Below are 115,343 nucleotides of genomic sequence, written 5' to 3' on the forward strand. Positions count from 1 at the left end.
GATCGGACAGATCCTCAACGGTGTCACACCGATCGAGTGCTCAAACTACTTCGCAAACTCTGGATATGACCGATGGTAATCCCATCCCGCTCTAGCCAAAGCATCCCAACCTCGTCATTCCTGGGCGAAGCGGCGTCGCGCAGACCCTGGAATCCATTCCGTTACCTGGACCGAAGTGTGCAACGGTGCAGAATTTCGGGACCGCCGCGGCGCTTCCAAGTCACGGCATGGATCCTCGGGTCTGCGCGCGTCGCTTCGCTCCTTGCTCCGCCCGTGGATGACGACCGCGATAGGCGTCTCGGCCAATCGCCAAGATAGGAGACCTGCAACGCTCCAACCAACCGGTCAAAACTTCTGTATTGAGGAACTAATTCTCGGCCTTGTCCGAGAGCTTGACGATTTCCCATTCCTTGCCGTTGACGGTAATGACCTCGCCGACCTTCTTGCCGAACAGCGCCACGGCCATCGGCGAAACATGGGAAATCGAGCCCTTCGACGGATCGGCCTCGTCCTCGCCGACGATGCGCCAATGCACCTTCTTGCCGTCGTCGCCTTCCAGCGTGACGCCCATGCCGAAGCGCACCACGTCGCTGCCCGGCTCGGGCACCGAAAGCTCGGCGCTCTCGCGTCGCGCGGTCCAGTAGCGCAGATCGCGGGAAACCACCGCAAGGCGCTCGCGATCGCCGCGTCTTTCGGCTTTGGCCATCAGGTCGCGCAGCTCGGCGAGGTTCTCCTCGATCATCGCGAGCCCGCGCTCCGTCACCAGATTGCGGTGCGTGCTGACCGGGCGCTCGCCGACGCCGGCGATGGCGTTTTCGCTGTCTTCTTCGCGGGTAAAAGCTCTGCTCATGCAATGAACTTAGGCTTGGCGAGGCGACTGCACAAGCGGTTTGCAGGTAAGCCAACCCTGGCACGATTCCTGCGACAGACAGGGCGAAACACCAGGACCTGTGCCGATGTTGAACAGACGAACGCTGCTTGCCCGGACCGCCGGCCTTGCCGCCGCCGGCGTCTTTGCCGGCAAGGCATCGGCGAAGTCGCTGCCGGGCATCGAGATGGCAGCGATGCGCGGCTCGATCAACGCGACCGAGATCGGCGTGCAGCCCGGCGCGGTCGACGACCAGAGCAAGGCTTTCGCCAGGATGCTGACCGAAGCCAGCGACCGCGACCAGCCGGTGTTCCTGCCGCCCGGCACCTATCTCGTCTCGAATCTCAAGCTGCCTGCACGCGTGCGCCTGTCGGGCGTGCCCGGCGCGACGCGCATCGTCTATGGCGGCAACGGTCATCTGATGATGGCCGAGCAGGCCGAGCATATCGAGCTGAGCGGACTGATGCTCGACGGCGCCAACCGCTGGCTGGCCGATTACGCGCAAGGGCTGCTCGACCTGCGCCGCGTCGCGCATCTCGTCGTCGACAATTGCCAAGTAACGGGCAGCGGCAAGAACGGGCTGGCGCTCGAGCATGCCGTCGGCCGTGTCGGCCGCTGCGATATTTCGGGTGCCGCGGATGCCGGCATCTATTCGGTCGAGGCCGGTGGGCTGGAGATTTCCGGCAACACCGTTTCCGACTGCGCCAATGGCGGCATTCTGGTGCATCGCTGGCAGGCGGCGGAGGACGGCACCGTCGTCAGCGGCAATCGTGTCCAGCGTATCGGCGCGCGCAGCGGCGGCACCGGCCAGAACGGCAACGGCATCAACGCTTTCCGCGCCGGCAACGTCATCATTTCGGGCAATGTCGTCTCCGACTGCGCCTTCACCGCGATCCGCGCCAACAGTTCCAGCAATCTGCAGATCACCGGCAACACCTGCTCGCGCTCGGGCGAGACCGGCATCTACTCGGAATTCTCCTTCGAAGGCGCTATCCTCAGCAACAATCTGGTCGATGGCGCAGCCAACGGCATCTCGATCGTCAATTTCAACGAAGGCGGCCGCATGGCGGTCTGCTCGAACAACATCGTGCGCAACCTTTCGACCGCCGGTCCCTATACCGCCGATCCGCCCGGCTTCGGCGTCGGCATCAGCGCCGAGGCTGACACCACCGTCTCTGGCAACGTCGTCGAGGACGCGCCGCTCTACGGCATGCAGCTCGGCTGGGGCCCCTATCTGCGCAATGTCGTGGCGACGGGCAATATCATCCGTAAGGCCGGCACCGGCATCGTCGTTTCGGTCGTTGAAGGGTCCGGCACCGCGGTCATCTCAGACAATATCATCGATGGCGCTAAGAACGGCGCCATTATCGGTCAGCGCTGGGCCGATCCGGTGACCGGCGACCTATCCCAGTCGACAGATACCGGCTACGCGCATCTCACAGTAGAGCGAAACAAGGTAAGCTAAGCCGCGGCCACGATAATGTGGGCCTGGATCTTGGCGGCCACCTCGCCACGACCATGCCTGTCCGCAATCACGGATTCAGCATAGTCGGTCGCGGATGCCAAGCTCCCGGCCTCCCTCGCCTCGATCTCATTGCGAAGAACAGTTCCCTGGCAATAGGCGACGGCGGGAACGCGCGGCGAGGACGCCCGGCTCTGCTCGGCTATGGTGTCGATCGCCACGTCGGAAAATCCCGCGATAGCCAGATCGCTGCGGATCAGCGCCTTGTCGTGATAGCCGTGCGGCGTTCGCGCCAGGAAGCGCGGCGGATCGTGCGGAAAGATGCTGGCGAGAGCATTCGTCACGTCGTCGGCGAAGATGTTCTCCTCGATGCGATCCCAGACGCTGAACAGGAAATGCCCGCCGGGCTTCAGGACCCGCTTTGCCTCGCGATAAGCGGCAGCGCGGTCGGGAAAGAACATCGCGCCGAACTGACAGCAGACGAGGTCGAAGGCCGCATCCCTGAAGGGCAGCTTCAAGGCGTCGGCCTGGCGCYAGGTGATGCGGCTGTCGGGCCCTTGGCGCGATGCCGCGTAGTCGAGCATCGGCTGATTGAGGTCGGTTGCGATGTAGCTAGCGCCGGGAACGAGTTCCGGTGCCAAGGCGCGGGTGACGGCCCCGGTGCCCGCGGCGGTCTCCAAAACGGCCAAAGGCGAGAAGGACGCCGCCCGCCGTGCGGTCTCCGCAGCATAGGCCTCGAAGATCAACGGCACCATATGGCGATCGTAATTTTCCGGGATCGACCCGGCAAACACCTTGTCCGCTTCCAGCATGGCCAGCACCCGGCGCCCGTTTGATAGCCACGGAAACTAGCACATAATTTCTGTGTTGGGCTAACCCGCAAGGCTGATGCGGGTGAGCAAGTCCGCGCGCTAGCTGAGCGCCGCCGTCGGCCGCAGCACGCCAACCTTGGCGCCTATGCGGCTTTCGACTGCGGGATGGGCGAGTTGGGTGAGCCTTGCCGCTACCGCTTCATCGGCGCGCAACAGCTTTGCCAGAACCGCGGCGATCATCACCTCCGCCGCCCTGCCGGCGCCGTCATCGCATTTCAAGGCGATGCCGAGACCGAGCTCGGGCAATGCCGCGCAATAGACGCCTTCGGCGCCGGTCTTGACGAAGATGCGGCCGGGTGCTGCCTGCATCAGCGCGACATCGGCCTTGCCGGTGCCGGCGACGAGGAACGGCTCGGCCATGCAGGCCGAGAGCAGACGCTTCGCCGCCTTGGCGCGCTCGGGCGCAAAGCCCCTTCCCGTCGCCATGCGGGCAAAGCCCTGCGCGAAGCTCTTCAACGGCACGGCATAGGTCGGGATCGAGCAGCCGTCGATGCCGCTGTTGTCGACGCCGTGCGCCGCGCCGGTCACGGACTGCATGGCGCCGCGCACCATCTCTTGCAGTGCATGACCCGCCTTGACGTAGCCGCCATGCGCGATGCCCAAATGGACGCAGGTGCAAAGGAAGCCGGAATGCTTGCCTGAGCAATTGTTGTGAAGCGCGTTCGGCACGCCGCCGGCGCGGGCGAGCGCGATCTCGGCGGCATGGTTCGACGGCCGATGCGCGCCGCATTCCAGCGCGGTTTTGTCGAGACCGGCCTTGGCAAGCATCGCCGTTGCCAATTCGACATGGGCCGACTCGCCCGAATGCGAGGCGCAGGCCAACGCCAGTTCGCGGTTCCCGAAGCCATAGGCGTCGGCCGCGCCACTTTCGACCAGCGGCAAGGCCTGGATCGCTTTCACCGCGGAGCGCGGGAACACCGGGCGGTCGGTGTCGCCGATCTCCCAGACGGTCTTGCCGTCGGCGTCGAGGACGGAGATCGCGCCGCGGTGCCTGCTTTCGACCACCGCGCCGCGTGTGACTTCGACAACAACCGGATTTGTCATATTGCCTCCCGCACGCACCCAGAGGGCGCGCCTTAATGCGGGCCGCTTCTATCTGATCCGGTCGAGGATGGAAACGTAGTTGGCGACCGCCGCGCCGCCCATGTTGAAGATGCCGCCGAGCTTGGCGCCCGGCACCTGGATGCCGCCGGCCTCGCCGGTCAGTTGCATCGCGGTCAGCACATGCATCGACACACCGGTGGCGCCGATCGGGTGGCCCTTGGCCTTCAGACCGCCGGAGGGATTGACCGGCAGGCGACCGTCCTTGGCCGTCGTGCCGTCCAGCGCCAGCCTGGCGCCCTCGCCGGGCTTGGCCAGGCCCATCGCCTCATATTCGATCAATTCGGCGATGGTGAAGCAGTCATGCGTCTCGACGAAAGAGAGATCGTCCAGCGTGACGCCGGCCTTCTTCAGCGCCTGCTCCCAGGCGCGCTCGCAGCCCTCGAAGGCGAGGATGTCGCGCTTCGACATCGGCAGGAAGTCCTGCACGTGCTCGTTGGCGCGGAAGGTGACAGCGCGGCGCATCTTCAACGCCGTCGCGGTGTCGGTGAGCACAAGTGCCGCCGCGCCGTCCGAGACCAGCGAGCAATCCGTGCGCTTCAGCGGACCGGCCACGAACGGGTTCTTCTCGCTCTCCTGGCGGCAGAATTCATAGCCGAAATCCTTGCGCATCTGCGCATAGGGATTGTCGACGCCGTTTTTGTGGTTCTTGGCGGCGATCATGGCCAGCGCATCCGACTGGTCGCCATAGCGCTGGAAATAGGCCTGCGCGATCTTGCCGAAGACGCCGGCAAAGCCAGCCGGCGTGTCGCCATCTTCCGGCAAATAGGACGCCTTGAGCAGGTTCTTGCCGATCTCGGGACCTGGCGTGGTCGTCATCTGCTCGGCGCCGACCACCAGCACGATGCGGGCGGCGTTGGCATCGATGGCGCGGATACCCTGTCGTACGGCGGCCGAGCCCGTCGCGCAGGCGTTCTCGACGCGCGTCGCCGGCTTGAAGCGCAGCCGGTCGTCAGCCTGGAGTACCAGGCTCGCGGTGAAATCCTGCGGCGAGAAGCCGGCGTTGAAATGGCCAAGCACGATCTCGTCGACGTCATCCGGACCGATACCGGCATGGTCGAGCGCCTCGACGGCAACCTTGGTGATCAGGCCCTCCAGCGTCTCGCCTTCGAGCTTGCCGAAGCGCGAATGCGCCCAGCCGACGATGCATGCGGTCATGGCAACCTCCATTTGCGCCGCAGCCTAGCACGATCCTTCGCGGCACGTGATTCAATATTGTTCAATAGTGAACCGTTTTCCAGTCCATGCCATGGGCCAGAACGACAGGATCGGTTGATCCCGGTGTCGATTTTTTATTGATTGATGCGTCAATAAAAAATAATCTTGGCTCGAACCGGACCCCCCAAATGCCGAAAATCGGAATGGAGCCAGTGCGCCGCAAGGCGCTGATCGATGCGACGATCTCGGCGATCGGCGAGCGCGGATCGCTGGACGTGACGATGTCGGAGATCGCCGGCCGCGCCGGCGTATCGTCGGCGCTGGCGCATCACTATTTCGGGGCCAAGGATGAACTGCTGTTCGCGACGATGCGGCACATCCTGGCCGAGCTCAACACCGACACGAGGCGCGCGTTCAGCCTTGCCGCGACGCCGCGCCAGCGTGTCTCGGCCGTGGTCGCCGTCAGCTTTTCCGACGACCAGTTCCAGCCTCAGATCATCGCCGCCTGGCTCGCCTTCTATGTCGAGGCGCAGAAGTCGACCGAGCTGCGGCGGCTGCTGCGCATTTACGCGCGGCGGCTGCATTCGAACCTGATGAGCGGGTTGACCGGCATCCTGCCGCGGAGCGAGGCCGACCGTGTGGCGGAAGCGACCGCGGCGCTGATCGACGGGCTCTATATCCGCCGCGCGCTGAAGGACGGCACCCCCAACGCGCAGAGCGCCATCGCGCTCGTCGAAGACTATCTCGAAACCAAGCTCAACGGACGGAGCCTGCCTTGACCACCCGGCGACCCAATTTCCTGATCGTCATGGTCGATCAGCTCAACGGCACGCTCTTCCCCGACGGTCCCGCAGAGTTCCTGCATGCGCCGCATCTGAAGGCGCTAGCGGCGCGCTCGGCGCGCTTCGCCAACAACTACACAGCATCGCCGCTCTGCGCCCCTGGCCGCGCCTCGTTCATGAGCGGCCAACTGCCTTCGCGCACCCAAGTCTATGACAACGCCGCCGAATTCGCCTCCTCGATACCGACCTACGCGCACCATCTGCGCAGCGCCGGTTATCACACGGTGCTTTCCGGCAAGATGCATTTCGTCGGCCCCGACCAGTTGCACGGCTTCGAGGAGCGACTGACGACCGACATCTATCCTGCCGATTTCGGCTGGACGCCCGACTACCGCAAGCCGGGCGAGCGCATCGACTGGTGGTACCACAATCTGGGTTCGGTGACCGGCGCCGGCATCGCCGAAATCACCAACCAGATGGAATATGACGACGAGGTCGCCTTCCACGCGGCGCAGAAGCTCTATGAGTTCGCGCGCGTGTCGGATGACGCGGAGCGGCGCCCCTGGTGCCTCACCGTCTCCTTCACCCATCCGCACGACCCCTATGTCGCTCGGCGCAAATACTGGGATCTTTATGAAGACTGCCCGGCGTTGGAGCCGGAGGTGGGCTTCATCCCCTATGACAGCCAGGATCCGCATTCGAAGCGGCTCTACAAGGCGTCCGATTACGACAGTTTCGACATCACGCCGGAGCAGATCCGCCGCTCGCGGCGCGGCTATTTCGCCAACATCTCCTATCTCGACGACAAGCTCGGCGAGTTGCTGTCGGTGCTGGAGCGCACCCGCATGGCCGACGACACGATCGTGCTGTTCTGCTCCGACCATGGCGACATGCTGGGCGAGCGCGGCCTGTGGTTCAAGATGTGCTTCTACGAGGGCTCGGCGCGGGTGCCCCTGATGATGGCCGGCAAGGGCATCGAGGCGGGGCTGATCGGGGCGCCCGTCTCCAATCTCGATGTGGCGCCGACGCTCTGCGACCTCGCCGGCATCGACATGAGCGCGATCGCGCCATGGACTGACGGCCAGTCGCTGCTGCCGCTTGCCCACGGCAAGGAGCGCTCGGCGCCGGTGCTGATGGAATATGCGGCCGAAGGCTCCTACGCGCCGATGGTGGCGATCCGCGAGGGCAAATACAAATTTGTCCATTGCGAGCTCGATCCGCCGCAGCTCTTCGACCTCGACGCCGATCCGCGCGAGCTCGACAATCTCGCCACCAATCCGGCTCACGCCGACCTGGTCTCGGCCTTCATGGAAAAGGTCCGCGCGCGCTGGAACATGGCGAGCTTCGACGCCGCCGTACGTGAAAGCCAGGCGCGCCGCTGGGTCGTCTACCCGGCGCTGCGCAACGGCGCTTACTATCCGTGGGAGTTCCAGCCGCTGCAGAAGGCGTCGGAACGCTACATGCGCAATCACATGAACCTCGACAATCTCGAAGAGAGCAAACGGTATCCGAGAGGCGAATGATGACAGACATTCTCGTCCCTACCCTCGACCACCTGAAGCAAGCCTATGCCGTCACCTCGGCGGCCACGCAGGTGACGCCGCTCCTGGAGTCGGCGGCTTTGACCAAGGAGACCGGCGCCGCGCGCGTCTTCGTCAAGCCGGAGTCGCTGCAATGGGCCGGCTCTTTCAAGGTGCGCGGTGCCTATTGGCGGCTGAAGCGGCTTACGCCGGACCAAGCGAAAAAGGGCGTGGTGGCCTATTCCTCCGGCAATTTCGCGCAAGGGTTGGCGGCCGCAGGCCAGGCGCTCGGCATTCCCGTCACCATCGTCATGCCGATCGACGCGCCCGCCGCCAAGCGTGACGCGACGGCCGGTTATGGCGCGCGCGTGGTGCTGACGGATCATGGCGACCGCGCGCGCGAGGAAGTTGCGGCTGCAAAGGCGCGGGAGATCGCCGAAACCGAGCATCTTACGCTGCTCCACCCCTTCGACGATCCGGAGATCGTTGCCGGCCAGGCCGGCGCGGGGCTTGAGGCGCTCGAACAGCTCGCGGCGAAGAAAGCACATGCCGACCTGGTGTTCTGCTCGGTCGGCGGCGGCGGGCTGATCGGCGGCGTTTCGCTCGCCTTCCACTATCTGTCGCCGAAGACTGAAATCATTGCCGTCGAGCCGGAGGGTTTCAACGGCATGGGCTCTTCGCTGGCGCATGGCGCTATCGAGACCATGCCGATCGGACCGAAATCGATCTGCGACGGGCTGATGGCGCGCAAGCCTGGCGATGCGCCCTTCGCGGCAGTGAGTGCCGCAGGCGTGCGCGGCGTCACCGTCGACGACGCCTCGGTGCGGCGGGCGATGAAGATCGCCTTCGAGCGGATGAAGCTGGTGCTGGAGCCTTCGGGTGCCGCATCGCTTGCGGCGCTGCTCGGCGGCAAGGTGGATGTGGCGGGCAAAACCGTCCTTGTGATTGCAACCGGCGGCAATGTCTCGCTCGCCGATTTTATGGCGCATATGAACAATGCTTGAAGCGGATTTCGTCATCATCGGCTCCGGCTCCGCCGGCTCGGCCATGGCCTATCGCCTGTCGGAAGACGGCAAGCACTCGGTGATCGTCATCGAGTTCGGCGGCACCGATATGGGGCCGTTGATCCAGATGCCGTCGGCGCTGTCGATCCCGCTCAACATGAGTCTCTACGACTGGGGTTTCGCCAGCGAGCCCGAGCCGCATCTCGGCGGGCGCGTGCTCGCCACGCCGCGCGGCAAGGTGATCGGCGGCTCCTCCTCGATCAACGGCATGGTCTATGTGCGCGGGCATGCGCATGACTTCGACCACTGGGCCGAACAGGGCGCCGCCGGCTGGGCCTTCGCCGACGTGCTCCCCTATTTCAAGCGCATGGAGGATTCCGACGGCGGCGAGGACGGCTGGCGGGGCAAAGGCGGCCCGCTGCATGTGCAGCGCGGCACGCGGAAAAATCCGCTCTACGGCGCCTTCGTCGAGGCCGGTCGCCAGGCCGGTTTCGAGCTCACCGACGACTATAACGGCGCGAAGCAGGAAGGCTTCGGGCCTATGGAGCAGACCATTCTTGGCGGCCGCCGCTGGTCGGCGGCGAACGCTTATCTGAAGCCGGCCCTCAAACGCAAAAATGTGAATCTGGTCAAGGGCTTTGCCCGCCGCGTGGTGATCGAGAATCAACGCGCCGTCGGCGTCGAGATCGAAGCTAACAAAAAGATTCAGGTCGTTAAGGCGCGGCGTGAAGTGATCGTCGCGGCATCGTCGATCAACTCGCCGAAGATCCTGATGCTGTCCGGCATCGGCCCAGGCGCGCATCTGCAGGAGAACGGCATAAAGGTTATCGCCGACCGGCCAGGCGTCGGCGCCAATCTGCAGGACCATCTGGAACTTTATATCCAGCAGGAATCCACCAGGCCGATCACGCTGAACTCGGTGCTCAATCCTTTCTCCAAGGCGCTGATCGGCGCGCAGTGGCTGTTCTTCAAGAGCGGCCTCGGCGCGACCAATCATTTCGAGGCGGCGGCCTTCGTGCGCTCTCAAGCCGGCGTCGACTACCCCGATATCCAGTACCACTTTATCCCGGCGGCGGTGCGCTATGACGGCAAGTCGGCGGCGAAGTCGCATGGCTTCCAGGCGCATGTCGGGCCGATGCGCTCGAAGTCGCGCGGCTCGGTGACGCTGCGCTCTCCCGACCCAAAGACGAAGCCGGTGATCCGTTTCAACTACATGTCGCATCCGGACGACTGGAGCGAGTTCCGCCACTGCATCCGCCTGACGCGCGAGATCTTTGGCCAGAAGGCCTTCGACGGCTTCCGCGGCAAGGAGATCTCGCCGGGCAGCCATGTGCAGACCGACGACGAGCTCGACGCCTTCATCCGCGACCATGCCGAGAGCGCCTATCATCCCTGCGGGACCTGCAGGATGGGCCGCGCCGACGATCCAACCGCCGTCGTCGATCCGGAATGCCGGGTGATCGGCGTCGAGGGCCTGCGCGTCGCCGATTCCTCGATCTTCCCTCGGGTGACCAACGGCAATCTCAACGCGCCTTCGATCATGACCGGCGAGAAGGCTTCCGACCACATTCTCGGCCGCACGCCGCTGGCGCCGTCCAACCAGGAACCCTGGATCAATCCGCGCTGGCAGGTGTCGGACAGATAGCGCATGATCCGGTGGGCGCCCTCCCCGCCCGGCGATTTACGAACGGAGAAGATCATGCGCGCCCAGCCCACGGCATCGCACTACGTCAACGGCCGCTACATCGAGGATGAAGGCGGCGCGCCGCTGCCGGTGATCTATCCGGCGACGGGCGAGACTATCGCCACGCTGCATTCGGCGACGTCGAATGTGCTGGAACTCGCTATCGAGGCGGCACGAGCCGCGCAGCCGGCCTGGGCGCGGCTGAAGCCGGTCGAGCGCGGCCGCATCCTGCGTCGCGCCGCCGACATTCTGCGCGCCCGCAACGCCGACCTCGCCCGCATCGAGACGCTCGATACCGGTAAGGCGATTCAGGAGACGCTGGTGGCGGATGCGCCTTCGGCCGCCGACTGCCTGGAATATTTCGCCGGAGCGGTCGCCGCCTTCAATGGCGAGATGATCGATCTCGGCGGGCCCTTCGCCTACACAAGGCGCGAGCCGCTCGGCGTCTGTGTCGGCATTGGTGCCTGGAACTATCCGATCCAGATCGCCGGCTGGAAGTCTGCGCCGGCCTTGGCCATGGGCAATGCCATGGTGTTCAAGCCGTCGGAGAACACGCCGCTGTCGGCGCTGGCGCTGGCCGAGATCTACTCGGAGGCCGGCCTGCCCGACGGGCTGTTCAACGTGGTGCAGGGCTATGGCGATGTCGGCGCCGGCCTTGTCGGCCATGATGTCGTCGCCAAGGTCTCGGTCACTGGCTCGGTGCCGACCGGCCGCAAGGTGCTGTCGCTTGCCGGCTCGAAGATGAAGCACGCGACGATGGAGCTCGGCGGCAAGTCGCCGCTGATCGTCTTCGACGACGCCGATCTCGAGAACGCCATCGGCGGCGCCATGCTCGGCAATTTCTACTCGACCGGTCAGGTCTGTTCCAACGGCACGCGCGTCTTCGTGCAAAAGGGCCTGCATGACCGGTTCGTCGAGCGGCTGGTCGAGCGCACCAAGAAGATCCGTATCGGGGATCCGCTCGATCCGGACACGCAGATGGGGCCACTGGTCAACAGGCTTCAGCAGGAGAAGGTCGTCTCCTACATCGCCGCCGGCAAGCAGGATGGAGCCACGCTCGCCTGCGGCGGCAACGTGCCGTCGCTGCAGGGTTTCGAGGGCGGCTTCTTCATCGAGCCGACGGTGTTCACCGGCGTGACGGACGGCATGCGGATCGCGCGCGAAGAGATTTTCGGGCCGGTGATGAGCGTCTTGAAATTCGACAGCGAGGACGAGGTGATCGAGCGCGCCAACGACACCGAGTTCGGGCTGGCCGCCGGCGTGTTCACGCGCGACCTGCCGCGCGCGCATCGGGTGATCGCCGAATTGCAGGCCGGCACCTGCTGGATCAACGCCTACAATCTCACGCCGGTGGAAATGCCCTTCGGCGGCGTCAAGCAATCCGGCATCGGCCGCGAGAACTCGCTCGCGGCGCTGGCGCATTACTCCCAGCTCAAGGCGGTCTATGTCGAGACGGGCGACGTGGCGGCACCTTATTGAACCGATTCCGGTCTCGCATTCTTAGGAAGGGCCGCCATCACCTTCTCGATGACTTCCTCATCCGCGTCCAGGTCCGAAATCAAGACGCTCACATTCGACCTGAGCCCGCTCGTGACCGCCCCGCCAAGCCGGAACAATCCGCTCCTGACATACACAGGTTGGGTAAGTTTCAGATGAGCGATAACTGAAACCCTAGCCGATTGAAATCTTACGCGGTCGACGTTGCTCCAAGGCATCGGTTCATCCAGCTGACGCCTATCCCACAACGTTTCCTTGGTGAGAATGAGCAGAGGGCGTGAACTTGCCGCGTCCAATGCCGCCCTTACTAACGTTCCGACGAATAGAACGCAGAGAAAAAGGCACCCGAATAGCCCTGCGACCCAACCTATTCGGTCGAGTGAATTTCCTGCGTCCCAGTTTTGGGTAGCGGCGGAGTAGAACTTCACTGAAGAAAACAGTGCCCACATCGCCGCTAAGCCGAAGATGGGAAAATACCAGGGAAACCGGCAGCTGGCCTCTATGGGGAGCCTGATTCTTTTTGGCGGAATGCCCTGCGTCTTCCAAAGCGATGTATCGCCTGGAATCTCTATAAAATCGCTGGAGTCAGCCTCTTCCAATCCCTCATCACCTCTCCGCCGTCCCGTCCAGATACTGCGTCAGCGCATAGACCAGATGATAGAAGATGCTGGCCGGCACCTCGGTTGCCAGTGAGCGGCCGCGTTCGTCGATGCGGTCGATCCACAGGCCGAGCGGCGCCGGGTCTATGTGCCAGCGGAACAGGCGGCCGACGCGCGCCTCGATCTCGGGCTTGAGGTCCGGCCCGCCCGTGCCATCCAGCGCGATCGCCGCCTTGATCGCCTCGGCCTGCGGCCAGCTGCGCGAGACCGTGTCGAGCGGCAGGCCCTGGCGAGAGACGGCGCCATAGGCGAGGCCGGTGGCGCGGTTGAGGCCGTTGGCAACGGCCGAGGCATAGAGCTTGCGGGCGAAGGCGGTAAGTTCGCCCTGGCCGCTGCGGGCGGCGAAATCGACGAGCAGCGAGGCCCATTCGAAATGATGGCCCGGCTCGGTCCAGCTCCGCTTCTCGCCCGCTACCGGCTTCCAGCCCTCGTCGAAATATTCGCCCAGCGTCCAGCTTTCGGCATCGAAGAAATGGCTGCGGAAGAGGTCGATGATGCGCGCCGCGCGGCGCAGATAGGCGCGCTCGCCCGTCGCCTTGTGCCAGGCGAGGAAAGCCTCGAGCAGATGCATATGCGGGTTGGAACGCCGTTCTTCCGCCCCGTCGGAGGTTTCCAGGAAGCCGGTCATGCGGGCGTCTTCCAGATGCGCATCGAGGAAGGCGAACGTCTCCTCGCCGAGCCGCAAGGCGTCGGGATGGCCCGACATATGCGCATGCGCCAGCGCCAGAAGCACGCAGGAATGATCGTAGGCGTCCTCGACGGGATCGGCGACCGAGCCATCGATGTTGAGCGTGCGCACCCAGCCGCCGCGCTTCGTGCGGCCCTGCCCTGCCATGAAGTCGATGCCATGCGCGATCAGCCGGTCCGCCGGGCCGTCCCAGCCGCGCTCCTTGGCCACCGCGAAGGCATAGACCTGACGCGCCTGCGTGCGCATGCGCTTGAGCTTCATCAGCGGCGAAGCATCGAAGCCCAGCGCCTCGTGAAAGCCGCCATGGCGTTCGTCGACGCCGACCGTCGACCACAGCGGCAGCGTCTCCTCGAACAGCCAGTGGCGCACGCGACGCCGCCAGGCGCCGCTCTCGATGACGCGGTCATGCGCGGGCGTGAACCGCGTCTCCAGCCGGCCGGATTTCTCCAACTGCTCGACGACCTTCTTGACGTGCTGGCTGTGGCTGACCGGGGCGACGAAGGTGGCGTCGGCGGTGGAGACGATGGCCACGTCCTTCATGCCGATGGCCGACAGCAGACGGCCGTCGCCGCGTATGTAGGAGTTCTCGCAATCGATGGCGACGACGTCGCCGATGATGACATTGCCTTGTTCATCGGACGGGCCGACATCGAGCAGCGACTGCCAGGAGCCGAGGTCATTCCAACGGAAGCCGGCCGGCACCATGGCGATGTCCTTGGCCCGCTCCATGATGGCGTAATCGATCGAGGTCGATGGGATCGCGGAATAAAGCTCGAGCGGCATATAGAGGCCGGACAGATCGATGGTCGCAGCCTTGTAGGCGGCCTCCGTCGCCTGCCAGATTTTCGGTTCATGGGCCGCGAAGGCGTCGCGCATGGCGCCGGCGCGAAACAGGAAGATGCCCGTGTTCCAGTAGAAGCTGCCGGCGTCGAGATAGGCCTGCGCAGTGGCGAGATCCGGCTTCTCGACGAAGCGAGAGACGTCGAAGACGCCGCCCTTGTCGGTCCCGACCTCGATATAGCCATAGCCCGTCTCGGGCTGGGTCGGCTTGAGGCCGAACACCACCAGACGGCCGGCATTTGCCGCCGCCGCGCCGGCCTCGATGCTTTGCCAGAACTGGTCAGGCGTCGAAATCTCATGATCGGACGGCACCACCAGCACAAGCTCGTCGCCATATTCGGAGAGCGTGCGCAGGCTGGCCAGCGCCACCGCGGCCGCCGTGTTGCGCCCCGTCGGCTCGAACAGCGGCCCGCCGCCGGCAAGATCGACGCCGGCAAGGTCGGCATGGACGCGCTCGGCGTGACGCTCCGCGGCGATCAGGAAAATCGGCGTCTCGCCTTGCGGCCGCGCCGCCAGCCGCCGCAGGGTTTTTGCCAGCATCGAGCCGTCGCCGGAAAAATCGTGGAACTGCTTGGGGTTGTCCTCGCGCGACAGCGGCCACAGCCGCGAGCCGACGCCGCCGCTCATGACAAAACTGACGATGCGCTGGCTCATGAACGACCTTGTCAAAAAGTCCGGCTCCGATGCCCTGGACTTACGACAAAAGCCTTTAAGCCCACCTTTACCCGGCAGCCAAATCCTATGCCATTCGKCCAAGCTTCGCGAAAGAAAGGAAATGCGACAGAAGTGCTGTCATTGACGCTTGCAGGATCGGAAAGTGGCAGCTATAAGCCCGCGGTCTGGTCACGGAGTGTAGCGCAGTCTGGTAGCGCACCTCGTTCGGGACGAGGGGGTCGCAGGTTCAAATCCTGCCACTCCGACCAGAAAAACAATTGATTAGCGGTATTGCAGTCCGCTAACTTCTGTCTCCGCAGAAGAATAGAACAGGACCTGAACCTCTCGGTCCAGCTTGCTCGCGCGCATATCCCGCAATGGAGCCAGCCTCATCGCAAACGACCCTTTCGCCCCGCTTCGCCAACGCTTCCTCGCCAGGTGCGTCGATCAGCTCGCCGAGCTGAAGGCCATCGCGCATCAGGCTGCTCCCCTTCCCGGCAACGACTCGCTCATCCGGCTCGCCCACTCGCTCGCCGGCGCGGCCGGCACGTTCGGCTTCACGGATATCAGCGCGYGGGCTTCGGCGCTGGAGACGCTGCTTATCGAGCAGGCGGATGGCGCGAGCGTGCGCGCGGCGCTCGATGGCTTGATCGCGGAGATTGAGCGCACGCTGGCGTGACTCTTTGTTCTTTTGCAATTCCGGACGGAAGGTTATGGCGAAGGCGCCGAACCCAACCGTTGCACATTTTTCCTGGAATTGCCCCGGCCTGATGCCGCCGGCCGCGCCTATTTCTTGGCGGCGCCGAGGCCGGTCCGGGTCATCTCGCCCCAGCCTTGGTTGCCGCGCAGGAATTGCCACCAACCTTTCACGCGCCAGAAATTGTTGAGCTGGCGGTAGCCGAAATTCTCGATCACGGCGGCGACCGTCAGCACGGCGAGGTCGCTGGCGCGGGGGAAGCGCTGCAGCTCGGCCTCTTCCAGGATCAGCGAGCAGACGCTGACGCAGACGCCATAGGTGAAGATGAGAGCGGTGAAAGCCAAGAGATATTCGGCCGAGAGGATTCCGAGCAGCCAGAAGGCCGGGATCAGGACGTAGCCCAGCACCTCCGCCACCGGCCCCAGCACGTCGACGATCAGGATGTGGCCAAAGCCGAGGAAGCCGACGCGGCCATAGCGCGGGTTGAACAGCATCGAACGGTAGCGGAAGAAGCATTCGAGCGCGCCGCGCTGCCAGCGCGAGCGCTGGCGGGCGAGCACGCTCAGCGTTTCCGGCGCCTCGGTCCAGCACACCGGCTCAGGGATGAACTGGATGCGGTATTTGCGCTTTTTATCGCGCATATGGCGGTGCAGCTTGATGACGAGGTCGAGGTCCTCGCCCATCGAACCCTTGGTGAAGCCGCCAACCGCCACCACTTCCGCGCGGCGGAACATGCCGAAGGCGCCGGACACCAGCATCAGCGTGTTGATGCTGCTCCAGGCCAGCCGCGCCATGAGGAAGGCGCGCAGATATTCGACCACCTGGAACAAAGGCAGCAGGCGGCGCGGCAGATGGATTTCGCGCACCCTGCCCGCCTCGATGCTCGAGCCATTGGCGATGCGGATCGTGCCGCCCACGGCAATGGTGCGCTCGGGGTCGTCGATGAAAGGCTGGGCGGCGCGCATCAGCGCATCGGGCTCAAGGATGGAGTCGCCATCGATGACGCAAAAGAGCGGCGCGCGGCAGACATTGATGCCGGCATTCTGGGCATCGGCCTTGCCGCCATTTTCCTTGTCGACCACGAACAGCCGCTCGGTCATGGGCGAGGAATAGAGGCCACGGATCGGCTGGTGCGCGAGCGCCTCCTCGTAGGGCCGGTGGAACTTCACGAGCTTGAAAGCCTTGATGAGCCGCTGCAAGGTGTCGTCCTTCGAGCCGTCATTGATGACGACCACCTCGAAATTCGGATATTCGAGCGCGAGCATCGAATGCACGCTCTCGACCACGTTCAGCGCCTCGTTATAGGCCGGCACCAGCAGGGCGATCGGTGGCGCGACGTCGCCATAGCGCTGCCACAGCAGCGCCGAGCGCGCCACCGGCGGGCGCTTCGACAGCGCATAGCCGGCGAAGACGAGCTGCAGGAGGTAGACGGTCGTCTGCGCCAGCCCAGCCCCGATGATGAACCAGGACAGGATGGTGGCGGCAAGAACGACCTCGTGGCTCCAGTCGGCGATCATGCGGCAGGCCCCTCGGCAAGGATGAGCGAAGCGGTGCGCTGGCTGCGCGAAACCTCACTGGCGGCGATCTCGCGCAGCAGCAATTCTCCTGGATGGCCGAAGGACCGCAGCGCGTTGGCGGCGGCGTAGCGCACGGTCCAGACCTCGTCGTCCAAGAGCCTGGAGAGCGGCGCGGCGAGTTCGGGCAATCCGAGGCGCCCCGCGGATTCGGCGGCGGCGGCGCGCACGTCCCAGTCGTCGTTGGCCATGGCGCGCTTCAGGATGGCCGGCGCCTGGCCGTGACCAGTCAGGCCCAGCGCCCGCAACGCGGCGGCGACAACCTCGGGCGCGGCATCGCCGGTCAGGCCGGCGAAGAAATCGGCAAAGCCGAAGCCGCCGGCATGGGCAAGCGCGTCGATCGCGGCCGCCCTGACAAAGGGCGAGGCGTCCGCACGCGACGCGTGGACCGCAAGCTCGTTGAAGCGCGAACGCGGAAAGCGCCGGAACAGCTCGATCAGCCGGCGCGAGCGCTGCCCCGCCACGCCGATGAAGTCCAGCGCTGTGCCGAGCAGGGGCAGGCTGCCCAGATCGCAGAGCGCGATGGCCGCCGCGATCCTGACTTCGCGCGCGCGGTCCTGGGCGAGTGCTGCTAGCAGGTTTGCCGAGGCATCGTCCGAACCCAGCGATGCCAGCATCTCGGCGGCGTGGATGCGCTCAGCGATGTTGCCTTTGCGCAGCTGCCTGGCGACACGCGCCGGCAGGCCGCATTCGTTGAAGGCGACCAGCACGTCGTCCCTCTCCTCGCCGCGCAGCAGCGCAATGAACTCGAAGCCGGCATCGATCGCCACGCCTGCCGGCACGCCAAGCACCGTCGCCTTCAAGGCCTCGCGATCGCGGCTTTCGGTAAAGGCGATCAGCGCCGTCAGCACTTGGCGCCGCTGGTCAGCCGCCGCCCTGCCCCGGCGTTCCTGCAGCACACGGCGCGCGATCAGGAGCAGCATGATCGCCAGCGACAGTGCGCTCAGCAATATCGAGAGGTCCCAGATATACCACATGGTCAGAACCGCGCCGTCAGGCCGAGGCCGAATATGTTGCGGTCGAAGGCCGGGCGTTCTTCGTGCGCGATGCTGGCGCGCAGCGTCAGCGGGTCGCTGACGTCGAAGGAAATGCCGCCGAACACGGTGCGCGTCGGCACCAGCGCGCCGTCATCGATCTCGGGCGCGTCGGCATAACCGGCGAAGACGTTGAAGCGTGGCGTCACCGCGAGGTCGGCGCGGAGCACATAGCCGTCGGCGCGCGTGCCGATGTCGTCCTGCGCATGCACCCAGCGGGCGGAGAGGCCCAGGCGGCCGTCGAGGACGTAGCCCTGGATCCAAGGCTGGATGCTGGTGACGCTGGTGTCGGCGAAGTCGTCGTAGCGGGCATCGATGTTGAGCGAGAGCGGGCCGAACGCCTTTGCCGGCGCCACGACCTGCCAGGACGCGCCCGCGCCGATCGAATAGCGGGCCAGGAAGTCGGCATCCGGCGTCACTGCCGCGAGCGCATAGGCGGAGAAGACCGGCGTGAACGCCCGGTCGATGCGGCCCTCCATCTGGAAGTCGGTGCGGCCGAAACGGGTCGCCAGCCTGGTGTGGCCGGAGATCGTCGTGCGCGGCGAGAGCCGATAGGCAAGACCCGCCGAGCTGTCGGTCCAATCGCCCAGACCATTGGTGAGATCGCTCACCTCGCTGCCGAGGTCGAGCCGCCATTTGCGCGGCGGCGGCACGGAGAGCCTCTGCTCGATGTCGGCTGAGCCCGGCTCGATGGCAAGCGCCTGATGATAGGCCTGCCGCGCGGCCTCGTCGTCGCCCTCGGCCCGGCGCACGTCGCCGATCCCCACCAGCGCCTCGGCATTCCGCGGCTCGAGCGCCAGCACGCGCTGGAACGAACCCTCGGCCCGCGCATGGTCACCCTCCAGCAGCGCGACCTTGCCGTCGAGGTCGAGCGCCTCGACATTGTCCGGCGCGCTGGCCAGCGCGCCGTCGATCAGGGCGCGGGCACGAGCGGTGTTCCCCTGCCAGATCGCCAAGCGCACCTTGCCCAGACGCGCATCGAGAAGGCCGGGCTTGATCGCCAGTGCCCGGTCGAAGAACTGCCCGGCTTGGTCGAAGCGCTGGCTGGAGCCCACGACAAGGCCAAGCGCGACCAGGATGTCGGTGTCCTTCGGCGCCAGCCCGAGGGCGCGGCGATAGACCTTTTCCGCCTCGGGCAGCCTGCCTGCCTGGCGCAGGCGCCTGCCCTCTTTCATCAAGCCAGAAACGGGATCGGGCCGCCGATGCGGCGGTTTCTTCGCCGCCGCCGGAGCCGCGGCAGCCGGTTTCGGCTTGCTGCCGGCCGCCTGTTTCGCCGCGCGGATGTTTTCGACCAGCTTTGCTACGTCGGCATTGCCGGGGTCGGCGTTGGCGACGGTTTCGGCGAGCGGCAGTGCTGCGTCCAGGTTGCCGGACCGGAACTCGACCTCGGCCATGCCGAAGGAGGCGTCCCGATAGGTCGGCGCGATGGACAGCGCCCTGGAAAAGGCGTCGCGCGCCGCTTGAAGGTCGTTGCGGCCGAGCTCGGCGAAGCCTAGCTGAACCAGCGCGTCGGCATTATCGGGCTTGAGCGCCAGCGCGCGCTTGAGCAGGTCGGCGGCCTCGTCGAAATGCTGCGCTTGCCTCGCCTTGACGGCCGAAGCGTAGAGATCGTCCACCGTCTGCGCCAACGACGCGGACGGAGCGGCGGCAACGGCCAGGATCAGGCATGCGGCAAAGYTCAAGCGCCGGCCGCGCCGCATCAGCGCTTCCCGCTCTTGCGCGCGATGAGACGCGCCAGCCGGGCCAGAAGCTCCTCGGGAATGAACGGCTTCACCAGATAGTCGTCGGCGCCCTTGTCCAGGGCCGAGACAATGTCCCTTTGGCCCTTGCGGGCCGTCAGCATCACCACCGGCGTCTCAGACAAGGCCGGGTCGCCCTTGATGCGCGCCAGCACTTCAAGGCCGTCGGCTTTAGGCATCATCGCGTCGAGCACGACCACATCGGGGGCGTCCTGCCGCGCCTTCTCCAGCGCCTCCGCCCCGTCGACCGCTTTGACGACATCGTATCCCTTCGCCCTCAACCTGAATTCCATCAGCTCGAGCAGCAACGGGTCATCATCGCAGATCAGAATTCTTGCCTTTGCTCCATCCACCAGTCCTGCTCCGGTTCCGTCGCCCCCCGGAGTAACCAACCATGAACCGCGCCCCTGAAACCAGGTGCGCACAGTCACCCGAGCCGACCAATTGCTGCTCAATCATAGACAGGCTGATTCGCGGCGGCCGCATTTCGATGCAATCAGTAGATGAATATCGGCGCATGGTATAGGAGGCGTAAACACCAGACGGAGCTTGCCGGCAAGCTTCTCGGCGCTGTCTCCGACTAGTTCGCCGGGCCACCGCCGCGCGAGGCAAGCAGCTTCCTCACTTCACCGGCAAGCGCCAGCGGATCGAAGGGTTTGGCAATGACGCCCACCGCGCCCATGTTCAGATAGCGTTCGACCTCATGGGTCTGGGTGCGCGCCGTGATGAACACCACGGGTATCGATGCCGTCGGCGGCGACGCGGCCAGGCGCTTCAGCGTTTCCGGTCCGTCCATGTCCGGCATCATCACGTCGAGCAGGATGAGATCGGGTCGCCATGTCGCCGCATCGACCAGCGCCGCGGCGCCTGAAGCGCAGGACCGCACCTCGAATTCCGGCTCAAGCTCCAGCGACATCTGGGCAATTTCGCGGATATCGTCCTCGTCGTCCACATAAAGGATTCTTGCCGGCATAAGGGTTACTCCTTGGCTTGCGCGGTGGCCTCGGCGCCCTCGCGGGCCGAAGCCAACATGTTCCTGACCAGCTTCGCGACGTCGATCTCCGACGCCTTGGTCTTGGTCATGATCGCCTGGACCCGATCGCCCAGCTTGTCGTCCAGCTCCGCCGCTGAAAACACGATAACCCCTGTTTCGAGCGGCAGATCGGCAAGCAGGTCCAACCCCGATCCGTCGGGGAGCGCGATATCCAGGATGACCAGATCGAAGCGATGGTTCGCGATTGCCTGCTGCGCGTCCTTCAGCGTTTTCGCCGAGATAATCGAGACACCCGAACCCAAACCCTCCGACATCACCGCAAGCACGCCCTCGTCGTCCTCGACATGTAGGATCTTCGGCTTCAGCTCGACCCTGCGGCCGACGATCTTTGCCAAAGCGGCGTGAAGACGCTTCGGATCCACAGGCTTCTCCAGCCAGTCGACGATGCCGACGGCGGTGCCGTTCAGCGAGCGTCTGGCTTCGTCGGCGACGGCGGAGATGACGATGACCGCAATGTCGGAATTGACCTTCGACGCCCTGATATCATGGAAGAGCTTGATGCCGGATTCCCCCGCCAGCTTGATGTCGAGCGTCAGCGCCACGTAATCGCGGGAGTTGAGCAGCGCCTTGGCGGTGTCGATGTCGGGGGCGACGTCGCTTGAGAAGCCTTCCGCTTCGAGAAGCGCTGCGATCACCGCGGCGACATCGGGCTCGTCCTCGCAAATCAGGACACGCAGGCGGCGATCGCGCTTCTTCGACCGGCGCTCGACAAGGACCGGTTTCGCCTCTTGCCTCTGCGCTTCGGCAAGGTCGACGTGAAACGACGTTCCCTTGCCTTCCTCCGTTTCGAAGGAAACAGCGCCGCCCAGCTTTTCGACGATGGTCTTGACGATGCTCAAGCCTAGACCGGTTCCTCCCTTCCTGCGGGTGCTTGACGCGTCGGCCTGCTCGAACTTGCCGAATATGCGGCTGCGGAACGCTTCGGGAATGCCGGCGCCCTGATCGATCACGGAGACGCGCAGCATGTCGCGATCGCGGCGCTGCAGCTTCACCATCACGGTGCCGCCGTGATCGGAGAACTTGATCGCATTGGACAGGAGGTTCGCCATCACCTGGTGCAGGCGGTCAGGGTCGATATTGGCCTCCGCGCGCGGCGCATCGTCGACGAGGACGATGCGTATCCTGCTCTCGGCCATGTAATTGGAGCTGGCGGCGATGGCCTGCTCCAGGACCGGACGCAGGGGCATCTGCTTGATCTTGAAGCTGATGACGCCCGATTCGATCTTCTCCATGTCGAGGATGTCGTTGATGAGAAGGACCAGCCTCTCGCTGTTGTTGTGGGCGATGTTGACGAGATTGGCGGCCTTGGGCGGCAATTCGCCCGCGACGCCCGCCGCGATCAGCCCGAGCGAGCCGCGAATGGATGTCAACGGCGTGCGCAGTTCGTGGCTGACGGTCGAGATGAAGTCGTTCTTGAGCTGCGCGTTTTTCTTTTGCTCGGTGATGTCGCGGTTGTAGGTGATGACGCCGACGACCTTGCCGGTCTCGTCGCGAAAGGGCGCCTTCAAGGTGTAGAGCCAGCCCTGGCTGCCGTCCGGGAAAAGCGCGGGCTGGTCGATGCGCAGTGTCTGCCCCGTTTCCAGTGGACCTAATTCATCCTGCCTGAAGCGCTCGGCGACATCCTTCGGATAGAAATCAAAATCCGTCTTGCCGATAAGGTCCTCCGGTGAGGCTGCGCGCATCATTTCGGCGGTGGCCGGGTTTGCAACGACGAAGCGGCCGGCGGCATCCTTCACGTTGAGGCAATCCGGCAGCTCGCGAACCATGGCACGGTAGATCATGTTGGACATGGTGAGATCGCGACGCCGCTGCTGCCGATCGAGCAACACGCCGATGATGAAGGTGCCGATGAACCGGAACACCACGGACGGGAGCGTGCTCTGCTGAAGGAAGCCTGCGAGGACCTGCTGGGGAATGACCACAAGCGTGATCAGCCCGGCAAGCGCGACCGTCACGCCGAGGCCGAGTATGTCGAGCATGGTACGCGAGCGGACCGCGACGACATGGTGCCAAGCCAGCCCAGCGACGGCCGTGATCAGGATGCTCATGATGCCCACACTCGTGCCCTGCCCGCCAAGATAGGCGCGATAGGCAATGGAGCCGGCGGTCGCGACGAACATTGCCGGCCATCCGCCGAAGAAGGCGGCCGCGCCAATGAAGGCGGCCCGCAGATCGACGACGAAGCCCGAGACGGACAAGGCCGTCGCCATGGAGATGACCGAGCCAGCGCACATGACCATGCCGAGTAACAGCGACTGTATCAGCCGTGGAAGACGTCCGGTAAAATCAGCCAAAAGGTCCCAAGCGACGACCAGGATGGAGACCAGGGCAAGATTAGCGAGGAGTGATCGCCAGATTTCGGTCATGACTTTCCTGCTCCTTTTCTCCGATGAATATAGGCAAAACCTATCCGAGGTCTAAAGAGCCAGATCGCAGCTGTCCGCGTCGCGCCCTAAGGAATGCTCCCGCAGCTATCGCTTCCGCCACGAATTTCTGAACATCGGCACCGGCGGCGACGAACCCGTTGCGGATGGCCCGAAGGGTCGGTAAGGGCTGTGCGCGCGGCATGGAGGCGAGAGAAATCGTGCGAAGTGATCCAACCGATATAGGACTGGGCTTTGCCATCCTGGCTCACCGCCAACTCGGTCACACCGAGCGGCTGATCCGGGCGATCTCGCGGCCACAGGACAGGATCGTCGTCCATCTCGATACGAGGGTTGGCGCTCCGGCAATTGCCAGCTTTCAGACCCGACTTTCCGACCTGCCGAACGTAGACGTGTTCAGCATGGTGGCCTGCCGGTGGGGAGGCTACTCTATCGTCGAGGCGACCCTCCAGGCCCTGCGACGCCTGCTCGATCACCCATTCCTGTATGGTTCGCTGCTAAGCGGCGCCGACTACCCCGTGCGAAGCATCGACGACTTCGCGACATATCTTCACCAGAACCATCCTCAAGAATACGTCCTGGTCACGCATGAAGGACTGCCAGGCGAAACACCGGACAATCTCAGCAACAGGTTCTCCTGCTATTGGCCATATGAACGGCTGGTATCGTCCCGCCGCAAACGCCTGTCGAGCATCCGCCTGCAAGGCGCGCTGGGCATTGACCGAAAGCTCCCGGCCGGTCTGCTGCCCACATTCGGTTCGCAGTGGTTCACGCTCACCCGCAAAGCGATCGAGACAGTTGTGCAAGGAATGCTCGACCCCGAGATCAAGCGGTTCTTTGCGTGGACGGCAATCCCCGACGAGATGGAGCCCCATATGCTTTTGCGCAACAGCAAATACTGGGGCAACCGCGCGACCGACAATCTGCGCTACACCGCGACGGACGAGAATGGCCGCTTTCCCAAGCTCCTGACCCGCACCGATCTTCCGGATATCCTCAAGTCCGGAGCGTTCTTCTGCCGCAAGATCGAGCACGGGGAAGATGCCGGACTCTGTGATCAACTGGACGACCTTCGGGCGCGCAGCAGAGGATTCGAGGCTGCCAATTGAGACAAGATGGCCCTAGGCGGCTATGCTGGGCCTCGCGCCGTCACCGCGTCGACCGAGGAGCAAGAATGAAATTCATGCCGATGACAGCCTTGCCGCTCATGTTGACCGCCATTCTGCCGCTCGCCGCAGGCTGCTCGTCGACCACCGCGTCGATCAGCCCGGCGAAATACGACAAGATGGACTGCCCCGAGCTCAACAATGCGGTCGGCGACACCGCCACCGATATTTCACGCACCGCAATCGCCCGCGGCAAGGTCGCCAATACCTCCGTGCCAACGTGGTTGCTTGGCGGCGAGCGCGTGAAGACGGCGGTCGCCAACCGCGAAACCGCCCGGATCGACAGGCTGCAGCAACAGCAGCAGGTGATCGTCGCGACGCGAAAGCAAAGGTGCCCCTCCGCGCAGTGAGGCGAGCCGGACCGGACCGGCTTCAAGCGCTGATGCGGAACCGTGTCGAATCGATCGCGGCGTTCATCAGCGTCTGGGTGTAGGCTTCGCGCGGATTGTCGAAGATCTCCTGCGTCGGGCCTTCCTCGACGATCTTTCCCTGCTTCATGACGATGATGTAGTCGGCCATGGCGCGCACCACCGCGAGGTCATGGCTGATGAAGAGGTAGGAAAGTTCGTGATCGGCCTGCAGCTTGCGCAGCAGCTCGACGATCTGCTTCTGCACCGAGCGGTCGAGCGCCGAGGTCGGCTCGTCCAGCACCACCACTTTCGGCTTCAGGATCATGGCGCGGGCAATCGCGATGCGCTGGCGCTGGCCGCCGGAGAATTCGTGCGGGTAACGGTTGCGCGCGTTGGGATCGAGGCCAACCTCGCGCAGCGCCTCGACGGCGCGCTGGTCGCGCTGCTTGCCGGTGAGCGAGGGCTCATGCACCAAAAGGCCCTCGGTGATGACCTGGCCGACGGTCATGCGCGGCGACAGCGAGCCGAACGGATCCTGGAAGACGAGCTGCAATTCGCGCCTCAGCGGCCGCATCGCCTGGCGGTCCGCCTCGGAAATGTCACGGTCGCTGAAGCGGATGACGCCGTCGCTGGGGAGCAGCCTCAGCAGCGCGCGGCCGAGCGTCGACTTGCCCGAGCCGGACTCGCCGACGATGCCGATGGTCTGATTGCGCTTCAGCCGGACCGAGATCTTGTCCACCGCGCGCAGCATCAGCGGTTCGCCGCCGAGGAAGCCGCCGCCGATCTTGAAGACGACCTCGACATTGCGGCCCTCGAGCAGCACCGGCGAATTGGCAGGCGGCGGCGCCTTGCTGCCGGTCGGCTCGGCCGCGAGCAGCATCCTGGTGTAGGCATGCTGCGGATTGGCAAAAAGCGCTTCCGCCTGGCCCTCCTCCACCACTTCGCCCTGACGCATGACATAGACGCGATCGGCGAAGCGGCGCACGATGCCGAGATCGTGGGTGATGAAGACGATCGCCATACCGAGCTTGCGCTGCAACTCTGCCAGCAGCATCAGGATCTGYGCCTGGATGGTAACGTCGAGCGCCGTCGTCGGCTCGTCGGCGATCAGGATGTCGGGGTCGTTGGCCAGAGCCATGGCGATCATGACGCGCTGCCGTTGGCCGCCCGACATTTCGTGCGGATAGGATTTCATCCGCCGCTCGGGATYGGGTATGTGCACCAGCCTCAAGAGCTTCAGCGCTTCTTCCCGTGCAGCCGGCGCGGAAAGCCCGCGGTGCCGGCGAATCGGCTCCATCAGCTGGTTGCCGATGGTGTAGAGCGGGTCGAGCGAGGTCATCGGCTCCTGGAAGATCATGCTGATCTTGCGGCCGCGCACCTTGTTGAGCTCGCTCTTGGTCATCTCCAGAAGATTGCGGCCGCGATAGTCGACCTGGCCGGTGGCCTCGCCGTTGGAGGACAACAGGCTCATCGCCGCCATCATCGTCTGGCTCTTGCCGGAGCCGGATTCGCCGACGACGGCGACCGTCTCGCCGGCATTGACCTTGATGTTGATGCCCTTGACCGCCTCGACGGTGCCGTCGAGGGTCTGGAAGCGGACGCGCAGGTCCTTGACGCTGAGGATCGTTTCGGGAGCGGTCATGTCAGCGGTCCCCATCGTCATCGATCCTTGGGATCGAGCGCGTCGCGCAGACCGTCGCCGACGAAATTCAGCGCGAACAGTGTCGAGACGAGGAAGAAGGCCGGGAACAGGAGCAGCCAGTTGGCGTAGCCGATGTTCTTGGCGCCGACCGAGATCAGCACGCCCCAACTGGTCATCGGCTCCTGCACGCCGAGGCCGAGGAAAGAGAGGAAGCTTTCCAGGATGATGACCTGCGGCACCAGCAACGTCATGTAGATGACCACCGGTCCGAGCAGGTTCGGAATGACGTGACGCAAGAGGATGCCGCGCTGGCCGACGCCCATGGCTTCCGCCGCCTGGACATATTCCTGCCGGCGGATCGACAGCGCCTGGCCGCGCACGATGCGGGCCATGTCGAGCCACAGCACAGCGCCCACCGCCAGAAACATCAGCACGAAGTTGCGGCCGAAGAACACCACGAGCATGATGACGAAAAAGATGAAGGGCAGCGAATAGAGCACGTCGACGATGCGCATCATCACCTCGTCGACCCTGCCGCCGGCGAAGCCCGCGGTCGCACCGTAGATGACTCCGATGACACCAGCGACGACACCGGCAAGCAGGCCGATCGCCAGGGATATGCGTCCGGCCATCAGCGTGCGCGAGAGCAGGTCACGGCCGGTGTTGTCGGTGCCGAAGAAGAAATATTGCTGCTTCACGGCCGAGCTCATCGTCATTTCGCGGCCGTCGGGCGACTTGTTCTCGATCCTGGTGTCGTCGAAGGCGTCGGAGCGGTCGAGATAGCGGATGTTGCGGTCGTCGATGGGCTTGGTCGCGGTGATGGTGACGATGACGCGATTGCCGTCCTGGTGCCATTCCTTGATGTCGGCGCGCATGCGCTTGATAGCGTCACCCAGCGCCCCCTGGATCATGTCCGGCTTCGGATAGGCCGAGAGGCTTGGCGGCGTGCGCACATAATCGCCATAGATGGTGGTGTATTCATGCGGCACGACCATAGGGCCGAACACGCTGATGACGGCGATGAAAGCCAGATAATAGAGGCTGAGCATGGCGGCGCGGTTGCGCTTGAGCCGCGCCCAGGCATTGCCCCAGAGTGAGCGGCCGACGATCGGCTCGGGCACGGCGACGGCAAGTTCAGTCATAGCGCACCCTCGGATCGACGACCGCGTAGAGCAGGTCGACGATCAGGTTGAAAACGATGGTGAAGAGCGCGATCACCACCACGGTTCCCATGACCAGCGTGTAGTCGCGGTTAAGCGCTGCATCGACGAAGTAGCGGCCGACGCCGGGAATGGAAAAGATTGTCTCGACGATGATCGAGCCGGTCAGGAGCGCGGCGGCCGCCGGACCCGTGAAGGAGACGATCGGCAACACCGCGCCGCGTAGCGCGTGCTTGACCACCACCGACCAGTCGGAGAGGCCGAGCGCGCGGGCGGTGCGGATATGGTGCGAGCGCAGGCTCTCGATCATCGAGCCGCGCATCAGCCGCGCGACGATGGCGATCTGCGGCAAGGCGAGCGTCAGCACCGGGCCGACCTTGTTGATCAAGGCGCCGTCACCCCAACCGCCGATCGGCAACAGCTTCCAGGAAAGCCCGAAGACGAGCTGGATCACCGGGGCGGTGACGAAGGTCGGGATGGTGCTGCCGGCGGTTGCCAAGGCAATCACCGAATAGTCGGCTATTTTATTCTGGTTGAGCGCCGCGATCGTGCCGAGAATCGAGCCCAGCAGCAGCGCCAGCACCAGCGCCGAGGTGCCAATCTGCACCGAGATCGGTAGGCCTTTGGCGAAGAGCTCGGTGACGGTGAAATCCGGCAGGTTGTAGCTCGGGCCGAAACTGCCGCGCAAAAGATTGCCGAGATAATGGACATATTGCAGCCAGAGCGGATCGTTGAGGCCGAACTGGGCTTCGAGATTGGCCCTGATCTCGGGACTCAGGCCCCGTTCCTGGTTGAACGGGCCGCCTGGCGCGACGCGGATCAGGAAGAACGCCACAGTCACGATGACGAATAGCGTCGGGATGGCGGTCAACAGCCGCCGGAAGACATAACGCAGCATCGGCGCCCCGCTTCAGCCAGGGCGACAGCTCTCCAGACGAGACCGTGGCGCGCTGGCATCTCTGATCTTCGCACCGGGCAGCCTGAAAATCCAACCCGACTTTCGGCCCGGCACGACGACAGACCGCGGCCGCCGCTCCCAAAAAGGAGCGGCGGCACGGCCAAGGTTACTTGTCAGTCCTTGGAGATGAAGCGGGACGGGTGGATGTCCATGACGTTGTCGTCGAAGCCATGCAGCTTCGAGGACACGATGTCGTGGTAGCTGTAGTAGAGCAACGGGATCTCACCGACATCGTCGACGAGGATACGCTCGGCCGCGGCGAGGTCCTTCATGCGCTCCTCAGGCTTGCCGCCGGCGGCGGCTGCCTTGTCCATGGCGGCCTCATAGGCCGGGCTGTTGTAGTTCGAGTAGTTGTTGCCGCTCGCCTTGCGCGAGATGCCGAGGAACGTCTCCGGATCCTTGTAGTCGGCGATCCAGGCGGCGCGGGCGACGTCGTAATTGCCCTTCTGCTCGAGGAAGCCGTAGTGGGTCTTGGTATCGGTGTTGAGCAACGTCACCTCGACGCCGAGCGGCTTCAGCTGTTCCTGGATGGCGACCGCGGTGTTCTTGTGGTTTTCCGAAGTATTGTAGCGGATCTCMATCTTCAACGGATGCTCGGGCGTGTAGCCGAGCTTCTCCAGGATCTTCTTGGCCTCATCCTCGCGGTCGATCTGCGGCATGTCCGCGTATTTGGCCAGCGCCGGGGTGTAACCCTCGATGCCCGGAGGCACCATCGAATATCCAGGCAGCATCGAGTTCTGCCAAACCTTCTCGGCGAGGAAGTCGCGATCGATCGCCATCGAGATGGCGTTGCGCAGTTCGACATTGTCCCAAGGCGCCTTGTCGGTCTTGATCGCGTAATAATAGGTGCCGAGATATGGCCCCACGCGGACCTGGTCACCAAACTTGGTTTTGAGATCGGCGAGCTGTTCGGTCGGCAGGTCGCCATAGCTGTCGAGTTCGCCGGCCTCGAAACGCTTCATCGCCGATGAGCGATCCTCGGTCGGAATGTAGTTGACCACGTCGAGCTTGACGCTCGCGGCGTCCCAGAACTTCGGGTTCTTGACCAGTTTCATATGGTCGTTGGGAACCCACTCCGCCAGCGTATAGGCGCCGTTGGAGACCAGCTTGCCAGGCTTGATCCAGTCGGCGCCGAGCTTGTCGATGGAAGCCTTGTTGACCGGATAGGTCGCCTGGTGGGTCAGCATCTCCAGGAAGTAGGGCGTCGGCGCCTTGAGCGTGACTTCAAGCGTGTTGGCGTCGATCGCCTTCACGCCCATATCCTCGGCCTTGCCTTTCTTGGTGTTGAAGTCCTCGGCGCCCTTCACCGGATAGAGCATCGAAGCGTATTCCGCGGCGGTGGCCGGATCTTCCAGCCGGTGGAACGAATAGACGAAGTCGTCCGCCGTCACCGGTGTGCCGTCCGACCAGAGGCCGTCCTTGCGCAGCTTGAAAGTGTAGACAGTGCCGTCGTCGGAGACCGTCCAGCTTTCGGCGGCGCCCGGAATGAGGTTCGTCTTCTGGTCATGCATGACGAGACCCTGGAACAGGTCGCGTATGATATCGGCTTCGTAGACCGTCGACGTCTTGTGCGGATCGACCGTTTCCGCCTCGGCAGCGGCCCCGCGGTTGTAGACGGTTTCGGCAAAAGCATGCGTGTAAAAGGAGCCTGTGGCCAGAGCCATGGTGGTGGCGAACGCCGTCGCCTTCAGCATGTTTTTCAGCATGAAGTTTCTCCCTGTCGGCGCAGCCCCTCAGCCGCGCCTTCTTAAGTTTTGACACCCCGGAACCGTTGAAACGGCCCCGTTTCAGGCGTGCCGCCGGTCCCATCCGGCAGCTGGTGGCAGGAGACTAGACAGAGGGAAATCTTATTTCAACCATTGCCTGCTTGACGCAGAGTGAGCGTCATCACGCTAAAACAGCGAAAACTAAAGCTTAGAGCTTGTCTTCAACTTGGCACACCTGCCGGTTGTTCGACGCGTTTTCTGTTTTTGCAGGCAGGTTTTGGCATTCTCCGCATCATGCTGAAAAACCGAAAATTCCCTGCTTCGTGGTGTCGTTTCCGGGCTGACGCCACGGGCACATCGGCAATCGAATTCGCCATGCTTGCGCCGATCTTCATCCTGCTTCTGCTCGGCATGGTTGCATACGGAATCTATTTTGGCGCCAGCCACTCCGTGCAGCAGATCGCCGCCGACGCGGCGCGCACGGCGATTGCCGGCCTGAACCAGACCGAGCGACAGGCGCTGGTCACCGATTTCATCGCACACGACGTCTCGGGCTATCCCTTCGTCGATCCCAACAAGCTGACCGTCAAAGCGCAGGACAGTGTCGCCGACGGCAGCCAGTTCGTGGTTTCGGTCACCTACGATGCACGCAACCTGCCGATCTGGAACCTGTTCAAGACGCTGCCGCTGCCGGGCACGACGATCCAGCGCCAGTCGACGATCCGTGTCGGAGGCATATGATGCCGGTCAAGGGGGGATTGATGGCGGCGACGCGTAGGCTCGTCGCCGACCGTAGCGCGAATTTCGCCGTCATGACGGCGCTATGCGCGCCGGTGGCGCTGGCGCTGACCGCCTTCGCGATCGACGAAGGCTCGCTCTACAACGAGCGCCGGGCCGCGCAGTCGATCGTCGACCTTGCCGCCATCGCCGCGGCCTCGAACATCACCAATGCCCAGCAGGCGGTGCTGACGACGCTCGCCGACAATGGCATCACCTCGGTCGCCGTACAGCAACAAGGCACCACTGTGGCGCCGACCGCCACCAAGGCTGTCGTCCAGATCGTGCCGGGGCGCTACACGGGCGTCAGCACCATTGCCGCCGGCAGCCGGTTCGAGGCGGGCAAGCTGCCCTACAATGCCGTGCAGGTTTCGCTGAAGAAGCGAGGCACGCTCTACTTCGCCGGCTCGATCATGGCGCCGCCCACCCTCGGCACGACCGCAATCGCCAGTGCGCAGCCGCAAGCGGCGTTTTCGGTCGGCTCGCGGCTTGCCAGCCTCAATGGCGGCATTCTCAACGCGCTTCTCGGCGGCCTTCTCGGCGGCAACATCTCGCTCAGCGTGATGGACTACAATTCACTGGTGTCGGCCGATGTCGACGTTCTTTCGTTCACCGACGCGCTGGCGACGCAATTGCACCTGACCGGTGTGAGCTATTCCGACGTGCTCGCCTCCAAGGCAACGATCGGCCAGATCGCCACCGCCATGGCCAACGTGCCCGGGTTGGACCGCACGGCCAAGATCGCCCTGCAGACCATGGCTTCCAGCGCCACCAACACCGTCAAGATTCCGCTCAGCACCCTCATCGATCTCGGCTCCGTCGGCGATCTCGGCATCGGGCAAAAGCCGGCCGGGCTGTCGGTCAATGCCAGCGCGCTCACCATGCTCACCGCCGCCGCCGCTCTGGCCAACGGCACGAACCAGGTCGCGGTCAATCTCGGCGCCACCATACCGGGGCTGGCATCGACGACGCTTGCGATCGCCATCGGCGAGCCGATGCAGAACTCGGCCTGGCTGGCGGTGGGAGAAGCCGGCACCGTGGTGCGCACGGCGCAGACCCGCATCAAGCTCAACGCCAGCGTTACGCTCGGCAATTCCAATCTCGGCGGCGGCATCAACCTGCTTGCCGTCAACCTGCCGCTCAATGTCGAAGTCGCCTATGCGGAGGCCAAGCTGACCGATATCACCTGCCCGACCGGTCCCTCCAGCATCAAGGTCTCGATCGCCGCGCAGCCGGGCGTGGTCGTAGCCCATCTCGCCAACAGCAGCGCCAGCGGTTTCGCCGACTTCACCAAGCCGCAAACCTTTTCCGACGCGGAGATTGCGGATGTCAGCCTCAAGCTGTTGCTGATCAACCTCAATCTGCTGCAGATCACCGGATCGTCGGCCTTCTCGGCCACCAACATGACGCCGACCACACTGACCTACAACGCTACCGACATCGCCAACAAGGCGATCAAGACGGTGTCGACGAAGAACCTGACGCAGTCGCTGACGACATCGCTGGTCAACAAGCTGTCGCTTTCGGTCAACGCGCTGGGGCTCGGCCTCGACGTGACCGCCCTGCTCGGCACGGTGAAACCGGCGGTGACGACGCTGCTCAACGGCGTGACCGCGCCGGTGGACAGCCTGCTCTACAATGTGCTCGGCGCGCTTGGCGTCCGGGTCGGCGAGGCCGATGTGCGCGTGACCGGCGCGACCTGCGGTCGCTCGGTGCTCGTCCAGTAGGTCAAGCGTCAGCCAACTCTGCCGACGAAACTGCCCAGAGGCGGCAGCGCCACCGCGCTCTCCTCGACGACACCGGTAAGAACGCCGGCGGCGTCGATGTCAAAGGCCGTTATCTCGGCCTCGCCGATCTCCGCGGGCAGCGCCCAACCTGTGGCCTCGGCCGAGAAATTGAAAACGCAAAGCAGCCTTTCGCCGTCGCGCTCGCGCAGGAAAGCGAGCACATCGCCGTCGGCATCGAGAAAGCGGATCGAGCCTTCGATCAGCGCCGGATGGGCTTTGCGCAGGGCAAGGATCGACCGATAGGCGGCAAGCACCGAACGCTCCTCGCCATTCTCGACGTCGACCGCCCGGGCGCGATGCGCCTGCGGCACCGGCAGCCAGGGCTTGGCCGTCGAAAAACCGGCATTCTCGGCCTCCGCTTCCCAGACCATCGGCGTGCGGCAGCCGTCCCTGCCCTTCACGCCCGGCCAGAAGCGAATGCCGACGGGATCGCGCAGATCCTCATAGGCGAGCTCCGCCTCCTCCAGCCCCAGTTCCTCGCCCTGATAGAGGCAGATCGAGCCGCGCAGGCATGACAGCAGCGCGATCGAGAATTTCGCCACCGCGTCGGAGCTCTCGCCGGGCCGCGTCCAGCGGCTGACATGGCGCACGACATCATGGTTGGAGAAGGCCCAGCAAACCCAGCCGTCCGGGGCGGTCGTCTCGAACGCCTCGACGCAGCCGCGCACATGGGCGGCGGAAAATTGCGGACTGAGCAGGTCGAACGTGTAGCACATCTGCAATTTGTCGCCGCCGGAGACATAGGCGGCGAGCGTCTGCAGCGAACGCTCCTCGTCACCCACCTCGCCGACCGCGGCGCGGCCCGGATATTCGTCAAGCAGCGCGCGGAAGCGTTTCAGGAAATCGAGGTTCTCGGGGCGCGTCTTGTCGAAGAGATGCTCCTGGAAGGCATAGGTGCTGGTCGCCCCGTTGGTGCCGGCGACGCTTGAGGCCAAAGGCGGGTTGTCGCGCAGCCAGCGGTCGTGGACATAGTAGTTGACCGTATCGAGCCGAAAGCCGTCGACGCCGCGCTCCAGCCAGAAGCGCACGGTGTCGAGCAGCGCGTCCTGGACCGCCGGGTTGTGGAAATTCAAGTCCGGCTGGGCGGCCAGGAAGTTGTGCATGTAATATTGCCGGCGGGTGGCGTCCCACTCCCAGGCGGGGCCGCCGAACAGCGATTGCCAATTGTTGGGCGCGCTGCCGTCCGGCTTCGCATCGGCCCAGACATACCAGTCCGCCTTGGCGCTGTCGCGGCTGGCGCGGCTTTCGACGAACCATTCGTGCTTGTCGGAAGAGTGCGAGATCACCTGGTCGATGATGAGCTTCAGGCCGAGCCGGTGCGCCTCGGCGACCAGCGCATCGAAATCCTCCAGCGTCCCGAACATCGGATCGACATCGCGGTAGTCCGACACATCATAGCCCATGTCGGCCATCGGCGACTTGAAGAAGGGCGACAGCCAGACCGCGTCGACACCGAGCGAGGCGATATGGGCGAGCCGCGCGGTGATGCCCTTGAGGTCGCCGCTGCCGTTGCCGGTCGTATCCTGGAATGAGCGCGGATAGACCTGGTAGATGACGCAGCCGCGCCACCATTCGCTCCCTTGCCCGGAATTGTCGCCAGCCATCACGAGCCCTTCCTGTTGCCTGATCCAGCGGCACGCCGCTCGATCATGAAACCGACACTGCGGCCGGGTAACGGCCGCGCAAGATCGACCGGCTGCGTCTCGACCGCCGGGAGCCACTCGAAGCCATCCCGCGCGGGCAAGGTGAAGACGCATTGCCGGCGGTCGCCATTGATCATCACGGCAAGGCGGCCGCCCTCGTTGTCGCCGAGCAACATGACGAGGCGATGGCGGCCGGGATCGTTCCAGTCGGCCTCGCCGGGCGGCGCGCCGGTCTCGGTCAGCCAGGCGACGTCGGGGATTTCCGATCCGTCGGCGGGCTCGCCGGTCAGGAAGTGCGTATCCGTCAGCGCAGGAAAGGCCCGGCGCAGCGTAGCGAGCGACGATGCATATTGCTCGAGCGCGTGATCGCGGCCGGCCCAGTCGAGCCAGGTGATGGCGTTGTCCTGCGCATAGGCGTTGTTGTTGCCTTTCTGCGTGCGGCCGAACTCGTCGCCGGCCGTCAGCATGATGGTGCCGCGCGAGGCGAAAAGCGTGGCGAGCAACGCGCGCCGGTCGCCGGAACGGGACACGCTGATCGCCTCATCGCCCGTTTCGCCCTCGACGCCGTTGTTCCAGGACAGATTGTCGTTGTGGCCGTCGCGATTCTGCTCGCCATTGGCTTCGTTATGCTTGCGCTCGTAAGCGACGATGTCGGCCAGCGTCATGCCGTCATGCGCGGCGATGAAGTTGACCGTGCGGCTGACCGGACCGTCCTCCCTGCCGAAGACATCCGAAGAACCGGCAAGCCGGGTGGCCAAGGCGCCGATCGCGCCGGCATCGCCGCGCCAGAAGCGCCTGACATCGTCGCGGTAGCGGTCGTTCCATTCCAGATAGGGCGGGCGGAAATTGCCGAGCTGGTAGCCGTTCGGGCCGATATCCCACGGTTCGGCGATCAGCACGCGGTCGGCGAGCACAGGATCACCGGCAATGTCCCGGAGCAGCGGCGCTTCCGGATCGAAAGCGCCGTCGACGCGGCCGAGCACCGGCGCCAGATCGAAGCGGAAGCCGTCTACGCCGGCGAAGCGGACGAAGTGGCGCAGCGTATCGAGCACCATCTCGCGCACCACCGGATGGTCGCAGGCGACGGTGTTGCCGGTGCCGGTGTCGTTGACCAGCCTGCCATCCGGCTGATGCCGGTAGTAAGCCAGCGCGTCGAGCCCGCGCAGCGACAGCGTCGGCCCGAGCCGGTCGCTCTCGCCGGTGTGGTTGAAGACGAGGTCGAGGATGGTGCCGATGCCCGCCTTGCGCAGCGCGGCGACGGTGTCGCGCAACTCCTTAAGGCCGCCAGGCGCCAGGCGTGGATCGAGCGCCATGAAGGTGACGGGATTGTAGCCCCAGGCGTTGCCGAGGCCGAGCGGCGGCAGATGCCGCTCGTCGATCCATGCGGTGACCGGCATCAGTTCCACGGCCGAGACGCCGAGACGCTTCAGGTGCTCGATGATGGCCGGATGGGCAAGCGCCGCGACGGTGCCGCGCTGCGCTTCCGGGACGTCCGGGTGCAGCCTGGTGAAAGAGCGGACATTGAGCTCGTAGATCAGGCCGCCGGGTTGGAACAGCGGCGGCTTGGCCGGCACCGGCTTGGGCAGGGACCGCGCTACGGCCTTCGGCATCAGCGAGGCTGTATCGGCGCCTTCGTTGCGTTTGGCGGCAAGCCGCCAATGGTATTGGTATGGACGATCGACCTCAACGGCATAGGGGTCGGTGAGAAGCTTATCCGGGTCGAACCACAGACCCCGTTCGGGCGCGTAGTCGCCGTCGGCGCGAAAGCCGTAACGCGTGCCGTCGCCGAGGCCAGAGACAAGCAGCGCATACACGCCCTCGCCTTCCGGCTTCAGCTCCAGCCGATCGAGTTCGCGAGCCCCGCTGTCGTCGAAAAGCGAGACCCAGAGGCGTCGCGCCGATGAGGACCAGACGGCAAAGCGGATGCCGTCGGGTGTGATGGTGGCGCCGAGCTGGGTCATGCGCGCGCCTCCCCTTCTCCCCTTGTGGGAGAAGGTGGATCGGCGCGCAGCGCCGAGACGGATGAGGGGTGTTGGAAGGAATGAGGCGCCGGTGCTTCAGGCGTCGGTGTGCGCCAAGCTGGAGCACCCCTCATCCGTCCGAGCTTCGCTCGGCCACCTTCTCCCACAAGGGGAGAAGGGGGAGCCTTCTCTTGCACCCTCAAGTAATCACGCTCGGCTTGTCGCGGCCGGTGTGGCTCTTGATGCCGGCGATGTCGTCGGCGGCGGCGATCAGATCGGCGAGCGCTTCCTGGGTGTCGAGGTCGTGGCGCGTCTTCTCCGGCTCGTAGCGCTCGATATAAACGCGCAGCGTCGCACCCGAGGTGCCGGTGCCGGAGAGGCGAAGCACGACGCGCGAGCCGCCTTCGAACAGGATCCGGATGCCCTGATGCTCGCTCACCGAGCCGTCGACCGGATCGTGATAGGCGAAATCGTCGGCCTTGGCGATTTTCAGGCCGCGCATGGTCGAGCCCGGCAGCGAGCCGAGCTTAGCCCGCAGTTCGTCCACCAGCGCGTTGGCGCGATCGCTTTCGACCTCCTCATAATCGTGGCGCGAATAGTAGTTGCGGCCGTAAGTCGCCCAATGCTTGGTGACGATGTCCTTGCAGCTCTCGCCGCGCGCGGCGAGGATATTGAGCCACAAAAGCACGGCCCACAGCCCGTCCTTCTCGCGCACATGGTTGGAGCCGGTGCCGGCGCTTTCCTCGCCGCAGATGGTCGCCATGCCGGCGTCGAGCAGGTTGCCGAAGAACTTCCAGCCGGTCGGCGTCTCGTAGATGCCGATGCCGAGCTTTTCGGCGACGCGGTCGGCGGCGCCGCTGGTGGGCATTGAGCGGGCAATGCCCTTCAAGCCGTCCTTGTAGCCCGGCGCCAGTTTGGCATTGGCGGCAAGCATCGCCACCGAATCCGACGGCGTGACGAAGATGCCCCTGCCGATGATCAGGTTGCGGTCACCGTCGCCGTCGGAAGCGGCGCCGAAATCCGGCGCGTCGGGCCCCATCATCTCGTCATAGAGGTGCTTTGCGTGGACCAGGTTCGGATCGGGATGGTGGCCGCCGAAATCCGGCAGCGGCTTGAAGTTGCGGCAGGTGCCGTCCGGCGCGCCGAGGCGGCGTTCGAGGATCTCCTTGGCATAGGGACCAGTCACGGCGTGCATGGCGTCGAAGCGCATGCGGAAGCCCGACTTGAAGAGCTTACGCAGCGCCTCGAAATCGAACAGGCTTTCCATCAGCTCGGCGTAATCCTTGACCGGGTCGAAGATCTCGACCGTCATGTCGCCGGCTTTTACCGTGCCGATCTTATCGAGGTCGATCTCGCCGATATCGGCGATCTTGAAGCTCTTGATCTCCTTCGACTTGGCGAAAATCGCGTCGGTGATCTTTTCCGGCGCCGGGCCGCCATTGCCGGCATTGTACTTGATGCCGAAATCCTCATGCGGGCCGCCCGGATTGTGGCTGGCCGACAGGATGATGCCGCCGAAGGTCTTGTATTTGCGGATGATGTTGGAGGCGGCGGGTGTGGAGAGAATCCCGCCCTGCCCGACCATCACCTTGCCGAAGCCGTTGCCGGCGGCAATCGCGATGGCCTTCTGGATGACCTCGCGATTGTAGAAGCGGCCGTCGCCGCCGATCACCAGCGTCTTTCCCTCAAAACCGTCCAACGCATCGAAGATCGACTGGATGAAGTTCTCGGCATAGTGCTCCTGCTGGAAAACGGGCACCTTCTTGCGCAGGCCGGACGTGCCTGGCTTCTGGTCGGTATAGGGTTTGGTGGGGACGGTTTTGATCATGCCTCAGGCAGCCCTTTTCGAAAGCAGCAAGCGATAGAGTTCAACGTATTTTTCGGCGCTCCTGTCCCAGGAGACATCGGCCTTCATGCCCTGGCGCTGGATCGAAGCCCAGACCGCCGGCCGGGCGTGCTGCTCGACCAGCCGCTGGATGGCATGGAGCATCGCGCCGCCATTGTTGGGCGCGAACTGGAAGCCGGTGGCGACACCGGCCGACAAGGCGGCCTCGTTGGCGTCGATGATGGTGTCGGCCAAACCGCCGGTCCTGGCGACGACCGGCACACAGCCATAGCGCAGGCCGTAAAGCTGGGTCAGCCCGCAGGGCTCGAAGCGGGACGGGATGACGATGGCGTCGCAGCCGCCCTGCATGACATGCGAGAGGCCTTCGTCATAACCGACGACGACGCCGACGCGGCCGCGGTGCCGCGCCGCGGCGGCAAGCAGCGTGCCTTCAAGGCCAGCGTCGCCCGAGCCGAGGATGACAAGGCGCGCGCCAGCGGCGACGATCCCGTCGACGACCGCGGCCAGGATGTCCATGCCCTTCTGCCAGGTCAGCCGGCTGACGACGCAGACGATCGGGCTGCCGTCCGCCTCCAGACCGAACCGCTCTTCGACCGCCTTGCGGTTCTTGGCGCGCGCTGCAAGCGTATCGGCCGAATAATTGGCGACCAGATGCTTGTCTGTCTGAGGGTTCCAGATGTCGACGTCGATGCCGTTGACGATGCCGTAGAGGTCGCTGGCGCGCATGTTGATCAGGCCGTCGAGGCCCATGCCGAATTCCGGCGAACGGATTTCCTGCGCATAGGTCGGGCTCACCGTGGTGATCGCCCAGGCGGCCTGGAGACCGGCCTTCAGGAAGCCGACGCCGCCATAGTATTCGACGCCGTCGAGCTGCATCGCCACGCCCGGCAGGCCGAGCTCGCCGAAGATGCCGGCGCCGAACTGCCCCTGGAAGGCCAGATTGTGTACGGTGATCAGCGACGGCACGCCGACCGCCTTGCCGTAGCGCATATAGGCCAACGTCATCGCCGACTGCCAGTCATGCGCATGCACGATGTCGGGCTGGTAGCCGGAGATCGCGCCGCCCGCGATGTCGCCGCCGGCCTGGCTGAGCGCCGCGAAGCGGCGCCAGTTGTCGGGCCAGTCGGCGCCGGAAGCGGTGCCGTAAGGGCCGCCCTGGCGATCGAACAGATGCGGCGCGTCCAAAATGAAGAGGTCGAGATCGCCGATCTTGACGGCATGGATCGCAGCCTTGCCGCCTTGCAGCAGCGGATACTGGTAGACGGGTTTCTTCTTGGCGAAAGCCGCCATCACGACGGGATAGCCGGGAACCAGCGTGCGCATCGCCACGCCCTTCCCGGCCAGCGCGATCGGCAGAGCGCCGGTGACGTCGGCAAGCCCGCCGGTCTTGATCAGCGGAAAGATTTCGGGCGTGACCGACAGAACCTGCATGCGCTCCACATTCCGATCTCAACGTGACAGGTCAAAGTGACAATCTGTTGATCAAGCCGTCAACCCGATAGGGTTGATCGGCAAGACCGACCCTACGGGGTCGACAGCTTGTTGATCATGTCCTGCGTGATCAGGCAGATGCCCTTTTCCGATACGCGAAAACGCTTGGCGTCGAGCGCCGGATCCTCGCCGACCACCAGCCCCTCGGGAATCTGCACGCCGTGGTCGATGACGACGCGCGTGAGGCGGGCGTTGCGGCCGACGGTAACGTCGGGCAGCATCACCACTTCCTCGAGCTTGGAGTAGGAATTGATGCGGGCGCCGGTGAAGATCAGGCTGCGGCGGAGCGAGGCGCCGGAGACGATGCAGTCGCCGGAGACCAGCGAGGAGATCGCCTCGCCGCGGCGGCCGTCCTCGTCATGCACGAACTTTGCCGGCGGCTTCAATTCAGCATAGGTCCAGATCGGCCAGTCGCGGTCGTAAAGGTCGAGCTCGGGCGTGACGTCGGTCAGGTCGATATTGGCTTCCCAATAGGCGTCCACCGTTCCGACGTCGCGCCAGTAGGGCTCGGCCTCATGCGAGGAGCGCACGCAGGACTTGGCGAAGCGGTGGGCGATCGCCTTACCGTGCTGCACGATATAGGGGATGATGTCCTTGCCGAAGTCGCGGCTGGAGCCGGGCTCGGCGGCGTCGCGGCGCAGCTGCTCCATCAGGAACTTGGTCTTGAAGACATAGATGCCCATCGAGGCGAGCGCGAACTCCGGCTTGTCCGGGATGCCCGGCGGATCGGCCGGCTTTTCGACGAAGGCGATGATGTTGTCCTTGGCATCGACATGCATGACGCCGAAGCCGGTCGCCTCCATGCGCGGCACCTCCAGGCAACCGACGGTAACATCGGCGCCGGCGTCGACATGCTGGCGCAGCATCAGCTCGTAGTCCATCTTATAGATGTGGTCGCCGGCGAGAATCACCATGTATTCGGGGCCGTAGGCCTCGATGATGTCGATGTTCTGGTAGACGGCGTCGGCCGTGCCTTCATACCACTGGGTCTCCGAGACGCGCTGCGATGCCGGCAGGATGTCGAAGCTTTCGTTTCGCTCGGGCCGCAGGAAGTTCCAGCCGCGCTGCAGGTGGCGGATCAGCGAATGCGCCTTGTACTGGGTGGCGACGCCTAGGCGGCGGATGCCGGAGTTCAGCGCATTGGAGAGCGCAAAGTCGATGATGCGCGTCTTGCCGCCGAAATAGACGGCGGGCTTGGCGCGCCGGTCGGTCAGCTCCTTGAGGCGGCTGCCGCGGCCGCCGGCCAGCACATAGGCCATGGCATCACGCGCCAGCGGCTGGGTTCTTTTGATCTCTGCCATTTTGTTACCCTCCCAAACAAGCTGCCCGGACCGTTGCAAGGRCAGGATGAGACATCATCTGCTTCAGTCCGTGACGAATTCCAGCATGATCGTCGACAGCGGCGGCAGAAGCATCGTCGCCGATACGCCGCCCCCTTCGCCGCTCGCCTCGACCATGCCGCCATTGCCCATGCCGGAGCCGCCATAGTCGGCGGCATCCGTATTGATGATTTCGCGCCATTTTCCCGCCTGCGGCAGCGGCACGCGATAGTTCTCGCGCGGCACCGGCGTGAAATTGGCGATGACGGCGATCGGGTTGCCGTCCGGCGCGCTGCGCAGCCAGGCGAAGACCGAATTGTCACGGTCGTCGACGATCAGCCAGGAGAAGCCCTCCGGCTCGCAGTCGCGCGCATGCAGCGCCGGGCGCGAGCGGTAGAGGTAGTTCAAGTCGCGCACGGTCTGCCAGACGCCGCGATGCGGCGCGAATTCGAGCAGGTTCCAGTCGAGCGCGCGTTCCTCGCTCCATTCGCGGCGCTGGGCGAATTCCTGGCCCATGAACAACAGCTTCTTGCCGGGATAGCCCCACATGAAGGCGTAATAGGCGCGCAGCGTGGCGAACTTCTGCCAGTCGTCGCCGGCCATCTTGTGGAGCAGCGTGCCTTTGCCGTGCACGACCTCGTCATGCGACAGCGGCAGCACGAAATTCTCAGAAAAGGCGTAGACCAGGCCGAAGGTGATGTCGTTGTGGTGGTGCTTGCGGAAGATCGGCTCCTTGGAGAGATACTCCAAAGTGTCATGCATGAAGCCCATGTTCCACTTGAAGCCGAAGCCGAGCCCGCCCTCATGCACGGGACGCGACACTTTCGGCCATGAGGTCGATTCCTCGGCGATCGTCATCACGCCGGGGTGGTGGCCGTAGAGCTCCTTGTTCATCTTCTGCAGGAAGGAGACGGCCTGCAGGTTCTCGCGCCCGCCCTTCTCGTTGGGGATCCACTCGCCCGCCTTGCGCGAATAATCGAGGTAGAGCATCGAGGCGACCGCGTCGACGCGCAGGCCGTCGACATGGTATTTCTCGGCCCAGAACAGCGCGTTGTTGACCAGGAACGACACCACCTCGCGGCGGCCGAAATTGTATATGGCGGTGTTCCAGTCCGGGTGGAAACCCTGGCGCGGGTCGGCGTGCTCGTAAAGCGCGGTGCCGTCGAATTTCACCAGCCCATGCTCGTCGACCGGGAAATGCGCCGGCACCCAGTCGAGGATGACGCCGATGCCGGCGCGGTGCGCGCCGTCGACGAAGCGGGCGAAGCCGTCGGGATCGCCGAAACGGGCCGTCGGCGCATAAAGGCCGGTGGTCTGGTAGCCCCAGGACGGATCGTAAGGGTGCTCCGAGATCGGCAGGAACTCGATATGAGTGAAGCCGGTGTCGACCACGTAGGGGATCAGCCGCGCGGCGAGCTCGTCCCAGGACAGGAACGTGCCGTCGTCGCGGCGCTGCCAGGAACCGGCATGAACCTCGTAGATCGAGATCGCCTCGCGCCGCGGATCGGCCTTGCGCCAGTAGCCGCGATGCGCCTCGTCGCCCCATTGATGCGCCATCGGCGGCGCCGTCACCGAAGCGGTCGCCGGGCGCAGTTCCGACTCGAAGGCGAACGGGTCGGCCTTGAGCGGCAGGCGCACGCCGTCAGGCCCGATGATCTCGAACTTGTAGGGCTGGCCGGCGACGAGATCGGGGATGAACAGCTCCCAGATGCCGGTGTCCTTGCGGTCGCGCATGGTGTGGCGGCGGCCGTCCCAGTCGTTGAAGGCGCCGACCACCGAGACGCGCCTGGCATTGGGCGCCCAGACGGCGAAATGCACGCCGGTCGCGCCCTCATGATCGATGATGTGGGCGCCGAGCTTGTCGAAGAGCCGTAAGTGCGAGCCTTCGGCCATATAGTAATCGTCCATCGGGCCGAGCACCGGACCGAAGGAATAGGGATCGGTCAGCCACCAGTCGCCGCCGGCATTCCTGGCGTGATAGCGCAGCGGCTGGCGCTTGCGGATCGAGATCTTGCCCTCGAAGAAGCCGGCGTCGTCGCGGCGGGAGAGCTCGCCGATCTCCTTGCCGGTCAACGTGTAGGCGGTGACGAATTCGGCATTGGGCACGAAGCAGCGGGCGACGAAACCCTTGCCGGCCTCCTGCACGCCCAGAACCGCGAATGGGTCGCCATGCGTTCCGGCGACAATCGCCGCGACATCGCCGGCTGGCGCCAGTCCGTCCGGCCCGCTTGTCGCAGCGGTCGCGCGCGGCTTCCTCATCAGGCGGTGTTCCCTCCCCGGGCACTATCTTGTTTTCTGCGAGACCACATTGGTCGTGGCCTCATGCAATCACATCAAACGGGTACGTTCCAGATTTCTTTCGCATATTGGCGGATCGTGCGATCGGACGAGAACCAGCCGACGCGGGCGACGTTGCGGATGGCGCGGGCGTACCAGTCGGGGCTGTTGCGCCAGACGGCGTCGACCTCGCGCTGGCAGGCGGCGTAGGAATCGAAGTCGGCGGCCACCATGAACCAGTCGCTCTGGTAGAGGCCGTTCATCAGGTCGCGATAGCGGCCGGGATCATCGGGCGAGAAGACGCCGGAGGAAATGGCGGACACCGCCTGCGACAGCTCGGGCGAAGCCTCGATCACGCCACGCGGATTGTAGCCGTTGTTGCGCCGCTCGGCGACTTCGGCCGTGGTGAGGCCGAAGATGAAGATGTTGTCGTCGCCGACATGCTCCTTGATCTCGACATTGGCGCCGTCGAGTGTGCCGATGGTGAGCGCGCCGTTCAGCGCGAACTTCATGTTGCCGGTGCCCGACGCCTCCATGCCGGCGGTCGAGATCTGCTCGGAGAGGTCGGCGGCCGGCATCATCACCTCGGCCAGGCTGACATTGTAGTTCGGCACGAACACGACCTTCAGCAGGCCGCGCACCGACGGATCGCCGTTGATGACTTTCGCAACGTCGTTGGCCAGTTTGATGATCAGCTTGGCGTTGTGGTAGCTCGGCGCCGCCTTACCGCCGAAGAACTTCACGCGCGGCATCCAGTCCCGCTCGGGATGCGAGCGGATCTGATCGTAGAGCGCGATCGCCTCCAGGATGTTGAGCAGCTGGCGCTTGTATTCGTGGATGCGCTTGACCTGGATGTCGAACAGCGCCGACGGGTCCAGCCTGATGCCCAGACGGTCTGCGACGAGGTTGGCGAGCCGCGCCTTGTTCTGCCGCTTCACGGCGGCGAACTTTTCGCGGAAAGCCGCATCGTCGGCCAGAGGATCGAGTCCCTTGATCGCCTCGATGTCGTCCATGAAGCGGTCGCCGATCGCCTCGCGGGCGAGCGTGGTCAGGCCCGGATTGCACTGGATCAGCCAGCGCCTGGGCGTGATGCCGTTGGTCTTGTTGTTGATGCGGTCGGGATAGAGCTTGTGGAGATCGGCGAACACCGTTTCCTTCATCAGCTCGGTGTGCAGCGCCGAGACGCCGTTGATCGAATGCGAGCCGACGAAGGCCAGATTGCCCATGCGCACGCGCCGATCGCCATTTTCCTGGATCAGCGAGATGCGGGCGATCTGATCGCCCGAGAACTGGTTGGTGGCGCGGGCCTCGAGCAGCACCTGCGCGTTGATGGCGTAGACGATCTGCATGTGGCGCGGCAAAAGCCGCTCGAACAGCGGCACCGGCCAGCTTTCCAGCGCCTCGGGTAACAGCGTGTGGTTGGTGTAGCCGAAGGTGCGCTTGGTGATGTCCCAGGCAAGGTCGAAGTCCATGCCGTGGACGTCCATCAGGAGCCGCATCAGCTCCGGCACGGCGACCGCGGGATGGGTGTCGTTGAGGTGGATCGCCGCCTTGTCGGGCAGCGATTTCAGGTCGCCATACTGGCTCAAATGCCGCTGGACGATGTCCTGCAGCGAGGCGGTGGAGAAGAAATATTCCTGCCGCAGCCTCAGCTCCTGGCCGGCCATGTGAGAATCGGCCGGATAGAGCACGCGCGACAGCGCGTCGGCCTTGTTGCTTTCGGCCAGCGCGCCGATGTGGTCGCCGGCGTTGAACTTGTCGAGCAGGATCGGGTCGATCGGCATGCCGGACCAGAGTCTCAGCGTGTTGACGCGCTTGGCGCGCCAGCCGGCCACAGGCGTGTCGTAGGCGACGGCCAGCACATGTTCGGTCGGCTTCCAGACATGACGTTCGAGCCGGCCATCCTTGGAGGTAATGGACTCCACCGAACCGCCGAAGCCGACCTCGAAGGAGCGCTCGCGCCGCTCGAACTCCCAGGGATTGCCGTGGTCGAGCCAGGTCTCGGGCAGCTCGACCTGCCAGCCGCCCTGGATTTCCTGGCGAAACATGCCGTTGGCATAGCGGATGCCGTAGCCATGGGCGGGGATGTCGACGGTCGCCATGCTTTCCATGAAGCAGGCGGCGAGACGRCCGAGACCGCCATTGCCGAGTGCTGCGTCCGGCTCCAGCGCCGCGATCAGGWCGAGGTCGACGCCGAGCGAGGACAGCGCCTCGCGCATGTTCTCCATCAGGCCGAGATTGGAGAAGGCATCGCGCATCAGACGCCCGATCAGGAATTCCAGCGAAAGGTAATAGACGCGCTTTTCCTGCTGGTCGTAGGCTTCCTTGGTCGCCTGGATCCAGTGGTCGACGATGCGGTCGCGCACCACCTTGATCGAGGCCGTCAGCCAGTCATAGGGCGTCGCGACAGTGGTGTCCTTGCCGACCCGGTATTTGAGCGACAGCAGGACCTCTTCAGCGAGCGTCTTGGGATCGGGATTGTCGAGGACAGGGACTTCGATCGTCATGGCGGATGTCATTTCGCCTCTCGTTCATTTAGCCTGATCATAGCGGCTTTCGCCGCTCCTCCCAGCCCATCCTATCGCATTGCAGCATGCGTTCAATCGATTTAGCGATCGAGCGTCGGTCCGCCTGCCGCAATCGAGCCATCCTGGAGATCAAGCCGCCAGCGCATCCTCCGGCGGTTTCTTGGCGCCGGTCATGAGCGCGACGGCATCCGACATCGAAACCTGCTTGGGGTCGACGACGCAGAGGCGGCGCCCGAGCCGATGGATATGGATGCGGTCGGCTACCTCGAAGACGTGCGGCATGTTGTGCGAGATGAGCACGATCGGCAGGCCGCGCTTCTTGACGTCTAGGATCAGCTCCAGCACGCGGCGGCTTTCCTTGACGCCGAGCGCCGCGGTCGGCTCGTCCATGATCACGACTTTCGAACCGAAGGCGGCGGCGCGCGCCACCGCCACACCCTGGCGCTGGCCGCCGGACAGCGTCTCCACCGCCTGGCTGATGTTCTGGATGGTCATCAGGCCGAGCTCGGTGAGCTTGTCGCGGGCGCGCTTTTCCATCGCCGGACGGTCGAGCATCCGGAACCAGCTGCCGAGCGGACCAGGCTTCCGGATCTCGCGGCCAAGAAACATGTTGTCGGCGATCGACAGCGCCGGCGACAGAGCGAGATTCTGGTAGACCGTCTCGATGCCGGCCTCGCGCGCCTCGATGGGCGAGYGGAACAGCACCTGCTTGCCGTCGAGCTCGATCGTCCCCTCGTCGGGGATCACCGCGCCGGAGATCGCCTTGATCAGGGTCGACTTGCCGGCACCGTTGTCGCCGATCACCGCCAGGATTTCGCCCGGATAGAGATCGAAGTCACAGTTGTTGAGCGCCGTCACGCGGCCGTAGCGCTTGGTGAGACCGCGCGCGGTGAGAACGGGCTGCTGGGTCATGGTTACACCGAAACCTTTCTGATCCACTGGTCGATCGCCACGGCGCCGATGATCAGCACGCCGGTGAGCAGCACTTTCCATTGCGGATCGRCGCCCAGCATGTTGAGGCCCATCGAGACGACGCCGACGATCATGGCGCCGAACAGCGTGCCAAGGATCGAGCCGCGGCCGCCGAAGAGCGAGATGCCGCCGATCACCGTCGCGGTGATGGCCTGCAGATTGTAGTCGGTTACGGCGGCGGAGGGCGAGATCGAGCCGTTGCGGCCGATCGAGACCCAGGCCGCGAAGGCGGCGATCAGACCCGCAAGCGTGTAGACCGCCATCAGCACCGACTTGGTCTGGATGCCGGAAAGCTTGGCCGCCTCGGGATCGTCGCCTACGGCATAGACATGGCGCCCCCAGGCGGTGTGGTTGAGCACATACCAGAGCAGCATGACCAGCAGCACCATGGCGATGACGCCGGCCGTCAGCACGGCCGAACCGACCCTGAAGCTCAGCGCGAAGAAGTGCAGGAGCGGCGCCTGGGCGTCGACGTCGGCATCGCGGATCGTCTCGTTGGCGGAATAGATGAAGTTCGTCGCCATGACGATGTTCCACGTRCCGAGCGTGACGATGAAAGGCGGCAGTTTCATATAGGCGACGAGCAGGCCGTTGAGCAGGCCGCAGGCCGCGCCGGCGGCGAGGCCGAGCAGCACGGCCAGGATGGTCGGYATGCCGTAGGTGATGGCGCAATTGCCCATGATCACGGCCGAGATCACCATGATCACGCCGATCGAAAGGTCGATGCCGGCGGTTAGGATGACCAGCGTCTGGGCGGCGCCCAGGATACCGACGATGGCGATCTGCTGCAGGATCAGCGTCAGCGTGTAGGAGGAAAAGAAGCGCCCACCGATGGCGATGCCGAAGATGATGATCGACAGCACCAGCACGATCAGCGGCACCGCCGCCGGCGTGGAATGCAGGAAATGCTGGGCGCGTTTGACAAACGATTTGCCATGCTCCTCGAAGGCGGCGACGCTGGTATCGCTGCCCGAGAGAACCTTCTCGAATTCCTGGATTTGAGACATATCTCCTCCCGTCTCACGGAACTTGTCATGGCTCCGTGCCGCGTTTGCGCACTCCGGTCTGTCGCCGAGCTTATCAGCGCTTACGAAAATGCATCGTCCACCCGATGCGGCCGGGGATCAAGCCCCCGGCCGCAAGGTTTGTGCACTCAGGCGGGCATCAGCCCCAGCACTTGGCGAGGCCTTCCTTGGTGTCGATGGACTTCACGCCGTTGGCCGGCTTGTCGGTCACCAGGTTGACGCCGGTGTCGAAGAAGTTCTTGCCTTCGGTCGGCTTCGGCTTGGTGCCGTCCTTGGCGTATTTGGYGATGGCCTCGATGCCGAGCGCCGCCATCTGCAGCGGATATTGCTGCGAAGTGGCGCCGATCACGCCTTCAGCGACCGACTTCACGCCCGGGCAGCCGCCGTCGACCGAGACGATCAGCACCTGCTTTTCGAGACCGACGGCCTTGAGGGCCTGATAGGCGCCGACGGCGGCGGGCTCGTTGATGGTGTGGATGACGTTGATGGTGTTGTCCTTCTGCAGGAGGTTCTCCATCGCCTTGCGGCCACCTTCCTCGTTGCCGTTGGTGACGTCGTGGCCAACGATGCGAGGATCGACCTCGTCGCCGATCTTGTTGGGGTCCTTCACGTCGATGCCGTAGCCCATCATGAAGCCCTGGTCGCGCAGCACGTCGACGGTCGGCTGCGAGGGGGTGAGATCGAGGAAGCCGATCTTGGCGTCCTTGGCCTTGTCGCCGAGCGTGGCGGCGGCCCAGGCGCCGATCAGCTTGCCGGCTTCGAGGTTGTCGGTGGCGAAGGTGGCGTCGGCGGCATCGATGGGATCGAGCGGCGTGTCGAGCGCGATCACCAGCAGGCCGGCGTCACGCGCCTTCTTCACCGTCGGCACGATGCCCTTGGTGTCGGACGCGGTGATCAGGATACCCTTGGCGCCGTCGGCGATGCAGCTTTCGATCGCCGCGACCTGGCTTTCGCTGTCGCCGTCGATCTTGCCGGCATAGGTCTTGAGGTCGACGCCAAGCTCCTTGGCCTTGGCTGTYGCGCCCTCCTTCATCTTGACGAAGAAGGGATTGGTGTCGGTCTTGGTGATCAGGCAGGCGCCGACGCCGGCGGCCGATGCCGACGACGCGAACGCCATCAGCCCCAGGCCCGCGGCCGCAAACACGGTAGACTTCAGCAGTGATTTCTTGGTCACGATTTTCCTCCCAATGGAACTGTTGCGGACGCCGGCCACCCGGCGTCTCATGCGCATCCACCTTTTTCTCCCAGCGTGGACACACCTCAAAAAACACCAGTCCAGAACGGCTGTCAATAATTAAATCACTCTTATTTATTATTGACACTCTTGCGCTGTTCACTCATTCTGAACGAAAAGCATCGCGGGGAAACAGACGGGAGGAACGGGGTGGAGACCGGCATTGCGAGGCACGGTTCGCCCGAGGCTTTGGAGAGCCGGCTGCATCGCGGCACCAACCAGAGYGGCATGCGCGACCACAATGAGCGGCTCGTGCTGTCACTGGTGCGCCAGCATGGCAGCCTGGCCAAATCCGACATCGCGCGCATGACCGGCCTGTCGGCCCAGACGGTGTCGGTGATCATGCGCGAGCTCGAGGAAGACAAGCTGCTCGTGCGCCAGGCGCCGCTGCGCGGCAAGATCGGCCAGCCCTCGATCCCGATGGCGCTCAACCCGGAAGGAGCCTTCTTCATCGGCCTCAAGATCGGCCGGCGCTCGGCCGAGCTCGTGCTGATCGACTTCCTCGGCAATGTGCGCGCCATGCTGCAGCATTCCTATCGCTATCCCGCGCCGCGCGAGACCGTCGAGTTCGTCACCGCCGGCATCAAGGCGATGCGAAGCGAGCTTACGCCGGCCCAGGACAAGCGCATTGCCGGGCTCGGCATCGCCATGCCGTTCGAGCTATGGAACTGGGCCGATACGGCCGGCGCGCCGCGCGAGATCATGGACGAATGGCGCCATCGCGACATCCGCGCCGATATCCAGGCGCAGTGCGAGTTCCCCGTCTATCTGCAGAACGACGCGACGTCGGCCTGCGGCGCGGAACTCGTCTTCGGGCGGGCGGGCGGAGCGCGCGATTTCGTCTATTTCTACATCGGCGCCTTTGCTGGCGGCGGCATCGTGCTCAATGGCCGCCTCTACAGCGGGCCGAAAGGCAACGCCGGCGCGCTGGGCTCGATGCCGGTGCCGGGCCCGGACGGCAAGCCGACGCAGCTCATCGACGTCGCCTCGATCGCGATGCTGGAACGGGCGCTCTCCGCCAAAGGCATCGACGGCTCCCGCCTGTGGACCTCGCCGCAGGAATGGGGTGAGATCGGCGCCGATCTCGACGCGTGGATCGCCAGCGCCTCGCGGGCGCTCGCCTATGCCATTGTCGCGGCCTCGTCGGTCATCGATTTCGAGGCAGCGGTGATCGACGGCTGGATGCCGCTCGATGTGCGGCGCCGGCTGGTCGATGCCGTCACGGAAGCGGTCGCCACCATCGACGCCGAAGGGCTGAATCTGCCCGTCGTTCGCGAGGGGACGGTCGGCATCCACGCGCGCGCCATGGGCGGCGCCAGCCTACCGCTTTCGGAGCGTTTCCTGATCGGACCGAACACGTCCGGGGGTGCCTGACATGCTGATCGGCATCCCGTCGCTGCTCGGCCCCCAGTTCCTGGCGACGCTCAGGGCGATGGGCCATGGCGACGAGATCGCGATCGTCGACGGCAATTATCCCGCCGAGGAACAGGCGCGGCGATTGATCCGCGCGGACGGCCACCAGGTCATCCCGGTCCTCGACGCCGTGCTCAGCGTGCTGCCGGTGGACGAGGCGGTGCCGGAGGCGCTGTTCCGCGCTTCGGTGAAAGGCGACCCGGCGCTGGCCGACCCGGTGCATCGCGAGATGGAGGCGGTTTGCGCCAGGCGCGCGCCGGGCCACAAGGTGGTTGCGCTCGCCGGGCCCGACTTCTATGCACGCGTCAAGGCCGCGCACGCGATCGTGGCGACCAGCGAACCCAGGCTCTTTGCCAACATTATCATCCGCAAAGGCGTGATCCATCCGCCGGAGACCAAGACGACATGATCCTTTGCTGTGGCGAAGCCCTGATCGACATGCTGCCGCGCACGACCACGGAAGGCGAAGCGGCCTTCGCGCCCTATGTCGGCGGCGCGGTGTTCAACTCCGCGGTCGCGCTCGGCCGGCTCGGCGCTCCGGCCGGCTTCTTCTCCGGCCTCTCCTCCGACCTGTTCGGGGGCCAGCTCCGCGAGGCGCTCGGAGCCAGCAAGGTGAGCTCCACCTATGCGCACACGTCGCCAAAACCCACGACGCTCGCCTTCGTGCGGCTCACCAACGGCCAGGCGACCTACACCTTCTACGACGAGAACACCGCCGGACGCATGCTGACCATCGAGGACCTGCCGAAGCTCGGCGCCGAGATCGAGGCGATGCTGTTCGGCGCGATCAGCCTGATCTCCGAGCCGGCTGGATCCGCTTATGAGGAATTCATGCGGCGCGAGCACGAAGCCCGTGTGATGATGCTCGATCCCAACATCCGGCCGAATTTCATCCCGGACAAGGCGAAGCATCTCAGACGCATCCGCGAGATGATGGCGATGGCCGACATCGTCAAACTCTCGGACGAGGACCTCAAATGGTTCGACGAGGCCGGCTCGCACGAGGACGTGGTGCGCAACTGGCTGGATCGCGGGCCGAAATTTATCGTCGTCACCCATGGCGGCGAAGGCGCCGTCGGCTACAGCAAGACGCACAAGGTCACGGTGATGCCGCGGAAGGTGAAAGTGGTCGACACGGKCGGCGCCGGCGACACCTTCAACGCCGGCATCCTGGCCTCGCTGCATGAGCAGGGCCTGCTGACCAAGGCAGCGATCGGCAGCCTTTCGGAAGAAGCAATCCGCAAGGCGCTGGAACTTGGCGCCAAGGCAGCAGCGGTGACGGTGTCGCGGGYCGGCGCCAACCCGCCCTGGCGGCATGAAATCGCCTGAGCGGTTGACCGGATCGGCCGAATGGCCTCTCCAGGCGATCACTTTATGTTTCCAAAATAGGGAACGACGCGATAAAAGGCGTTGAAAATGCTCGTTTTAGCCCGGTTTTCCGGCGTCTTCGGGCAATGCGCCGGCAAAAGGCGGTAACAGGCTGCGACACTTGCACGATTGGCCTTGCCCCCGGCCGGCTTTCTCACCCCGACCAAGTCTGATACCAGCGGGCCGGTTTATTGGCATTTTGAGGCCGACATGCAGTTCATCGATCTTGGCGCGCAGCGCGAACGAATCCGCGACCGGCTGAAGGCCGCGATCGACAAGGTGGTCGAAGACGGCCGCTACATCCTCGGCCCTCAGGTCACCGAATTCGAGAACAAGCTCGCGGCCTATGTCGGTGTCAAGCATGTGGTCGCCTGCGCCAACGGCACCGACGCGCTGCTCCTGCCGCTGTTTGCCGCCGGCATCGGCCCGGGGGATGCGGTGTTCGTACCGAGCTTCACCTTCGCAGCCACCGCCGAGGTGGTGGCGCTGGCCAAGGCCGAACCGGTCTTCGTCGACGTCGACCGCGATACCTACAACATCGACATCGCCAGCCTCGAGGCGGCGATCGGCATGATCAAGAAGGAAGGAAGGCTGAAGCCGAAGGCGATCATCCCGGTCGACCTGTTCGGACTTGCCGCCGACTATGAGGCGATCATGGCGGTCGCAAAGCGCGAGAACCTCCTTGTGATCGAAGACGCCGCGCAGTCGATGGGCGGTTCAGCCGACGCCAAGATGTGCGGCGCATTCGGCCATGTCGGCTCGACCAGCTTTTATCCGGCCAAGCCCCTCGGTTGCTACGGCGACGGCGGCGCGATGTTCACCAATGACGGCGCGCTGGCCGACAAGCTCCGGTCCTTCGCCTTCCACGGCAAGGGCGAGACGCAATATGACAATGTCCGCGTCGGCATCAATTCGCGCCTTGACACGCTGCAGGCGGCGATCCTGATCGAGAAGCTCGCCATCCTCGAAGAGGAGATGGTGGCCAGGCAGGTGGTGGCGGACCGCTATGCCAAGGGCCTCGGCGACATCGTCAAGGCGTCGCGCAATCTTGGCCATGGCCGCTCAGCCTGGGCCCAGTACGCGATCGAGACGCCGAAGCGCGACGGGCTGAAGGCCCATCTCGGCGAAAAGGGCATCCCGTCGGTCATCTATTACGTGAAGCCGCTGCACGAGCAGGTCGCCTATCGCGACTATCCGCGCACGCCAACAGGTCTTGCCGTCTCGGAAGAACTGCCGAAGCAGATCCTCTGCCTGCCTATGCACGCCTATCTCAGCGAAGCCGACCAGGACCGCGTCATCGAGACGATCCGCAATTACATCGGGTCGAACTCGGCGCATGTCGCGGCGGCCTGAAAGGTCCGCGCGAAGCTCCCCTCTCTGCCCTGCCGGGCATCTCCCCCTCAAGGGGGGAGATCAAATGTCACGCGGGCTTTCGCCAACCTTCAACGTTGAAAGAATTCGCTGAGCGCTGAAGCTGCCAATCTCCCCCCTTTGAGGGGGAGATGTCCGGCAGGACAGAGAGGGGGGCCTCGCGCCAGCGTCTACATTTGGCGACGCTGCGATTACGCGCCCTTCCCCGTCGCAATGAAATGCGGGTTGGCGAAATCCGTGTCGCCCGCCTGGTTGCGCTTGCCGTAGACGAGCGGCTGGCCGTCCAGCGTGCGCGTCATGCCGCCGGCGGCGCGCAGCACCGCGTCGCCCGCGGCCGTGTCCCATTCCATGGTGCGGCCGAAGCGCGGATAGACGTCGGCTTCCGCGGCGGCGAGCAGGCAGAATTTCAGCGATGAGCCGACCGAGACGATCTCAGCCGCGCCGAGATCGCGGATGAATTCCTCGGTTTCAGGCGTGTTGTGCGAGCGGCTGGCGACGACAGCGAGCGGCGTGCCGCCTTCGCGCACATTGATCGGCCGGCGTTCGGTGATGCGATAATCGGCATCGACCTCCAGCGCCTCGGCCTTGCCCGGCCGTCCGCTGAAGAAGCGCCCGGTGCACGGTGCGAACACGACGCCGACTTCCGGCACGCCGTGACGGACCAGCGCGATGTTGACGGTGAAGTCCGTGCGGCGGTTGACGAATTCCTTGGTGCCGTCGAGCGGATCGATCAGGAAGAAGGCGCCGTCGAGGTCGGGCGTCGCGACGCCTGCCGCAACCTCCTCCTCGGCCACACATGGGATATCCGGATAGGCGGCGCGCAGGCCGGCCAGGATGATCTTCTCGCTTTCGCGATCGGCTTCCGTGACCGGTGAAGAGTCCGCCTTGCTGTCGACGGCGCCGCCTTCGTGGAAGACGCGCATCACCTCGCACCCCGCTTCCAGCGCCAGGCGCTCGAAGACGCCCAGCATCGCCTCGTCGTCAGATGCCGCCGCCATTGTCATACTGCTCCTCGGCAATGTCGCGCTCGGTCAGCCAGTGTTCCAAGGCTTCCGCCATTTCCTGCGGGCTCCTGCCGAGGGTCTTGAGATGGATTTCCGGATTCTGTGGCGCCTCATAGGGAGAATCGACGCCGGTGAAATTCTTGATCTCGCCGCTCAGCGCGCGCGCGTAAAGGCCTTTCGGATCGCGGCGGGCGCATTCCTCGAACGGCGTGTCGACGAAGACCTCGACGAATTCGCCCTCGGCCATCAGCTCGCGCGCCATGCGCCGTTCGGCGCTGAAGGGCGAGATAAAGGAGACGATGACGATCAGTCCGGCATCGGCCATCAGCTTGGCCACTTCGGCGACGCGGCGGATGTTCTCCACGCGGTCGGCGTCGGTGAAGCCGAGATCGCGGTTGAGGCCGTGGCGGACATTGTCGCCGTCGAGGATATAAGTGTGGCGCCCGGAGGCGAACAGCTTCTTCTCGAACAGGTTGGCGATGGTCGACTTGCCGGAGCCGGAGAGCCCCGTGAACCAGAACACCGCAGGGCGCTGGTTCTTCAGATCGGAGCGGCCGCGCTTGCCGACATCGAGCGACTGCCAGTGGATGTTTTCGGCACGGCGCAGCGAATGCAGGATCATGCCGGCGCCGACGGTGGCGTTGGTGATGCGATCGATCAGGATGAAAGCGCCGGTCGTGCGGTTCTCGGCGAAGGGATCGAAAGCAATCGGAGCTCGCGTCGAAAGGTTGCAGACGCCGACCTCGTTGATGTCGAGCGACTTCGCCGCCTCATGCGCGAAATCGTTGACGTTGACGCGGTATTTGAGCTCGGTGACGGTGGCGCTCACCTGATCGGTTTCGGTGCGCAGGATGTAGGAGCGGCCGGGCAGCAGCGCCTGCTCGTCGAACCAGACGATGTTGGCGGCGAACTGGTCGGCGACCTGCGGTCGCGCCGCCGGTGACACCAGCAGATTGCCGCGCGACACCTCGACCTCGTCCTCGAGGACGAGCGTGATCGCCTGGCCGGCCACCGCCTGCTCGAGATCGCCCCCCTGCGCGACGATGCGCTTCACGCGGGAGGCCTTGCCCGACTTGGCGACGACGATCTCGTCGCCTTGAGAGACACTGCCCGAAGCGACGGTGCCGGCAAAGCCGCGGAAATCGAGGTTCGGCCGGTTCACATATTGGACCGGGAAGCGGAACGGCAGCTCGACGGCGGCCTCGTCGACCGACACGGTTTCCAGATGCTCGATCAAGGATGGGCCGGAATACCAGGGCGTGCGGTCCGAGCGGCTGGTGACATTGTCGCCGAAACGCGCGGACATCGGGATCGGCGCAACGCTGACGAAGCCCAGTTCCTGCGCGAACTCGTCATAGTCCGCGACGATCCGGTCGAACACGGTCCTGTCGAAGCCGACGAGGTCGATCTTGTTGACCGCAAGCACGATGTGGCGGATGCCGAGCAGCGAGGCGATGATCGAATGACGCCTGGTCTGGCGCAGCACGCCCTGGCGCGCGTCGATGAGCACGATGGCGAGATCGGCGGTCGAGGCTCCGGTCGCCATGTTGCGCGTGTACTGCTCATGGCCGGGCGTGTCGGCGACGATGAATTTGCGCTTGGGCGTGGCGAAGAAGCGATAGGCGACGTCGATGGTGATGCCTTGCTCGCGCTCCGCCTCCAGCCCGTCAACCAGGAGCGCGAAGTCGATGTCGTCGCCGGTGGTGCCGTGCTTGCGCGAATCCTTCTCGAGCGCTGCAAGCTGGTCCTCGAAGATCTGCTTGGTGTCGGAGAGCAGCCGGCCGATGAGCGTCGACTTGCCGTCGTCGACCGAGCCGCAGGTGAGGAAGCGCAACAGCGACTTCTTTTCCTGCGCGGCCATGTAGTCGCGGATCGAATCGGTCGGGGCGAGGCTTTTGGCCATGATGTGGCGCATTATCAGAAATAACCCTCGCGCTTCTTCTTTTCCATCGAGCCTGCCTCGTCGCGGTCAATGAGGCGGCCCTGGCGCTCGGAGGTGCGGGCAGTCAGCATCTCGCCGACGATCGCCTCCAGCGTGTCGGCTTCCGATTCGATCGCGCCGGTCAGCGGATAGCAGCCCAGCGTGCGGAAGCGCACGAGGCGGTTCTCGACCGCCTCGCCCGGACGCAGTTGCATGCGCTCGTCGTCCTTGAGGATAAGCATGCCGTCGCGCTCTACCACCGGCCGCTCCTTGGCGAAATAGAGCGGCACGATCGGAATGTTTTCCTGCAGTATGTACTGCCAGATGTCGAGCTCCGTCCAGTTGGACAGCGGAAAGACCCGGATCGACTCGCCCGGCGCGATGCGAGTGTTGAAGATCTTCCACATTTCCGGCCGCTGGTTCTTCGGGTCCCAGGCATGCTGGGCGTTGCGGAAGGAAAAGATGCGCTCCTTGGCGCGTGACTTCTCCTCGTCGCGGCGGGCGCCGCCGAAAGCCGCGTCGAAGCCGTATTTGTCGAGCGCCTGGCGCAGCGCCACGGTCTTCATCACATGGGTGTGGGTGTTGGAGCCGTGGTCGAAGGGATTGATGCCCTCGCGCACGCCATCCTCATTGACATGGACCAAAAGGTCGAAGCCGAGCTTCTGCGCCATCTGATCGCGAAAAGCGATCATCTCGCGGAACTTCCAGGTGGTGTCGACATGCAGGAAGGGAAAAGGCGGCTTGGCAGGATAAAAAGCCTTCATCGCCAGATGCATCAGCACGGAAGAATCCTTGCCGACCGAATAGAGCATCACCGGCTTGGAGAAAGACGCCGCGACCTCGCGGAAGATATGGATGGATTCGGCCTCGAGCCGCTGCAGATGCGTGAGCGCGATATTCATGGAGCGTCGAGCGTTCTCTCGTGCCGTCGAGCGGAAATCTTGCATTGCAGGCGCAATCCTGTGCCGCCCGGGCGCAAAATTCACTTCGGACAAACTGTTTCGTGCGGGCGTTCTAACAGATCGGCGCCGCCGATAACAATGCAAGACCCGCGCGGCGCGAGGCCATTATGGAACGAATTTTCCAAGCATGGTCGGCAAAGCGAAAAATCCTGCCAGAGCCATCGAAACGCGGAAGCGGGGAAAGGCCGTGGCCTTCGGAGAATTCCGGGCTCCCGATCTTCGCCGGATCGAGGGTTTTCTGTCGGAACCTTGTCGACCGCACTATCGCGGGGCGGCGCCAGCCGCTATACGGGCTCGGGGAACGGGCAAGGCGCGGCAAACGGAGATCGGCGAGGCGGCCTTTGGCTGGCTCGATGGAGATCCGGGCGCAACCTGGAAATTGCGAAGCGAAGCATTTGAATCCGTTTACAAAGCTCCGGCGCCACCTCACGCCCGCCCAGATCAATTTCTATTTCTCGATCGTCTGCTTTTTTTCGCCGCCGGTGCTTGGATCGCTAGTCAGCATCACCTTCAATGCTGGCGGCGTGTGGTCCGTGCTGCTGCTCGCTATAAAGCGGCGGCGCTTCAACATCGACGGGCCGATGCTCGCCTTGACCGCGGCGATCTACGCCTATTGCGCGGCCATGGTTCTCGCTTCGATCGTCAACGGCACGCTGGCCGCCGATTTGCGGTTTTTCCTGCCGCTGATCACCTTCGTGCTTTTCCCCGTCTCCTATTCGACCTGGAGCATTACGGAGAAGGCCGCGCTGGCACGCATCGCCATCCTGGCAAGCGCCGCGGCTTGCTTTGGCGCGCTGGCGATAGCCGTGTTCCAGTATCACTGGCTCGGCGTGAGGGCCGAGGGCGGCGCCGGAAACCCGATCGTCTTCGCAACCGTTACCTGCCTTGCCATCATGACATGCCTCGCCGGCGCGCTGTCGGGCATCGAGAGACGCTGGAAGCTGCTGGTCCTGGCGGCGATCGCCGGAGCCCTGGCGATCGTCTATTCAGGATCGCGCATGATCTGGGTGGCCGTGCCGATTGCCGGCATCGTCGTGCTTCTCGTCAACCGCCGCCGGTTCACCGGCGCCAGCATGGCGCGCTTCGCGGCGATCGGCGTCGTGGTCGCCCTGGTGATCGCCGCCATCGGCTCTCGCGTCGTGCTGGATCGAACCGACTTCCTGGTCAGCGACTGGGATGCGTTGAACGCCAATGGCGATCATTCGACGGCGCTCGGCCTGCGCGTGGCGATGTGGGAAATCGGCTTTGACGCGGTTCGCGAGATGCCGATTTTCGGCCATGGCATCACGGCCAGCCGCGCGCTGATGAAGCAGGGCTTTCATGACCGGTTCGGTCTAAGCGCGGGCTTCAGCCATTTTCACAACGGCTTCCTGACCGCAGCGGTCGAGGCCGGCCTGCTGGGGGCGCTGGCTCTGGCGTCGATCTTCGTCGTTGCCGCATGGAACGCGGCCAAGGCACTGCGCCTCCGCGTCGATCCGGTGGAGCGGTTCGGCGCGACGATGATCCTTGTCGCGGTCATCACCTATCTCACCGGCGGAATGGCCGGCATTCTTGTCGGCCATGATATCCTCGACGCGACGCTGATGGTGTTCCTGATTGTGGGAACTTACCTTGCGTCCGGGCGCACGATTGCCCCGACCGGGGAGAGCGCGCCCGCCATGGCGCCGGGCGCCAGCCCGCAACCATGAAGGTCCTGGTCACCGGCGCGACAGGCCTCGTCGGACGCCGGGTCGTCAGCCGGTTGCGCGAAGTCGGATTCGACATACGGATCGCTTCGCGCCTGCCGCAACGGCTGGCAGGCGCGGACGATGCGGTCGCGCTGCCCGGCGCCGATGCGCCGCGGGAAGCCTTCCTGGCGCTGATGCGCGACGTGACGCATGTCGTCCATTGCGCGGCTCTCAACAATGACCGCGGCGCCGGTGCGGCCGACTTCCGGACGGTCAATGCGACGCTGACCGGACGGCTCGCCCAGGCAGCCGCAACGCGCACCGACGGGCGCTTCATCCATCTCTCCTCGATTCGCGCCGTGGTGGGCGCAGGTTTCAGCGGCACCATCGACGAGGCCACGCCCCCTGCCCCGCAATGCGCCTATGGGCGCTCCAAGCGCGAAGGCGAGATCGCAATGCTGGAGGCTTTTGCAACGGCCGGGCGCGACGGCGCGACGGCGCTGCGGCTGCCGCCGGTCTATGGCGAAGGCATGAAGGGAAACCTGCGCGGGCTGATGCGGTTCGCGGCCACCGGCCTGCCGTTGCCGACAGCCGCTCTGACGGCGGTTCGTTCGCTCATCTCGCATGACGCCGTCGCCGGGGCCGTGACGCATCTTCTGACCCGTCCCGCACCGCCTCGCCCGACCTATGTGCTCGGCGACGCTTCGCCGGTTGCGATGTCCGAAATCATCACCGCGTTCCGGCGCGGATACGGCCGGCCCGCCCGGCTTCTGCCCATGCCGGCCTGGCCGTTCCGGATGCTGGCCACGCTCGCCGGCAGACAGGCCGCCTGGCAGGCTCTGATGGCGACGCAGGTCTGCGATTCGTCGTTGCTCGCCTCGGAAGGCTGGGAACGGGAGGCCGACACGCTCGGCCGGCTTGAGGAACTGGCACGACAGGGAAGCGGCCCGTCGCATCCGTGAACGGTCAAACGCGCTAAGCAGATATTCGTGGGATATCCCACGAACATCTGCCTAGATTCCCTGGTTTCTCGCAGGTTTTGATCGCAAAGCCGCGGGACACTTTTGCGGAACCTGCTTAGGCGCGGAAGAATGTGCCCAGCAATATCTTGAGGTCCAGGCCGATCGAAGCGGCCTTGATGTAGACCGCATCGGTCTCCGCGCACAGTCGTGGATCGGACATGTCGATCCCCTTGATCTGCGCCAGCCCCGTGATGCCCGGAAGGGCTGCAAGCACGCCCAACTCCTTGCGCCGTTCGATCAGTTCCGTCTGCGTCGGCAGGCATGGACGAGGGCCCACAAGGCTCATCTCGCCCTTGATCACGTTCCAGAGCTGCGGCAATTCGTCGATCTTGGTTGCACGCAAAACCTTGCCGACCGCGGTGACCGAACCGGCCGGCGCCTCGTGCGTGGGCAAGGACGGCGTTGCGCGATACATGGTGCGTAATTTGCGGCAGGCAAAGAGGGCTCCTCCCCGGCCGACGCGGATCTGCGAGAAGATGGCCGGACCGGCCGACGTTGCCCGGATTGCCAGCATCGCGACAAGCAGGACGGGCGACGTCAGCGCCAGCATCGGAACAGCGACCGCAAGGTCGAGTGCGCGCTTCGCCGTCATGGCTCAGATCCGGCGCCAGAGGAAGGCGACGTAGAGCCCGAGCGTGCCCATGAATGTCTGCCGGTAGACGCCGCTCTTGCCGAGCAGGCTGAAGCGCCTGAAGACATTGCCCTTGCGCGCCCTGATGAACAGGCGAAGGCAAAGCGCTGCATCGCGCGCGATGAGGTCGCGGTTGACGGCGAGGCCGCGCAGATTGCTGTCCGTCCAGGTGGCGAACTGACCCTTGAACAGACGTCCCAGCCTTGAAAACCTCGCCCGCCACGAGACATTGGCGCCGACGAGGTTTGCCGGGTGCTGGCGGTATCTGACCAGCGGCCGTGGCTCGTAGCGGACCTTGCCGCCGGCGGCGGTGACGATGAGATAGGCCCACCAGTCATGGCTGACGAATTCGGTCCTGGCCGACGCTTTCGCCAGAAGGTCGCGCGCCGCGCGGTTGAAGAGCATGGTGTTGCCGCCGGCGATGCTTTGCACCAGCGCATTGCGGAAGGACGGCGGGCGACGGAACAGCGGCGAGTGGCCGACTGGGGCGCCGGCCTGAGAGATGGTCGCCGTGCGCGAGCAGAACAGGAGCGGCGTTTCCACGTCCTCGCCCTCCATCCAGCGGATGGCGCTCTCCAGCCGGTCCGCTTCCCAGACATCGTCCTGATCGCAGAAGGCGTAGCAGTCGGCATCGATGCGCGGGTCGATGATCATTGAGCGGAAATTGGCGGCGAAGCCCCTTCCCGGACCCTGCAAAAGCGWAAGGGATCCCTTGTTCCAGCGGGRCCGCCACGTCTCGACGATTGCGGTCGTGGCGTCCGACGAGCCGTCGTCGGAGACCCAGAGATCGACGCGCGGCCAGGACTGCGAAGCCAAGGATTCCAATTGTTCGCCGATATAGGCCGCGCCATCCTTCGTGCCCATGAGAACGGCCACGCGCTGATCTTTTCTGGTCACGGCTGTGTAACCACTTGCCCGCAGGGTGTTTGAACAGGTTTCAATAGCCAATTGCGGTCATGCGGCACAGCTGTAAAGCGCATAGTGCGCTTTAAGTCCTTGATTTTATGTTTGTCTTTATCCCGAAACCGGTTTCCACTTTCGGGAGACATGCTTAGCCGACCTGCCCGGCCGCTTTCGGCGCCGCCTCTTCACGCCGGCCGCCAATGCCTTCTTCCGCCTTGTAGAGCCCGGCCAGGATAGCGAGCGCCGCGGCCTTGTCCCGGTCGTGCATGGCGGCCACCAGCGCCGGCAGAGCCACCTCGATCCTGGGCCATTCGACGACGCCTGTCCTGAGGCCGAAGATCTTGGCGATGTCGAGCTTGACCACCTCCTCGTTCTCGGCGTGCAGCGTCTCGTGCAGCTTCTCGCCGGGCCTGATGCCGGTGAAGCGGATCGGGATGTCGGTGTAGGGGCTTTTGCCGGCCATGCGGATCATGGTTTCGGCGACTTCGAGGATCGGCACGGGCTTGCCCATGTCGAGCATGTAGATGGCGTAGTCATCCGCGCCCTGGCGCTGCTCGGCATCGGCGGCCGACATGATGACGAGGTCGACGGCTTCGGCCACGGTCATGAAATAGCGGGTCATGCGCCGGTCGGTGATGGTGACCGGACCGCCGGCCTCGATCTGCGCCTGGAAGATGGTCGCCACCGAGCCGTTGGAGCCGAAGACATTGCCGAAGCGCACGGCGATGAATTTCGTGCCCGAACGACGCAAATCGGACGTGCCGGCATGGCCGTTCGCCGCGCCGGCGCGCGGCGGCGAGACCGCCTGGGCCTCATGCAGCGAGGAGACGATCTGTTCGGCCGCCCGCTTGGTGACGCCCAGCACCGAGGTCGGGTCGACGGCCTTGTCGCTGGAAATCAGCAGGAACTGCGGCACCCCGCATTCGGCGGCGATCTCGGCGCAGGCAAGCGTGCCGAAGACATTCGTCTCGATCGCCGCTTCCCAGTTCTCCTCGAGCAGCGGCACGTGCTTCAGCGCCGCGGCATGAAAGATGATCGCGGGTTTGAACTCGGTGACGAGGCGCGTCATGTGAGGCCGGTCGGTGACGTCGACGATGCGGCTGGTCAGCCGCTCGCGGTCGCCGTCATTGGTCTGCTGATCGAGCTGGAAGATGCCGAACTCGGAATTGTCGGCCACCAGCACCGCCTCGGCGCCCAGTTCCAGCGCGCGCTTGACCAGCACGCGGCCGATCGAGCCGGCGCCGCCCGTGACCATCACGCGCTTGCCGCCGACAAAGGCGCCGATGCGCGCGGTGTCGGTGGCGACCGCCGAGCGGCGCATGATGGTTTCCATCTCGACGGCGTCGAGAACCAGCTTGCCGCCCTGCCCCAGTTCCGACAGGCCGGAAAACTGGACGACGCCGATGCCGCTGTGGCGGGCGACGCGCACCAGCTCGGCATAGTCCTCGATCTCGCGCTCGACCCCCTGGCCGAAGATCAGGAGGTCGAGGCTTTGCGTGCCCTTGACATAGTCTTCCAGCACCTCGACCAGGCGCGGCCTGAGCGCCACGACCGGAACGCCCTGGATCTGCGTGCCGAGCGGTGCGTCGCTCTCGGTGGCCATGATGCCGGCGATGGCGTATTCGGCGGGCTGGGCCGTGCGGGTGAAGCGCACGATCACGTCCGCCTCGCTCAACCGGCCGATGAACAGCGCCTGCTTGGTCGAGGCATCGCCGACGGCGCGGCGCAGGATGCGCCAGCTCGCGCCGTCGCGCAGGAAGCGATAATAGAGCCTGGGCGCCGAGATGATGGTGAAGGAGACCAGGAAGAAGACGATGAACTGGCGCTCGTTGAGGCCCATGACAGGCTGAAAGAAGAAGCGGAAGCCAAGCGCGGCCAGATAGAGGACCACCGTCAGGCTGCCGCAGCCCTTCAAGATGTTGAAGAAATCGGGCGTGGAGGCAAAGCGCCAAACGGTGTTGTAGAGGCCGCTGAAGCGAAACAGCAAATGGGCGATGAGCACGATGAGCGCCCAGCACGCCAGCCCGCCGGAGGAGAACGCGTCGAACGACAGCCGCGACTGGGAAAGAGTGAGGCTAAGAGCCACCGCGACCAGGACCATGACGAGATCCTGGACCATGATGATGGCGCGCCGCATCCTCGGTCGAAGTTCCGATACGGCTTCTACATAGGCGGTCATTGGGTAGTACTGAACTCCAGGCGTGGGATATGCATACCAGAACCGCGCCGGACGGACCATCGTCCGCCACCACTCTAGATTGCAAATCCACTACCCCGTCGCCCGGTTATCGCCTTAGCGCGGAGCGGGCGGGAGAGCCAGAGGTTTTTTGGGGGCGGTGGCTTCAGGAGGACGTTATGTCGCTGTGCTGCCTGTCAGCAACGAGAAATGAAAGGCCTGCCACGCGAATCAGTTTACTATTGTGCTTCAGGCGACCTTTCTATCCTTTTTAGGGAGCGAACAAACTGCCGACCGAGATGGGAGTGTCTATTGGCGCCAATTGTCGCCATGCCTCAGTTTGTTCACGGATGACATTTAATAACAGTTCACGCTTTAGTGTGCAGAACCGCTCGGCCGGCAGCCTTTCCGATCCGTTTGAAGGGCCCAGGATCGCTAAAAACTCACAGCCTCTGGATCTCGTAAGAAGTTTTGTGCGGAGGTTTATTAGCTCATGGAAAAATAACTCTTCCATGATTAAGAAAAAACTAGATGGTGTGAAGAAATACTCGTGAGCATCGACATATTCGGGATTTGATACCGCCGCCAGCGAGGTTCTGAGGCGCCCACGAGGATCTGCACGCATCAACTTTAACCCTGCAACACGACCCTGCCACCACGCAAGAACGTTCTTGCCTTCATAATCCACCGACGCTTGCGATTCCTCCCTGTATAAGCTCTCGAAGCTGTGTGATTTTGACGTCCGCACATAGTCGCCCAGCACCTTTGCAGTGTCGGTAATTGGCTGGAAAATGTCAAAGCAGTAACGCTTATCGGGAATTACGAGGACCACGTTGCCATCATCACTCAGGATATTTTCGCAATCACTAATAAATCGCACCAGATCTGTCATATGCTCAACAACATGCGACGCGTAGACGTAATCGAATTTGCGCCGTTTCAGAAGGGTGGAAATAGCACCCCCACGCCAAACGTAGTCAACAGGCTCTATTAAAGACGGATCAACGTTGAGCACCTGATATTTCCGGACGAGATCCGCTTGATCAGCGTGATCAACAATTGAAACGTTGAACCCGTCACGCTTGGGAAAAAGTGGCATATAACTGGGGCCGATTTCCAGCACAGAGGACTCTTTTCCAACGAGATCGCGTACGTAACCGCGAATGTCGCCGACCAATTGATCCTGCCGAGGATCGTCATCGGGAGAAAGAAAAAACACAGCGGCCCTCTTCTTGCTTGCAGCATAATAACGCGTATATGCGACTGGTCTCGGATGCATCAATGACCGCTTCAGGTTCAAGCACCGGAGTGCAGGCTAAAGACGATCACCAGGCTCGCTCAGCCCATCAAACTCGACGGTCGGTCGGCAGACGGTCGGCCAAACCTAAGCGCACCTCCTCGAAACGGGTATCGCCGATCAGATTATTCCACTCATAGGGGTCGGCACTCAGGTCATAGAGTTCCTCGGACAGATCCGAATAGCGTGTGTAGCGCCAGCGCCCCAGTCGCACCGAATGGTTACCGCGCAACCATGTCATGATGGCGGCGTGATCTTCCATCTGCCCCCCCCGCGCCAGTGGCACAAGGGAGCGCCCGTCGATATCCGGCGGCAATTCGAGCCCGCAAAGATCGAAAAGTGTGGGGAATATGTCGACCAGACTAACCGGTTGCTCCACACGCGGCGAGGTCACGATGTTCCGCGGTGGCAGCAGAATGAACGGCACGCGCGTGGCTTCCTCCCATAGGACGAATTTCCGCCAATGCAACTTCTCGCCGAGGTGGAATCCATTGTCTCCCCAGAGAACAACGATCGTATTCTCGGCAGCGGGCGAAGCATCGAGGGCGGCAAGCACGCGTCCAATCTGGCTGTCGCAGTAGGAAATTGCCGCAAGGTAACCCTGTACGGCATTGCGCCATTGCCCGTGTTTCAGGACAGTTTCGTGGTCCGGCGGCGAAAGGGCCCAAGTTTTGGCGATGGCTGGAACGTCGTCAAGATCGTCACTCTTGACGAACGGAAGGGTAATTTTGTCGATGGGATAAAGATCGAGGAAACGCTGCGGAACATACCAAGGCAGATGGGGTTTGTAGAAACCCGTGGCACAAAAGAACGGCTGCTTATGCTGCTTTTTCAGGAACGAGCACACTGCCTCGGCGGTCTTGAAGTCAGGCATCTCTAGTTCGCGAGTGGGCTCGACAGCACCCCAATCGAAATGATGATTCATCGGTGCTACGTTTTGAAAATCATCAAAGTCAAACATGCCGTTAAGCGGTCGCTCTGATGGCAAAGGCTCTGCCGCGGTCACGTGAAACTCGTCCCAAAGCGCGGAACGGTTCTCAGTATCCGTCCATTGCGCAGACCGTGTCCTGTTGCGACCAGCATCTGCGTAGTCGAAAACGCCGTGGAATACCTTACCAGCACCGAAGCAAAAATATCCTGCCTCATGCAGTTTTTCGGGCAGTGTGATGCGACGGTGTGGCGCCCTCCAGAATGGCTCGTTGTGATACACGCCCGTTGTCGTGGGCAGGCACCCCGAAAAGACTGACATCCGGCTGGCATTGCAATAGGGCGCCGTACAGTAAGCGTGCAGAAACGTAGTCCCACGTGACGCCAGCAGATCGATTGCAGGAGTCTTGACGTCAGGATGGCGGCCGAGCGGAGCGATCCATGAATTGAGATCATCGGCCACGATGAAAAGAATATTCGGCCTAGACATCAGCCTGCTATTGCCACGTTGGGGTCAACGGTCGGCCAATCGGCGACCGACAATCCGGATAACCTGGAAAACTCGACAGTGTCATCGTAGAAAACCTCGCGCAAATAGGTGACGTCTTCCGGTCGTAGCTCATTCTCCCGCGTTTTTCCGGTATGATCCTTTCGCGGAGCGAGCGGGGGGAAGGATTGGATAGAGAGGAACCTAGCAATGGATTCCAGTGTCCCCCGATGATCGTTTTGAAGATCGAGCGAGCGCAAGAGAAGGACGTTCTCCCTGGGAAACAAAGCAAACAACCGCCTAAGCTGCCGTGCGTAGAAACCCCGCTCGACATAGCTGTACACGCGCCACGCTGGGTCGGTTTGAACGACACTCCTAAGCCGCCAGCGCCCCTGCCGAATCGCCACATGAAAGGGCAAGCTCTCCGCCTGTCTATCTGTTTCCATACGCCACTGCGACCATGCTCGCTCGATCGGATCGCGAAAAACGAAGATAAGTTTTATTCTCGGATTGTAGCGTCTTATCCTCTCCAGGGCCGGCGGCCAGAATAGATAGATCGGCGTTACATCAAATCCGATGCCCGTGCCGATACCTTCGGGGAATAGCCGCCGCAATTTGGAATAATCCGGCTCGGCCCAGTTCTGAGTTTCGTCGTCAAAAAAATGCGCTTCCTTGGTGGACGGTATCACCATCTGAGGGTGCAAACTGAGGTAGCCGAACAGGCTTGTGGTGCCAGCCTTTTGTACACCTCCGACGATGAAACCCAACACATGTTGGTCCGACGCATTCGCCCGCATGCCGAAGCTACTTCCTTGTCACCACAGCCTCTTTTGCCTCTCGGGGGGGCACGACATCGATCAAGCCGAAGCGCCCGCGGTCATGCGGGGTTGGCAAAATCTTGAAGGCTATAGCATCGACAAGACGATGCAATTGCTGAAACTCCTCGCCGCCGCTGATGTAGACGCCGGCGTTTACGAAATAGGTACCCGGCATAAATATCGCTCTGAAGGGGAAACAGATGTCAAAGAGATCATCGGCACAGGCCACATGCCCTTCGCCCAGCTGGTGACTAGTCTGCCCCGCCAATTCCAGCCCCTRCACCGTCTTTATCAGCATCGCAAAGCCGGCCTTTCCGACGGTCCGCGAAAACTTGACCCGGTAGCGGAACTGGTAAGTCTCGCCCATCACTAGCACATTGGCCAGACGCCCATCCGCCGTGGTTATCCTTAAATCGGATATGGTCGCGCCATTCTCGTCATAGGTGATGGTGCCCTGCGCACTGAGCTGCGGATCGAAAAAGTCCTCCGCCGGCAGCTCCGCATCCGGTCCGGTCCGAGAGATACCGCCGCTCGACTTGTCCTCGATGCCCCCCAATATCTCCGATCGGATCGCCTTCGAGCGATCGRCCGGCGCATGGAGCAGTCGCTGGTACTGACCGACAACGAGTTTCGGTCTACCCTCAAGTATCTTCTCTCCGGCATCGATCAGTATCGCTCGCGTGCAGAGTTGAACAATCGTCTGGGCGCCATGGCTGACAAACAGGACAGTGCCACCTTTGTCCTTTATATCCTCTATGCGGGCAAAGCACTTGCGCTGGAACGCTTCGTCGCCAACCGACAGCGCCTCATCCACTACCAGAATGTCCGGGTCGACGTTGATAGCCGTGGCGAACGCAAGCCGCACATACATGCCCGACGAATAGGTCTTCACGGGCTGATCGATGAATGGGCCAATGTCGGCAAAACGGGCGATGTCGTCGAATCGCCACTCCATCTCCTTGCGCGGAACACCGAGGATCGACGCATTAAGGAAGACGTTCTCGCGACCGGTGAATTCGGGATTGAAACCAGCGCCGAGTTCGAGCAGCGCGGCTATACGGCCGTTGACCTCCACCGAACCGGTCGTCGGCTGCAGAGTTCCGCAAACAATCTGCAACAAGGTTGATTTGCCGGAACCATTGCGGCCAATAATACCGACAGTTTCGCCTCGTCCGACTTCGAAAGATACATCTGAAAGAGCGGCAAATTCTCGGAAGTAACGTCGCGATGGGCGACCGATCAGCCGTTCCAAACGCGGCACAACCATCTGCTTGAAGCGATCCTCCGGTCTCTCAAACATGACATAGCGCTTGGAGACGTTGCGTACTCGAATAGCGATCTCCGCGTTTTGGCTGGCGGTCTCGAACCCTTCAGAGAACATCGGCAAAACCTCTGCGGGTCTTTTGGAAGAATTGATAGCCGACAAATGCAATCACAATCGCCGCAACCGAGTAACAGCCGAGGGCTGCCCAGTCAGGCAGCAGGCCGAAGATGACAACATTGCGGAAGCTCTCGACAGGAATAGCCAGCGGATTGAGCGAAAGCCATGGCTGCAGCCAATCGGGTAACGACGCCCGCTGGAAAAATACTGGCGACAGAAAGAGAGTTGCAGTGACGAGCGGCGCCACTATCTGGCTCATGTCACGAAAATACACACCAACAGAGGCGAGTATCCAGGCGATGCCGATCACTAGGACGATTAGCGGCAAGAATGCTATAGGCGCCAGAACTACCGTAGTTGGGATATGACCGAAGACGCTAAAAGCGAAGCCAAGCAGCACCACCAAGCTGACTGCAGCATGAAATAACGCAGCCCCAGCCGTAACCACCGGCAGGATTTGAATCGGAAAGACGATTTTCTTTACGAAATTGGCGTTCGCGACTATGAGCCCCGGCGCGGACGAGACCACCTCGGCGAAAAACTGGAAGGCGATCAACCCACAAAACAAGATAACCGCAAACTCCCCAGTCGAATGCTGCGCTTCTTGTTGGCCGGGTACAGTCCAGCGCGACTTCATCACGACCCCAAAAACAAAGGTATAGACGGCCAGCATGAACAGCGGATTGAGCAGCGACCAGAAAAGCCCGAGCGCCGACCCACGATAGCGGCCAACTATCTCACGACGAACGAGGGATACTGTTAGCTGCATGTCGTCTCATCCAATACTCTCAATCTCCTATTTCCCGGTCAAAAGGAACTGTATGATGGCGAATTTTGTCATCAAAACTTCTGTGGAACGCGAATTTCAAAGAAAGAGCCTCTTGATTTCGCCTCCAGCCGTCAATCTTCTCCGAGCTAAATGTCTCAACCTTGCTGTAATGCTTCAATAAAACGGCGCTTGAAACACCTACTTTGTGTCCGTTTAAGTGACATCTATACGTAAAATCGATATCGTAGCACGTAAATCCCTCTATTTCCTCCGAAAAACGAACATTACGTGCAATTTCAGACCGAGACGCTATAAATATTCCATCCAACGCTTGCGCACTACAGTTCCCGGTCAAAGGGGAAAAAACTTCAAGGAGATCCGGCTCACTAGCACTTCTTCCAGGTATTACGACTCTTCCAAGCAAATCGTTCGAGTCAGAATAATACCAATTCGATGATTGGCATCGTTTTGTGCCGCATACGCCAAAAACATCAAACGCTTCAAATGCAGAACTTAAACCTTTTGAATCGGACTGAACGATTCTGATGTCATCATGACAGAATATCAACCACTCTCCTCTCGCTGCCTTCATGCCCTCGTTATACCCAGCGGACATAGACCTAGCGCTGCGTATCGGTATAAACTCAATCTCTTCTGACAGTCCCGCAAAACGCAGAAAACTATCTTTCATCTCGCCATACCCATCGGGGTCATTCGTGCATGTCACCACCGATATCGAAACCATTGCTATGCTCTCAAAGAGTTCTTCGCTGTTCCAACGAAACGATCAACACTCAGTTCCTCGAACTGGAGCCTTGCGGATTCTTGCGGCACACCCGTGTGAAACAATCTTATGGCACGTTGGACCGCACCATAGTCCAAAGATCCGGTGTACTCGATCACAGCGTCTTTCATGATAGCTGGGCTTTGGCCCGTAGGTTCCGACAAGACCGCGCAGCCACAGGCCGCACCAAGATATATCCTAGGCTCAAAAGACTGCATCTCGTCGGCGTGAATGTTGAGGATAACCTTCGATCTTCGAAACAGAGCAGCCAAAGAGCGCCCCGACAATCCGTGCGCGATCCAAACAAACCGTAAGTCGGTAGATCGAAGAAAATCCAATTCCGCAACTCTATGTGGCGTTGGCTTTCCCACGAAAGCTACATCCACTGGCCGGCTCGCTACGGTTGGGCGAAAAACAGACGTATCTATAGGCAACGGATGATACGCATCGATCGGCCACCCTTTCTCCTCAACAGCAGCTCGCTTAGTTTCATCGTAGTAGTAGCAATAATCGTAACTTTCCCAACTCATTCTCGAATATACGTGAGAACGAAGCTTGCTCTCTAAAGTTTCCACCTCCCCAACTGACTGGATTGGCTCCGTCAAAAAGGCAACCTTTCGACCGCTTATAGATCTCAGGTACTTTTTTGGATAAAGCTCAGGCCTGTAAAATATGGTAATATCAGGTCGAAAATTAATCATCCTAGTCAGAAATGAGTAATCCCACTCATCGACATCCAAACATAAGATATTCTCCCTACTTCTCCATCTTTCTGGGAAGTGATTCTCAAAATAGGTATGCGGACCAACGAACCCTATGCGCATCGTTCGCCTACTTGCCAACCCATCTCTTGACGTATCTTAATGGAGCGGTAACTCTCCAGCTTGTCGAATGTTCATACTGTTGCCTAATGCTCTGCAGCTGATTCTTGTAATGTTGAAGCGCCCATTGAGCATCAGTCAGCTGCTTCCTTATCTCTCCGACATCCCCTTCCGCGGGCGGGTATACAGAATCAGCGGCGGATAGGTCCGGTTCAGAAGCCAGATAAGCAGAGCGGAGCGGGAGCAACTCGGCAACTTGCGAGACGGTGGCCCGATAAGCATCGAACAGCGACTCGTCCTCGACAAGGCGCCTGAGATAAGCGTCGTTCAGGCTTTGTTGACCGACAAACAGCACACCTAATCCATGCGAATGCATAAACTCCAGCGAAGGAAATTTCGTTCTCAACTCACCCCAAAGACGCCAGACGCCAAAATCACGTTCGCGCACATTGGTGTCATGAAACATGATGACGCCGCGATCGCTCATTGCCGGCAGCCAATTCTCGTAGTCGTGCTTAACAGCTTCATACGTGTGCAACCCGTCAATGTGCAGCAAATCGATCGGCCGGCCGTCAAAATCCGCTCTCGCGTTGTCGAATGTCGATCGGATTAAATGAACTCCGGAAAAGCTTCGATCTAGGAAAGACAGAAGATCATCGTAGATCTTGTCGCCCTCATAACGACCGGCGTGACTGTCGCCCTCCCATGTATCGACGCCCCACAGTTCGGTCTTCACATCAAAAGCTTGCGCCGCAGTAGCTGCAGCTATCAAGCTGGCACCGAAATGAACGCCAAGGTCGACATAGGCGCGGGGCCTCAAATTTCGAAACAGCACGAACAGAAAGGGGATGTGCCCGTGCCAGGCCGTGACCGGCAATTTTCTAGGTAGCGAAAAGAGCGGCGCGATGTATTTATCTTGGATATCTACAGGATCAAAAGCCCTTGCATTTACTCCTTTCACTCCACCTGCGCCGACCTCAGAAATCAGAGAATTGCGATGCATCGAATTTCTTCCCAAATTTTCCACGGAAGCTACGGATAGCGTTCCACATTTTGATTCGAAGACTCTGGAATCGTTTTCATCTAGTATTACAAAGTCTTGCGACCTTTCCATCCCGGCCTTTCGCCGGGGTACTCTTGCCATTTTTCCGGGCTTAAATCTGCTTTTTACATATGGAAACGTGAATTCAAGCTTTTCTAACTTTATTTTCTTTCTTAGGTCTATTTCAGGATACAACAACCCGATATTTATAAGGTCCTTGTCACTAAGGGTCTTTCGCCTGTTGAGGTCATCATGCTCGACCCAGTGAACTCCGAGGCGATTGTTCGTAAGAAATTCATTCCCCCGTATAGAAGATGAAGATGATGCCATCTTCCATAAGTATTTTTCCCGAAACGGCACAGGTATATGGAGCAGCCCGATCGGAGAGATATTGGCAGCGGTTGAAGATGAAGGAATTCCAATAACAGTATGGTACCCTTGGGTTATCACCATATCTGGGTGCGCATGGTAAAATTTCTTCGATATAGCTACCTTTGTGAATTTAGACAGCGAGCGCGAGGTGAGAAATCCATCCGAAAAATCTCCGTCACCACTAAGATTTACTGGAATTATGTTTCTCCAGTTAAGCGAAAAATACTCCCCAGGATTTTCTTCGATTTTAGCCTCGAACTCAGCACGATCGGCAAATGGAAGATATTCATCGCAATCTAAAAAGAATATGTAATCGACGCCGAATACCTCGAAGGCCATTTTCATATATATATTTGCTAGGTCGGCCTGCGGGTATCCATCAGATACCAGCTTAAAAATCTCAGATTTTCTCACTCTATCTCTGACAACCTTAATCGATTCATCGGAAGATAGGTGGTCAACAACGATCGAAAGATCAAAAAACTCGTTCAATTGATCACAAAACGGTTCTAGGATTGATTCTTCATCCCTTAGCATTGTGAAGCTGGCTATTTTCATATCTTTAGTCTATCTCTTTTCTCAAAAAAGACGTCATCCTCCAACTCAAACTTCTACGCATTTCCTCCACGATATTCTGCGCTTTATTTTTTTCATCCGTTATTTTTAATATTTTTTCGAAAATATCCTCGAATCCCGCATGAATATTATTCAATTCTCTCACCAAAAACTGATATTTATTTTCTATTTCTTTGGAAAGCAGCTCATCTCGATCGGAGCGTGCTGACAATTCACTTTCGCGAGCCGCAACTTCCCTCTTCCACGCGTCCTGGTTCGTAGCCCAGACCTCTGTTAAGCGCTGAAGGCCTTGTACCTGCATTGTCAGCTGAGCATCTCTCGCGACTGCCACTTTCTCAAGCGTCGCAAGTTCGGCTGTTAGTCGATCAATTTCCGCCGCTTGTTCGTCCGCCTGCCGCTGAGCCTGGACTAGCTTGGCAGTTGCGGCCTGTTCGCGCGCCTGTATCTCAGGGAACACTGCTCCGCCGAAGATTGCACTTGCACCGTTAAATTCGATACGAATTGCATCCAGGTGCGCGAGAGCGGAACTATCGAAAGAGTCTTCCTCAAGCGCTGTAAGTGCGCGATAGGTCTCTTTGATCCAGCTTATCGCGCGCCCATCGGCCGCAAGCAATTCCGGGCTTCCGAGATGGTGCTGGTGCCGCGCAGAGAAATGCGACGAGAGCGTCTCTTCTACATCCTCGATAGTCTTTGGCCATTCGATTTGAATTGCGCTTGTAAGCTTTTCGATTCCAACACGCCAATCCTTAAGCATGCCCTCATAGGAAAGAAAGATACGTGGAAAATCTCGTGTTGCATGCTCGGCCTCCAATTCGTGGCGCAACCACAAAAGCGCACTGAAGCCATACGTAAAGCCATTGCGTTTTTCGAGCGAGGCGATCACGGCAAGTGGATTGCGCTCGGTAATAACGTAGTACACGTCGATGTGCAGCCGCTTCAATATGTCCGCATAGAGCGGCACAAAACGCGAAATGCGCGGATCCTTGAGAACGAAAAGCGGCGCGTCGCCGAATTCTTCATCGATCAACCGAGCGATCTCAGCTTTGTAAAACGGCTGCCGTACACCGAGGTCTGCCGGATTGAATGCGCGCCAGTCATCCCAACGGCTTCCTGAATCAGCCAGCATACGGTCATGAAGCTCCATCAACCGCAGCGGCTCCCAGTGGCCGGCAGGGTTAGTTGGATTAGCGCCGAGCATGTTCTTCGGCAGCTCCGCGCCAAGCAGGCTGATCGCTCTCGTCAGCGCGCTTGTCCCCGAGCGATGCATGCCGAGCACCATGATGCAGGTGCGCTTCGCGGGCTTGGTCTTCGCCGACTTGGCCCTGACGCCTTTCTTCGGCGCCGCTTGATCGGCCGGCTGCGCGCTCGCATCGCGCAGTTGCTCCGGTGATGGATTTTCGTTCATGCACTCAATGCCTGTTTCGTCTCGCTGCCCCCCAGCCCCCTGACCACCCTCCCCACCGCCTCCCGCCAATGCGGCGCCTGCCACCCGAACACGCCCGCGAACTTCGCGCTCGACAGCCGCGAATTCTGCGGGCGGCTGGCCTTGGTCGGATAGTCGCTCGTCGCGATATCGCGCACTTCGGCGTGCGGGCCACCAAACGCCTTGCTTGTGTCGAGGATGTGACGGGCAAAGCCGCTCCAGTTGGTGTCGCCCTCGCCTGCCAGATGGTAAATGCCGAAGGCGGCGAAATTCCTGTCGTCTCCCAGCCTCGCCGCCGCATGCAGGATGGCGTCGGCGATGTCGAGCGCGGATGTCGGATTGCCCCATTGGTCGGCGACGACCGCGATCTCGTCGCGGTCACCCGCCAGCCTCAGCATCGTCTTGACGAAGTTCTTGCCGAAGGGGCTGTAGACCCAGGCCGTGCGCAGGATGAGGTGGCGCGGGTTTGCCGCCGCCACGGCCGCTTCGCCGGCGAGCTTGGAGGCGCCGTAGACGCCGAGCGGCGCGGTCGGGTCGGTCTCGACATAGGCGCCGTCCCTGGTGCCGTCGAAGACATAGTCGGTCGACAGGTGGATGACGGGAACGCCGAGCCTCGCCGCGGCTTCGGCCACCTTGCCGGCGCCGGTCGCGTTCACCGCGAAGGCCAGATCCTTCTCATCCTCGGCCTGGTCGACGGCGGTGTAGGCGGCGGCGGAAACGACGATGTCGGGCCTTGCCGCCTCGAGTGCCGCGAACACCGTGTCGGGCCGCGCAAGGTCCAGCGCCGGGCGGCCGACGGCGACGACTTCGACATCGTCGCGACCCCGCGCCGCCTCGACCAGGCTTGCTGCGACCTGGCCCTCGCGTCCGGTGACGGCAAGCCTCACGTGGCCACCTTCCTGCTCTCGGCCGCGTTCCCGGCCGGGCTGCTTTCGATCTTTGCGCTTTCGACCGGGGCGTTCTCGACCGGGCGCTTCTCCGCCGCGGTCCGGCCCAGCCGCTCGCCGGCGTAGCGCTGCTCGCGGATCGGCCCCCACCACCATTTGTTGTCGAGATACCAGTCGACGGTCCTGGCCAGGCCGCTGTCGAAATTCTCCTTGGGCGCCCAGCCAAGGTCGCGCGCGATCTTGGAGGCGTCGATCGCATAGCGACGGTCGTGGCCGGGGCGATCGGTGACGAAGGCGATCAGCTCGCGATAGCGCTTGCCGCCGGCGCGCGGGCGCCTGAGGTCGAGAAGATCGCAGATCGCCTCGACGACGCCGAGATTGGTGCGTTCGGAATTGCCGCCGACATTGTAGCTCTCGCCCGGCCGCCCCTTGGTGGCCACCAGCTCGAGGGCTCGCGCGTGATCCTCGACGAACAGCCAGTCGCGCACATTGGCGCCAGCGCCGTAGACCGGCAGCGGCTTCTCGTCGAGCGCGTTGAGGATGACCAGCGGGATCAGCTTTTCGGGGAAATGGTACGGCCCGTAATTGTTCGAGCAATTGGACAGCACCACCGGCAGGCCATAGGTCTCGTGCCAGGCGCGCACCAGATGGTCGGAGGCCGCCTTCGAAGCCGAATAGGGCGAGGACGGCGCATAGGGCGTCTCCTCCACGAACATGCCGCCGTCGAAAGGCAGGTCGCCGAACACCTCGTCGGTCGAGACATGATGGAAGCGGAAGCCCGTCTTGCGCTCCTCGGACAGGCCGCGCCAGTATTCCAGCGCCGCATTCAGGATGCGGTAGGTGCCGACGATGTTGGTCTCGATGAAGGCGCCGGGCCCGTCGATCGAGCGGTCGACATGGCTCTCGGCGGCGAGGTTCATGACGATGTCGATGTCGTCGCGGCGCAAGATTTCCAGCACCGCGCGCTCATCGCAGATGTCGGCCTGCTCGAAGCGGTAGTTATGCGCGTTCTCGATCGGCCGCAGCGATGCGAGGTTGCCGGCATAGGTGAGCTTGTCAAGATTGGTGACGCGGTAGGCCGGATTGGCGCACAGATGCCGGCACACGGCCGAGCCGATGAAGCCGGCGCCGCCGGTGACCAGGAAATTCATGCCGCCGTCCCTCCTCACGCGAACACCTCCGCCTCGGCAAGCAATGGCGCGTTGCGGTCCTTGTCGGAAAGCTGGAAGCCGCCGGGAAGCGCTGGCCATCTTATGCCGATCGCCAGATCGTCGAAGCGGATCGACCGGTCGTGCCCGGGCGAGTAGGTGTCGGTGACCTTGTAGAGCACCTCGGTGTCCGGCACGAGCGTGACGAAGCCATGCGCGAAGCCTTTCGGCACCAGGATCTGGTTGCCCTTCTCGGCCGACACCTCCAGCGCCACCCATTTGCCGAAAGTCGGCGAGGAACGGCGGATGTCGACCGCGACATCGAAGACGCTGCCCCTGATGACGCGCAGCAGCTTGTCTTGAGCGCGGGGCGGCAGCTGGTAATGCAGGCCGCGCAGCACGCCGGCCGCGGCGGAATAGGAATGGTTGTCCTGCACGAAGGCGAGATCGATGCCGGCTTCGGCGAAGCGTTCGGCATTCCAGGTCTCGCTGAAGAAACCGCGCGCGTCGCCATGCCGCTTCGGCACGACCTCCAGCACGCCGTCGAGGCCAAGCGGCCGGACCTCAAGCACGCTGCTCCTCCATCAGATCGGCCACCCGCCGGCGCAGATAGGCGGCATATTCGTTCTTGCCGAGCCGCGCGACGCGTTCCAGAACCTTGTCGGCGCCGAGCCAGCCCTGCTCGAACGCGATCTCCTCCGGGCAAGCAACCTTTATGCCCTGGCGATGCTCGATCGTGCGCACGAAGGACGACGCCTCATGCAGGCTGTCATGGGTGCCGGTGTCGAGCCAGGCATAGCCGCGGCCGAGCTGATGCACATGCAGTTCCCCGCGATCGAGATAGACGTTGTTGACCGCCGTGATCTCGAGCTCGCCGCGCGCGGAAGGGCGGATCGTCGAGGCGATGTCGACGACATTGTTGTCGTAGAAATAGAGACCGGTGACGGCCCAGTTGGATTTCGGCTTCTGAGGCTTTTCCTCGATCGTCAGAGCCCTGCCGGTCGCCTTGTCGAACGAAACCACGCCGTAACGCTCCGGATCGTCGACGTGATAGGCGAACACCGAGGCGCCGCTGTCACGGCCGGCCGCAGCACGGCAGAGATGCGACAGACCCTCGCCGAAATAGATGTTGTCGCCGAGAATCATCGACACGTTGTCCTTGCCGATGAAGTCGCGGCCGATGATGAAAGCCTYGGCGAGGCCGTTGGGCTGCGGCTGCTCGGCATAGGACAATTCCAGCCCGAATTCGGAACCGTCGCCCAGCAACGCCTGGAAAACCGGCAAGTCGCGCGGAGTTGAAATGACCAGGATCTGGCGAATCCCCGCGAGCATCAGCACGCTCAGCGGGTAATAGATCATCGGCTTGTCGTAGATCGGCAGTATCTGCTTAGAAACCGCTAATGTAAGTGGATAAAGGCGTGTTCCGCTCCCACCCGCAAGGATAATTCCTTTCAACAAGCTCTCCTTGAACTACCGCGGCCCCCGCCTCGACGCCAAGTTGCCCGTGCTTAGGTTTCGGGCGCTGGCTTGTCAATGTCGGCTTCGACTGCTTCCCGACGCTACTTCACCTCTTTCTACCATCCGGCACCCGGTGGTTTCGAGCGAAATCCGACCGCGCCATGAAAAAGGGGCCGGCGGGCGCTGTCGCCCGCCGGCCCCTTTTTCCGTCGGTCTGGCTCAGCCGCGCTTGAGCAATGCCCACACCGCCGGCACGAGGCTGGCGGCCAAGGCCACCTTGATCAGGTCGCCGACGATGAAGGGCAGGACGCCGAACTGCCAGGACTTTTCCGGCCCGATGAGGATCGCCAGCCAGGCAAAGCCCATGGCCATCATGACGATTTCCGCCGTCAGCATGGCGCCGAACAGCTTGAAGGGATTGCGGTCCCAGCCGCGGTCCGCGGCCCAGCCAGCGATTGCCGCCATCGCCACGAAGCCGGCAAGATAGCCGCCGGTTGAGCCCAGCATATAGGCGACGCCGATGCCCTTTTCCGGCGTGCCCTGGAAGACCGGCAGGCCAAAAGCGCCCTCGGCGAGGTAGAGAAGGAGCGTCGCGACGGCCAGGCGCAGACCGAATGCCGAGGCGATCAACAGCACGGCGAGCGTCTGCAGCGAGATGTCGACCGGGCCGAGCACCACTTTGGTCTTGGCCGAAAGCGTCAGCAGCAGGGTTCCGGCAAGCGCCAGGAAGAGTTGGGTCGCGAGCCGGGCAGCGCCCCGATCCGGCAGGGTGAGAGAAACAAGCGGGCGCATCGTGGTTGCAGTTGCCATGGTCTTCCCCATTCTGGCTGATTTGCTGGCTTTCAAAGCGCATCGCAGAACCGGATTCAGGCGACGCGCTTCAAAAATTCGTCTTGATGCATGTCGTTTGCCCAAAACCGCTGCGCACTTTTGGGCGACATGCATTGATTTTCCTATATTGGCTTCCGTATCAGGCGGCAATCTTTTTGCCGCATTGCAACGGAGCACGCCGGCATGGCCCTTGAATTCGACACCAGCTTCGATCCGGCCTATGGCCGGGCGGTTGCGGTTGCGCCGGATGTGCTGCGCGTCACCGCCAGAAATCCGAGCCCCTTCACCTTCCACGGCACCAACAGCTATCTCGTCGGCCGCGACACGCTGGCGGTGATCGATCCCGGGCCGGAAGACGACGCCCATCTCGAAACGCTGCTTGCGGCGATCGCCGGCCGACCGGTCAGCCACATCTTCGTCAGCCACACGCATCGCGACCATTCGCCGCTCGCGGCTCGGTTGAAAGAACTGACCGGCGCGCCGACGCTTGCCGAAGGCCCGCATCGGCCGGCGCGGCCTTTGCGCATCGGCGAGGTCAATCCGCTGGACGCCAGCGCCGACCTCGCCTTCGTTCCCGATGTCGTGTTGGCCGACGATGCGCTGACCCAAGGTGACGGCTGGGCCATCCGCACCGTGCTGACGCCCGGCCATACCGCCAACCACGCCGTGTTTGCCCTCGAGGGAGCCGGCACCCTGTTTTCAGCCGACCATGTCATGGCGTGGTCGACCTCGATCGTGGCGCCGCCGGACGGCGCCATGGCCGACTATATGAGCTCCCTCGACAAGCTCCTCGCGCGCGGGGATCGCATGCTGCTGCCGGGCCATGGCGGGCCGGTGACCGCACCGGGCCGGTTCATGCGCGGCCTGAAGACGCATCGCAAGATGCGCGAAAGGGCGATCCTGGAACGCATCCGCGCCGGAGACCGGACGATCACGGAAATGGTCGCGGCGATCTATCGCGACACCGACCCGCGGCTGCACGGCGCCGCCGGCCTGTCGGTGCTTGCCCATCTCGAGGATTTGGTCGCGCGCGGCCTCGTGACCACAGAAGGCGATCCGGCGATCGACGGCCTTTTCAGCCCCGGCGCCTGATCACTCGGCCGGCGCCGCGCCGACCTGTCCGGCGACCTCCTGGTCGAGTTCGGCAAGGAAATCCGTGATGCGGGCGGCGTTGTCGCCGAGGTCGTAGCGGCCGTAGCGCGAGGCCGAACGCATGTCGACGATCACCTGGTCGCCGTCGTCGGTGACGCGGATGGCGACGTCGGCCGGCAGTCCGAGCACGAAGCCCTTGGCCAGCGCGTTGATCGTCGCCTCGCTCTGCCCGTTGATGTCGGGATAAGGCGCCGTCAGTTGCCAGTCGCGGCGGTCGAGCACGGTTTCGACGGCGTCGACGACGGTTTCGAAAGGCAGATTGTAGCTGCGCCCGCTGACCAGCGGATAGGCATCGGCCTGCAGGCTCTGTTCGCCCGGCGTCGGGGCCGACAGCTCGTTCATGTCGGCGGTGCGGTCGCTGGTGTCGAGCGCCGGCGGATCGTCGAGATCGGTCGAGATGTCGCGCAGCGGCGGATAGATCGTCGCCCAGTAAACGGCCACGCCATACGGTGCCAGCACCAGCAGCGCCAGCAGCGCGCCGATGCTGAGATCGCGGCCGCCGCGATCGCCGAAGCTCCAGATCCGCGACAGGGCGAGGCCGGCCAGCAACAGGGCGAGCGCCGCCAGCAACGCCACGATCGCCAGCACCCACAGGAAAGGCGGCGTCTCGACGAGGCCCAGCCTGTAAGCGCCAACGACGGTGAGCAGAAGGACGAGAGAAAATGCCCCGATCCGCCGCGACCAGCCGGCCGCCCTCGACGTCTGCCGTTCAGGAATTGTAGTCATCGTCTGCCGCATTACCCCAGTCCGAACCGAGACTTAGAGGTTTTTGGCGCGGGCTTGAAGCCGAAAGATCGAACATTTTTCGTCAATCCGTCGGCAGGCGGTAGTCCTTGAACTGGGCGCGCAAACTGGTCTTCTGGATCTTGCCGGTGGCGGTGTGCGGAATTTCGCCGACGAAGGCGACGTCGTCGGGCATCCACCACTTCGCCACCTTGCCGCTCATGAAGGTGAGGATGTCGTCCTTGCTCGGCTCCCTGCCAGGCTTGCTGACGACGACGAGCAAGGGCCGCTCGCCCCATTTGGAATGCGGGATGCCGATGGCCGCCGCTTCCGCCACGTCCGGATGGCCAACAGCAAGATTCTCCAGATCGATGGTCGATATCCATTCGCCGCCGGACTTGATGACGTCCTTGGCGCGGTCGGTGATCTGCATGTAGCCGCTGGCGTCGATATGGGCGACATCGCCCGTGTCGAACCAGCCGTCGGCATCGAACTGCTCGGCGCCGGCGCCGCCATAATAGGCGCGGGCCACCGCGGGACCGCGCACCTTGAGATGCCCGAAGGTCTTGCCGTCCCAGGGCAGCGCGTTGTTGTCGTCATCGGTCACCTTCATCTCGACGCCGAAGGGCGAAAAACCCTGCTTCGCCTGGATATCGAGCCGCGCCTCGCCGGTCAGCGCCTCATATTGCGGCTTCAAGGTGCAAAGCGTGCCGAGCGGCGACATCTCGGTCATGCCCCAGGCATGCACCACCTGCACATCGTAATCGTCCTGGAATTTCGCGGTGATGGCGCGCGGACAGGACGCTCCGCCGATCACGACCTTCTTCAGATAAGGCAGCTTCTTGCCGGTCTCCTCCAGATATTGCAGCAGCATCATCCAGACGGTGGGCACGGCGGCGCTGAAGGTCACCTTTTCGGTGTCGAGCAACTCATAGATCGAGGCGCCGTCCATCTTGCAACCCGGCATCACCAGCTTGGCGCCGATCATCGGCCCGCTCTGGCCTAGCCCCCACGCGTTGGCGTGAAACATCGGCACGACAGGCAGGGCGACATCGCGCGTCGACAGGCCCATGGCATCGGGCATGGCAGCCATCATGGCGTGAAGAACGTTCGAACGATGGCTGTAGAGAACGCCCTTCGGGTCGCCCGTCGTTCCGGACGTGTAGCACATGCCGGCGGCGGTGTTCTCGTCGAAGACCTTCCAGGCGAAAGCCCCGTCGGCCTCGGCCAGCCATTCCTCGTAAGCGACGGCATTGGCCAGCGACGTTTGCGGCATATGCGCCCGGTCGGTCAGCACGATCACCCGTCGCAGCGATCGGACMGCGCCGGCGATCTTTTCCAAGAGCGGCACGAAGGTCAGATCGACGAAGATCGCCTTGTCCTCGGCATTGTTCATGATCCAGGCGATCTGCTCGGGAAAAAGCCTCGGGTTGAGCGTGTGGTAGATCGCGCCGATGCCCATGATGCCGTACCAGGCCTCAATATGGCGGGCCGTATTCCAGGCAAGCGTCGCGATGCGGTCGCCAAGCCCGAAGCCGTCGCGCTCCAGCCGCTGCGCCACCTTGAGCGACCGGTGATGGATTTCGGCAAAGGTCGTGCGCACGATCGGTCCTTCGATCGAACGCGACACGACCTCCCGGCTGCCGTGCTGGCGTTCCGCATGGTCGATCAGCTTGTGGCAAAGCAGCGGCCATTCCTGCATCAATCCGAGCATCTGTTCCTCCCTCTTGCGCATTCGCGTCGTTGTTTCACGCATTGTGGAAGGAACAAGCGGATTGTCCAGCCGCCATAAGTCGAAGCCCGTGGATGGATCGAAGAACCGGGAAAACCGCCATAATCCGGCCATCCTCGCCRTTAAGCTTCGTTAACGGGCTGGGTGAGATTGGCGAATGGAGTGGTTCGCATGGATGCGCAGCTCGACGAAAAAACCCTCGAAAGCACGCTTGCCGAAAGTCTGGACGATCTGACGCCGGACATCAAAACCGTTTCCGAAGATGAATTTGCCGAAGTCGTCGGCGGCGCGCTTGAGGCTGTCGGCGGAACGCTGCTGTTCAAGATGCGCGTTGAAAATGGCGCCGAGGGCGAACATGTCGCCGCCGCCTGCATCGGCGACCCCGGCAACCGCCAGTTCCTGCTGCTCACGCTGCCGACCAGCGGCGGTGCGCTGAAGGTCGAGACCGCGGCGCGCAGCACCAATCCGGTCGCCGGCATTGCCGCCGCCTATGCCGGCCTCATGGATGCCTTCAAGACGGCCGCCTGACCGGGCGGATGACAGACGTTCAATGAATGGTGATGGCGCTGCGCGCCGCGCCAGCTTGCGCGGCGCAGCTAGCCGACACATGTAAGTCTCCCCGAGAACGTTTCGCGGTTTCACGGAAACGACGAAACGCTCTCTTTTTGTTTGACGCAATTCCGGACGGAAAACCGCTCGCACTTTTGTTGGAATTGCTCCAGGAGATCATTCATGGACAAGCCCGCCAACCCTGCCCCCGGCTTCCAGCGCAATCCCGACAAGGTGATCACCGTCGAACCCTATCGCGGCAGCGTCACCGTGCGCGCCGGCGACACCGTCATCGCCCGCTCGACCCGGGCCAAGGTGCTGTCGGAACCGCCCTACCCGGCCGCTTTCTACATCCCCTTCGACGACATCGACTTCAGCAAGCTCTCCGGCACCGAGCACTCCACGCATTGCCCGTACAAGGGCGATGCCAGCTACTGGAGCGTCCAGCCGGCCGGCGAAGCCGGCACGAACGCGATGTGGGCCTACGAACAGCCGTTCGACGAAATGACCGAGATCCGCAATCACGGCGCGTTCTATACGAACAAGGTGACGGTCGAAGCGACGCCGGACTGACCATTCTTGGCGGATGGCCCGCCGAAGGTGCCTTGAGATTCAGGTCAGGCCGAGTCGAGAATGGTGGGTTCCGAGAACCGGAGCGGAGCGTACTTTTAGTGCGTGAGCACGGGAAGCGCAGGAAGCCGCCATTCTCGACTCGGCCTGACCTGAATCTCAGGGCACCTCAGTCCGTCGTGCCGTCGTTGCCTATACCCTCGGCATCGTCGAGGCGCACGAAGGTCATGCCCTTCTGCTTCAAGGCGAGCAGCCCCTGAACCACGCCCTCGCCGGCCGCATGGGTCGGCTGGTTGATGTGGGCGATGATGACGTCGCCATCCTTGGCGGCGCCGATGCGGCGCGCCGTTTCCTTCGCGCCGAGCAGCGAGCCGCCGTCGCCGTTGACCGAGAAGCCGGCGATCTTGAAGCCCAGCTTGCGGATCATGGCGATCGCCGAAGGACTGTATTCGGCGGTGGCGCCGCGGAACCATTTTGGCGCCTGCCCGCCTGCCCCGGCAAGGGCGGCGGCGCCGGATTCGACCTCGGCCTGTACGGCGCCCGGACTGCCGGCGCTGCGGATGCCGTAGATCTTCTGCGGCGTATCGACCGCCGGAATGTGGCGGCCGCCATGGTTTTCCAGTTCGAACAGGTCGGGATGCGCCCGCATGATCTCGACAGCTTCGGCATTGCGCTTCAGCCAGATGCCGGTAACGAAGATCGTCGCCGGTATCCTGTTGTCGACAAGCGCCGAAAGTATCCTTGTGTCGGTCTTGCCGCCGCAGGCATCGAGCGTCAGGGCGACGCGACCGCCGCCTTCAGCGCCCTGCGGCTTCAGATGCAGCGTCGGCTCGAGCAGCGTCGCGGCGTTGCCCGCGGACGCGGCGAACAGCGACAGCGCCATCGCGCAAATGGAATTTCGAAGCAGGCCCATCATCCGTTCCAAACCGGCACGTTCGGGCATTCTCCGCGCCGCGCCAAAACGTGTCTCCACAAGACTGGCATCTAGGCGAAAATCGGGACGGCAGACAGTGCAAAAACAGCAATCGCGAAAATTTGCTTTCGCCTTACACCGCAGCTTCCAGGGGCATTTCCGTCCGTGCCAGGAGTTCCAGCGTCGCCCCGACGACGGGATCAACCTCCAGGCGCCAGACACAGCATGCCTTGCTCGGATCGGTCCGGCGGCACAGGTCGCCGCCGACGCAGTCGCAAGGCATGGAAGGCCTCAGCGAAATGCTTGGCACGCCGACCGGCGCCCAACGGACCGGGTTGGTCAGGCCGAACAGGCCCACCACCGGCGTGCCTGCCGCGGCCGCTATATGCAGGGGGCCGCTTTCATTGCCGAGAAACAGCCGCGCCTCCTTGAGCAGCGCCAGCAGCGTTTCCAGCCGCAGCATGCCCGCCAGGTTGACGACACGCGTCTTCGCCGCCGCGATGATCCTGTCGGTCGCCTCGCTCTCGTCCGGACCGCCGACCAGAACCACCTGCAGGCCGGTTTCCCGCACGATCCTGTCGATTGCTTCGGCGAAGCGCTCCGGCTGCCAGCGCCGCCCCACGAAGCTTGCTCCGGCATGAACGGCAATAAAGGCGTTTGGCTGAATTTTGTGCCTGGCGAGCAAAGCCAGGGCGCGCGTCGTTTCGAAGGGCAAGGGTCGAATGGCAGGAACCCTGACGCGCAGCGCGATGCCAAGCGCCTCCAACGGAGACAAATAGCGATAGAGATAGTGTCTTTTGCCGAATCCGTAGGGTTTCATCCGGACGTTGGCGGGCTGGCGCTCATGCCAGCGCAAGGGCCTCTCCGTCGGGAAATGGCCGACCCTGACCGGCGCGTGGACCAGTTCGGAAATGATCCGCGAGGTCTTGGAGTCGGTGATGTCGATGGTCATGTCGAAGCGGTGCTGCCGCAAAGCCCGGACCATGCGGAAGAGCTCGCGCCCGCGCTCGAGCGGCGAACCGCGCATCTTGGCACGGCTGAAGGGGACGACTTCGGTGGCGATGCCGTGCCCCGTCAGGAAGCCGGCGAAATGCGCCTCGCAGAGAAACACGATCCTGACGCCCGGATATTGAAGCTGCAGGTTCTTCGCCAGCGCCGAGGCAAGGACAATGTCGCCGATGAACTTGGTCTGCACGATCAGAATCGACCGGAAGGCGGTTGGGGCAATCTGCAACATGGGTTTCGGACACCAATGAATTCGGTGTCGGAAACTCCCTTGGAACGATGTCGAGATTCAGGACTGTCACGCGCACGTTCGCGTGACATTGCATACAAAACCGTAAGGTATGGGGACGCCCGTCAGGAGCGTTTTGCCGCGCTCTTGGCCGCAGCCACCGCAGCCTGCGCGGCGGCCAGCCTGGCGATCGGCACACGGTAGGGCGAGCACGACACATAGTCGAGGCCGACCTCCTCGCAGAAACGGATCGAGGCCGGGTCGCCGCCATGCTCGCCGCAGATGCCGAGCTTGATGGCGGGCCGCGTCGCCCTGCCCTTTTCGGCCGCCATCCGCACCAGCTCGCCGACACCGTCGACGTCGAGCGACACGAACGGATCCTGTTCGATGATGCCCTTCTGCCGGTAGGTTTCGAGGAAGGACGCGGCATCATCGCGAGAGATACCAAAAGTCGTCTGCGTAAGATCGTTGGTGCCGAACGAGAAGAATTCGGCCGCTTCGGCAATGACATGGGCGCGGATCGCCGCGCGGGGGAGCTCGATCATGGTACCCGTCAGGTATTCGATCTTGGTGCCGGTCTCCTGCATGACGCTTTGCGCCACCGCATCGATACGCGCCTTGACGTATTCCAGCTCCTTCACGAGCCCGACGAGCGGCACCATGATTTCCGGCACCACCAGCGCCCCGGCCTTGTGTCCGGCCTGTACCGCCGCCTCGAAGATGGCGCGCGCCTGCATCTCGGCGATCTCCGGATAGGAGACGGCGAGCCGGCAGCCGCGATGGCCGAGCATCGGGTTGAACTCGTGCAGGGCCTCGGTGCGCTGCCTGAGCTTGTCGGCCGACACGTTCATGGCAGAGGCGACCTCGGCGAGCTCGGCCTCGGTCTTGGGCAGGAATTCGTGCAGCGGCGGGTCGAGCAGGCGGATCGTCACCGGCAAGCCGGCCATGATCTCGAACAGCTCGAGGAAATCCGAGSGCTGCATGGGCAAAAGCTTGTCCAACGCCGCGCGCCTGTCCTTCTCGCTGTCGGCCAGGATCATCTCGCGCATGGCGACGATGCGGGCGCCGTCGAAGAACATGTGCTCGGTGCGGCAAAGGCCGATGCCCTCGGCGCCGAAGGAGCGCGCCATGCGCGCGTCGAGCGGCGTTTCGGCGTTGGTGCGCACCTTCATGCGGCGCGCGGCGTCCGCCCATTCCATGATGGCGGCGAAATCGCCGGACAGCTCCGGCTGCAGCATGGCGACCGCCCCTTTGAGCACCTGACCGTTGCCGCCGTCGATGGTGATGATGTCGCCCTTGCGGAAGGTCTGGCCCATCGAGATGAGCGTGCCGGCCTTGTAGTCGACACGCAGCGAGCCGGCACCGGAAACGCAGGGCTTGCCCATGCCGCGCGCCACCACCGCGGCATGGCTGGTCATGCCGCCGCGCGTGGTGAGGATGCCTTCGGCGGCGTGCATGCCGTGGATGTCCTCCGGACTGGTCTCGATGCGCACCAGGATGACTTTACGCCCTTGCGCCTTGGCGTCCTCGGCATCGGCGGACGAAAAGACGATCTCACCGGTGGCAGCGCCCGGCGAGGCCGGCAGGCCCATGCCGATGACATCGCGCGCCGCCTTCGGATCGATGGTCGGATGGAGCAGTTGGTCGAGCGAGGCCGGATCGATGCGGGCGACCGCCTCCTCCTTGGTGATCAGCCCGTCCTTCGCCATCTCCACGGCGATCTTCAGCGCAGCCTTGGCGGTGCGCTTGCCGGAGCGGGTCTGCAGCATCCACAATTTGCCGCGCTCGATGGTGAATTCGAGGTCCTGCATGTCGCGGTAGTGCTTTTCCAGCCGATCGGAGATGTCGACGAAAGCCTGGAAGGCGTCGGGCATAAGCTTCTGCAGCGACGGCTTGTCGGAGCCGGCGGCGATACGCGCCGCCTCGGTGATGTTCTGCGGCGTCCGGATACCGGCCACCACGTCCTCGCCCTGGGCGTTGACCAGGAACTCGCCATAGAGCTGCCTGTCGCCGGTCGAGGGATTGCGGGTGAAGGCGACGCCGGTTGCGGAGGTGTCGCCCATGTTGCCGAACACCATGGCCTGGACGTTGACGGCCGTGCCCCAGCTTTCGGGAATGTCGTGCAGGCGCCGGTAGGTGATGGCGCGGTTGTTCATCCAGCTCGAGAACACGGCGCCGATCGCGCCCCACAGCTGCTCCTGCGGATCCTGGGGGAAAGGCTTGCCGAGCTCTTCCTCGACCTTGGCCTTGTAGAGCGAGATCACGCCTTGCCATTCCTGGGCCGTCAGCTCGGTGTCGAGCTCGTGACCGAGGCTCGCCTTCTGGTCCTCGAGGATCTCCTCGAACACTTCATGGTCGAGGCCCATCACGACGTCGGAGTACATCTGGATGAAGCGGCGGTAGCTGTCATAGGCAAAACGGGCGTCGCCGGAATCGGCGGCCAAAGCCTCGACCGTCTCGTCGTTGAGGCCGAGATTGAGCACCGTATCCATCATGCCGGGCATGGAGGCGCGGGCGCCGGAGCGAACGGACACCAGAAGCAGCTTCGACGGATCGCCGAAGCGGCGGCCGGTGATGCGGCCGATATGGTCGAGAGCGGAGACGACGTCCGCCTCCAGCGCTTCGGGATAGGTGCGGCCGTTGGCGTAATAGGCGTTGCAGACTTCGGTGGTGATGGTGAAACCGGGCGGCACCGGCAGCCCGAGGCTGCACATCTCGGCCAGATTGGCACCCTTGCCGCCGAGAAGGTTGCGGTCGCCGGCACGGCCTTCGGCGGCACCGTCGCCGAAGGTGTAAACCCACTTGGTCATGCTTGCCCTCCAGTTCGTGGAAGATAGAAACAGCCGGACCATGGGCCCGGTTCCCCGCCTTCGCGATCCGAGCGATAGGATGCTGCAGTGCGAAAGGCAAGCACCGGCCGGGCGCCCGCCGCAACTACAATCGATTAAGCAAAAGCTGCGTCAAAAAGACTTGCCGGAGGGTATGGCACGATATAGAACATAAAGGGAACATAGTGGAGTAGCGTGATGAAACTCAACGGAAAACTCGACTATCTTGAAATGCCGGCGACGGGCGGCACGCTGGACAGCGTCAAATCCTTCTACAGCGCCGCGTTTTCATGGTCGTTCACCGATTATGGCCCGACCTATTCCGCCTTTGCCGAAGGCCTCGACGGCGGCTTCCAGGCAGATGCCGGCGAAGCGCCGGCCAAGCCGCTCCCGGTCATCTACTCCAAAAACCTCGAGGAAACGCAGGATGCGGTCGAGAGTGCCGGCGGCACGATCGTCAAGCCGATCTTTTCCTTCCCGGGCGGCAGGCGGTTCCACTTCACCGATCCGGCCGGCAACGAACTGGCCGTTTGGGGACATTAGGGAAGTCGCGATTTCGGGTTGTTTGCTGTTGACAGCCGGGGGGCAGCCGGGCTCATTCCAGTGAACGGCGGCAACCTCCAACAGCAAAAAGCAGACTGATGAAATTCGGCTCAAGCGGTGTTCGGGGTCTGGCTTCCGAATTGGCCGGACGGCCAAGCGGGCTCTACACCGAGGGTTTTGCCCGGCGCTTGCGGTCGACCGGTTTTCGGCAAGGCGAGGTCTTCGTCGGGCGCGACCTGCGCGACAGCAGTCAAACGATAGCGGAAGACTGCATGGCGGCGCTGGCCGCAAGCGGCTTCCTGCCGGTCGATTGCGGCCCCATCCCGACACCCGCGCTAGCCTTCTATGCCCGCCTGCGCGGCGCCGCGGCGCTCATGGTGACGGGCTCGCATATTCCCGCCGACCGCAACGGCATCAAGTTCTACGGGCCGAAGGGTGAGATCGACAAGGCGGATGAGGCTGCGATCACGCAGGCAGTCGCCGAGCTGTCGGACCACTATCCCTGGCCGCCGGCCCATGCGGACCGGCAGAGCGGCCACGAACTGGCGCTCGCTGCGTTTCGAGACCGTGTCGGTGGTATCCTGCCCCCTGGCGCCCTTTCCGGAATGAAGCTCGGTGTCTATCAGCACAGCACCGTGGCGGGCGAGTTGCTGGTCGAAGTGCTGCGATCCTTTGGCGCGGATGTGACCCCTGTCGGCAAAACGCAGGTTTTCGTGCCCGTCGACACCGAGGCCGTCGGCCGGAAAACGATGGCGAAGGTGAAAGACTGGGTGCGCGAATTCAAATTCGACGCCGTGCTCTCGGCCGACGCCGACGCCGACCGTCCTCTCGTCATCGACGAACATGGTGAATTGTTCCGCGGCGACCTGATCGGGTTGGCCACGGCGCTGTTCCTCAAGGCCGACATCGTGGTGACGCCGGTCACCTCCAATTCGGGCATCTCCGAAGCTTTCGGATTCAGCGTCAGGAGAACGAAGGTCGGATCCCCCTTCGTCATAGAGGGAATGGACGCCGCGCGGCAGGCCGGCGGCATCGTCGTCGGCTTCGAGGCCAATGGCGGGGTTCTTCTGGGGTCGGACTGCCTGGTGAACGGCAAGACCTTGTCCGCGCTGCCGACGCGGGATTCGTTTTTGCCCATCCTGGCGGTGCTGGGCACGTCGGCATCGACGGGCAAATCGCTGTCCGGCCTGCGCGAAACCTGGAACCTTCCGGTCTGCGCCAGCGAGCGGCTCGAGAATTTCCCTGTCGAAGCTTCGCGCGGCTTGATGCGCAAGCTCGCCGACCGCGACGCGCTACGGCAATTCCTCGCCCCGTTCGGCGCCGTCGCGGATGTCGATGAGACCGACGGCTTCAGGGCACGGATGACCAGCGGCGAGATCATCCATCTGCGGCCTTCCGGCAACGCTCCCGAATTTCGTTGTTATGCCGAGGCTGAAAGTGCCGGTAGGGCGGAGGAGATCGTGGCATTGGCCCTCAAACGGGCGTGGGACGCCGGCCGAGAATAGCGGCCCGCATCGCTAGCGATTTAGTTGATCTCCCGGCATTGAGCTTTGCTCCGCCCCGTCCTATAAGGCCGCGCGCAGCGGGCATGCCCCGCCTGCTGGGGCGTCGCCAAGTGGTAAGGCATCGGTTTTTGGTACCGACATTCCCAGGTTCGAATCCTGGCGCCCCAGCCAACTGCCGTCATGCAGATCTGGCCAATCAGACGCTGTTTCACCGTGTCGCGGAAGCGGCGAGCCGCCCTACCTCTTTGCGAACGGACAGCCGCCCTTTCCCGCCTTTGCTCGTCAGCCGGCGGAGGCCGGCTCGGGAAGCCATCGCTTTTCGATAAGGCAAACCATCGTGTAGGCGGGGTCAAAAACGTTGCCGACGTGATATCGGACAACCTGTCCCATCAGATGCGATGCTGCAGCGGCGGACAAGCCATAGTCGCTGGTCAACCAGTTGAGCATATCCGTGGTCGCGTGCTGGAGCGCCTGATCCAGCGGGCGAGCGTTGCCAACAGAGAAAATATGGGTCTCGTTCTCACCGCGAGGCCATACCAGCCGCCTGTTTTTTTCCACGGTCAATCGAAACTCGATTTCAAAGCAGGTTTCGATACCGGTTCCGACAATCTCCCCATCGCCCTGCGCCGCATGGCAATCGCCGGCGAAGAAGAGCGCTCCCTCTACGGCAACAGGAAACCAAACCGTCGCGCCGGGCCGAAACCCGCGGTAATCCATGTTGCCGCCATTTTCCGCACTGGTTGCGGTGGAGAAAGCCTGGCCCATCGAGGGCGCCACGCCAAAGCAGCCGATCATCGGCTCGACCGGCAAAATGAAGCTTTCAAGGCCAGGCGGCGGCTCTTCCAGCATCACCGTTCGCGATTCGAGGTCGATCCGCCAGGTGACCGTATCCCGTGCAGGCAGTCCGCGAGCAGCCTCGGGATCGACGACGTTCGCAGCCAATGACGAGATCGTCCAACCGGTGGGACGGATCGGGTCCATGCGCAGGATGTCCACACGCAACGCGTCGCCAGGCTCGGCTCCCGTCACGAAGACCGGACCGTTCATCGGGTTTGGACCATGAGCCGGTCGGGCACCGTTCTTGTCGAAGCCACGAGCGTCCAGCGTCTGTGTGATCACGACATCGCCGGACGCGATTGCGAGCGCCGGCGGGACCGTGCCGAGGACGTTGTGCCAGGTGGTGTTGACGAGCTTGTGCGTTGCCATGAGTTGGAAGTAGCGAAGGCATTGCCGCGCGGCAAGTGTGGATTAGGCTCTCCGGCGGCCGATCGGCTTTGCTCCGCCTCGTCCCATAGGGCAGCGCGCCGCAGCCATGCCTTAGGCTCATCTTGTCGAACACCTTGTTCAGCGGCTCAAAGCGGCCCGACATTTTTCCGAAAATCGGGAAAGTCGATGCCCAAATCCACGACTTATCGCCTGAAGTATTCCCGCTACGATCAAGCCGGATCAACCCGTTGGGGATAGCCGGGATGCTGAACGAGAAGACGGTGCGCGATGCCGTGGAACAATATCGCGAGGAAGGTTATGCCATCGTCCGACAGTTCGTCGACGGCGACGAGATGGTTCGGCTGAGGGAGGAAACAGATGCCGTCTATGCCGAGGGGTTGAAGCATCACGCCACGTTCCGGCATGGCAATCTGAGTTTTCAGATCCTGCCCGAATCGGATTTCGGCAAGCGCTACGTGTTGCAAGCCTACTGGTTCTCCTGGATCAACAGCTATTTCGAGGAATTCCGGCGCAACCCGCGCTACCTGCAACTGCTGGAGGGTCTGATCGGCCGCGACATCCRGCAGATCGCCCAGCAATTGCACTGGAAGYCGCCGGGCGCCAACGTAACCGGCTATCGTTTCCACCAGGACCTGCGTTTCCGCAATCAGGCGGCCTTCGACAATGTCGCCGACGCGACGGTGACCACGGGCCTGGCGGTCGATCGGGCAACGCTCGAGAATGGCTGCCTTCAGGTCGTGCCGGGCAGCCATAAGCTGGGCTATCTCGGGCTTTCCGACGAAGGGACGGGCGAGCTGATGAAAGGTCTGACGGCCGAGGAGGAATTGCGCAAGGTGGGAATCGATCCGGCGACGATCATTCCGCTCGAACTTGAACCCGGCGACCTGGCGATGTGGGGATTGCTCACCGTGCACGGCTCCTCGCCCAACAAGTCGCGCCATGATCGCGCCTTCGCCCTGTCCAGCTACGTGCGGGCCGATTCGACACAGCGCGGCGAATGGGCGTTCAGGAACGGTGTTTCCGTTCCGCTCGGTGAGACGCCCGCCCTGTGCAAATATGAAAAGCTCTTCGAGGAGCCTGGGCCGATATACGACACCACCGCCTGGTGGAAATGACCTTGCCGCTTCGGGCGAAGGGGGCAAACGGGGTCCGGCGTTCGCGCCGGACCCTTCTCGGCGTCCGGACGGCCCCAGAGCATTTCACCGTTTTGCGAAAGCGGCGAGGCGCGCTATCTCCTTGTTTTTATGCAATTTCGGGCGGAGAACCGCGTCACACTTTTCCTGAAATTGCTTTAGGCCACGAAGTCGTCCGCCAGCTCTCGGATCAGGAAATCGACGAAGGCACGCACCTTCGCGGCGATATAGGTGCGATGTGGATAAAGCGCGTAGATCGGGCTGGAGTCTGGCCGGAAGCTGTCGAGCTGAACCTCAAGCCTGCCGTCGCTGATCGCCGCGTCGACCAGGAGGCTGGGCAGATTGCCGATGCCGAAGCCGGCGATGGTCATCTGGTAAGCGGCTTCCACGCTGTTGGTCGAGACACGGCCGCCGACAACCGCGTCGAAAGGGCCATCCGGTCCGACGAAAGGCCATGTGCCGAGACGCTTTGCATAGTTGGAAAGCACGCAGGAGTGTTTCGCCAGCTCGCCCGGATGGGCGGGACGGCCGTGACTGTCCCAGTATCCGGGCGTGGCGCAGACATAGTTGCGCACTTCGCCCAGCCTTCGCGCGATGAGCGCGGAATCGGCCTGCTGGCCGAAGCGGATCGCCACGTCATAGCCTTCCTCGACGATACCTACGACGTAGCGGGCCGTAAGGTCGAACTCGATCGTGGTGAGCGGATTCTCTTCGAGGAATTTCGGCACAAGCTTTGTGATGCGGGTGTGACCAAGCACATTCGAGCACGACACCCGGATCAGGCCGCGCGTTTCCTTATGCAGCCCGCGCGTGGAATCCTGCAGTTCAGTGACGTCATCCAGCAGCGCCCGAGCGCGCGGAGCATAATCGCGGCCCGCTTCGGTCAGACTGAGGCGCCGCGTCGTGCGGTTGATCAGGCGAACGCCGAGATCGTCCTCCAGTTCCTTGATCGTCCGGCTGACGGCGGTCGTCGACATGTTCAGGTCACGCGCCGCCGCCGACAGGCTTCCAAGCAGGCAGACACGATCGAAAACCCGCATCGCCGTCAGAAGATTCATTCCGCCTCCTTTCAACCGGCGCGCCAGATGCCGGCACGCCGAGAAAACAGCGGCGGGCGAGCAGGTGACAAGAGCATTCCAACGGCTTTGGACGCAAAATCAACAATGGGAGAAATGACATGACATCCAGGCCTCTTCATCCCGCGATCGGCACTTTCGTGCRCAATGCCAGGAACGGCAAGCTGGATCGCCGCGAGTTCCTCGCGCTTGCCAGTGCCTTCGGCGCGAGCGCGACGACCGCCTACGGGCTTCTCGGACAACCGGTTCCGGCCCACGCCGAGGATGCGCAACCGCCAAGACGAGGCGGCACGCTGYGCGTCGCCATGCAGGTCATGGAGATTGAGGATCCGCGTAGCTTCAAGGTCTCGCAAATGGGCAACATCGCAAGGCAGTTCCTCGAGCCGCTTGTGCGCTGGAAGCCTGACTTCACTTTCCAGCCGATGCTGCTCGAGAGCTGGGAGATCAACGCCGACGCCACGGAATACGTCCTGAAGGTGCGCAACGGCATAAAATGGTCGAACGGCGACGACTTCACCGCCACCGACGTGGCCTTCAACATAGCGCGCTGGTGCGAAAGAGACGCTCCGGGCAATTCGATGGCCGGGCGCATGACGGCCCTGATCGATCCGCAGGCCAAGATGGCGCGCGCCGGCGCCATAGAGATCCGTGACGATCGAACCGTTGTATTGAAGCTGTCGCAGCCTGACATCACCATCATCCCGGCGATGACCGACTATCCGGCCCTCATCGTTCACCACAGCTTCGATGCGAAGAAGGCGCCCCTGTCGGCCAATCCCATCTTCACCKGCCCGTTCGAGCTCACCAAGCTCGATGTCGGCGTCGCCGCGTCGGTCCGAAAACGCCCCGGAGGATCGTGGTGGGGTGGAGAGGTCTTCCTCGAGGGCATCGACTGGATCGACTACGGCACGGACTCGGCCGCCACGGTCTCTGCCTTCGAAGCCGGAGAGATCGACCTCAACGGACAGACGCAATCCTATGATGTCGATCTGCTGGACAAGCTGGGATTGAAGAAATCCGAGATCGTCACCGCCGCGACCGTGGTTGCACGCTGCAATGTCGGCGCCAAGCCATATGACGACAAGCGGGTGCGCAATGCCATTCAGTTGGCCGTGGACAATGAGACAGTGCTGCAGCTCGGAGCGAACGGCATGGGCATCGTTGCCCAAAACGATCATGTTGGCCCGATGCATCCCGAACATGCCGACCTGCCGCCGGTCAGACGCGATGCGGCCAAGGCCAGGGCCCTGCTTGCCGAAGCCGGACAGCTCGATTTCGAATTCGACCTGATCTCCGTGGAAGCCGACTACCGCAAGGAAAGCGCCGATGTGGTGGCCCAGCAGATGCGCGATGCCGGCTTCAAGGTGAAGCGCACCGTCATCCCCGAAGCGGCATTCTGGAACGACTGGACGAAATACCCGTTCGCAACCACGAACTGGAACGCGCGACCGCTTGGCATCCAGACCTACGCGCTTGCCTACCGGAGCGGCTCGGCCTGGAACGAGACCGGCTTTGCCGACCCGGAATTCGACGCCAGGCTGGGGAAGGCCAACGCTATCGCCGATGCCGATCAGCGCCGCGTGCTGATGAAGGAACTGCAGACGATCCTGAGGGACTCCGGCATCATCGTCCAGCCCTACTGGCGCAAGCTGTTCTGCCACATGAAGCCCGCCCTCATGGGTTACCAGATGCACCAGGCCTACGAGCAGGATTTCACCCAAGCCTGGCTGGCGGCCTGATCGTGGAAATCCGGCGACGATCGTGGCGGCACGCGAATGCAGGCCGCCCCGGCCGCATCCAGTCATCGAAAACGCTGCCCATCCGAGGCAGCAGTCTCGCTCGCGCAAGTCAGGCCGCGCAAGGGGCATGACGCGCAAACGCGGCCGCAGTTCCCCCGTTTCTGGTCCCCTTCGAGGTCTTCGAACGGCAATATCCGGTCAAAGGCATGCGTGGTTGGATGCGTCGATGACCGGGGTTCGTTGTTCGCCACAATCCTGGGCTCCAGCTTCGTTGCCTGCAGCTTACTTTTGCGGAAATGAAGCGGAACCTACTGTGATCGGCAATGACTTTCCCCCGTCGCGGGACAATGTCGAGACTTGAGCGTCATGCCTGATACGGAAAGTCGGCAACGGCTGCCTCGATTGCATCTGCAGGGTGCTAGGCAGGCATGCTGAGCCTGTCGAAACGGCTATCGCTGCGAGCTCCCTGCCGCACTGCCGGCTCGGCATGCCGCAAGAGCCTCAGCCTAAACCTTTTCCGGCGGAAGGCGTTGTTCATTGCAGACGGACCAGGACACAACAGCCAGCGGAGAGGTTCAACCGATGTATTTCATGGCATTGGCCACCGACTATGACGGCACGCTGGCGCAGGATGGGCTGGTCACGGCCAGCACGGTCTCGGCGCTGGAAAAGCTGAAGAAGTCCGGGCGCAAGCTCATCCTGGTCACTGGGCGGGAACTGCCCGATCTCAAGGAGGTGTTTTCCGAACTTTCCCTGTTCGACAAGGTGGTCGCCGAAAACGGCGCGCTGATCTACACGCCGGCCAGCGAGGAAGAGCGCGCGATCTCGCCCTCGCCTTCCGCGGATCTCGTCGACAGGCTCAAGAAGCGTGGCGTGAAGCCGCTGTCGGTCGGCCGCTCGATCGTCGCCACCTGGGAGCCGCATCAGGCCACCGTGCTCGACGTCATCAAAAAGCTTGGGCTGGAGTTGGAGATCATCTTCAACAAGGGCGCGGTGATGATCCTGCCCTCGGGCATCAACAAGGCGACCGGGCTGGCGGCGGCGCTCGAAGACCTGAAGCTGTCGCCGCATAATGTCGTGGCCGTCGGCGACGCCGAAAACGACCACGCCTTCCTCAGGGCTTCGGGCTGCAGCGTCGCGGTGGCCAACGCATTGCCCGCCGTCAAGGACACCGCGGATCTTGTCACCAAGGAGGCGCGCGGAAAGGGCGTCGAGGAGCTCATCCGCAAACTGATCAAGCACGATCACCTCATTGCTAAAAAGCGCTTGGGCGGCGTGCTGCTCGGAACTTCGCGCGGCAAGGACATCTATCTGTCGCCGATGGAAACAGTGCTGATCGCCGGGAGCTCGGGCATCGGCAAATCGACTCTCGCCACGGCGCTCACCGAGCGGCTGGTCGAAAAGGGGCTGCAGTTCTGCATCTTCGACCCCGAGGGCGACTATGACGGGCTGAAAGGCGCGGTACCGCTGGGCAACGGCTCGACCGCGCCGAACAAAGAGCAGTTGCTGGAGTTGATCGAGAAGCCGCAGACCAACGTCGTGGTCAACGGCCTGGCGCTGAAGGTCGACGAGCGGCCCGACTTCTTCGCCGAATTGCTGCCTAGCCTCGGCAATGTCCGTTATCGCACGGCAAGGCCGCATTGGCTGATCATCGACGAGGCGCATCATTTGATGCCCAAGCGACGCGGAGACACGCGATCCGTGCTTTCGATCGAGCTGCCCGGCACGGTGCTGATCACCGTCCACCCCGAAGCGATCTCCACCGATGCATTGCGGCTGGTGACGGCAGTGATCGCGCTCGGACCCAAGGCGAAGGACGTGATCAGGACCTTCTGCAAGGAAACCGGGCTCAAGGCGCCGAAGGACATCCCGCTGCCCAAGGGCGACCGGGTTCTGTTCTGGCGGCCGCACGATGGCAAGAAGCCGGTCACCGTCAAAGCGATCGAGCCCGAACAATCGTTGAAACGGCATAGCCGCAAATATGCCGAGGGCGAGCTCGACGAGGCCGGCAGCTTCTATTTCACCGGGCCGAAGAAGGCGATGAAGCTCAGGGCCCACAACCTCATCATCTTCGCGCAGATGGCCGAAGGTATCGACGACAAGACATGGGAACACCATTTGCGCGCCGGCGACTATTCCAAGTGGTTCCGCCAGCAGATCAGGGACAAGGACCTCGCCCGGGAAACGGCAGAGGCGGAGAAGGACAAGACATTGTCGGCAGACGAAAGCCGCAAGCTGGTGATCGACGCCGTGCGGAGGCGCTACACGGCGCCGGCGACTGCTCCGGAGAGGAACTGACCCTTTGCGTTGGCCGGATCTCCGCCGGCTCCGCCCCGGGGCGTCGCCCGGCGCAGGGTTGGCTCCGTTTTCAACTGCGCTGTGTGGCGGTCTGCCTGGAGCGTTTCACCGTTTCGCGGAAGCGGCGAACCACCCCATCCCTTTGTTTTTACGCAATTACGGACGGAAAACCGCTCACACTTTTCCTTGAATTGCTCTAGGAACGAGGAACCTTGCGGCGAGAGCGCAGAGCAAGACGGTGAACATCAGGATCAGCGCCACCAGCGCGTTGATATCCGGCGAGAAACCGAGACGCATCATTGCCCACAGGCGCACCGGCAGCGTCGTCTGGGTGCCGGTGACCAGGATGGTGATCATGGTCTCGTCGAACGAAAGGGCGAAGGCGAGGATGGCGCCGCCGACCATCGCGCTCGACAGGTTGGGCAGGATGACGCGCCAGAAAGTCTGCCATTTGGTTGCGCCGAGATCGTAGGAGGCTTCCACCAGCGTGCGGCTCATCGACTGCAGGCGCGTCAGCACCGTGCGGTAGACGATCGCCAGCACGAAGACGGTGTGGCCGATCACGACCGTCAGCAGCGAGCGCTCGATGCCGACCTCGCGGAAGAAGATCAGCAGCGCGAGGCCGCTGATGATAGGCGGCATCAGGAACGGCAGGAAGATGATGAACTGCAGCAGCGAACGGCCTGCTCGGCGCCCGTGATAGTAGAGGGCAAGCAGCGTGCCGCCGGCCACCGACAGCACGACCGTGCAGGCGCCGACGACCAGCGTGGTGCGCAGCGCCAGGAGTATCTCGTGGTTTGCGGCCAGCGCGACATAGGTCGAGACGGTCGGCGACGACCAGTCGACCTCGCCGCGCGCCACCGGAAAGAAGGACGAGACGATCGGCACGAAAAGCGGGCTGTAGAGCAGCGCCGCAACCAGGATGGTGATCGCCGCGAGGAGGAGCGTGGACAGGCGCGGCGCGACGGTCAATGCGAAGTCCCCCGATTGCGCCCGAACCGCTCGCCGGCGAGGATCGCGAGGATCACCACGACGGCCAGCGCAACCGAAAGAGCGGCCCCGAAGGGCCAGTTGAAGGCGGTGCCGAACTGGCTGTAGAGAATGCGGCCGAAGGTGAAGCCACTGATGCCGCCCACCATCTGCGGCGTCAGGAAATCGCCGATCGCCAGCACGAAGACGAAGCTCGCCGCCGAGGCGACGCCGGGCAGGGACAGCGGCAAGGTGATGCGCAGGAACGTCTGCAGGCCGGTCGCGCCGAGATCGTCGGATGCGCGCAGCAGCACCTGCGGGATGCGCTCCAGCGCCAGGAAGATCGGCAGGATCGCGAAGGGGATCAGAAGCAGCGTCAGCGTGAGCAGGATGGCGTTCATGTTGAAGACGAAGAGCGTCGACGGCTCCGTGATGATGCCGAGCGCCACCAGCGCCTTGTTGAGAAATCCGTTGAGGCCGAGGATGCTGCGGATCGCGTAGATCTTGATGACGTAGCTCATCAACAACGGCACCATGAGCAGCATCAGCAGCGCGTAGCGCCACCGGCCTTCAAGCGTGGTCAGGAAATAGGCCGTCGGATAGGCGAGCAGGATCGAGATCGCCGCCACCGAAAGACAGAGCACTATCGTGCGCCAGAATACGGGAAGAAAGACCGGATCGGTGAAGAAGCGGGCATAGTTGGCAAGCGTCGGCGCGTAGACGATCTGGCCCTGGTCGACGCTGAAGAAGCTGTAGACGAGGAAGATCGCCAGCGGCGCGAGGACGAAGATCGCCGGCAGCGCGAAGGCGAGCACCGTCACCAGAGGCGACCACCGCCCGTCGAGGGGTTGTGGCGAGCCGGTCCCGCTCATGCCAGCACCAGGTGGCCTTCGTGCGGCGCGAAGGAAAGCGCGACGGTCTCGCCGACCCTCAAGGCGCTGCCGTCCACTCTGCTCGGAAACCGCAGCCTCAGGCGATGTGCGACGTCGCCGCCGGCGGTGATGGTGGCGACCGTCGAGGAACCGGCAAAAGCAAGGTCGGCGATGGTGCCGGAAAGACGATTGTCGGCATCGCCGTCGCCGGCAAGATGCAGCGCTTCGGGGCGGAAGGCGGCGAAGCCGCTGGCGCCAGCGGCCGCCGCCTTGAGATGCGGCTGGCCATTGACCGAGCAGACGAGCCGGCCGAGAGCCGTCTCGATCGCGCGGAACTCGCCCCGAATCTCGCCGAGCGTGCCGGCCACCAGATTGTTCTCGCCGAAAAAGCGCGCCACGAACTCGCAATTCGGTTTGTAGTAGAGCTCGTGCGGGGTGCCGAGCTGGCGGATATGGCCGGCCTGCATGACGCAGATCCGGTYGGCCATGCCGATGGCTTCCTCCTGATCGTGGGTGACGAACAGGAAGGTGGTCTTGACCTCGCGCTGGATGGATTTCAGGAACTCCTGCATCTGCCGGCGCAATTCAAGATCGAGCGCCGCGAGCGGCTCGTCGAGCAGGACGAGGCGGGGCTGGCAGATCAGCGCCCGCGCCAGCGCCACGCGCTGGCGCTGGCCGCCCGAAAGCTGGGCCGGAAAACGGTCGGCGAAGCGCCCGAGTTGCACCAGTTCCAGCGCTTCCGCGACGCGGCGCGTGATCTCCTTGCGCGGCACGTGGCGGACCGACAGGCCATAGCCGACATTGCCGGCGACGGTCAGATGCGGAAACAGCGCATAGTCCTGGAAAACGGTGTTGAAGGGCCGCCGGTTGATCGGCATGCCGCTGATGTCCTGGCCGTCGAGCCGGATCTCGCCCGACGTCAACGGCTCGAGGCCGCCGATGAGCCTGAGCACCGTGGTCTTGCCCGAACCGGACGGCCCCAGCACGGTCAGGAACTCGCCGTCGCGGATCGCAAGGTCGATGCCGTAGAGCACGGGAACCGTGCCATAGGATTTCGAGACGGAGCGCAGCGTGAGCAGGTCGCTGTTCTGGTTCATGGCCGACTTTCAAGAAATATGGTGTCGGCGGTCCGGAACGGTCCGGACCGCCAGGTCCTTCGAAGCTTGCCAAAGGAGTTCAGGGCGTCGCCTTGATCTCGTTCCAAAGGTCGGAGCGCTTGGTCGGGTCCTCGACATTGTTGAGCCAGACCAGCTTGTCGTTGCTGCCGGCGCTGCTCGACTCGACCACGGTGTTGCCGAAGCCGGTCCGCTCGGACAGCGCGCCGCTCACCTTCTTGCTCAGCATGAAGTCGATCCACTTCTCAGCCGCGTCCTTGTCGCGAACGCCCTTGGAGATGACCCAGTTGTCGAGCCAGGCGAGAGCGCCTTCGCTCGGATTGATGTAGGCGACGTGGGCGCCGATCTTCTGCAAGGCCTTGACCTGCTGCTGGCCGTAATTGGCCCAGATCAGGGCGACGTCGTTGTTCTGATAGATCTGCTGGGCCTCGTCGGCGGTGGTGTAGAAGCTCAAGACATTGCGCTTCAGCTCGACCAGCTTGGCCTTGACCGCCGCCATCTGCTCGGCGCTGAGGTTGAAGGGGTCCTTGTAGCCCAGCGTCAGCGCGGTGAAGGAGAAATTGTGCTCGCCATTGTCATAGGCCAGCACCTTGCCCTTGTAGGCCGGATCCCACAGCACCGACATCGAGGTCGGAGCCGGCTTGACCTTGTCGGTGTCGTAGATCAGGCCGATCGAATCGAAGCAGAACGGGATGCCGTAGACCTTGCCGTCCTTGGTATCGCCGCTGACCTTGGTGATGTCGCGGAAGCGCGGCAGCGTATCCTTTTGGTTGGGCAGCTTCGACAGGTCGATCGGCGTAACGAGATCGGCCTTGATGTAGCGCTGGAGCTGCGCGGTGTTGACGGCGAAGACGTCGAAGTCCTGCCCCTCGCTGCCCTTGATCTTGGCCCAGATCTCGTCGTCGCTGCCGATGAAGACGACATCGACGCCAATGCCGGTCTCGGCGGTGAAATCCTTGACCCAATCGGCGTCGGCATAGCCGTCCCAGGCCAGCACGCGCAGGTTGGCGGCGAGCGCCGACGAGGCCATCAGGCCGATGCCCAGGCCGACACTCGCGATCCCTAGAAGCAGTTTCTTCAGTAGCATGATCATTCTCCCATTTGTTGTTCTGATGATCTCAGTCCGCGGCCTTGCCGTCACAGCGGGGTGACAGCTACCAGCCCCTCGTCCGGCACCGCCTGCATCCGGTTGCGCAACGGCTTGCCGAATTCCGGTGCCTGGATTTCGTATTCATCGCCGGGCTGTGTCTTGATGCCGGAGGCGTAGCTCATCACCGCCGCGCCGAAGAAATAGGCGTGCAGATCGCCTGGCCGGCGGTGCATCGGGTAGCGGAAATGGTAGTGCTCGAGGTTGGCGATCGAGTGCGACATGTGCGCCTCGCCCGAGAGAAATTCCTGCTCCCAGATGACGGCGCCGTCGCGCCGGATGCGGGAATGGCCGCGCACCTCCCGCGGCAGCTCGCCGATCAAAAGCTCGGGCCCGATCGAGCAGGAGCGCAGCTTGGAGTGCGCCAGATAGAGATAATTCTCGGCCTCGGTCACGTGGTCGGAATATTCGTTGCCCAGCGCATAGCCGATGCGATAGGGGCGGCCGTCCGGCCCGTTGAGGTAGAGTCCGACGATCTCGGCCTCCTCGGCACCCGCTTTAGCGAAGGCCGGCAGCGGCAGCGGCGCGCCCGGCGGCACAACGCAGGTGCCGACGCCCTTGAAGAACCATTCGGGCTGGACGCCGAGCTTGCCCGGCGCGGGTTTGCCCCCCTCCAGCCCCATGCGGAAGATCTTCAGCGAGTCGGATTCGGCGGCGTCCTTGCCGTGGGTCAGCACATGCATCTTGTCGCGCGCGGCAGCGCTTCCCGTATGCGTCAGGCCGGTGCCGGTGACGAGGAAACGCGCCGGCTCCGGATGGTCGACCGGGACAAGCACGCGGCCTTCGCGCAGCAGCTGGTTGTAGTCCACTTTCTCGCCGCCGGTCCGCTCCTCGACAAGCGAGGCGATGGACCTGCCTTCGGCGATAGCCGCCGTGGCGAGATCGAGGACGGTTTCGGTGCCGGCAAGGAGGTGGAGCTGATCGCCATCGGCGCTGACGCGACCCACGTGGCGGCTGCCGTCGGGCAAGTTGAACTGAACGAGACGCATGAACCTACCTTTTCCTTCTCGCCGGGTCACACCCAGCCGCCATCGACGATGAATTGCTGGCTTGAGCACATGCGGCTGTCATCGGCGGCAAGAAACAGCGCCATGCGCGCAATGTCGGAAGGCTGCAGCCGATCGGGCAGGCACTGCCTTTCCTCGATCTGGCGCTCGCCGGCCGGCGTCAGCCACAGGCGCATCTGGCGCTCCGTCATCACCCAGCCCGGCACCATGCAGTTGACGCGGATGCGCTCGGGGCCAAGTTCGCGGGCAAGCGCCCGTGTCATGCCGTAGACGGCCGCCTTCGCCGTCACATAGGCAGGGCAGTCCGGATCGCCGACCATCCAGGTGATCGAGCCGAAATTGATGATCGAGCCGCCGCCCAGCGCCTTCATTTGCGGGCGCACGGCCTGTGCCGCGAAGAACTGGTGGCGCAGGTTGACCGCCATGCGGTCGTCCCAATAGGCGACGCTGACATCCGCGGTCTGGTGGCGGTCATCATTGCCGGCGTTGTTGCACAGCGCCTGGATGGGGCCATTTCGCTCTCTCGCCTGTTCGACGGCCGCCTGCAGGGCCTCGACATCGCGCAGATCGCAAGGAATGAAGAGCGGCTCCGGATGGCCTTGCGCCGTGATCGCCGCGACCAACTGCCTCGACGGTTCCACCGCCATGTCGACGAAGGCGACGCGGCTGCCTTGCGCGCAGAAGTGGCGCACGAGGCTCTCGCCAATGCCGCTGCCGCCGCCGGTTATGAAGACGCTGCGGCCCTTGAGGCTGGGGTAGACGGCATAGGTACCGATTTGGTCGTTCATTGCGGCACCTAATGCGAATGGCGGGGGATGCCGGCATCGCGGCGCCCGACAAGGAAATCGAAATCGCAGCCCTGATCGGCCTGCAGGACGCGCTCAACATAGAGGCTCTGGTAGCCGCCCTCGGGCGGCGCCGGCGGCCTCCAGTCGCGGCGGCGGGCGGCAAGCTCCTCCTCGGAAACCAGCAATTCGAGGCGCCGGCCGGCGACGTCGAGATCGATGAGATCGCCGTCGCGAACCAGGGCAAGCGCGCCACCCGCCGCAGCCTCGGGAGCAACATGCAATATCACCGTCCCGTATGCGGTGCCGCTCATGCGCGCATCGGAGATGCGGACCATGTCCGAAACGCCCTGTTTCAGGAGCTTCGCCGGCAGCGGCATGTTGCCGACCTCGGCCATGCCCGGATAGCCACGCGGACCGCAATTCTTGAGCACCATCACCGAAGAGGCGTCGATATCGAGCTCCGGATCGTCGACGCGGGCGTAGTAGTGCTCGATATTCTCGAAGACCACCGCCCTGCCCCGGTGCTGCATCAGCGCCGGCGTCGCCGCCGACGGCTTTATGACAGCGCCGTCGGGCGCGAGGTTGCCGCGCAGCACCGATATGCCGCCTTCCCGAGTCAACGGCCGGTCGAGCGGCCTTATGACCTCGGGATTGTAGTTCGGTGCGCCGTCGACCAGCTCGCCGATCGTCTTTCCGCTGACGGTCATGGCGTCGCGATGGAGAAACCCCGCCCCATCCAGCGACGCCATGACCGCAGCCAGCCCCCCGGCGTAGTAGAAATCTTCCATCAGGAACCGGCCCGACGGCATCAGATCGACAATGGTCGGCACATCGCGGCCGAGGCGGTCCCAATCGTCGAGGCTGAGATCGACGCCGACGCGACGCGCGATCGCGATGAGGTGCAGCACCGCGTTGGTCGACCCACCGATGGCGCCATTGACCCGGATGGCGTTCTCGAAGGCCTGCCGGGTGAGAATTTGCGACATCGTCACATCCCGGAGCACAAGGTCGACAATCTGCCGCCCGGCAAGCTGCGCAAGCACGCCACGGCGCGAATCGACCGCCGGTATCGCCGCATTGTCCGGCATGCYGATGCCCAGCGCCTCGACCATGCTGGCCATGGTGGAAGCGGTTCCCATGGTCATGCAGCTGCCGGCCGACCGGCTCTGGCCCTGCTCGGCGGCGAGGAAGTCCTCGACCTTCATGCGGCCTGCCTTCACGTCCTCGGCGAATTTCCAGACATGGGTGCCGGAGCCGATGTCCTGGCCACGGAACTTGCCGTTCAGCATCGGGCCGCCCGACACGGCGATGGTCGGCAGATTGCAGGACGCCGCCCCCATCAACAGCGACGGCGTGGTCTTGTCGCAGCCGACCATGAGCACCACGCCGTCGATGGGGTTGCCGCGAATGGACTCTTCGACGTCCATGCTCGCCAGATTGCGGAACAGCATCGCGGTTGGGCGCATGTTGCTTTCGCCGAGCGATGTCACGGGAAATTCGACCGGCAGGCCGCCGGCCTCATAGACGCCGCGCTTGACGTGATCGGCGAGCGCCCGCAAATGCGCATTGCAAGGGGTCAGCTCCGACCAGGTGTTGCAGATGCCGATCACCGGGCGGCCGTCGAACGCGTCGTCCGGAATGCCCTGGTTCTTCATCCAGCTGCGGTGCATGAAGGCGTTCTTGCCTTCACCRCCGAACCAAGCTGTCGATCGCAGCTTTCGTCTTTCGCTCACGATCTCTGCTCCTTGCGGCGCCTGTTGCGGTTCTCGACGCTGCGGCGAACGTCTTCCTCGGCGTTGTCGATGAGGACGAGAAGCGCCTGCTGCGCGCCACTCCCATCGCCGGCGGCGATCTTCTCGGCCACCTCGCGGTGCAGCGGCAGCGAGTGGCGCTGCCCCTCCGGATTGTCATTGGAGAGGCGGAAGCTCATCATCAGCGCCGTCTCCACCAGCGCCGCCAGCGAGCCGATCAACTCATTGCCCGTCATGCGCAGGATTGTCTGATGGAAGACGAGGTCAGGCTTGGCAAAGCGGTCGCCGTCGTCGCCCACGGCCTCCATTTCAGCAAGCGCGGCATTAAGCTCGGCAAGCTGTGCCGGCGTCGCCCGCTTGGCAGCAAGCGCGGCCGACATCGGCTCGATCGCCCGGCGCAACTCGAAAAGCGCGGTGACGTCCTCGGCGCTGACGCCTGCCGCGTAGCGCCATGAAAGGACGTCGGGATCAAGGAAGTTCCAGTCGGAGCGGGGACGCACCCGCGTGCCGGTCTTCGGCCGTGACTCGACCAGCCCCTTGCCCGCCAGCACCTTGATCGCCTCGCGCAGCACGGTGCGGCTGACGCCCAGCATCTCGCTGGAATCGTCGGCATTGGGAAGCGCCTCGCCGGGCAGGAAGTCACCCTGCACGATGCGCAACCCGATCTGCTCGACGACCGTCGCATGCAGCGCCGTCGAGCCGCTGGCAACCGCGGCGACGACCCGCGACGTGCGAGCGATGCTGAAGGATTTCGTATTCTTCATACTATTCATATGATATGTCTTTATCCAGGCGGTGACGAGAGTCAAGGCATCGGGGAGAAGATGGACGGGAATTTTGAAATAAGCGGCGCCGGCGGGCGCGAAGGGCTGGTCACGATCGCCGATGGCCTGGCGACGGTAGAGATCGCCCCTGCCGTCGGCGGCGCGCTGGCGTCGTATCGCGGGGAGAATAACGGGCATGCCATCGACTGGCTGCGTCCCGCCGGCCCCGCCGCGCTCGCCGGCCGCGACGCCGGCGCCATGGCCTGCTTCCCGCTCGTCCCCTATTCCAATCGCATAAGAGGCGGCCGTTTCAGCTTTGCAGGCCGGACCATCGAGTTGCCGACGCGGCCCGACGATCCGCATTATGAGCACGGCCATGGCTGGCGCCGGCCGTGGACGCTGGCAGGGCACCAGCAAGCCAGCGCGGTCCTGCGCTATCGTCATGATGCCGATTCCTGGCCATGGAGCTACGAGGCCGAGCAGAGGATCGGACTCGTACGGGGCTGCCTGAGCATCCGGATCTCGTTGCGCAACCTCTCGGATACGCCCATGCCGGCCGGGCTCGGACTTCATCCATACTTTCCCGCCACCCCATGGACGCATATCCAGGCCGGTGTCACGGGAATGTGGGAAACCGACGCCGAGGTTCTGCCCACACGCCACGTTCCGCCGCCCGCGGGCGCTGATCCGACCACAGGCTTCGACGTCGCCGAGGCCGCGTTCGACACCGTCTTCACCGGATGGACACGCCGAGCGCGCATCACCTGGCCGGACGAAGAACGGCTGCTGGACATCGAGGCCGAAGCGCCGCTCGATTTCCTGGTGCTCTACACACCGCCGGGCGAGCCCTTCTTCTGCGCCGAGCCGGTCAGCAACATCACCGACGCCTTCAATCGGTTGGAGGAAGACACAGGTTGCATGGTGCTCGCACCCGGTGAGAGCCGGTCGGCAAGCGTCCGCTTCATACCGTCGGAAACGATCTCGACGCGATAGCCTCGGGCGGGCCGGTTAGGTCAGCTCGCCTCGCGCATCGCCTCGGCCGCCTGCAGGTCGACCGAGACCAGTTGGCTGACGCCCTGCTCGGCCATGGTGACGCCGAACAGCCGGTCCATGCGCGCCATGGTGATCGGGTTGTGGGTGATGATGACGAAGCGCGTCTCGGTCGTCTTGGCCATCTCTTCCATCAGATTGCAGAAGCGCTCGACATTGTGGTCGTCGAGCGGCGCGTCGACCTCGTCGAGCACGCAGATCGGCGCCGGATTGGTGAGGAAGACGGCGAAGATCAGCGACATCGCCGTCAGCGCCTGCTCGCCGCCGGAGAGCAGCGTCATGGTCTGCGGCTTCTTGCCGGGCGGCCGGGCCAGGATTTCGAGACCGGCTTCGAGCGGGTCTTCAGACTCGATCAGCTGCAGCTCGGCCGTGCCGCCGCCGAAGAGGTGCGAGAACAGCCGCTGGAAATGGCCGTTGACGACCTCGAAGGCCGACAGCAGCCGCTCGCGGCCCTCGCGGTTGAGGCTCTGGATCGCCTGGCGCAGCTTCCTGATCGCCTCGATGATGTCCTCGCGCTCGGAGACGATGGTCTCCAGCCTGTCGGACAGCTCCTTCTGCTCTTCCTCGGCGCGCAGATTGACGGCGCCGAGGCGCTCGCGCTCGATCTTCAGCCGGTCGAGCTGGCGCTCGATCTCGGCCATATCTGGCATCGGATCGTCGGCTTTGAGGCCGGTATGCTGGATGACGAGATGCGGCGGCGTGTTCAGCGCTTCCTGGATACGCGCCTCGACCTCGGCGCGGCGCTCGTCGGCGGCGGTGAGCCGCTCCTCGGCGCGGACGCGGGTTTCGCGCGCCTCGGCAAGCGACTGGATGGCGGCGGTGGCCGCCTTGTCGAATTCGGCCTGCTGGTTTTCCGCTTCCTGCAGGCGGTCGCTTGCCGCCTGGCGCAGCGCCTCGGCCTCGGAAAGTTGCGTCAAGAGAGCGCGACGCTTGGCGTCGATCTCGTCCGGCGCATCGGCCAGCCGCTCGCGCTCGGTTTCGGCCTCGGCCTTGCGCTCGCCGAGGGCGGCAATCTGCGTCGAGGCGTTTTCGGCGCGCTCCAGCCAGTTCTTGCGCTCGGCGCCGATGGCGTCCAGCCGGCGCATCCGCGCCTCGGCCTCGCGCCGCAGTCCATCATGCACGGCGCGCGCGTCGGCAAGCGTGGCGCGGTCTCGCGAGACGTTGGCGGAGGCCTGTTCGAGCTGCAGCTGCAGGTCGCCGAGATCGGGCGCGTCCTTCAGCATCTCCTCGGCTTCGAGGAAAGCGGCCTGTGTCTCCTCGTGGCTGTCGACGATGCGGGCACGGGCTTCGTCCAGAGCAGCGCGGCGGCTCACCAGCTCGCCGCCGGCCTTCTCGGCCTCGGCCAGCGCGTTGCGGGCGGCATCCAGCGCATGCTGGGCGTCGCGGCCGGCCTGACGCGCATTGCGCTCGGCCTCACTTGCCTCGCGCATCGCCTGTTCGGCGCGCGCCAATGCTTCCTCAGCCTCGCGCACGACGCGCGTCGCCTGCACGGCTTCGGCATCGAGCTCGGCCAGGCGGTTCTTCTGCGCCAGCCGCAGCGCCGCGGCAGTCGGCGCGTCGGCGCTCGCGGTCAGGCCGTCCCAGCGCCACAGCGCGCCGTCGCGGCTGACCAGCCGCTGACCGGGCGCCAGCAACGCTTGAAGACGGCGTCCGTCGGCGGCCTCGACGATGCCGATCTGCGCCAGGCGGCGCGCAAGCTGCGCCGGCGCGCGCACGACGCTTGCCAGGCTCTTCACGCCTTCGGGCAGCGCCGCATCGCCGGGCTGCACCGCGCTCTCGCCCCAATGCACCGGAGCGCTGCGGTCGAGCGGGACGTCGAGGTCCTCGCCAAGGGCCGCGCCAAGCGCGGTTTCGTAGCCGCGCTCGACGCTGATTTGCTCCAGCACCGACGGGAAAAGATCGCCGCCGCTGGTGGCGTTGAGGATTTTCGCCAACGTGCGCGCTTCGGTCTCGATGCGCGCCAGCTCCGCCCTGGCGTCCTGCAGGGGCGGCCGTGCGGCGCTTTCGGCCGCGCGCGCCTCGGCGACGGCCTGCTCGGCGGCAATGGCGCCTGCCTCGCTCTCTTCCAGCCGGGCAAGCGCATCCTCGACTAGCAGCCGTTTCTCGGCCGGATCCGGCAGGCCGGAAATGCGCGCGACGATGTCGGAAAGCTCGCGGTCGACCTCGGCGAGCTGGCGGGCGAAGCGGTCGCGGCGCTCGGCGGTCTCGCGCAGGCTGCGTTCGATCTGATGGCGCGAGGCGGCCGCCTCGGCGCGTTCGGCGGTCAGCGCGGCAAGTTTCGCTTCGCTTTGCGACAGCGTAGCACCCGCCTGCTCGAAGGCCGCGCGCGTGGTCGCCTCGCGCTCGGCCGCGCCTGCATTGTCCGAGTTGAGCTCGGCTTCCTCGGCGCGCAGGCGTTCGAGGATGTCGGCATTGTCGCGCACCATCCGCTCCTCGCGGGCGATGTCGGCATCGAGCTGCTGCAGGCGGCGTTCGAGCTCGGTCTGGCGCGCACGGATGCGGCCGGCCTCTTCCTCGATCTGGGTCTTGGCGATCGACAGGCGCTGGAAGGCGGCGGCCGCGGCGGCTTCGGCGTCGCGCAGGTCCGGCAGCCGGTGCGCCGCGATGCCCTGCTCTCGTGCCGCCGCCATCTGGGCGGCGGCGCGGTCACCGACCAGCGTGGTGGCGACGGCAAGCGCTGAACGCGCCTCGCCTTCCTGGGTCTTGGCCAGCGTCCAGCGCAGATGCAAGAGCGTCGCTTCCGCCTTGCGGATGTCGGCCGACAGGTTCTTGAAGCGCGAGGCCTGGCGCGCCTGGCGCTTCAGGCTGTCGATCTGGCCTTCCAGTTCGCCGACGACATCGTCCAACCGTTCCAGGTTCTGCTCGGCGGCCTTGAGCCGGAGTTCCGCCTCGTGCCGGCGCGTGTGCAGGCCGGAAATGCCGGCGGCTTCCTCGAGCAGCGCTCGGCGGGCCTGCGGCTTTGCCTGGATCAGCTCGCCGATGCGGCCCTGGCCGACCATGGACGGCGAGCGCGCGCCGGTCGACTGGTCGGCGAACAGAAGCTGCACGTCCTTGGCGCGCGCTTCCTTGCCGTTGATGCGATAGAGCGAGCCCGCCTCACGCTCGATGCGGCGCGATACCTGCAACTCATCGGCGTCGTTGAAGGCGGCGGGCGCCGTGCGGTCGGTGTTGTCGAGGAAAAGCGTGACTTCGGCGGTGTTGCGCGCCGGGCGCGCGCCTGAGCCGGAGAAGATCACGTCGTCCATGCCGGACGCGCGCATATTCTTGTAGGAGCTTTCGCCCATCACCCAGCGCAAAGCTTCGACGAGGTTCGACTTGCCGCAGCCGTTCGGCCCGACAATACCGGTCAGCCCGCGTTCGATGACGAACTCGCCGGGCTCGACGAAGGATTTGAAACCGAGGAGGCGAAGGCGCGAAAATTTCATTCGCGCCGCCCCACACTACAGGCCATGGCGCCGAAGCCCGACCGCTTCGGCGCGGCCTGGATGTCAAAGCAGAGGGTCGATGATGGCCGACATTTCCTCAATCGACATCGCCCCTTTGTAGGTCTTTCCGTTGATGAAGAAGGTCGGCGTCGAGTCGACCTTGAACTCGTCCGCTCCGCGTTTCTGGACTGCTCTCACATCGTCCAGAAGTTTCTGGTCCGTCAAGCAGGACTCAAAGGACTCCTGTGTAAAACCGGCCAGCTTCGAGATCTGCAGCAGCGCTTCCTTGGTGTTGTTGACGCCGACCCAGCTCGGCTGCTGCTTGAACAGCACGTCGACCATGGCGAAGTAATTGTCCTTGGAGCAGCGCGCCAGCATGAAGCCCGCCTCGGCGCTCGGGTCGAAGGGAAATTCGCGCAGGATGTAACGAACCTTGCCGGTGTCGATATACTTCTTCTTCAACTCAGGAAAGGTCGTGTCGTTGAAATGCGCGCAATGCGGGCAGGTCATCGACGCATACTCGACGATGGTGACCTTGGCATCGTCCTTGCCGAGCTGCTTGTCGGGCAGCGCGCCGGGCTTCAGCAGTTCCGCCATATCGACGGTGCCTTGCGCCTCCGGCACCTGGACCGCGGCCGGGGTCGTGGCCGGCTTGGCAGGCGTCGACGGGTCGGCAGGCTTCACATCGGCGGCCTTCGCCTCCTCGCCGGAGTCGCTGCACGCAGCAAGCAGCGCCACCGCGGGAACAGCGGCCAGCGTGGTCAGAACGTTTCTGCGGGACAGACTTTTGCCAAACGGGGCGCGGTTCATGCGAATCACCTGATATCGGTTGGATTTTGCAATGCAAGAGCTAGAAAAGGCGAGAGTTGGCGCGAATTAAGGCATCGCGATCCCCAATCCAATCGCGAAACTTGATCATAAGCATCACGAATGCGCGAGATTGGTGACGCATTCATGACGCTTCTTACGACCCTTTGCGCTTCCTTTCACCCATAATCGTGGCGCCGAGCCGCTCCAGCGAAGCGCGCAGGCCGTCGTCCTCGATCTTGCCGACCAGATGCGAAAGCTTCGATTTCTCTGCCTCGCTCAAGGGCAGCGGCGCCGGCTTCGGCCGCGCCTTTTGCGAAAGCACCGGCTTTTGCAGGATCTTGATGCGGCCGATCGCGTTGAAGCCCAGGAAGGCATTGACGCGGTTGATGACCTCGCCGGCCTCATGCTGCAGATGCAGCGCCGCCATGCCTTCGCAGGCGATGATCAGTGTCGCCGGCTCGAACGGATCGTCCTCGTGCAGGCGGCGCGGCCACTGGATCTTCTCCGGGCGCGAATGGGTGGCAAGGCGCGGCCCGGCGATCTCTTCCCAGGACTGCACCAGCCCGATCGAGATGCCGGCGCGCTTCCTCAGCACCGGATCGAGGATCTCGGTCGCGAGATCGCTCACCGGAACGGGATTGCCGAAGGCCCTTTTCCCTGCCATGTGCGTTCTCCAGTCCCCCAGTTCATCCGATCAATGGCACCGCTAGACCAGACCCGCAAGGCATCACAGCAGGCCGCATCCGGCGATACGGGCATCGCATCCCGCCTGCTTACCTGGTACGACGCGCATCATCGCGACCTGCCCTGGCGCGTGACGCCGGGCGCGTTTGCGCGCGGCGTGCGTGCCGATCCCTATCGCGTGTGGATGTCCGAGGTGATGCTGCAGCAGACCACGGTCGAGGCGGTGAAAGCCTATTTCCGCAATTTCGTCGAGAAATGGCCGACGGTCGAGGCGCTGGCGGCGGCGCCGGCCGAGGACGTGATGAAGGCCTGGGCCGGGCTTGGCTATTATTCCAGGGCGCGCAACCTGAAGGCCTGCGCCGACCTCGTGGCGCATAAGGGCGGCCGCTTTCCCGACACCGAGGCCGGGTTGCGCGAACTACCGGGAGTCGGCGCCTATACCGCAGCGGCGATCGCGGCCATCGCTTTCGACCGGCCGGCCGCGGTCGTCGACGGCAATGTCGAGCGGGTCGTGACCCGGCTTTATTCGATCGAAACGCCGCTCAGCGAGGCCAAGCCGCAAATCCGCGCGCTGGTCGAAAAGCTGGTGCCGGAGACGCGACCCGGCGATTTCGCCCAGGCGATGATGGATCTCGGCGCGATGATCTGCACGCCGAAACGCCCGCGCTGCATGCTCTGCCCGGTGCGCGAGGATTGCAGCGCCATTCTTTCGGGCGATCCCGAGCGTTTCCCGGTCCGCCTGCCGAAAGACGACAAGCCGCTTCGCAAGGGCGCTGCCTTCGTCGCCGAGCGCGACGACGGCGCCATCCTTCTGCGCAAGCGGCCTGAGAAGGGCCTGCTCGGCGGCATGACCGAGGTGCCGACCACGGCTTGGACCGCCCGCGTAGACGGCGCCACGACGGCCGACGCCGCGCCCTTTCCAGCCGATTGGCGTCGCGCCGGGCGGATCGGGCATGTCTTCACCCATTTCGCGCTCGAACTCGACATCTTCCATGCCCGGATCAAAGGCGATGCGCCGGCAGGACATTTCTGGTCGCTGGCCCATCAAATTCCCGGGGAAGCGTTGCCCACCGTCATGAAAAAGGTAATCGAGGCGGCCATACCGGGGGCGACCAAAAAGCAACCTACCCGCTGAAAGGCCCGCAATGACCGAAATTCGCCACATCGTCTTCGACATCGGCAAGGTGCTGGTCCATTACGATCCGGACATCCCGTTCAGCCGCCTGATCCCGGACGCCACGGAGCGGAAGTGGTTCTTCGACAATGTCTGCACCAGCGCCTGGAACCTCGAGCAGGATCGCGGCCGAACCTGGGAAGAAGCCGAATCATTGCTGATCGCCGAGCATCCCGATCACGCCGAGAACATCCGCAATTTCCGCCGGCACTGGCACGAGATGGCGCCRCACGCCTATGAAGACAGCGTCGCCCTGCTCGAAGGCCTGATCGACGGCGGCCACGACGTGACGCTGCTCACCAACTGGGCCTCGGACACGTTCCGCGAGGCGCGCGCCCGTTTTCCGTTCCTGGAGAAACCGCGCGGTGTCACCGTCTCCGGCGATATCGGCCTGATCAAGCCGGACCGCGCGATCTACGACCATCACGTGGCGTCGTTTGGGCTCGATCCGGCGGCATCGCTGTTCATCGACGACAGCCAGAAGAATGTCGATGGCGCCAGGGTCGCCGGCTGGCAGTCAGTGCTGTTCACCGACGCCAGGACGCTTAAAGCGGACCTTGAACGGTTCGGGATTGCGGCTTGAACTCAATCGCTTGCGGCGATCCGTTGAAGTCTTGATTCAAGAGCGGGCGGCCGCTCAGGCTCCTGCCCGCTCCATGCCGAGACGGGCGATGCGGCGCAACTCGTCGATCGGGGTGAGGCCGCCGCTGCGCTCATAGTGCCAGAAGGTCCAGCCGTTGCAGGCATCCAGACCTTGCACCTCGGCGCCGATCTTGTGGATCGAGCCGGCGCTGTCGCCGATCGCCAGCGTGCCGTCGGCGCGCACCTTCGCCGCCCAGCGCTTCTTGGCGTCGTAGAGCGTGACGCCCGGCGCCACCAGGCCGTTGTCGATCAGGCTGATGAAGGCGACGCGCGGTTCGGCGCGCTTGCCCGAAAGCACGGTGAGATCGGCGCTTTCCAGCGGGCGCACCGCGGCGATGCGCTCATTGGCGGCGTCGATATAGGCCTGCTCGCGCTCGATGCCGACGAAGTGGCGGCCGAGGCGCTTGGCGACGGCGCCCGTGGTGCCGGAGCCGAAGAACGGATCGAGCACGACGTCGCCCGGCTTGGTCGAGGCCATCATGATGCGGGCCAGCAGCGCCTCCGGCTTCTGCGTCGGGTGCAGCTTGTTGCCGTTCTCGTCCTTCAGCCGTTCGCCGCCGGTGCAGATCGGGAACAGCCAGTCTGAACGCATCTGCAGGTCGTCGTTCGAAGCCTTCAGCGCCTCGTAGTTGAAGGTGTAGCCCTTGGCCTTCTGGTCGCGCGAGGCCCAGATCATCGTCTCATGCGCGTTCTGGAAGCGGCGGCCGCGGAAATTCGGCATCGGGTTGGTCTTGCGCCAGACGATGTCGTTGAGGATCCAGAAGCCGAGATCCTGCATGCGGGCGCCGACGCGGAAGATATTGTGATAGGAGCCGATGACCCAGATGGTGCCGCTGGGCTTCAGCACGCGGCGCGCCGCGAGCAGYCAGGCGCGGGTGAAGGCGTCATAGGCCTCGAAGCTCTCGAACTGGTCCCAGTCGTCGTCGACGGCATCGACCTTGGACTGGTCGGGCCGGTGCAGGTCGCCGTCGAGCTGCAGATTGTAGGGCGGGTCGGCGAAGATGATGTCGACCGACTTTTCCGGCAGCCTGTCGAGCGCAGCGACGCAATCGCCTTTCAGGATCGTGTCCAGCCACTCGGACTTAAGGGGAGCGTGGGAAAGCTCGTCGAGAAGACGCACGGCAGACATCGAAACACCCAAAAAACGCGTTACGGTTTACTGGCTGTTATGGTTACCGATCAGCGTAAACATTCGGTGAAGGCCGCCGCCTGACCCTCGACGGTTTGCGAAGGCCCGCCCGTTGGTGTATGCCGCGCCCGCCTAAAGCCAGATTCAGATTTCAGGTCGACAGGACCCGAAATCTGAATCCRTCTCTAGATCAAAGAAATGGAGCATGATGTCGTCCGAAAA

General features: G+C 63.5%; 91 protein-coding genes and 2 tRNA genes. 30 read left to right on the plus strand and 63 right to left on the minus strand.

Going from position 1 to position 115,343, the window contains the following annotated elements:
• Positions 1-367 precede the first annotated feature (367 nt).
• The gene (greA, locus tag LCM4577_RS24940) at positions 368-850 is read right to left on the minus strand and encodes a transcription elongation factor GreA (RefSeq protein WP_040991303.1); all 483 of its coding nucleotides are present in this window, start codon (positions 848-850) and stop codon (positions 368-370) included.
• A 106-nt stretch (positions 851-956) separates the two neighbouring features.
• Between greA and LCM4577_RS24945 the strand changes: the two genes are divergently transcribed.
• Positions 957-2,333, plus strand: coding sequence for a TIGR03808 family TAT-translocated repetitive protein (locus tag LCM4577_RS24945; protein WP_071073951.1), 1,377 nt, complete (start codon positions 957-959; stop codon positions 2,331-2,333).
• Here LCM4577_RS24945 and LCM4577_RS24950 read toward each other — a convergent pair.
• From LCM4577_RS24950 to LCM4577_RS24960, 3 genes are all read right to left on the minus strand, one after another.
• Positions 2,330-3,142, minus strand: a complete 813-nt coding sequence (locus LCM4577_RS24950; protein ID WP_071074157.1) for a class I SAM-dependent methyltransferase — start codon at positions 3,140-3,142, stop codon at positions 2,330-2,332. The genes LCM4577_RS24945 and LCM4577_RS24950 overlap by 4 nt on opposite strands.
• A gap of 99 nt (positions 3,143-3,241) precedes the next feature.
• Positions 3,242-4,246, minus strand: a complete 1,005-nt coding sequence (locus LCM4577_RS24955) for an asparaginase (RefSeq protein WP_071073952.1) — start codon at positions 4,244-4,246, stop codon at positions 3,242-3,244.
• 48 nt (positions 4,247-4,294) lie between these two features.
• Positions 4,295-5,461, minus strand: coding sequence for an acetyl-CoA acetyltransferase (locus LCM4577_RS24960; RefSeq protein ID WP_040991424.1), 1,167 nt, complete (start codon positions 5,459-5,461; stop codon positions 4,295-4,297).
• Between the two features lie 188 nt (positions 5,462-5,649).
• On the opposite strand from LCM4577_RS24960, the gene betI reads away from it, so the two are divergent.
• The 5 genes from betI to betB are packed head-to-tail and all read left to right on the plus strand — an operon-like array spanning position 5,650 to position 11,930.
• Positions 5,650-6,240, plus strand: coding sequence for a choline-responsive transcriptional repressor BetI (betI, locus tag LCM4577_RS24965; RefSeq protein ID WP_071073953.1), 591 nt, complete (start codon positions 5,650-5,652; stop codon positions 6,238-6,240).
• A complete protein-coding gene (betC, locus tag LCM4577_RS24970; RefSeq protein WP_071073954.1) occupies positions 6,237-7,766 on the plus strand; it encodes a choline-sulfatase in 1,530 nt (509 codons plus the stop codon). Before betI ends, betC begins: the two co-directional genes overlap by 4 nt.
• A complete protein-coding gene (locus tag LCM4577_RS24975; protein ID WP_116390180.1) occupies positions 7,766-8,767 on the plus strand; it encodes a threonine/serine dehydratase in 1,002 nt (333 codons plus the stop codon). The genes betC and LCM4577_RS24975 overlap by 1 nt, the downstream gene beginning before the upstream one ends.
• Positions 8,760-10,412 (plus strand): choline dehydrogenase, encoded by a 1,653-nt coding sequence (betA, locus tag LCM4577_RS24980; RefSeq protein WP_071035592.1) that lies wholly within the window; start codon positions 8,760-8,762, stop codon positions 10,410-10,412. Before LCM4577_RS24975 ends, betA begins: the two co-directional genes overlap by 8 nt.
• Positions 10,413-10,466: 54 nt before the next feature.
• A complete protein-coding gene (betB, locus tag LCM4577_RS24985; protein ID WP_071073956.1) occupies positions 10,467-11,930 on the plus strand; it encodes a betaine-aldehyde dehydrogenase in 1,464 nt (487 codons plus the stop codon).
• A gap of 624 nt (positions 11,931-12,554) precedes the next feature.
• On the opposite strand, the gene LCM4577_RS24990 is transcribed toward betB, so the two are convergent.
• Positions 12,555-14,789, minus strand: a complete 2,235-nt coding sequence (locus LCM4577_RS24990) for an AGE family epimerase/isomerase (protein ID WP_071073958.1) — start codon at positions 14,787-14,789, stop codon at positions 12,555-12,557.
• 192 nt (positions 14,790-14,981) lie between these two features.
• Here LCM4577_RS24990 and LCM4577_RS24995 point away from each other — a divergent pair.
• Positions 14,982-15,058 (plus strand) — tRNA-Pro (locus LCM4577_RS24995).
• Positions 15,059-15,144: 86 nt separating this feature from the next.
• Positions 15,145-15,468 carry an Hpt domain-containing protein gene (locus LCM4577_RS25000; protein ID WP_071073959.1) on the plus strand — a complete coding sequence of 108 codons (324 nt, stop codon included), beginning with the start codon at positions 15,145-15,147 and terminating at the stop codon, positions 15,466-15,468.
• Positions 15,469-15,575: 107 nt separating this feature from the next.
• Here the strand turns inward: LCM4577_RS25000 and LCM4577_RS25005 are convergent, their stop codons facing one another.
• From LCM4577_RS25005 to LCM4577_RS25030, 6 genes are all read right to left on the minus strand, one after another.
• Complete coding sequence (locus LCM4577_RS25005) at positions 15,576-17,003, minus strand: glycosyltransferase family 2 protein (RefSeq protein WP_071073960.1); 1,428 nt, start codon at positions 17,001-17,003, stop codon at positions 15,576-15,578.
• Positions 17,000-18,037, minus strand: a complete 1,038-nt coding sequence (locus LCM4577_RS25010; RefSeq protein WP_071073961.1) for a HEAT repeat domain-containing protein — start codon at positions 18,035-18,037, stop codon at positions 17,000-17,002. Before LCM4577_RS25010 ends, LCM4577_RS25005 begins: the two co-directional genes overlap by 4 nt.
• A gap of 2 nt (positions 18,038-18,039) precedes the next feature.
• Positions 18,040-19,794 carry a YaiO family outer membrane beta-barrel protein gene (locus LCM4577_RS25015; RefSeq protein WP_071073962.1) on the minus strand — a complete coding sequence of 585 codons (1,755 nt, stop codon included), beginning with the start codon at positions 19,792-19,794 and terminating at the stop codon, positions 18,040-18,042.
• Complete coding sequence (locus LCM4577_RS25020) at positions 19,794-20,186, minus strand: response regulator transcription factor (protein WP_071035584.1); 393 nt, start codon at positions 20,184-20,186, stop codon at positions 19,794-19,796. The genes LCM4577_RS25015 and LCM4577_RS25020 overlap by 1 nt, the downstream gene beginning before the upstream one ends.
• 227 nt (positions 20,187-20,413) lie before the next feature.
• Positions 20,414-20,806 carry a response regulator gene (locus LCM4577_RS25025; RefSeq protein ID WP_040991274.1) on the minus strand — a complete coding sequence of 131 codons (393 nt, stop codon included), beginning with the start codon at positions 20,804-20,806 and terminating at the stop codon, positions 20,414-20,416.
• A 5-nt stretch (positions 20,807-20,811) separates the two neighbouring features.
• Complete coding sequence (locus tag LCM4577_RS25030) at positions 20,812-23,253, minus strand: ATP-binding protein (RefSeq protein ID WP_071073963.1); 2,442 nt, start codon at positions 23,251-23,253, stop codon at positions 20,812-20,814.
• A 164-nt stretch (positions 23,254-23,417) separates the two neighbouring features.
• Between LCM4577_RS25030 and LCM4577_RS25035 the strand changes: the two genes are divergently transcribed.
• Positions 23,418-24,380: a beta-1,6-N-acetylglucosaminyltransferase gene (locus LCM4577_RS25035; RefSeq protein WP_071073964.1), complete on the plus strand. Its 963-nt coding sequence runs from the start codon at positions 23,418-23,420 to the stop codon at positions 24,378-24,380.
• A gap of 65 nt (positions 24,381-24,445) precedes the next feature.
• The gene (locus LCM4577_RS25040; protein ID WP_082369821.1) at positions 24,446-24,787 is read left to right on the plus strand and encodes a hypothetical protein; all 342 of its coding nucleotides are present in this window, start codon (positions 24,446-24,448) and stop codon (positions 24,785-24,787) included.
• A 22-nt stretch (positions 24,788-24,809) separates the two neighbouring features.
• Here the strand turns inward: LCM4577_RS25040 and LCM4577_RS25045 are convergent, their stop codons facing one another.
• The 4 genes from LCM4577_RS25045 to LCM4577_RS25060 all read right to left on the minus strand — a co-directional run bounded on the left by LCM4577_RS25045 (position 24,810) and on the right by LCM4577_RS25060 (position 30,253).
• The gene (locus tag LCM4577_RS25045; protein WP_071074158.1) at positions 24,810-26,429 is read right to left on the minus strand and encodes an ABC transporter ATP-binding protein; all 1,620 of its coding nucleotides are present in this window, start codon (positions 26,427-26,429) and stop codon (positions 24,810-24,812) included.
• A gap of 17 nt (positions 26,430-26,446) precedes the next feature.
• Complete coding sequence (locus LCM4577_RS25050) at positions 26,447-27,571, minus strand: ABC transporter permease (RefSeq protein ID WP_040991266.1); 1,125 nt, start codon at positions 27,569-27,571, stop codon at positions 26,447-26,449.
• Positions 27,564-28,487: an ABC transporter permease subunit gene (locus LCM4577_RS25055; RefSeq protein ID WP_041002282.1), complete on the minus strand. Its 924-nt coding sequence runs from the start codon at positions 28,485-28,487 to the stop codon at positions 27,564-27,566. The genes LCM4577_RS25050 and LCM4577_RS25055 overlap by 8 nt, the downstream gene beginning before the upstream one ends.
• Before the next feature lie 173 nt (positions 28,488-28,660).
• Positions 28,661-30,253 (minus strand): peptide ABC transporter substrate-binding protein, encoded by a 1,593-nt coding sequence (locus tag LCM4577_RS25060; RefSeq protein ID WP_071073965.1) that lies wholly within the window; start codon positions 30,251-30,253, stop codon positions 28,661-28,663.
• Between the two features lie 171 nt (positions 30,254-30,424).
• On the opposite strand from LCM4577_RS25060, the gene LCM4577_RS25065 reads away from it, so the two are divergent.
• Together LCM4577_RS25065 and LCM4577_RS25070 are read left to right on the plus strand one after the other, a co-directional pair.
• On the plus strand, positions 30,425-30,994 hold the full coding sequence (locus LCM4577_RS25065) for a TadE/TadG family type IV pilus assembly protein (protein ID WP_244508428.1): 570 nt from the start codon (positions 30,425-30,427) through the stop codon (positions 30,992-30,994).
• 20 nt (positions 30,995-31,014) lie between these two features.
• A complete protein-coding gene (locus tag LCM4577_RS25070) occupies positions 31,015-32,757 on the plus strand; it encodes a pilus assembly protein TadG-related protein (protein WP_244508429.1) in 1,743 nt (580 codons plus the stop codon).
• 8 nt (positions 32,758-32,765) lie between these two features.
• Here LCM4577_RS25070 and LCM4577_RS25075 read toward each other — a convergent pair whose 3' ends face one another.
• From LCM4577_RS25075 to LCM4577_RS25120, 10 genes are all read right to left on the minus strand, one after another.
• Complete coding sequence (locus LCM4577_RS25075) at positions 32,766-34,421, minus strand: alpha-glucosidase family protein (RefSeq protein WP_071073967.1); 1,656 nt, start codon at positions 34,419-34,421, stop codon at positions 32,766-32,768.
• A complete protein-coding gene (gene glgX, locus LCM4577_RS25080) occupies positions 34,421-36,421 on the minus strand; it encodes a glycogen debranching protein GlgX (protein WP_071073968.1) in 2,001 nt (666 codons plus the stop codon). The genes LCM4577_RS25075 and glgX overlap by 1 nt, the downstream gene beginning before the upstream one ends.
• Positions 36,422-36,620: 199 nt before the next feature.
• Positions 36,621-38,249 (minus strand): alpha-D-glucose phosphate-specific phosphoglucomutase, encoded by a 1,629-nt coding sequence (locus LCM4577_RS25085; protein WP_071073969.1) that lies wholly within the window; start codon positions 38,247-38,249, stop codon positions 36,621-36,623.
• 3 nt (positions 38,250-38,252) lie between these two features.
• Entirely contained in the window at positions 38,253-39,698 is a 1,446-nt protein-coding gene (gene glgA, locus LCM4577_RS25090) for a glycogen synthase GlgA (RefSeq protein WP_071074159.1), read from the minus strand.
• A 92-nt stretch (positions 39,699-39,790) separates the two neighbouring features.
• Entirely contained in the window at positions 39,791-41,059 is a 1,269-nt protein-coding gene (gene glgC, locus LCM4577_RS25095) for a glucose-1-phosphate adenylyltransferase (RefSeq protein ID WP_071073970.1), read from the minus strand.
• Between the two features lie 63 nt (positions 41,060-41,122).
• On the minus strand, positions 41,123-43,336 hold the full coding sequence (glgB, locus tag LCM4577_RS25100; RefSeq protein WP_071073971.1) for a 1,4-alpha-glucan branching protein GlgB: 2,214 nt from the start codon (positions 43,334-43,336) through the stop codon (positions 41,123-41,125).
• A gap of 74 nt (positions 43,337-43,410) precedes the next feature.
• A complete protein-coding gene (locus LCM4577_RS25105; RefSeq protein ID WP_071073972.1) occupies positions 43,411-45,873 on the minus strand; it encodes a glycogen/starch/alpha-glucan phosphorylase in 2,463 nt (820 codons plus the stop codon).
• A 138-nt stretch (positions 45,874-46,011) separates the two neighbouring features.
• Positions 46,012-46,794, minus strand: coding sequence for an ATP-binding cassette domain-containing protein (locus LCM4577_RS25110; protein ID WP_071073973.1), 783 nt, complete (start codon positions 46,792-46,794; stop codon positions 46,012-46,014).
• Between the two features lie 2 nt (positions 46,795-46,796).
• Complete coding sequence (locus LCM4577_RS25115) at positions 46,797-47,861, minus strand: ABC transporter permease (RefSeq protein WP_071073974.1); 1,065 nt, start codon at positions 47,859-47,861, stop codon at positions 46,797-46,799.
• Positions 47,862-48,018: 157 nt separating this feature from the next.
• Positions 48,019-48,996 carry a sugar ABC transporter substrate-binding protein gene (locus LCM4577_RS25120; protein WP_071074160.1) on the minus strand — a complete coding sequence of 326 codons (978 nt, stop codon included), beginning with the start codon at positions 48,994-48,996 and terminating at the stop codon, positions 48,019-48,021.
• Between the two features lie 267 nt (positions 48,997-49,263).
• Between LCM4577_RS25120 and LCM4577_RS25125 the strand changes: the two genes are divergently transcribed.
• The 4 genes from LCM4577_RS25125 (at position 49,264) to LCM4577_RS25140 (ending at position 53,247) form a co-directional block, all read left to right on the plus strand.
• The gene (locus LCM4577_RS25125; RefSeq protein WP_071035569.1) at positions 49,264-50,487 is read left to right on the plus strand and encodes an ROK family transcriptional regulator; all 1,224 of its coding nucleotides are present in this window, start codon (positions 49,264-49,266) and stop codon (positions 50,485-50,487) included.
• Position 50,488: 1 nt separating this feature from the next.
• Positions 50,489-50,935, plus strand: a complete 447-nt coding sequence (locus tag LCM4577_RS25130; RefSeq protein WP_071073975.1) for an RbsD/FucU family protein — start codon at positions 50,489-50,491, stop codon at positions 50,933-50,935.
• Positions 50,932-51,855 carry a carbohydrate kinase gene (locus LCM4577_RS25135; RefSeq protein WP_071073976.1) on the plus strand — a complete coding sequence of 308 codons (924 nt, stop codon included), beginning with the start codon at positions 50,932-50,934 and terminating at the stop codon, positions 51,853-51,855. The genes LCM4577_RS25130 and LCM4577_RS25135 overlap by 4 nt, the downstream gene beginning before the upstream one ends.
• A 249-nt stretch (positions 51,856-52,104) precedes the next feature.
• The gene (locus tag LCM4577_RS25140) at positions 52,105-53,247 is read left to right on the plus strand and encodes a DegT/DnrJ/EryC1/StrS aminotransferase family protein (RefSeq protein WP_071074161.1); all 1,143 of its coding nucleotides are present in this window, start codon (positions 52,105-52,107) and stop codon (positions 53,245-53,247) included.
• A gap of 209 nt (positions 53,248-53,456) precedes the next feature.
• Here the strand turns inward: LCM4577_RS25140 and cysQ are convergent, their stop codons facing one another.
• Genes cysQ through cysD form a run of 3 tightly spaced genes read right to left on the minus strand, consistent with a single transcriptional unit; the run spans position 53,457 to position 57,092 of the window.
• Positions 53,457-54,236 carry a 3'(2'),5'-bisphosphate nucleotidase CysQ gene (gene cysQ, locus LCM4577_RS25145; protein ID WP_071035899.1) on the minus strand — a complete coding sequence of 260 codons (780 nt, stop codon included), beginning with the start codon at positions 54,234-54,236 and terminating at the stop codon, positions 53,457-53,459.
• A 10-nt stretch (positions 54,237-54,246) separates the two neighbouring features.
• The gene (cysN, locus tag LCM4577_RS25150) at positions 54,247-56,184 is read right to left on the minus strand and encodes a sulfate adenylyltransferase subunit CysN (protein WP_071073977.1); all 1,938 of its coding nucleotides are present in this window, start codon (positions 56,182-56,184) and stop codon (positions 54,247-54,249) included.
• A 2-nt stretch (positions 56,185-56,186) separates the two neighbouring features.
• Positions 56,187-57,092 carry a sulfate adenylyltransferase subunit CysD gene (gene cysD, locus LCM4577_RS25155; protein WP_040991230.1) on the minus strand — a complete coding sequence of 302 codons (906 nt, stop codon included), beginning with the start codon at positions 57,090-57,092 and terminating at the stop codon, positions 56,187-56,189.
• 455 nt (positions 57,093-57,547) lie between these two features.
• Here cysD and LCM4577_RS25160 point away from each other — a divergent pair, with 455 nt between their 5' ends.
• Together LCM4577_RS25160 and LCM4577_RS25165 are read left to right on the plus strand one after the other, a co-directional pair.
• Positions 57,548-58,840, plus strand: coding sequence for an O-antigen ligase (locus LCM4577_RS25160; RefSeq protein WP_071074162.1), 1,293 nt, complete (start codon positions 57,548-57,550; stop codon positions 58,838-58,840).
• Positions 58,837-59,781 (plus strand): NAD-dependent epimerase/dehydratase family protein, encoded by a 945-nt coding sequence (locus LCM4577_RS25165; RefSeq protein ID WP_071073978.1) that lies wholly within the window; start codon positions 58,837-58,839, stop codon positions 59,779-59,781. The genes LCM4577_RS25160 and LCM4577_RS25165 overlap by 4 nt, the downstream gene beginning before the upstream one ends.
• Before the next feature lie 115 nt (positions 59,782-59,896).
• Here LCM4577_RS25165 and LCM4577_RS25170 read toward each other — a convergent pair whose 3' ends face one another.
• The 16 genes from LCM4577_RS25170 to LCM4577_RS25245 all read right to left on the minus strand — a co-directional run bounded on the left by LCM4577_RS25170 (position 59,897) and on the right by LCM4577_RS25245 (position 78,551).
• Positions 59,897-60,433, minus strand: coding sequence for a sugar transferase (locus tag LCM4577_RS25170; RefSeq protein ID WP_071073979.1), 537 nt, complete (start codon positions 60,431-60,433; stop codon positions 59,897-59,899).
• Between the two features lie 3 nt (positions 60,434-60,436).
• The gene (locus LCM4577_RS25175) at positions 60,437-61,348 is read right to left on the minus strand and encodes a glycosyltransferase family 2 protein (protein ID WP_244508430.1); all 912 of its coding nucleotides are present in this window, start codon (positions 61,346-61,348) and stop codon (positions 60,437-60,439) included.
• A 175-nt stretch (positions 61,349-61,523) separates the two neighbouring features.
• Positions 61,524-63,554: a UDP-N-acetylglucosamine 4,6-dehydratase gene (locus tag LCM4577_RS25180; protein ID WP_071073981.1), complete on the minus strand. Its 2,031-nt coding sequence runs from the start codon at positions 63,552-63,554 to the stop codon at positions 61,524-61,526.
• A gap of 268 nt (positions 63,555-63,822) precedes the next feature.
• The gene (locus LCM4577_RS25185) at positions 63,823-64,770 is read right to left on the minus strand and encodes a methyltransferase domain-containing protein (RefSeq protein ID WP_157900506.1); all 948 of its coding nucleotides are present in this window, start codon (positions 64,768-64,770) and stop codon (positions 63,823-63,825) included.
• Between the two features lie 127 nt (positions 64,771-64,897).
• On the minus strand, positions 64,898-66,265 hold the full coding sequence (locus tag LCM4577_RS25190) for a sulfatase (RefSeq protein WP_083354852.1): 1,368 nt from the start codon (positions 66,263-66,265) through the stop codon (positions 64,898-64,900).
• Positions 66,265-67,029: a sulfotransferase gene (locus LCM4577_RS25195; protein WP_371410078.1), complete on the minus strand. Its 765-nt coding sequence runs from the start codon at positions 67,027-67,029 to the stop codon at positions 66,265-66,267. The genes LCM4577_RS25190 and LCM4577_RS25195 overlap by 1 nt, the downstream gene beginning before the upstream one ends.
• A gap of 37 nt (positions 67,030-67,066) precedes the next feature.
• Positions 67,067-68,461: an ABC transporter ATP-binding protein gene (locus tag LCM4577_RS25200; RefSeq protein WP_071073985.1), complete on the minus strand. Its 1,395-nt coding sequence runs from the start codon at positions 68,459-68,461 to the stop codon at positions 67,067-67,069.
• Positions 68,451-69,230 (minus strand): ABC transporter permease, encoded by a 780-nt coding sequence (locus LCM4577_RS25205; RefSeq protein WP_071073986.1) that lies wholly within the window; start codon positions 69,228-69,230, stop codon positions 68,451-68,453. Before LCM4577_RS25205 ends, LCM4577_RS25200 begins: the two co-directional genes overlap by 11 nt.
• Positions 69,231-69,249: 19 nt before the next feature.
• On the minus strand, positions 69,250-69,975 hold the full coding sequence (locus tag LCM4577_RS25210) for a glycosyltransferase (protein WP_083354853.1): 726 nt from the start codon (positions 69,973-69,975) through the stop codon (positions 69,250-69,252).
• 870 nt (positions 69,976-70,845) lie between these two features.
• Complete coding sequence (locus tag LCM4577_RS25215; RefSeq protein ID WP_083354855.1) at positions 70,846-72,807, minus strand: class I SAM-dependent methyltransferase; 1,962 nt, start codon at positions 72,805-72,807, stop codon at positions 70,846-70,848.
• Positions 72,808-72,811: 4 nt separating this feature from the next.
• A complete protein-coding gene (locus tag LCM4577_RS25220) occupies positions 72,812-74,230 on the minus strand; it encodes a sulfotransferase family protein (RefSeq protein WP_131803521.1) in 1,419 nt (472 codons plus the stop codon).
• Positions 74,227-75,135 carry a dTDP-4-dehydrorhamnose reductase gene (rfbD, locus tag LCM4577_RS25225; protein ID WP_071073989.1) on the minus strand — a complete coding sequence of 303 codons (909 nt, stop codon included), beginning with the start codon at positions 75,133-75,135 and terminating at the stop codon, positions 74,227-74,229. The genes LCM4577_RS25220 and rfbD overlap by 4 nt, the downstream gene beginning before the upstream one ends.
• Positions 75,132-76,286 (minus strand): dTDP-glucose 4,6-dehydratase, encoded by a 1,155-nt coding sequence (gene rfbB / locus LCM4577_RS25230; RefSeq protein ID WP_244508431.1) that lies wholly within the window; start codon positions 76,284-76,286, stop codon positions 75,132-75,134. Before rfbB ends, rfbD begins: the two co-directional genes overlap by 4 nt.
• 14 nt (positions 76,287-76,300) lie before the next feature.
• A complete protein-coding gene (gene rfbC / locus LCM4577_RS25235) occupies positions 76,301-76,855 on the minus strand; it encodes a dTDP-4-dehydrorhamnose 3,5-epimerase (RefSeq protein ID WP_071073990.1) in 555 nt (184 codons plus the stop codon).
• Positions 76,848-77,738 (minus strand): glucose-1-phosphate thymidylyltransferase RfbA, encoded by an 891-nt coding sequence (gene rfbA, locus LCM4577_RS25240; protein ID WP_071073991.1) that lies wholly within the window; start codon positions 77,736-77,738, stop codon positions 76,848-76,850. The genes rfbC and rfbA overlap by 8 nt, the downstream gene beginning before the upstream one ends.
• A gap of 222 nt (positions 77,739-77,960) precedes the next feature.
• The gene (locus LCM4577_RS25245; RefSeq protein ID WP_071074163.1) at positions 77,961-78,551 is read right to left on the minus strand and encodes a biotin transporter BioY; all 591 of its coding nucleotides are present in this window, start codon (positions 78,549-78,551) and stop codon (positions 77,961-77,963) included.
• Positions 78,552-78,755: 204 nt separating this feature from the next.
• On the opposite strand from LCM4577_RS25245, the gene LCM4577_RS25250 reads away from it, so the two are divergent.
• Complete coding sequence (locus LCM4577_RS25250; protein ID WP_071073992.1) at positions 78,756-79,664, plus strand: MBL fold metallo-hydrolase; 909 nt, start codon at positions 78,756-78,758, stop codon at positions 79,662-79,664.
• Here the strand turns inward: LCM4577_RS25250 and LCM4577_RS25255 are convergent, their stop codons facing one another.
• Entirely contained in the window at positions 79,665-80,450 is a 786-nt protein-coding gene (locus tag LCM4577_RS25255) for a DUF1499 domain-containing protein (protein ID WP_071073993.1), read from the minus strand. It lies immediately after the preceding gene.
• An 82-nt stretch (positions 80,451-80,532) separates the two neighbouring features.
• Complete coding sequence (locus tag LCM4577_RS25260; protein ID WP_071074164.1) at positions 80,533-82,161, minus strand: fatty-acid--CoA ligase; 1,629 nt, start codon at positions 82,159-82,161, stop codon at positions 80,533-80,535.
• A 189-nt stretch (positions 82,162-82,350) separates the two neighbouring features.
• Here LCM4577_RS25260 and LCM4577_RS25265 point away from each other — a divergent pair, with 189 nt between their 5' ends.
• Both LCM4577_RS25265 and LCM4577_RS25270 read left to right on the plus strand, forming a co-directional pair.
• Positions 82,351-82,707 carry a hypothetical protein gene (locus LCM4577_RS25265; protein ID WP_071073994.1) on the plus strand — a complete coding sequence of 119 codons (357 nt, stop codon included), beginning with the start codon at positions 82,351-82,353 and terminating at the stop codon, positions 82,705-82,707.
• Positions 82,708-82,911: 204 nt separating this feature from the next.
• Entirely contained in the window at positions 82,912-83,301 is a 390-nt protein-coding gene (locus LCM4577_RS25270) for a DUF427 domain-containing protein (protein WP_071073995.1), read from the plus strand.
• Positions 83,302-83,467: 166 nt separating this feature from the next.
• On the opposite strand, the gene LCM4577_RS25275 is transcribed toward LCM4577_RS25270, so the two are convergent.
• The 3 genes from LCM4577_RS25275 to ppdK all read right to left on the minus strand — a co-directional run bounded on the left by LCM4577_RS25275 (position 83,468) and on the right by ppdK (position 88,255).
• Positions 83,468-84,211 (minus strand): polysaccharide deacetylase family protein, encoded by a 744-nt coding sequence (locus LCM4577_RS25275; protein ID WP_071074165.1) that lies wholly within the window; start codon positions 84,209-84,211, stop codon positions 83,468-83,470.
• A gap of 133 nt (positions 84,212-84,344) precedes the next feature.
• Positions 84,345-85,448, minus strand: a complete 1,104-nt coding sequence (locus LCM4577_RS25280) for a glycosyltransferase family 9 protein (RefSeq protein ID WP_071073996.1) — start codon at positions 85,446-85,448, stop codon at positions 84,345-84,347.
• Positions 85,449-85,570: 122 nt separating this feature from the next.
• On the minus strand, positions 85,571-88,255 hold the full coding sequence (ppdK, locus tag LCM4577_RS25285; RefSeq protein ID WP_071073997.1) for a pyruvate, phosphate dikinase: 2,685 nt from the start codon (positions 88,253-88,255) through the stop codon (positions 85,571-85,573).
• A 216-nt stretch (positions 88,256-88,471) separates the two neighbouring features.
• Between ppdK and LCM4577_RS25290 the strand changes: the two genes are divergently transcribed.
• The 3 genes from LCM4577_RS25290 to LCM4577_RS25300 all read left to right on the plus strand — a co-directional run bounded on the left by LCM4577_RS25290 (position 88,472) and on the right by LCM4577_RS25300 (position 90,492).
• Positions 88,472-88,816: a VOC family protein gene (locus LCM4577_RS25290; protein WP_071073998.1), complete on the plus strand. Its 345-nt coding sequence runs from the start codon at positions 88,472-88,474 to the stop codon at positions 88,814-88,816.
• Between the two features lie 98 nt (positions 88,817-88,914).
• On the plus strand, positions 88,915-90,321 hold the full coding sequence (locus tag LCM4577_RS25295; RefSeq protein WP_071073999.1) for a phosphomannomutase: 1,407 nt from the start codon (positions 88,915-88,917) through the stop codon (positions 90,319-90,321).
• A gap of 96 nt (positions 90,322-90,417) precedes the next feature.
• A tRNA-Gln gene (locus tag LCM4577_RS25300) sits at positions 90,418-90,492 on the plus strand.
• Positions 90,493-90,603: 111 nt separating this feature from the next.
• Here the strand turns inward: LCM4577_RS25300 and LCM4577_RS25305 are convergent.
• The gene (locus tag LCM4577_RS25305; protein ID WP_071074000.1) at positions 90,604-91,527 is read right to left on the minus strand and encodes an acetamidase/formamidase family protein; all 924 of its coding nucleotides are present in this window, start codon (positions 91,525-91,527) and stop codon (positions 90,604-90,606) included.
• A 263-nt stretch (positions 91,528-91,790) separates the two neighbouring features.
• Between LCM4577_RS25305 and LCM4577_RS25310 the strand changes: the two genes are divergently transcribed.
• A complete protein-coding gene (locus tag LCM4577_RS25310) occupies positions 91,791-92,663 on the plus strand; it encodes a phytanoyl-CoA dioxygenase family protein (RefSeq protein ID WP_071074001.1) in 873 nt (290 codons plus the stop codon).
• Between the two features lie 176 nt (positions 92,664-92,839).
• On the opposite strand, the gene LCM4577_RS25315 is transcribed toward LCM4577_RS25310, so the two are convergent.
• Positions 92,840-93,739, minus strand: coding sequence for a LysR family transcriptional regulator (locus tag LCM4577_RS25315; RefSeq protein WP_071074002.1), 900 nt, complete (start codon positions 93,737-93,739; stop codon positions 92,840-92,842).
• Positions 93,740-93,858: 119 nt separating this feature from the next.
• On the opposite strand from LCM4577_RS25315, the gene LCM4577_RS25320 reads away from it, so the two are divergent.
• Positions 93,859-95,496 (plus strand): ABC transporter substrate-binding protein, encoded by a 1,638-nt coding sequence (locus LCM4577_RS25320; protein WP_071074003.1) that lies wholly within the window; start codon positions 93,859-93,861, stop codon positions 95,494-95,496.
• A 582-nt stretch (positions 95,497-96,078) separates the two neighbouring features.
• Entirely contained in the window at positions 96,079-97,794 is a 1,716-nt protein-coding gene (locus tag LCM4577_RS25325) for an HAD family hydrolase (RefSeq protein WP_071074004.1), read from the plus strand.
• Positions 97,795-97,968: 174 nt separating this feature from the next.
• Here the strand turns inward: LCM4577_RS25325 and LCM4577_RS25330 are convergent, their stop codons facing one another.
• The 8 genes from LCM4577_RS25330 to LCM4577_RS25365 form a co-directional block, all read right to left on the minus strand.
• Positions 97,969-98,766: an ABC transporter permease gene (locus tag LCM4577_RS25330; protein ID WP_071074005.1), complete on the minus strand. Its 798-nt coding sequence runs from the start codon at positions 98,764-98,766 to the stop codon at positions 97,969-97,971.
• Complete coding sequence (locus LCM4577_RS25335; RefSeq protein WP_071035541.1) at positions 98,763-99,635, minus strand: ABC transporter permease; 873 nt, start codon at positions 99,633-99,635, stop codon at positions 98,763-98,765. Before LCM4577_RS25335 ends, LCM4577_RS25330 begins: the two co-directional genes overlap by 4 nt.
• A complete protein-coding gene (locus tag LCM4577_RS25340) occupies positions 99,632-100,732 on the minus strand; it encodes an ABC transporter ATP-binding protein (protein ID WP_071074006.1) in 1,101 nt (366 codons plus the stop codon). The genes LCM4577_RS25335 and LCM4577_RS25340 overlap by 4 nt, the downstream gene beginning before the upstream one ends.
• 79 nt (positions 100,733-100,811) lie before the next feature.
• Positions 100,812-101,837 (minus strand): ABC transporter substrate-binding protein, encoded by a 1,026-nt coding sequence (locus LCM4577_RS25345; protein ID WP_071074166.1) that lies wholly within the window; start codon positions 101,835-101,837, stop codon positions 100,812-100,814.
• Positions 101,838-101,887: 50 nt separating this feature from the next.
• Complete coding sequence (gene araD1, locus LCM4577_RS25350) at positions 101,888-102,886, minus strand: AraD1 family protein (RefSeq protein WP_040991181.1); 999 nt, start codon at positions 102,884-102,886, stop codon at positions 101,888-101,890.
• A gap of 26 nt (positions 102,887-102,912) precedes the next feature.
• Positions 102,913-103,692 carry an SDR family NAD(P)-dependent oxidoreductase gene (locus LCM4577_RS25355; protein ID WP_071074007.1) on the minus strand — a complete coding sequence of 260 codons (780 nt, stop codon included), beginning with the start codon at positions 103,690-103,692 and terminating at the stop codon, positions 102,913-102,915.
• Between the two features lie 8 nt (positions 103,693-103,700).
• Positions 103,701-105,362, minus strand: a complete 1,662-nt coding sequence (locus LCM4577_RS25360) for an IlvD/Edd family dehydratase (RefSeq protein ID WP_371410079.1) — start codon at positions 105,360-105,362, stop codon at positions 103,701-103,703.
• A 59-nt stretch (positions 105,363-105,421) separates the two neighbouring features.
• Positions 105,422-106,216, minus strand: coding sequence for a FadR/GntR family transcriptional regulator (locus LCM4577_RS25365; RefSeq protein ID WP_244508432.1), 795 nt, complete (start codon positions 106,214-106,216; stop codon positions 105,422-105,424).
• 51 nt (positions 106,217-106,267) lie between these two features.
• Between LCM4577_RS25365 and LCM4577_RS25370 the strand changes: the two genes are divergently transcribed.
• Positions 106,268-107,200: an aldose 1-epimerase gene (locus tag LCM4577_RS25370; RefSeq protein ID WP_071074009.1), complete on the plus strand. Its 933-nt coding sequence runs from the start codon at positions 106,268-106,270 to the stop codon at positions 107,198-107,200.
• 20 nt (positions 107,201-107,220) lie between these two features.
• On the opposite strand, the gene smc is transcribed toward LCM4577_RS25370, so the two are convergent.
• The 3 genes from smc to LCM4577_RS25385 form a co-directional block, all read right to left on the minus strand.
• The gene (smc, locus tag LCM4577_RS25375; protein ID WP_071074010.1) at positions 107,221-110,682 is read right to left on the minus strand and encodes a chromosome segregation protein SMC; all 3,462 of its coding nucleotides are present in this window, start codon (positions 110,680-110,682) and stop codon (positions 107,221-107,223) included.
• 63 nt (positions 110,683-110,745) lie between these two features.
• Positions 110,746-111,492 carry a DsbA family protein gene (locus tag LCM4577_RS25380; RefSeq protein ID WP_071074011.1) on the minus strand — a complete coding sequence of 249 codons (747 nt, stop codon included), beginning with the start codon at positions 111,490-111,492 and terminating at the stop codon, positions 110,746-110,748.
• Positions 111,493-111,646: 154 nt separating this feature from the next.
• Positions 111,647-112,156, minus strand: a complete 510-nt coding sequence (locus LCM4577_RS25385) for a DUF721 domain-containing protein (RefSeq protein ID WP_040991169.1) — start codon at positions 112,154-112,156, stop codon at positions 111,647-111,649.
• Between the two features lie 33 nt (positions 112,157-112,189).
• Between LCM4577_RS25385 and mutY the strand changes: the two genes are divergently transcribed.
• Both mutY and LCM4577_RS25395 read left to right on the plus strand, forming a co-directional pair.
• Complete coding sequence (gene mutY, locus LCM4577_RS25390; RefSeq protein ID WP_071035532.1) at positions 112,190-113,311, plus strand: A/G-specific adenine glycosylase; 1,122 nt, start codon at positions 112,190-112,192, stop codon at positions 113,309-113,311.
• A 10-nt stretch (positions 113,312-113,321) separates the two neighbouring features.
• Entirely contained in the window at positions 113,322-113,933 is a 612-nt protein-coding gene (locus tag LCM4577_RS25395; RefSeq protein ID WP_071035531.1) for an HAD family phosphatase, read from the plus strand.
• Between the two features lie 54 nt (positions 113,934-113,987).
• On the opposite strand, the gene LCM4577_RS25400 is transcribed toward LCM4577_RS25395, so the two are convergent.
• Positions 113,988-115,121, minus strand: coding sequence for a site-specific DNA-methyltransferase (locus LCM4577_RS25400; RefSeq protein ID WP_071074012.1), 1,134 nt, complete (start codon positions 115,119-115,121; stop codon positions 113,988-113,990).
• Between the last annotated feature and the right edge of the window lie 222 nt (positions 115,122-115,343).

It is taken from the genome of Mesorhizobium sp. LCM 4577, from assembly GCF_001854795.2.
Lineage (GTDB): Bacteria > Pseudomonadota > Alphaproteobacteria > Rhizobiales > Rhizobiaceae > Mesorhizobium > Mesorhizobium plurifarium.

What these genes read in the sequence shown, in the direction of transcription:
- greA (WP_040991303.1), bottom strand. Translation starts at nt 850, where the DNA reads ATGAGCAGAGCTTTTACCCGCGAAGAAGACAGCGAAAACGCCATCGCC.
- LCM4577_RS24945 (WP_071073951.1), top strand. Translation starts at nt 957, where the DNA reads ATGTTGAACAGACGAACGCTGCTTGCCCGGACCGCCGGCCTTGCCGCC.
- LCM4577_RS24955 (WP_071073952.1), bottom strand. Translation starts at nt 4,246, where the DNA reads ATGACAAATCCGGTTGTTGTCGAAGTCACACGCGGCGCGGTGGTCGAA.
- LCM4577_RS24960 (WP_040991424.1), bottom strand. Translation starts at nt 5,461, where the DNA reads ATGACCGCATGCATCGTCGGCTGGGCGCATTCGCGCTTCGGCAAGCTC.
- betI (WP_071073953.1), top strand. Translation starts at nt 5,650, where the DNA reads ATGCCGAAAATCGGAATGGAGCCAGTGCGCCGCAAGGCGCTGATCGAT.
- LCM4577_RS24975 (WP_116390180.1), top strand. Translation starts at nt 7,766, where the DNA reads ATGACAGACATTCTCGTCCCTACCCTCGACCACCTGAAGCAAGCCTAT.
- betA (WP_071035592.1), top strand. Translation starts at nt 8,760, where the DNA reads ATGCTTGAAGCGGATTTCGTCATCATCGGCTCCGGCTCCGCCGGCTCG.
- betB (WP_071073956.1), top strand. Translation starts at nt 10,467, where the DNA reads ATGCGCGCCCAGCCCACGGCATCGCACTACGTCAACGGCCGCTACATC.
- LCM4577_RS24990 (WP_071073958.1), bottom strand. Translation starts at nt 14,789, where the DNA reads ATGAGCCAGCGCATCGTCAGTTTTGTCATGAGCGGCGGCGTCGGCTCG.
- LCM4577_RS25005 (WP_071073960.1), bottom strand. Translation starts at nt 17,003, where the DNA reads ATGATCGCCGACTGGAGCCACGAGGTCGTTCTTGCCGCCACCATCCTG.
- LCM4577_RS25010 (WP_071073961.1), bottom strand. Translation starts at nt 18,037, where the DNA reads ATGTGGTATATCTGGGACCTCTCGATATTGCTGAGCGCACTGTCGCTG.
- LCM4577_RS25025 (WP_040991274.1), bottom strand. Translation starts at nt 20,806, where the DNA reads ATGCCGGCAAGAATCCTTTATGTGGACGACGAGGACGATATCCGCGAA.
- LCM4577_RS25030 (WP_071073963.1), bottom strand. Translation starts at nt 23,253, where the DNA reads ATGACCGAAATCTGGCGATCACTCCTCGCTAATCTTGCCCTGGTCTCC.
- LCM4577_RS25035 (WP_071073964.1), top strand. Translation starts at nt 23,418, where the DNA reads ATGGCCCGAAGGGTCGGTAAGGGCTGTGCGCGCGGCATGGAGGCGAGA.
- LCM4577_RS25040 (WP_082369821.1), top strand. Translation starts at nt 24,446, where the DNA reads ATGAAATTCATGCCGATGACAGCCTTGCCGCTCATGTTGACCGCCATT.
- LCM4577_RS25050 (WP_040991266.1), bottom strand. Translation starts at nt 27,571, where the DNA reads ATGACTGAACTTGCCGTCGCCGTGCCCGAGCCGATCGTCGGCCGCTCA.
- LCM4577_RS25055 (WP_041002282.1), bottom strand. Translation starts at nt 28,487, where the DNA reads ATGCTGCGTTATGTCTTCCGGCGGCTGTTGACCGCCATCCCGACGCTA.
- LCM4577_RS25070 (WP_244508429.1), top strand. Translation starts at nt 31,015, where the DNA reads ATGGCGGCGACGCGTAGGCTCGTCGCCGACCGTAGCGCGAATTTCGCC.
- LCM4577_RS25075 (WP_071073967.1), bottom strand. Translation starts at nt 34,421, where the DNA reads ATGGCTGGCGACAATTCCGGGCAAGGGAGCGAATGGTGGCGCGGCTGC.
- glgX (WP_071073968.1), bottom strand. Translation starts at nt 36,421, where the DNA reads ATGACCCAGCTCGGCGCCACCATCACACCCGACGGCATCCGCTTTGCC.
- LCM4577_RS25085 (WP_071073969.1), bottom strand. Translation starts at nt 38,249, where the DNA reads ATGATCAAAACCGTCCCCACCAAACCCTATACCGACCAGAAGCCAGGC.
- glgA (WP_071074159.1), bottom strand. Translation starts at nt 39,698, where the DNA reads ATGCAGGTTCTGTCGGTCACGCCCGAAATCTTTCCGCTGATCAAGACC.
- glgC (WP_071073970.1), bottom strand. Translation starts at nt 41,059, where the DNA reads ATGGCAGAGATCAAAAGAACCCAGCCGCTGGCGCGTGATGCCATGGCC.
- glgB (WP_071073971.1), bottom strand. Translation starts at nt 43,336, where the DNA reads ATGAGGAAGCCGCGCGCGACCGCTGCGACAAGCGGGCCGGACGGACTG.
- LCM4577_RS25130 (WP_071073975.1), top strand. Translation starts at nt 50,489, where the DNA reads ATGCTGATCGGCATCCCGTCGCTGCTCGGCCCCCAGTTCCTGGCGACG.
- LCM4577_RS25140 (WP_071074161.1), top strand. Translation starts at nt 52,105, where the DNA reads ATGCAGTTCATCGATCTTGGCGCGCAGCGCGAACGAATCCGCGACCGG.
- cysQ (WP_071035899.1), bottom strand. Translation starts at nt 54,236, where the DNA reads ATGCTGGGCGTCTTCGAGCGCCTGGCGCTGGAAGCGGGGTGCGAGGTG.
- cysN (WP_071073977.1), bottom strand. Translation starts at nt 56,184, where the DNA reads ATGCGCCACATCATGGCCAAAAGCCTCGCCCCGACCGATTCGATCCGC.
- cysD (WP_040991230.1), bottom strand. Translation starts at nt 57,092, where the DNA reads ATGAATATCGCGCTCACGCATCTGCAGCGGCTCGAGGCCGAATCCATC.
- LCM4577_RS25165 (WP_071073978.1), top strand. Translation starts at nt 58,837, where the DNA reads ATGAAGGTCCTGGTCACCGGCGCGACAGGCCTCGTCGGACGCCGGGTC.
- LCM4577_RS25170 (WP_071073979.1), bottom strand. Translation starts at nt 60,433, where the DNA reads ATGACGGCGAAGCGCGCACTCGACCTTGCGGTCGCTGTTCCGATGCTG.
- LCM4577_RS25180 (WP_071073981.1), bottom strand. Translation starts at nt 63,554, where the DNA reads ATGACCGCCTATGTAGAAGCCGTATCGGAACTTCGACCGAGGATGCGG.
- LCM4577_RS25190 (WP_083354852.1), bottom strand. Translation starts at nt 66,265, where the DNA reads ATGTCTAGGCCGAATATTCTTTTCATCGTGGCCGATGATCTCAATTCA.
- LCM4577_RS25205 (WP_071073986.1), bottom strand. Translation starts at nt 69,230, where the DNA reads ATGCAGCTAACAGTATCCCTCGTTCGTCGTGAGATAGTTGGCCGCTAT.
- LCM4577_RS25210 (WP_083354853.1), bottom strand. Translation starts at nt 69,975, where the DNA reads ATGGTTTCGATATCGGTGGTGACATGCACGAATGACCCCGATGGGTAT.
- LCM4577_RS25215 (WP_083354855.1), bottom strand. Translation starts at nt 72,807, where the DNA reads ATGAAAATAGCCAGCTTCACAATGCTAAGGGATGAAGAATCAATCCTA.
- LCM4577_RS25220 (WP_131803521.1), bottom strand. Translation starts at nt 74,230, where the DNA reads ATGAACGAAAATCCATCACCGGAGCAACTGCGCGATGCGAGCGCGCAG.
- rfbB (WP_244508431.1), bottom strand. Translation starts at nt 76,286, where the DNA reads ATGAATTTCCTGGTCACCGGCGGCGCCGGCTTCATCGGCTCGGCCGTG.
- LCM4577_RS25245 (WP_071074163.1), bottom strand. Translation starts at nt 78,551, where the DNA reads ATGGCAACTGCAACCACGATGCGCCCGCTTGTTTCTCTCACCCTGCCG.
- LCM4577_RS25250 (WP_071073992.1), top strand. Translation starts at nt 78,756, where the DNA reads ATGGCCCTTGAATTCGACACCAGCTTCGATCCGGCCTATGGCCGGGCG.
- LCM4577_RS25255 (WP_071073993.1), bottom strand. Translation starts at nt 80,450, where the DNA reads ATGACTACAATTCCTGAACGGCAGACGTCGAGGGCGGCCGGCTGGTCG.
- LCM4577_RS25265 (WP_071073994.1), top strand. Translation starts at nt 82,351, where the DNA reads ATGGATGCGCAGCTCGACGAAAAAACCCTCGAAAGCACGCTTGCCGAA.
- LCM4577_RS25270 (WP_071073995.1), top strand. Translation starts at nt 82,912, where the DNA reads ATGGACAAGCCCGCCAACCCTGCCCCCGGCTTCCAGCGCAATCCCGAC.
- LCM4577_RS25275 (WP_071074165.1), bottom strand. Translation starts at nt 84,211, where the DNA reads ATGGGCCTGCTTCGAAATTCCATTTGCGCGATGGCGCTGTCGCTGTTC.
- LCM4577_RS25280 (WP_071073996.1), bottom strand. Translation starts at nt 85,448, where the DNA reads ATGTTGCAGATTGCCCCAACCGCCTTCCGGTCGATTCTGATCGTGCAG.
- LCM4577_RS25290 (WP_071073998.1), top strand. Translation starts at nt 88,472, where the DNA reads ATGAAACTCAACGGAAAACTCGACTATCTTGAAATGCCGGCGACGGGC.
- LCM4577_RS25295 (WP_071073999.1), top strand. Translation starts at nt 88,915, where the DNA reads ATGAAATTCGGCTCAAGCGGTGTTCGGGGTCTGGCTTCCGAATTGGCC.
- LCM4577_RS25305 (WP_071074000.1), bottom strand. Translation starts at nt 91,527, where the DNA reads ATGGCAACGCACAAGCTCGTCAACACCACCTGGCACAACGTCCTCGGC.
- LCM4577_RS25315 (WP_071074002.1), bottom strand. Translation starts at nt 93,739, where the DNA reads ATGAATCTTCTGACGGCGATGCGGGTTTTCGATCGTGTCTGCCTGCTT.
- LCM4577_RS25325 (WP_071074004.1), top strand. Translation starts at nt 96,079, where the DNA reads ATGTATTTCATGGCATTGGCCACCGACTATGACGGCACGCTGGCGCAG.
- LCM4577_RS25335 (WP_071035541.1), bottom strand. Translation starts at nt 99,635, where the DNA reads ATGAGCGGGACCGGCTCGCCACAACCCCTCGACGGGCGGTGGTCGCCT.
- LCM4577_RS25345 (WP_071074166.1), bottom strand. Translation starts at nt 101,837, where the DNA reads ATGCTACTGAAGAAACTGCTTCTAGGGATCGCGAGTGTCGGCCTGGGC.
- araD1 (WP_040991181.1), bottom strand. Translation starts at nt 102,886, where the DNA reads ATGCGTCTCGTTCAGTTCAACTTGCCCGACGGCAGCCGCCACGTGGGT.
- LCM4577_RS25355 (WP_071074007.1), bottom strand. Translation starts at nt 103,692, where the DNA reads ATGAACGACCAAATCGGTACCTATGCCGTCTACCCCAGCCTCAAGGGC.
- LCM4577_RS25365 (WP_244508432.1), bottom strand. Translation starts at nt 106,216, where the DNA reads ATGAATAGTATGAAGAATACGAAATCCTTCAGCATCGCTCGCACGTCG.
- LCM4577_RS25370 (WP_071074009.1), top strand. Translation starts at nt 106,268, where the DNA reads ATGGACGGGAATTTTGAAATAAGCGGCGCCGGCGGGCGCGAAGGGCTG.
- smc (WP_071074010.1), bottom strand. Translation starts at nt 110,682, where the DNA reads ATGAAATTTTCGCGCCTTCGCCTCCTCGGTTTCAAATCCTTCGTCGAG.
- LCM4577_RS25380 (WP_071074011.1), bottom strand. Translation starts at nt 111,492, where the DNA reads ATGAACCGCGCCCCGTTTGGCAAAAGTCTGTCCCGCAGAAACGTTCTG.
- LCM4577_RS25385 (WP_040991169.1), bottom strand. Translation starts at nt 112,156, where the DNA reads ATGGCAGGGAAAAGGGCCTTCGGCAATCCCGTTCCGGTGAGCGATCTC.
- mutY (WP_071035532.1), top strand. Translation starts at nt 112,190, where the DNA reads ATGGCACCGCTAGACCAGACCCGCAAGGCATCACAGCAGGCCGCATCC.